The 112,015-nt window shown below is 32.0% G+C and carries 99 protein-coding genes and 1 pseudogene (1 of these 100 only partly in view); 42 read left to right on the top strand and 58 right to left on the bottom strand.

Features of this window, described 5'->3' with window-relative positions:
* Positions 1–488: 488 nt before the first annotated feature.
* The 6 genes from H2650_RS08020 (at position 489) to H2650_RS07995 (ending at position 8,842) form a co-directional block, all read left to right on the top strand.
* Entirely contained in the window at positions 489–785 is a 297-nt protein-coding gene (locus H2650_RS08020; RefSeq protein WP_188050264.1) for a hypothetical protein, read from the top strand.
* A gap of 159 nt (positions 786–944) precedes the next feature.
* On the top strand, positions 945–1,736 hold the full coding sequence (locus H2650_RS08015) for a DUF5131 family protein (RefSeq protein ID WP_188050263.1): 792 nt from the start codon (positions 945–947) through the stop codon (positions 1,734–1,736).
* Positions 1,737–2,002: 266 nt separating this feature from the next.
* Positions 2,003–2,542: a hypothetical protein gene (locus tag H2650_RS08010; RefSeq protein ID WP_188050262.1), complete on the top strand. Its 540-nt coding sequence runs from the start codon at positions 2,003–2,005 to the stop codon at positions 2,540–2,542.
* 488 nt (positions 2,543–3,030) lie between these two features.
* A complete protein-coding gene (locus H2650_RS08005; protein ID WP_188050261.1) occupies positions 3,031–3,672 on the top strand; it encodes a recombinase family protein in 642 nt (213 codons plus the stop codon).
* A 482-nt stretch (positions 3,673–4,154) separates the two neighbouring features.
* Positions 4,155–6,296 (top strand): ATP-dependent RecD-like DNA helicase, encoded by a 2,142-nt coding sequence (locus H2650_RS08000; RefSeq protein ID WP_188050260.1) that lies wholly within the window; start codon positions 4,155–4,157, stop codon positions 6,294–6,296.
* Positions 6,296–8,842 (top strand): M48 family metallopeptidase, encoded by a 2,547-nt coding sequence (locus H2650_RS07995; RefSeq protein ID WP_188050259.1) that lies wholly within the window; start codon positions 6,296–6,298, stop codon positions 8,840–8,842. The genes H2650_RS08000 and H2650_RS07995 overlap by 1 nt, the downstream gene beginning before the upstream one ends.
* 354 nt (positions 8,843–9,196) lie before the next feature.
* Here the strand turns inward: H2650_RS07995 and H2650_RS07990 are convergent, their stop codons facing one another.
* Complete coding sequence (locus tag H2650_RS07990) at positions 9,197–10,735, bottom strand: IS1182 family transposase (protein WP_255462815.1); 1,539 nt, start codon at positions 10,733–10,735, stop codon at positions 9,197–9,199.
* Positions 10,736–10,890: 155 nt separating this feature from the next.
* On the opposite strand from H2650_RS07990, the gene H2650_RS07985 reads away from it, so the two are divergent.
* Positions 10,891–13,554, top strand: a complete 2,664-nt coding sequence (locus H2650_RS07985) for a DUF4062 domain-containing protein (RefSeq protein ID WP_188050258.1) — start codon at positions 10,891–10,893, stop codon at positions 13,552–13,554.
* A 564-nt stretch (positions 13,555–14,118) separates the two neighbouring features.
* The gene (locus H2650_RS07980; protein WP_188050257.1) at positions 14,119–14,643 is read left to right on the top strand and encodes an NUMOD4 domain-containing protein; all 525 of its coding nucleotides are present in this window, start codon (positions 14,119–14,121) and stop codon (positions 14,641–14,643) included.
* A gap of 179 nt (positions 14,644–14,822) precedes the next feature.
* Here H2650_RS07980 and H2650_RS07975 read toward each other — a convergent pair whose 3' ends face one another.
* From H2650_RS07975 to H2650_RS07950, 6 genes are all read right to left on the bottom strand, one after another.
* Positions 14,823–16,091 (bottom strand): tyrosine-type recombinase/integrase, encoded by a 1,269-nt coding sequence (locus tag H2650_RS07975; RefSeq protein ID WP_188050256.1) that lies wholly within the window; start codon positions 16,089–16,091, stop codon positions 14,823–14,825.
* Complete coding sequence (locus H2650_RS07970; protein WP_188050255.1) at positions 16,088–16,522, bottom strand: hypothetical protein; 435 nt, start codon at positions 16,520–16,522, stop codon at positions 16,088–16,090. The genes H2650_RS07975 and H2650_RS07970 overlap by 4 nt, the downstream gene beginning before the upstream one ends.
* A gap of 886 nt (positions 16,523–17,408) precedes the next feature.
* Positions 17,409–18,950, bottom strand: coding sequence for an acyl-CoA carboxylase subunit beta (locus H2650_RS07965; protein ID WP_188050254.1), 1,542 nt, complete (start codon positions 18,948–18,950; stop codon positions 17,409–17,411).
* Between the two features lie 104 nt (positions 18,951–19,054).
* Positions 19,055–20,494, bottom strand: a complete 1,440-nt coding sequence (gene accC, locus H2650_RS07960; protein ID WP_188050253.1) for an acetyl-CoA carboxylase biotin carboxylase subunit — start codon at positions 20,492–20,494, stop codon at positions 19,055–19,057.
* 144 nt (positions 20,495–20,638) lie between these two features.
* Entirely contained in the window at positions 20,639–21,124 is a 486-nt protein-coding gene (locus H2650_RS07955; protein WP_188050252.1) for a biotin/lipoyl-containing protein, read from the bottom strand.
* Positions 21,125–21,226: 102 nt separating this feature from the next.
* On the bottom strand, positions 21,227–23,428 hold the full coding sequence (locus H2650_RS07950) for a radical SAM protein (protein ID WP_188050251.1): 2,202 nt from the start codon (positions 23,426–23,428) through the stop codon (positions 21,227–21,229).
* 462 nt (positions 23,429–23,890) lie between these two features.
* Between H2650_RS07950 and H2650_RS07945 the strand changes: the two genes are divergently transcribed.
* From H2650_RS07945 to H2650_RS07910, 8 genes are all read left to right on the top strand, one after another.
* Positions 23,891–24,499, top strand: coding sequence for an RNA polymerase sigma factor (locus H2650_RS07945; protein WP_255462813.1), 609 nt, complete (start codon positions 23,891–23,893; stop codon positions 24,497–24,499).
* Between the two features lie 91 nt (positions 24,500–24,590).
* Positions 24,591–25,706: a FecR family protein gene (locus tag H2650_RS07940; RefSeq protein WP_188050291.1), complete on the top strand. Its 1,116-nt coding sequence runs from the start codon at positions 24,591–24,593 to the stop codon at positions 25,704–25,706.
* A gap of 148 nt (positions 25,707–25,854) precedes the next feature.
* A complete protein-coding gene (locus H2650_RS07935) occupies positions 25,855–29,568 on the top strand; it encodes a SusC/RagA family TonB-linked outer membrane protein (RefSeq protein WP_188050250.1) in 3,714 nt (1,237 codons plus the stop codon).
* Between the two features lie 11 nt (positions 29,569–29,579).
* Positions 29,580–31,064: a RagB/SusD family nutrient uptake outer membrane protein gene (locus H2650_RS07930; RefSeq protein ID WP_188050249.1), complete on the top strand. Its 1,485-nt coding sequence runs from the start codon at positions 29,580–29,582 to the stop codon at positions 31,062–31,064.
* A 21-nt stretch (positions 31,065–31,085) separates the two neighbouring features.
* The gene (locus H2650_RS07925; RefSeq protein WP_188050248.1) at positions 31,086–31,946 is read left to right on the top strand and encodes a putative zinc-binding metallopeptidase; all 861 of its coding nucleotides are present in this window, start codon (positions 31,086–31,088) and stop codon (positions 31,944–31,946) included.
* A gap of 73 nt (positions 31,947–32,019) precedes the next feature.
* On the top strand, positions 32,020–33,354 hold the full coding sequence (locus tag H2650_RS07920; RefSeq protein ID WP_188050247.1) for a DUF4302 domain-containing protein: 1,335 nt from the start codon (positions 32,020–32,022) through the stop codon (positions 33,352–33,354).
* Positions 33,355–33,556: 202 nt separating this feature from the next.
* Positions 33,557–35,146, top strand: coding sequence for a bacillithiol biosynthesis cysteine-adding enzyme BshC (gene bshC, locus H2650_RS07915; RefSeq protein ID WP_188050246.1), 1,590 nt, complete (start codon positions 33,557–33,559; stop codon positions 35,144–35,146).
* 88 nt (positions 35,147–35,234) lie between these two features.
* Entirely contained in the window at positions 35,235–35,654 is a 420-nt protein-coding gene (locus H2650_RS07910; RefSeq protein WP_121924310.1) for a nucleoside-diphosphate kinase, read from the top strand.
* A gap of 138 nt (positions 35,655–35,792) precedes the next feature.
* Here the strand turns inward: H2650_RS07910 and H2650_RS07905 are convergent, their stop codons facing one another.
* The 15 genes from H2650_RS07905 to H2650_RS07835 form a co-directional block, all read right to left on the bottom strand.
* On the bottom strand, positions 35,793–36,089 hold the full coding sequence (locus H2650_RS07905; protein WP_188050245.1) for a DUF721 domain-containing protein: 297 nt from the start codon (positions 36,087–36,089) through the stop codon (positions 35,793–35,795).
* Positions 36,070–36,510 (bottom strand): hypothetical protein, encoded by a 441-nt coding sequence (locus H2650_RS07900; protein WP_188050244.1) that lies wholly within the window; start codon positions 36,508–36,510, stop codon positions 36,070–36,072. The genes H2650_RS07905 and H2650_RS07900 overlap by 20 nt, the downstream gene beginning before the upstream one ends.
* A 619-nt stretch (positions 36,511–37,129) precedes the next feature.
* On the bottom strand, positions 37,130–38,110 hold the full coding sequence (gene ftsY / locus H2650_RS07895; protein WP_188050243.1) for a signal recognition particle-docking protein FtsY: 981 nt from the start codon (positions 38,108–38,110) through the stop codon (positions 37,130–37,132).
* A gap of 128 nt (positions 38,111–38,238) precedes the next feature.
* Entirely contained in the window at positions 38,239–38,391 is a 153-nt protein-coding gene (locus H2650_RS07890; RefSeq protein ID WP_121924307.1) for a DUF4295 domain-containing protein, read from the bottom strand.
* 76 nt (positions 38,392–38,467) lie between these two features.
* A complete protein-coding gene (rpmG, locus tag H2650_RS07885; protein ID WP_016988713.1) occupies positions 38,468–38,650 on the bottom strand; it encodes a 50S ribosomal protein L33 in 183 nt (60 codons plus the stop codon).
* A 27-nt stretch (positions 38,651–38,677) separates the two neighbouring features.
* Positions 38,678–38,914 (bottom strand): 50S ribosomal protein L28, encoded by a 237-nt coding sequence (gene rpmB, locus H2650_RS07880; protein ID WP_007805815.1) that lies wholly within the window; start codon positions 38,912–38,914, stop codon positions 38,678–38,680.
* A 75-nt stretch (positions 38,915–38,989) separates the two neighbouring features.
* Entirely contained in the window at positions 38,990–40,240 is a 1,251-nt protein-coding gene (locus H2650_RS07875) for a CinA family nicotinamide mononucleotide deamidase-related protein (protein ID WP_188050242.1), read from the bottom strand.
* A 193-nt stretch (positions 40,241–40,433) separates the two neighbouring features.
* Positions 40,434–40,625 (bottom strand): hypothetical protein, encoded by a 192-nt coding sequence (locus H2650_RS07870; RefSeq protein WP_188050241.1) that lies wholly within the window; start codon positions 40,623–40,625, stop codon positions 40,434–40,436.
* A 194-nt stretch (positions 40,626–40,819) separates the two neighbouring features.
* Positions 40,820–41,164 carry an Hpt domain-containing protein gene (locus H2650_RS07865; protein ID WP_188050240.1) on the bottom strand — a complete coding sequence of 115 codons (345 nt, stop codon included), beginning with the start codon at positions 41,162–41,164 and terminating at the stop codon, positions 40,820–40,822.
* Positions 41,164–41,775 carry a fumarylacetoacetate hydrolase family protein gene (locus tag H2650_RS07860; RefSeq protein WP_188050239.1) on the bottom strand — a complete coding sequence of 204 codons (612 nt, stop codon included), beginning with the start codon at positions 41,773–41,775 and terminating at the stop codon, positions 41,164–41,166. The genes H2650_RS07865 and H2650_RS07860 overlap by 1 nt, the downstream gene beginning before the upstream one ends.
* A gap of 81 nt (positions 41,776–41,856) precedes the next feature.
* Positions 41,857–42,630: a 3'-5' exonuclease gene (locus H2650_RS07855; protein ID WP_188050238.1), complete on the bottom strand. Its 774-nt coding sequence runs from the start codon at positions 42,628–42,630 to the stop codon at positions 41,857–41,859.
* A gap of 145 nt (positions 42,631–42,775) precedes the next feature.
* A complete protein-coding gene (locus H2650_RS07850) occupies positions 42,776–44,077 on the bottom strand; it encodes a dihydrolipoamide acetyltransferase family protein (RefSeq protein ID WP_188050237.1) in 1,302 nt (433 codons plus the stop codon).
* Positions 44,078–44,161: 84 nt separating this feature from the next.
* A complete protein-coding gene (locus tag H2650_RS07845) occupies positions 44,162–45,355 on the bottom strand; it encodes a glycosyltransferase family 2 protein (protein ID WP_188050236.1) in 1,194 nt (397 codons plus the stop codon).
* A 157-nt stretch (positions 45,356–45,512) separates the two neighbouring features.
* Positions 45,513–46,322: a 1-acyl-sn-glycerol-3-phosphate acyltransferase gene (locus H2650_RS07840; protein ID WP_188050235.1), complete on the bottom strand. Its 810-nt coding sequence runs from the start codon at positions 46,320–46,322 to the stop codon at positions 45,513–45,515.
* Between the two features lie 92 nt (positions 46,323–46,414).
* Positions 46,415–47,059, bottom strand: a complete 645-nt coding sequence (locus H2650_RS07835; protein ID WP_188050234.1) for a CoA pyrophosphatase — start codon at positions 47,057–47,059, stop codon at positions 46,415–46,417.
* A gap of 94 nt (positions 47,060–47,153) precedes the next feature.
* Here H2650_RS07835 and H2650_RS07830 point away from each other — a divergent pair, with 94 nt between their 5' ends.
* Positions 47,154–47,594 carry a DUF4268 domain-containing protein gene (locus H2650_RS07830; protein WP_188050233.1) on the top strand — a complete coding sequence of 147 codons (441 nt, stop codon included), beginning with the start codon at positions 47,154–47,156 and terminating at the stop codon, positions 47,592–47,594.
* Positions 47,595–47,724: 130 nt separating this feature from the next.
* Here the strand turns inward: H2650_RS07830 and H2650_RS07825 are convergent, their stop codons facing one another.
* From H2650_RS07825 to mnmA, 5 genes are all read right to left on the bottom strand, one after another.
* Positions 47,725–48,330, bottom strand: coding sequence for a hypothetical protein (locus tag H2650_RS07825; protein WP_188050232.1), 606 nt, complete (start codon positions 48,328–48,330; stop codon positions 47,725–47,727).
* A gap of 92 nt (positions 48,331–48,422) precedes the next feature.
* Positions 48,423–48,833, bottom strand: coding sequence for a hypothetical protein (locus H2650_RS07820; protein ID WP_188050231.1), 411 nt, complete (start codon positions 48,831–48,833; stop codon positions 48,423–48,425).
* Positions 48,834–48,837: 4 nt separating this feature from the next.
* Positions 48,838–49,782, bottom strand: a complete 945-nt coding sequence (locus H2650_RS07815; protein WP_188050230.1) for a nitronate monooxygenase family protein — start codon at positions 49,780–49,782, stop codon at positions 48,838–48,840.
* A gap of 14 nt (positions 49,783–49,796) precedes the next feature.
* Positions 49,797–51,410: a S8 family serine peptidase gene (locus tag H2650_RS07810; protein ID WP_188050229.1), complete on the bottom strand. Its 1,614-nt coding sequence runs from the start codon at positions 51,408–51,410 to the stop codon at positions 49,797–49,799.
* Between the two features lie 93 nt (positions 51,411–51,503).
* On the bottom strand, positions 51,504–52,691 hold the full coding sequence (gene mnmA / locus H2650_RS07805) for a tRNA 2-thiouridine(34) synthase MnmA (RefSeq protein ID WP_188050228.1): 1,188 nt from the start codon (positions 52,689–52,691) through the stop codon (positions 51,504–51,506).
* A 240-nt stretch (positions 52,692–52,931) separates the two neighbouring features.
* Between mnmA and H2650_RS07800 the strand changes: the two genes are divergently transcribed.
* From H2650_RS07800 to H2650_RS07790, 3 genes are all read left to right on the top strand, one after another.
* The gene (locus H2650_RS07800; RefSeq protein WP_223151081.1) at positions 52,932–53,306 is read left to right on the top strand and encodes a hypothetical protein; all 375 of its coding nucleotides are present in this window, start codon (positions 52,932–52,934) and stop codon (positions 53,304–53,306) included.
* A gap of 119 nt (positions 53,307–53,425) precedes the next feature.
* Positions 53,426–54,277, top strand: a complete 852-nt coding sequence (locus H2650_RS07795; protein WP_188050227.1) for a hypothetical protein — start codon at positions 53,426–53,428, stop codon at positions 54,275–54,277.
* 222 nt (positions 54,278–54,499) lie between these two features.
* Positions 54,500–56,497, top strand: a complete 1,998-nt coding sequence (locus H2650_RS07790) for a TonB-dependent receptor (RefSeq protein WP_188050226.1) — start codon at positions 54,500–54,502, stop codon at positions 56,495–56,497.
* Between the two features lie 132 nt (positions 56,498–56,629).
* Here the strand turns inward: H2650_RS07790 and nadB are convergent, their stop codons facing one another.
* The 9 genes from nadB to ric all read right to left on the bottom strand — a co-directional run bounded on the left by nadB (position 56,630) and on the right by ric (position 65,912).
* A complete protein-coding gene (gene nadB, locus H2650_RS07785; RefSeq protein WP_188050225.1) occupies positions 56,630–58,168 on the bottom strand; it encodes an L-aspartate oxidase in 1,539 nt (512 codons plus the stop codon).
* Positions 58,168–59,097, bottom strand: coding sequence for a quinolinate synthase NadA (nadA, locus tag H2650_RS07780; protein WP_188050224.1), 930 nt, complete (start codon positions 59,095–59,097; stop codon positions 58,168–58,170). Before nadA ends, nadB begins: the two co-directional genes overlap by 1 nt.
* Positions 59,098–59,120: 23 nt before the next feature.
* Entirely contained in the window at positions 59,121–60,380 is a 1,260-nt protein-coding gene (locus H2650_RS07775) for an aminotransferase class I/II-fold pyridoxal phosphate-dependent enzyme (RefSeq protein WP_188050223.1), read from the bottom strand.
* Positions 60,381–60,669: 289 nt separating this feature from the next.
* The gene (locus H2650_RS07770) at positions 60,670–61,104 is read right to left on the bottom strand and encodes an Rrf2 family transcriptional regulator (protein ID WP_188050222.1); all 435 of its coding nucleotides are present in this window, start codon (positions 61,102–61,104) and stop codon (positions 60,670–60,672) included.
* Between the two features lie 79 nt (positions 61,105–61,183).
* Positions 61,184–61,648, bottom strand: coding sequence for a hemerythrin domain-containing protein (locus H2650_RS07765; RefSeq protein ID WP_188050221.1), 465 nt, complete (start codon positions 61,646–61,648; stop codon positions 61,184–61,186).
* 212 nt (positions 61,649–61,860) lie between these two features.
* Positions 61,861–62,553, bottom strand: a complete 693-nt coding sequence (locus tag H2650_RS07760; protein WP_188050220.1) for an anaerobic ribonucleoside-triphosphate reductase activating protein — start codon at positions 62,551–62,553, stop codon at positions 61,861–61,863.
* The gene (nrdD, locus tag H2650_RS07755; RefSeq protein ID WP_188050219.1) at positions 62,537–62,701 is read right to left on the bottom strand and encodes an anaerobic ribonucleoside-triphosphate reductase; all 165 of its coding nucleotides are present in this window, start codon (positions 62,699–62,701) and stop codon (positions 62,537–62,539) included. The genes H2650_RS07760 and nrdD overlap by 17 nt, the downstream gene beginning before the upstream one ends.
* A 65-nt stretch (positions 62,702–62,766) precedes the next feature.
* Complete coding sequence (locus H2650_RS07750; RefSeq protein ID WP_188050218.1) at positions 62,767–64,878, bottom strand: ribonucleoside triphosphate reductase; 2,112 nt, start codon at positions 64,876–64,878, stop codon at positions 62,767–62,769.
* A 302-nt stretch (positions 64,879–65,180) separates the two neighbouring features.
* Entirely contained in the window at positions 65,181–65,912 is a 732-nt protein-coding gene (ric, locus tag H2650_RS07745; RefSeq protein WP_188050217.1) for an iron-sulfur cluster repair di-iron protein, read from the bottom strand.
* 297 nt (positions 65,913–66,209) lie between these two features.
* On the opposite strand from ric, the gene H2650_RS07740 reads away from it, so the two are divergent.
* The 13 genes and pseudogenes from H2650_RS07740 to H2650_RS07685 all read left to right on the top strand — a co-directional run bounded on the left by H2650_RS07740 (position 66,210) and on the right by H2650_RS07685 (position 77,496).
* On the top strand, positions 66,210–66,644 hold the full coding sequence (locus H2650_RS07740; RefSeq protein ID WP_188050216.1) for a cytochrome c: 435 nt from the start codon (positions 66,210–66,212) through the stop codon (positions 66,642–66,644).
* Positions 66,645–66,661: 17 nt separating this feature from the next.
* Positions 66,662–68,008, top strand: coding sequence for a cbb3-type cytochrome c oxidase subunit I (locus H2650_RS07735; protein ID WP_188050215.1), 1,347 nt, complete (start codon positions 66,662–66,664; stop codon positions 68,006–68,008).
* Between the two features lie 191 nt (positions 68,009–68,199).
* The gene (locus H2650_RS07730; protein WP_188050214.1) at positions 68,200–68,979 is read left to right on the top strand and encodes a CbbQ/NirQ/NorQ/GpvN family protein; all 780 of its coding nucleotides are present in this window, start codon (positions 68,200–68,202) and stop codon (positions 68,977–68,979) included.
* A gap of 160 nt (positions 68,980–69,139) precedes the next feature.
* Positions 69,140–70,915 carry a nitric oxide reductase activation protein NorD gene (locus tag H2650_RS07725; protein ID WP_188050213.1) on the top strand — a complete coding sequence of 592 codons (1,776 nt, stop codon included), beginning with the start codon at positions 69,140–69,142 and terminating at the stop codon, positions 70,913–70,915.
* Positions 70,916–70,922: 7 nt separating this feature from the next.
* Positions 70,923–71,888: a DUF438 domain-containing protein gene (locus H2650_RS07720; RefSeq protein ID WP_188050212.1), complete on the top strand. Its 966-nt coding sequence runs from the start codon at positions 70,923–70,925 to the stop codon at positions 71,886–71,888.
* A 13-nt stretch (positions 71,889–71,901) separates the two neighbouring features.
* Positions 71,902–72,483, top strand: a complete 582-nt coding sequence (locus H2650_RS07715) for a cytochrome c oxidase subunit 3 (RefSeq protein ID WP_188050211.1) — start codon at positions 71,902–71,904, stop codon at positions 72,481–72,483.
* 2 nt (positions 72,484–72,485) lie between these two features.
* Entirely contained in the window at positions 72,486–72,731 is a 246-nt protein-coding gene (locus H2650_RS07710; protein WP_188050210.1) for a cytochrome C oxidase subunit IV family protein, read from the top strand.
* A gap of 101 nt (positions 72,732–72,832) precedes the next feature.
* The gene (gene nirK, locus H2650_RS07705) at positions 72,833–74,323 is read left to right on the top strand and encodes a copper-containing nitrite reductase (protein ID WP_188050209.1); all 1,491 of its coding nucleotides are present in this window, start codon (positions 72,833–72,835) and stop codon (positions 74,321–74,323) included.
* 90 nt (positions 74,324–74,413) lie between these two features.
* Positions 74,414–74,737, top strand: a pseudogene (locus H2650_RS07700) (cytochrome c); the annotation flags it as partial.
* Positions 74,738–74,759: 22 nt separating this feature from the next.
* Entirely contained in the window at positions 74,760–75,533 is a 774-nt protein-coding gene (locus tag H2650_RS07695) for a formylglycine-generating enzyme family protein (protein ID WP_188050207.1), read from the top strand.
* Positions 75,534–75,593: 60 nt separating this feature from the next.
* The gene (locus tag H2650_RS07690) at positions 75,594–76,226 is read left to right on the top strand and encodes an SCO family protein (protein ID WP_188050289.1); all 633 of its coding nucleotides are present in this window, start codon (positions 75,594–75,596) and stop codon (positions 76,224–76,226) included.
* A 6-nt stretch (positions 76,227–76,232) separates the two neighbouring features.
* Positions 76,233–76,448 (top strand): hypothetical protein, encoded by a 216-nt coding sequence (locus tag H2650_RS15875; RefSeq protein WP_255462810.1) that lies wholly within the window; start codon positions 76,233–76,235, stop codon positions 76,446–76,448.
* Positions 76,378–77,496, top strand: a complete 1,119-nt coding sequence (locus H2650_RS07685; protein WP_255462809.1) for an alginate export family protein — start codon at positions 76,378–76,380, stop codon at positions 77,494–77,496. Before H2650_RS15875 ends, H2650_RS07685 begins: the two co-directional genes overlap by 71 nt.
* A gap of 135 nt (positions 77,497–77,631) precedes the next feature.
* Here the strand turns inward: H2650_RS07685 and H2650_RS07680 are convergent, their stop codons facing one another.
* A complete protein-coding gene (locus tag H2650_RS07680; RefSeq protein WP_188050206.1) occupies positions 77,632–78,351 on the bottom strand; it encodes a toxin-antitoxin system YwqK family antitoxin in 720 nt (239 codons plus the stop codon).
* A gap of 299 nt (positions 78,352–78,650) precedes the next feature.
* Between H2650_RS07680 and H2650_RS07675 the strand changes: the two genes are divergently transcribed.
* Complete coding sequence (locus tag H2650_RS07675; RefSeq protein ID WP_188050205.1) at positions 78,651–79,613, top strand: fasciclin domain-containing protein; 963 nt, start codon at positions 78,651–78,653, stop codon at positions 79,611–79,613.
* A gap of 419 nt (positions 79,614–80,032) precedes the next feature.
* Here the strand turns inward: H2650_RS07675 and yidC are convergent, their stop codons facing one another.
* The 7 genes from yidC to H2650_RS07640 all read right to left on the bottom strand — a co-directional run bounded on the left by yidC (position 80,033) and on the right by H2650_RS07640 (position 89,044).
* A complete protein-coding gene (gene yidC / locus H2650_RS07670; protein ID WP_188050204.1) occupies positions 80,033–81,940 on the bottom strand; it encodes a membrane protein insertase YidC in 1,908 nt (635 codons plus the stop codon).
* Between the two features lie 54 nt (positions 81,941–81,994).
* The gene (locus H2650_RS07665) at positions 81,995–83,608 is read right to left on the bottom strand and encodes a CTP synthase (protein WP_188050203.1); all 1,614 of its coding nucleotides are present in this window, start codon (positions 83,606–83,608) and stop codon (positions 81,995–81,997) included.
* 179 nt (positions 83,609–83,787) lie between these two features.
* Positions 83,788–84,024: a DUF3820 family protein gene (locus tag H2650_RS07660; protein WP_188050202.1), complete on the bottom strand. Its 237-nt coding sequence runs from the start codon at positions 84,022–84,024 to the stop codon at positions 83,788–83,790.
* Positions 84,025–84,096: 72 nt separating this feature from the next.
* The gene (locus H2650_RS07655; RefSeq protein WP_188050201.1) at positions 84,097–84,498 is read right to left on the bottom strand and encodes an OsmC family protein; all 402 of its coding nucleotides are present in this window, start codon (positions 84,496–84,498) and stop codon (positions 84,097–84,099) included.
* Positions 84,498–86,435 (bottom strand): LysM peptidoglycan-binding domain-containing protein, encoded by a 1,938-nt coding sequence (locus H2650_RS07650; RefSeq protein ID WP_188050200.1) that lies wholly within the window; start codon positions 86,433–86,435, stop codon positions 84,498–84,500. Before H2650_RS07650 ends, H2650_RS07655 begins: the two co-directional genes overlap by 1 nt.
* A gap of 130 nt (positions 86,436–86,565) precedes the next feature.
* Positions 86,566–88,095: a glutamine-hydrolyzing GMP synthase gene (gene guaA / locus H2650_RS07645; protein WP_188050199.1), complete on the bottom strand. Its 1,530-nt coding sequence runs from the start codon at positions 88,093–88,095 to the stop codon at positions 86,566–86,568.
* 280 nt (positions 88,096–88,375) lie between these two features.
* Entirely contained in the window at positions 88,376–89,044 is a 669-nt protein-coding gene (locus tag H2650_RS07640) for a hypothetical protein (protein ID WP_188050198.1), read from the bottom strand.
* Positions 89,045–89,325: 281 nt separating this feature from the next.
* On the opposite strand from H2650_RS07640, the gene H2650_RS07635 reads away from it, so the two are divergent.
* The 6 genes from H2650_RS07635 to H2650_RS07610 are packed head-to-tail and all read left to right on the top strand — an operon-like array spanning position 89,326 to position 95,167.
* Positions 89,326–89,715: a RidA family protein gene (locus H2650_RS07635; RefSeq protein ID WP_188050197.1), complete on the top strand. Its 390-nt coding sequence runs from the start codon at positions 89,326–89,328 to the stop codon at positions 89,713–89,715.
* 53 nt (positions 89,716–89,768) lie between these two features.
* Positions 89,769–91,025 (top strand): voltage-gated chloride channel family protein, encoded by a 1,257-nt coding sequence (locus H2650_RS07630; RefSeq protein WP_188050196.1) that lies wholly within the window; start codon positions 89,769–89,771, stop codon positions 91,023–91,025.
* A gap of 60 nt (positions 91,026–91,085) precedes the next feature.
* The gene (locus H2650_RS07625; protein ID WP_188050195.1) at positions 91,086–92,090 is read left to right on the top strand and encodes a bifunctional oligoribonuclease/PAP phosphatase NrnA; all 1,005 of its coding nucleotides are present in this window, start codon (positions 91,086–91,088) and stop codon (positions 92,088–92,090) included.
* A 4-nt stretch (positions 92,091–92,094) separates the two neighbouring features.
* Complete coding sequence (gldI, locus tag H2650_RS07620) at positions 92,095–92,748, top strand: gliding motility-associated peptidyl-prolyl isomerase GldI (protein ID WP_188050194.1); 654 nt, start codon at positions 92,095–92,097, stop codon at positions 92,746–92,748.
* Between the two features lie 17 nt (positions 92,749–92,765).
* The gene (locus H2650_RS07615) at positions 92,766–93,890 is read left to right on the top strand and encodes a peptidylprolyl isomerase (protein WP_188050193.1); all 1,125 of its coding nucleotides are present in this window, start codon (positions 92,766–92,768) and stop codon (positions 93,888–93,890) included.
* Between the two features lie 50 nt (positions 93,891–93,940).
* Positions 93,941–95,167, top strand: a complete 1,227-nt coding sequence (locus tag H2650_RS07610; protein ID WP_188050192.1) for a peptidylprolyl isomerase — start codon at positions 93,941–93,943, stop codon at positions 95,165–95,167.
* 73 nt (positions 95,168–95,240) lie between these two features.
* On the opposite strand, the gene H2650_RS07605 is transcribed toward H2650_RS07610, so the two are convergent.
* Positions 95,241–95,684, bottom strand: a complete 444-nt coding sequence (locus tag H2650_RS07605) for a hypothetical protein (RefSeq protein ID WP_188050191.1) — start codon at positions 95,682–95,684, stop codon at positions 95,241–95,243.
* A gap of 424 nt (positions 95,685–96,108) precedes the next feature.
* Here H2650_RS07605 and H2650_RS07600 point away from each other — a divergent pair, with 424 nt between their 5' ends.
* On the top strand, positions 96,109–98,940 hold the full coding sequence (locus H2650_RS07600; RefSeq protein WP_188050190.1) for a pitrilysin family protein: 2,832 nt from the start codon (positions 96,109–96,111) through the stop codon (positions 98,938–98,940).
* Between the two features lie 206 nt (positions 98,941–99,146).
* Here H2650_RS07600 and H2650_RS07595 read toward each other — a convergent pair whose 3' ends face one another.
* The 10 genes from H2650_RS07595 to H2650_RS07550 all read right to left on the bottom strand — a co-directional run bounded on the left by H2650_RS07595 (position 99,147) and on the right by H2650_RS07550 (position 109,222).
* The gene (locus H2650_RS07595; RefSeq protein WP_188050189.1) at positions 99,147–99,506 is read right to left on the bottom strand and encodes a hypothetical protein; all 360 of its coding nucleotides are present in this window, start codon (positions 99,504–99,506) and stop codon (positions 99,147–99,149) included.
* 61 nt (positions 99,507–99,567) lie between these two features.
* Positions 99,568–100,746: an AIR synthase related protein gene (locus H2650_RS07590; protein WP_188050188.1), complete on the bottom strand. Its 1,179-nt coding sequence runs from the start codon at positions 100,744–100,746 to the stop codon at positions 99,568–99,570.
* Positions 100,747–100,924: 178 nt separating this feature from the next.
* On the bottom strand, positions 100,925–102,424 hold the full coding sequence (locus tag H2650_RS07585) for a carboxypeptidase-like regulatory domain-containing protein (protein ID WP_188050187.1): 1,500 nt from the start codon (positions 102,422–102,424) through the stop codon (positions 100,925–100,927).
* 52 nt (positions 102,425–102,476) lie between these two features.
* On the bottom strand, positions 102,477–103,859 hold the full coding sequence (locus H2650_RS07580; RefSeq protein ID WP_188050186.1) for a CsgG/HfaB family protein: 1,383 nt from the start codon (positions 103,857–103,859) through the stop codon (positions 102,477–102,479).
* Position 103,860: 1 nt separating this feature from the next.
* Positions 103,861–104,265 (bottom strand): curli assembly protein CsgF, encoded by a 405-nt coding sequence (locus H2650_RS07575; protein WP_188050185.1) that lies wholly within the window; start codon positions 104,263–104,265, stop codon positions 103,861–103,863.
* A 16-nt stretch (positions 104,266–104,281) separates the two neighbouring features.
* On the bottom strand, positions 104,282–104,569 hold the full coding sequence (locus tag H2650_RS07570; RefSeq protein ID WP_248428029.1) for a curli production assembly/transport protein CsgE: 288 nt from the start codon (positions 104,567–104,569) through the stop codon (positions 104,282–104,284).
* Between the two features lie 32 nt (positions 104,570–104,601).
* Positions 104,602–105,015, bottom strand: coding sequence for a hypothetical protein (locus tag H2650_RS07565; protein ID WP_188050184.1), 414 nt, complete (start codon positions 105,013–105,015; stop codon positions 104,602–104,604).
* Positions 105,012–105,554, bottom strand: coding sequence for a hypothetical protein (locus H2650_RS07560; RefSeq protein ID WP_188050183.1), 543 nt, complete (start codon positions 105,552–105,554; stop codon positions 105,012–105,014). The genes H2650_RS07565 and H2650_RS07560 overlap by 4 nt, the downstream gene beginning before the upstream one ends.
* A 65-nt stretch (positions 105,555–105,619) precedes the next feature.
* Positions 105,620–106,504, bottom strand: a complete 885-nt coding sequence (locus H2650_RS07555) for a hypothetical protein (RefSeq protein ID WP_188050182.1) — start codon at positions 106,502–106,504, stop codon at positions 105,620–105,622.
* Between the two features lie 528 nt (positions 106,505–107,032).
* A complete protein-coding gene (locus H2650_RS07550; protein ID WP_188050181.1) occupies positions 107,033–109,222 on the bottom strand; it encodes a glutamine synthetase III in 2,190 nt (729 codons plus the stop codon).
* A 286-nt stretch (positions 109,223–109,508) separates the two neighbouring features.
* On the opposite strand from H2650_RS07550, the gene H2650_RS07545 reads away from it, so the two are divergent.
* Entirely contained in the window at positions 109,509–110,459 is a 951-nt protein-coding gene (locus H2650_RS07545) for a TerC family protein (protein ID WP_188050180.1), read from the top strand.
* A gap of 42 nt (positions 110,460–110,501) precedes the next feature.
* On the opposite strand, the gene H2650_RS07540 is transcribed toward H2650_RS07545, so the two are convergent.
* From H2650_RS07540 to H2650_RS07530, 3 genes are all read right to left on the bottom strand, one after another.
* Entirely contained in the window at positions 110,502–111,023 is a 522-nt protein-coding gene (locus H2650_RS07540) for a hypothetical protein (RefSeq protein WP_188050179.1), read from the bottom strand.
* 340 nt (positions 111,024–111,363) lie between these two features.
* Positions 111,364–111,576 carry a zf-TFIIB domain-containing protein gene (locus H2650_RS07535; protein ID WP_370566824.1) on the bottom strand — a complete coding sequence of 71 codons (213 nt, stop codon included), beginning with the start codon at positions 111,574–111,576 and terminating at the stop codon, positions 111,364–111,366.
* A 45-nt stretch (positions 111,577–111,621) separates the two neighbouring features.
* Positions 111,622–112,015: the 3' portion of a TerC family protein gene (locus H2650_RS07530; RefSeq protein WP_188050177.1), read on the bottom strand. Its footprint extends 536 nt past the window's final position; only the last 394 of its 930 coding nucleotides appear in the window; its start codon lies off the right edge, out of view; its stop codon occupies positions 111,622–111,624.

The following is a 112,015-nucleotide window of genomic DNA, read 5'->3' as shown; positions in this document are numbered from 1 at the left end:
TCAAACTTTTAGGTATTAAATAAGTTAGAGACAAGAGCAAAGTAATATTTATAAAAAAATTTGGTTACCTGTTACTTTTTCAAACTTTTAGGTATTAAATAAGTTAGAGACAAGAGCAAAGTAATATTTATAAAAAAATTTGATTACCTGTTACTTCTTCAAATTTTTGGGTATTAAGTAACAAAACTGTTGAAAATAATTTTAAAAAGGTTAAACAATTAAACATATTAGTAAAACAATAGAAACTGAAGCAGCTAGAATCTAATGCCAAAGTATCAGATAATATAAAAATAGTAAAACGAAAATAATTTCATTATCAAGAATAAGAAATAGTTAATAACTAATAAAATGAGAAAATTAATTTACTTCCAGAAAAGATTTGAAAATAGAGGGTTTCGTCATTGTATAAGAACCGACGAAGATCACATCTCCATCGTGTATAGAGTATAGAGTATAGCTAATGTAAAAAAACAATTAAATAAAAAAATATGAATACAATCAAAAAATTCAAATACAAAAACTACACGGATGCTTTCAACGCGTTAATTAAATCTTTTAACGAAGATTTTGACTGGGAATCCTATGCGTGTATTGACTCATGGCTTTCCGAATTTATTAGAGGTTCGGATATTGACTGTGACTGGATGAATTCGGCAATTAATGCAATTGGATATCAAAATCAGACCATTCAACAATTGTTTATTGTTCAAAATGAAAATCCGGGTTGCTGGTCCTCACGAGATTTTGAACTAATATCTACTTTTTCAGATGCCTTTTCTGATTAATATATAATGTGTAAAGTGGCTTACTTAATTAATGGTTGTGAAAAAGCATACTCAATTAAATATTTAAAAGTAGAATGCAAAGAGTGCTAATCTCATCAGTTTAAACAAAAAGGTGATTCACAAAATAATAAATTTAATAATTAAAAATACAAAACAAAAATGGCTGAAAATAGTAAAATCGAGTGGACGAATCACACCGCAAATTTATGGTGGGGCTGCACAAAAGTAAATGATGGTTGTGATAATTGTTACGCACTATCAACTGCAAGAAGATGGGGAAACGACATTTGGGGGAATAACAAACCAAGGAGAAAAATTATAAGCGTATGGAATGATCTAGCAAAATATCAAAAAGAAGCTGCCAACAGAGGTGAAATTCACAGGGTTTTTGTTGGCAGCATGATGGATATTTTTGAGAAACCAATGCCTTTAGTTAATCATAAGGGACAGCCCTATCCAGCTGGCGAAAATACGGGTCATCTCAGAGATAAGTTTTTTAATGAGATTGTACCGAAATCGCCTAACCTAATATTTCTACTTTTAACAAAGCGACCATCAAATATTAATAAGTATATCCCATTAAGTTGGATAGAAAATCCTCCTAAGAATGTAATGTTTGGTACATCACCCGTTAATCAAAGTACAGCTAAAGGTTTAATTGTTCAACTTTCAAAGATAAATGGAAAGAAATTTTTGTCAATAGAACCACAATTAGAAAAAATTGATTTAATGCGTAAGATTAAAAATGGTAGTGATATGGTATTGCTAGATCTTGTTGATTGGGTCATTAACGGAGGTGAAAGCGGTTCAGGCAAGAGACCCTTCAACTCTGACTGGGCAAGAATAATTAGAGATGATTGCGCTATTAAAAAAACACCTTTCTTCTTTAAACAAATTGATAAGGTGCAAGCTATACCCAGCGATTTAATGATACGACAATTTCCATTGTAAAATTTTACTACCAACGATCAAATTTATCTTTTCTAGGTTAAAGTCCATGAAGATAAAAATAATTAATTCATAACAAAAAATCAACATTTTTTAGAAGTTTAAAATATCCCTAATAATTAGGGACAGGATTTCTATTACCCACATTTATTTAAAACTGGCGGCAACAGAATAAAAACGGCAATTATAAATATGCAAAAATCTAAAAACAGAGGAAATTATCCAAGCACAAAGACAATCGAAATTAAAACATTTAATACAATAAAACTATGAAATCTAATAAACTAACAAATAAAAAAATAAAAATGGATAATGAAGTAAGCTCTTTACTAGCGACCACAAACAATCTACAAAAATATGTTTTAAATATATTCGTTCAACACTTCGACAACAATAGAACTTGTACCTCTGAGCATTTTACTGAAGATTTTACTAATGTAAATAATTCTTTACTTGAAGCGAGAAGGAAAGCTATACAAATGGCTCAAAACTATTTTGACGTTTTTGAATCCTCTAATAATTTCTCAACATATTGGGAAGCAGAGCATTTAGACTTTAGAAATTATAGTTGTTTTTCAATAAATATTCAATTCATGAATCTCTCGGAATTAGATAATGAAGGCATCTTCGAATGCGTAATATATGGTGAGGAAATGGATGAAATTTTAGAAAGTTTAGAATTAGAAGCTGAATTTTACTTAAATCATTTACCCTCGGAGAATATTACTATTGTAGAATTAGAATTAGATGAGAAGTATCGTATTCTCGCCCACGATATTGATTTCATTTTAGAAGAACATTTGGTTTAGATTATATCTTTGTGTTAATTTATAGATAATCAATTATAGTGTATTAATTTCGAATATGAGTAATTCTTACCTTATAAATTAGCCATCCGAAAATGATTCAGCAACAATCATTTCAGAACTACAATAACTAGCTTGCAAAATGTTATTAATATAAATTAAAGGGAGTCGTATAAATATGCGGCTCCTTTTAACGTTTCACCTATTCATAATTATATAATAGATTTCCATTCAATTGCGTCTATTAGAATGTAATTCATTCATCTTAACTTTATGGTTTAGGTAATAGAATGCACTACCAATTAAAAGAAGAACAAATACATAACTATTTCGGGTTCTTGTTCAATTTTAGAGTATAGCCATACACTGCGCAAATCTTAAAAATATTAACCCAAATAATAGCATCATTATCAAAGTGCAAAATACACTACCCTAAAATTGCACAATAAATATATTTTTTGTATGTTTGTTACATACAAATTTTATACTTTATGACAAAAGCTCGCTACATTCGCCAAAGCACATCTCAGCAATCTAATCTGAGACAACTAGCAAAAGCTCATGTAGATGAAAAATTGTTTGTTGACACAATTAGTGGTTCTGTGCCATTCGGTGAAAGACCACAAGGGAAATTACTTATCAAAGCTATTGATGCTGGAGAAATAAACTATCTGAGCTTTCACGCTATCGATCGTGCAGGAAGAAATACTATCGACGTGCTATCAACTCTAAAATTCTTTTATGATAAAGATGTGATTGTAAAAATTGATAATCTAGGAATAGAATCATTTATAAATGGAAAAGCTAATCCTGTTTTCAACCTTATTACGACAATCCTTTCAGAACTAAGTTCTCTTGAAAAATCATCCCTGCTAGAAAGGCAGGCTGAGGGAATATTTCACGCCCGATTAAAAGGAGCATATAGAGGTCGCGTAAAAGACACAAAAGAAAGTCCCGAAGAAACTTTAACAAAACACAATCGAACAGTAAAGGTTATAAAATCAAATCCGACAATGTCACTTCGCAACTTAGCAAAATTGGCTACTGATAAAGATAAGGGTTATAACGTTTCGCCGAACACTGTAAAAAAAGTAAAAGAAATTCTGATTTTATCAACTACAAATTTACTTTAAAACCATTATAAGTTTGCAAAGAGGTTAAGGTAAAATTCTCAATACCAGCAAAACATATATTGCACAAAATACACCTACCCTGCTCTAATTTAAATTTATACCATAATAATTTATCTAACTGTAAATACTATTTTGTTACAAAATTAAAACGAATGATATATACACTACTGTCAGTACATAGAGTATTGAACAATAAAAAGTCCGTTTGATGATTTGTAAGAAAAAAATAGTAATTTTGAAAGTGAAATAAAGCGAAACAAACCTTCGCCAATCAACCCAAAAACAGGTGCATATACGAATGTTTGTTTCGCATATATACTAGTTACCAGTAATGCTATGACGAACGTGCTAACCATAAACTACAGACAAAAAATGAACAGAAAAGCCAACGCTTCAGCAAAATCAAAAGAGCTGCAACCCCACCCAAAAGCCGACACACGGTTGCACCACATTTATTTTTCCCCAACCGCACAATTAATAATATGAATCTGAAGGAAACTTTTTCTGCATACGAGCTAACGCCTGGACAAACAACACTTATTGACGAGTTGGAAAAGTTTCTTGCCGACAACTCAACTTGCTTTTTGCTTAAAGGATATGCAGGAACTGGAAAAACTTTTATGATGAAAGGAATTACTGACTTTCTTTCTACTAATAAAAGAAGTTTCAGAATCTCTGCACCGACAGGTAGAGCTGCTAAGGTAATTTCACAAAAGACAAAACATAAGGCATATACAATTCATAAATCAATTTATTCAAGCAAAGACTTGAAAGAATTTAAAGTGAAAGAAGAAGACGGAACAGAAACTTACAAATTCTATTACGACTTAAAGAACAACGAAGACCCTGCAAACACGGTTTACATAATTGATGAATCGTCAATGCTCTCTAATGTTTATTCCGAAGGAGAATTCTTTAGGTTTGGTTCAGGTTATTTATTAAGAGATTTAATCAAGTATATCAATTTCGATAACAACGACCACAACAAAAAAATAATTTTCATTGGCGACAATGCACAGCTACCACCAGTAAATATGAATTTTTCACCTGCATTAGACGGAAAATATTTAAAGGACAATTGCAGTATTGAATCAAAAGAATTTGAACTTACAGAAGTCGTTAGACAAAAGGCAGACAGCGGAATACTTCACAACGCAACCAAAATACGTCAATCATTAAAAGCTAATCTTTTCAATCAACTTGATATTGAAATAAATTTCAAGGACATAAACAAAACGAAACACGAAGAACTTCTTTCAAAATATTTACAAGCCTGTAACAATTGCATTGATGACGAAACTATAATTGTGGCTCATTCCAACTCATCAGTAAAAGAGTATAACGACTTTGTTAGAAACCACTTTTTCCCAAATCAACAATTTCTTACAGTTGGTGACAAAGTGATTTTGGTTAGCAACAATTACAATCATCAAAAAATGGAATTGCTAAATGGTGATTTCGGCTTTGTAAAACAAGTATCTCTAGTAAATGAAAGCAGAGTAATTAGATTGAAAAGAAAAAACAGAGTTGGGAAGTTAGTTGAAATTGATATTCGCTTGACTTTTCGTAACGTAATGATTGCTTTCATTGACGAAGAACAAAACAAACAAGACATTGAATGCAAGATAATCGAGAATCTACTCTATTCTCATAATCGTGATTTAAGTTCAGACGAGTTGAAAGCTATTTACATTGATTTCAAAATTCGTAATAACTCATTGAAAGCAGGAACAAAAGAATTTAAAGATGCTTTGAGAGCAGACCCCTATTTTAATTCTTTAAGAATAAAATTTGGTTATGCGGTAACTTGTCATAAGGCACAAGGCGGAGAATGGAAAAACACTTTTCTGAATTGTAAAACGTCAATGGGTTATTTCAATTCAAGTTATTTTCGTTGGCTTTACACAGGGATTACAAGAGCAAAAGAAAATCTATTTACAATTGACGAACCTCATTTTAAAATTGGAAGTAACCTTCAACCGCCAAGGATTGAAAATATTGCACCCCGACAGGACATACTTGTATTGAGTGATGAAATATTAGAGATGGAAATACCTTTTGACCTTCCAAGTGAAACACCATTTTTAAGAAATATATTCCTTGCAGTAAACGACATCCTAAAAGATGCAAATTTGAAGATAAATTCAATTAAACACACAAGTTATTTGGAGCATTATACTTTCTCACAAGGAAATGAAAATGTAGTTTTCAAAATCCATTTTAACAATCAAAATAAAATCACAAGAATTGAAAAACCTACTAACACAACAGAACTTGTTGAATCAATCTATTCGGCATTAACTCAGCTTGAAAACAAAGCAATTATTATATCTGAAGAAGAAAAAATCTTATCAGAAAGCAAAAAACAATTTGAATTTGACAATCCATTTTTAAATGAGTTTTATGACAGTATAAAACTTAAAATTGAATCCTCCAATATTTACGTTAATAGCATTGAACATAAACCTTATTGCGAAATATACGAGTTTAAGAAAAATGGACTAAATGCGACATATAAATTTTGGTATGATGGTAAAAGTATCTTTAAGAAAACGGAAATTATTCCAACAAGAACAACAGGTTTGACTGAGGAAATTAATGAACTTTTAAATCATAATAATTAATGGATTCTAAAACTATTTTCGCACTTAGAAATGAAGCCAAAAATTTAGAAGGAATTTTAAAACTCAATAAATTAACTGAGGCATTAAATCTTGCGCAAAGATTATTTTCTGCCGAACCTTATGATGAATGGATTCAAAAAGCATTTGCTTACACTCTAATTGATTTAAGCAAATACTACATCGCTAACAAAAACATTAATCAAGCTGGAGCTTACTTCAGTCAACTACTTTCAATTGACTTTCAAGAGATTGACGAAATAATAGAAAATCAAAAAAATTTCCTTCGACCAAAAATTGATACTAATTACTCAGAAGTTCAGAAAGCAGAAGAACTAAGCAAAAACGGAAACAATAAAGAATCCTTAGCGATTTTCAAAAAACTAATTTCCGAAAACAGGCTTACAGAATTACATCACGAATCATACGGTTGGATAATTTATAGATATATTAAAGCCGAAGAAAACAATCTTTCGTCAGTTGAAGTAAGAACGTTTTTTAGAGATTATATGAACCTAAAGAATGAAAGACCCTCAATGCTTCATTCTATGATTTTAAATTTTGCTTTAAACTATTCAAAAACACACAGCGACTTTAAGTTTTACAACTTTTTACTTTTGTGGAATCCAGACAATTTTCGCCACGAAGATTTGCACAATGGATATAAAGACGGTAAAGATATTCCTTCGCTCATTTCACGCATTTGCAGGGAGTTTGTAAACTCAAATACCGAAATAAACATTGAAGAATTTTTAAGCAAAATTCAACTTAATAAAGAAACCATTTTAGACTTTTTCAGAGAAACCATTTTTTGGAACATTTTAAATGCTCACAAGGAAAATAAATTTTCTGAATTGTGGAACTTGTTTGAGCAATACAATAACAATTATTCCAAACACGGGCAATCAAAATGGCACTCCGCGATTTTAAATCTTGCGGAAAGGTTTATGAAAGAAAATGAAGAATGGCGTTTTCTCAGCTTTTTCAAAAATTGGAATCCCGAGAATTTAAGGAATGACGATTGGAAAGAAACAAAAAAAGACGAGAATACATACAAACCATTATCAACAAAGGCAATTAAAAAGGCTTTTGAAAACCTGAAAACTCAAACATCTGAACAAGATTTATTATGGCTTATTCAACCATATGAAACTGCAATCAAATTATTTCCTAATGATGAATGGCTATTAAGAGAAAAAGCCTTGTTGCATTTCAAAAACAACGAATTAGAATTAGCAATCAAAATATACAAACAACTTGTTTTGGATCTTGCAAACAAACATTATGTTTGGCAAGAGTTTTCAGATTGTATTGTCAATGATAATTCTTTAAAAATCGGAATGTTGTCAAAAGCATTAAGTTTAGAAAAAAACGAAGACTTTTTAGGCGATATCCATTTAAATTTAGCAAATGTATTAATTGAGGAAAACCTATTAGAAGACGCACTTGTTGAACTTGAAACATACAAAAAACATAGAGAAATAAAAGGTTGGAAATTATCTTCACTTTTTAACGAATTATACAATAAAGCGAATTCAGTTAAACAAAGTCTAAAAGACAATCGGGAACTATACAAAAAATACATTCCGCTTGCTGAAAATTTCGCTTATGCCGATTTTGATTGGACGGAAGTTGTTTTGGTTGATAAATGGAAAGACGACAAAGGAAAAGAACGTTTGACTTTGTCTGACGGTAAAACAATAGAATTTGCAATTAGCAAAAATCGTTTTGAAGTCTTAAAACAATCAGAATTAGGACAAATTCTAAAGTTCAAACTTCACAAACAGGAAATCAAAAAGGAAGTTGAAAACAGATTTTCTTGGCTTGGTAAAAACGTCATTACGGAATACAAGTATATTCCACTTATTGCTGAAAAATCAGAAAAAAAACATTGGGAAATTTTAGAAGATACTTTTGCTATTGTTGATTATATCAACAAAGAAAAAAACATTATTCACGCAATTACAACAGATAACAAAGAAGTGTTTTTCCCGCAAATTAAAAGTGAATTACAAATAGGAGATTTCGTAACAGCAAAGATTTACACAAAAAAAAATAAGGAAGATAACCGAACGGAATTACGCCAAATTCAGAAAATTAACAAAGGTTCTGTTATATCAAAATTCCAAACACAAATTGCAATCGTTGATGGAGTAAACGAACAAAAGCAATTATTTCACTTTATAATTTCATCCAAGCTACAAGGAATAGTTAAATACACAGAAACTAACCTTAGACCAAACGAAGGTGATTTTGTAAAACTTTCATTTGTTACTAAAACAGACAAAGACAAAAAATTGCGAGTAAAAATATTATCTATTGAGACAACAGAAGAAATAAATCCAAACTTACGAAAAGACATTACAGGACTAATGGAAATGAAGTATAAAAATTATGATGAAGATAATCCTGACTTTGCGTTTATTGGTGATTATTATGTTCCAAAATATTTATTAGAAAAACACAATATTACAGACGATTGCCGAGTAAAGGCAAGAGCAATTTATGCAGGCGACAAATGGAAAGTAACAGAAATTGAAAAAATGTAATGCCAACGCATTTGGTGGCACGTTTGCAAAACCGCAAGCCAACACACAAGTCAAGTTTTGCAAAAGAGCCACCAAGACAACGCACCAAGACAGACACGAAATGACAACAAAAAGGATGACAGAAAAAGAAGGGCGAAGGCATAACATCGGTTTTGCAAAATGGCGGGTTCAGTGCTTCTATTACAGTTTAGAGTAAGGTTCAAGTTCAGTTTTCAAATGAACATTTGTGCTGAAAATCCGCCACTTCGCAAAGCCGAGAACCGTCAGGCTGTGAAAAAACCTCAGTTTTTCACAATTTCGCTCTAAAAACACTCTTGTAAACTTGAATTTGTCCGCTCTATGACACGCTATTTTTTAGGCTGCTATAAGTAACTCATTTTCATTGAAGCCCTTATAAAAGGTATAATAGGTCGTTTTAAAACTAATACAAGCTTTGGTTTTATAAGGTGAATTCCATTTCTTGAGTTTTGCTATTAATTCCGGTACGCCTAGAATGTTTATGGAGCGTTTGATGTTGTACACGAGCATAATTAAACTGTGTTTGCCATTTACTTTCTCTAAACCTGTTAAATTAGTATGATTGTAACCCCACTGTCTTTTGATGGTTCCAAAAATATGTTCGTTGATCTCTTGACGTTTTCGGTATAACTGCTGATTTTCTTGATACCGCTGGTTATTCTCTTCCACAGCATCAGCATATTCACTGCGATCTATTTCTCGCCCGCCTGTTCTACTGGTACAAAGGTGTTTTACAGGACATGTTTTACAGGCTGGAGTTCGGTATTTCTTAAATTGATAACTGTCCTTCACTCTTGTTTTCTTATGCCAGCGTCCCGTAGTTTTTAAAGTTTCCCCTTGTGGACAAATGTAGGTATCGGTTTGTTTATCGTATTTAAATTTCGCTACCAAATAAGCAGGCTGCGTCCCGTTTTCATTACTTTTTCCTGGATCGGAATGCGCTACAATAGTTACAATGTTATTATCCTTGCATTGGGTGATTTCACGACCGTTGTGATAGCCTTTGTCCACCAAAACTGTGCATGTTTCTATTGCTAGGTTTTCTTTTGCTTCCAGCGCAATAGCCGTTAAAGCATTGCGGTCATTGCGATTGATCGTGTGCGTGGCAACAACTAAATTGTGCTTAGAATCAACAGCAGCTTGAATATTATAGCTCACCTCGACAACCACTCCTTGAACTAAAAGTACTCGAGCATCTTGATCAGTAGTGCTTATCTGAGGTTCGCCACTAGATTGGAGTTTTTCTTCCAGAAGTTCATAACGGATTTTATTCTTTTTTAAACGCTCTATTTTTACTTGGATTTTAGTAACAACAATGGCGTTTTCGTGTTGGTCGCTTTTAGCTATTTCATCGAGATATTCTTGGGTTCTTTCTTCAATATAAGCCAAGTGTTTATCAATTTTCTTTTGATTGAAATTGGCTTTTTTGCTATTATGTGCTCTGCTTTTAGTACCATCAATAGCAATAGTTTTTCCAGTAATTAAATCGGCATCTGTTAAAAACGTAACAAAGAGTTTGAATAGTTTTTTAAGTCCTGATGGATTGTCTTTTCTGAAATCAGATATACTGTGGTAATTAGGAACTATGGCACACAAAAGCCGTTGCAATTCTATATTCCTAACGCATTCTTTTTCCAGTTTTCTAGAACTGCGAAGTCCATTGAGATACCCGTACAGATACAATTTAAGGAAGATTTTAGTATCAAAACTAGGACGACCTTCGGATTTGATCGTTTGAACCGAAAAACCCAACGCTTCTAATGATAAAGCTGCTACAAAAGCATCTATAAATCGAATAGGATTTTCTGAGGAAATAGTGTCTTCTAAACTAGAAAAATACATTTGGTTGCGCGGTATTCCTGTGATGTGTTGCATTATTAAATATACAACTTTTCTTCCTTTTAGTAAAATAATTTAACTATTTTTGAAAGAACGAAACGTAAGTTTTTTCACAGACTGACGTTACCAGCAAGCGTAAAAAAACGAAACGTAACAAAATTTACCACAAAAATCTACAATTAAAACAAAAAATGGAAACACTAAAAATATTCAAATGTTTTATTTCTTCACCTGGTGACTGTGAAAAGGAAAGAGAAATTTGCGAAGCAATAATAAATAAAATAAACATTAGCGCTTTAGCAACCCATCTTAAAATTAATTTTAAAACATTTATGTGGGAATATGACGTTCTTCCTGATATGGGGAGAAATGGTCAAGAAATAATTGATGAATATATTATGAAATCAAATTATGATATATTCATAGGAATAATGAAAAACCGATTTGGTCATGCTACAAAAAAAGCAGGAAGTGGAACTGAACACGAATTTAATGATGCCATAGAACGTAAAACGAAATCAGAAAATTCAGTTCCAAGAATTATGTTTTATTTTGGTAAAGATGAAGTAGATATAGACAATCCAAGTATTAATGAAATTTTAGAACAACGTAAAAAGGTTATTACTTTTAAAAACAGTATCAGTAATAACGGATTATATATTGACTTTAATTCTTGTGAACAGTTTGAAGAAAAATTAGAAGTAAAATTAAATATGTTTATATCTGAACTTTCACCAATCAATAATCCAAATGAGAAAATTAAAGAAGTTGATATCATTCTAAAAAAATTAGAAGACGAATTAAATCAATCACTTAAATCATATAATGAATTAAGTCCAGTTTGGATTGAGCCAATTATTAGCACAAAGCGAGATATACCAACAAATCCAACAAAGAATGAGGACAACAGAGTTGAGTTATTCTCTTTAATTGAAAATCCAACCAATATAATAATTAAAGCACCTTCTGAATTTGGTCTAACATCGTTAGCTCATTATTTAAAGTTAAATGCTTGGAAAGCAGGAAAGACATTTGTTTATATCGATTCTAAAACAACAAAAAAGCATAAAATAGTAAAAGATATACTCAATGTAGCAGAAAATTGTTTTTCAAAAGATAGCGAAAATATTGATTGCATAATTTTAGATTCTATTTGTTTTGAAGAAAATGGAATAATGCAAATGATAAAAAATGTTTGTGATGAATATAAAAATATTCCAATAATTTTACTTAACACTCTCGATAATAATTTTTTTCTAAAATCACAAGACGATGACAAAGTTGAAATAAGAAGATCTTTCAATCCATTATATTTACTACCATTACCACAAGCAGAAGTAAGAAAAGTTGTTTCTTCATATGCAAAAGCAAAATCATTTGTTGAAGATTGTGATCAAACATTATCTAAGGTAACGAAAGATTTAGAAACTTTAAATATGCATCGTACAGTTAAAAACTGTATTTCAATATTAAGGGCGAGTTCTAAAATGGTTGATGACTACAGTCCAATAAACCGAACAAAGTTACTAGAAACTATTCTAAATGGAATTTTTCAAGACTATGAATTACCTACTTATCATGACAAAAAGCCTGATGTAAAAGATTGTAGCTTCGTTTTGGGATATTTATGTGAGTTGCTAATTTTGAGAAAAGATTTTGAATTCAGCGATCAATATTTTAAAGAAGAGTTAATTAAATTCTGTGAGGATAATTTTATTAATCTTGATTTAAACTATCTATTAAATGCATTAAAAGACAATTCAATAATTGGGAGTACGAGTTCAAATTTAAATTATTTTAAAAACTCGTATTGGGTATTTTACTTTATTGCTCAAAGAATGAATATGAATCTAAAATTCCGTGAAAAAATATATACAGAAAAAAAATACATAGATTATCCAGAAATAATTGAGTTTTATACAGGAATTGATAGAAATAAAGAAGATGCTTTAATTGTACTAAATAAAGATTTAGAGGAAACTTTACAAATAGTTAGAGCAAAAGTGAAAATACCAAATGATTTAAATCCTTTTAAGGCAATTCAATGGATTCCAGACATACAAACTTTAGAAAAAGAGGAAGAAAAAATTGGTTCTAATGTTATTTCTTCTGGTTTACCAGACGAAGTTAAAGACAAATATGCTGATAAACATTATAATCAAACAAAACCATATAATCAAGTTTTCAATTCTGTAATGAGAGACTATTCAGTTTTAGTGTTAATGCGTCAAATTTCAGCAACATCAAGAGCGCTTAGAAATAGTGATTTTGTTACTGATTCTAAACTGAAAAAAGAATTAATAAATCAAATAACACAAGGTTGGAATGAGATTAACAAAATATTAATTGTATTAGCACCATTTTTGGCTGATAACGGTAATGTTGCATTTGAAGGTGCAAGATTTAATTTAAATGAAGATGATTTTAAAATAGATGATCCAGTTCAAAAAAGATTAGCAGTACTATTAGCGATACCTACAAATATTGTAAAAATTTTTAAAGATGACATTTATTCAATTAAAATTGGTCCACTTATTATAGACAAAGCTATAAATGAAACAAATAGTTTACTTAAACATGAACTTATGCTACTAATTATTGCCGAAAGACCAAAAAAATGGCGTGAGGTTGTAGATAATTATATCGTTAGTTTGGATAAAAACTCTTATTTCCTTTCAGATACTCTATCAGTTTTGAATTTTAATATAGAATATAAAGCAACTGAAATTGAAGATTTGCAATCATTAAAAATGCTCTCAAAAAAATGTCGAGCTAAACATATTTTGAAAAATAATAACCCAAATATTGGTCTAATAAATCGGCTAGATAAATTAGAAAGAGGTTCAAAATACTAAATAAAAACGCCAGCTGGTAACAGCTAGGGTTTCGTTGCGTTCGAAGAACGAACAATGAACCCGCGGCTGAACGGAACCGATTACATGCCGTCAACACTATGGAGTTATCGTAAAATGAGTAGAGAGATTATAAGAGGCTAAAACGCCTCTTTTTTTTTGCAGTATAAACAAAATCGTTTTTATAGTGATTTCCTTTACTCCAAGCTTCGGGATTGGGCATAAAATCCCTTACCCATAAAGTTAATTTATACAGGGGATTGAGTTTTAGCTATCACCAAGATATCATATAGGCGGACCACGCTGGTCAAATACAGCTATCTGGTATAAGTTGCCTGTCTTACAACAAGCAGATAATAAAAAAAAAAGCTCATGAGAAAATTTAAATAATTTTAGTTTAGAATAATCGATAAAAGGACCACCCAGAAGTTAAAGCTTAAGAGTTTTTCAGATTAATAGAGTTAGAACTGTAATTTATTAGGATATAATTGTATAAACAATCCACCCCCCCTTAAAATTTCTCTTTCAAAAAATTATATATAGTGTATAAAAAATAGCACTATTAAAATGATTAATAAAAACAACTATGTAAACGAAATTTGGAAAGAAGTTCATAATTTTGAAAATTATGAAATTTCAACTTGTGGCAGATTAAGAAATAGCAAGGGAAGAATTTTAAAACCAATGTCCAGCAAAGATCACGGAAAAAGTACCAAAACAAGAGTGGTTTACACAATCTCGAAAAATGGAGAGTCAAAAAAAATGTATGCGGCACGAATTATGGGAATAGCTTTTTTAGGATTGGATCCATTTGACAAATCGTTAGTTGTCGACCATATTGATAATAATTCAATGAATAACTGTTTAAAAAATTTACAATTAATCACTAATAGAAAGAACTGCTCTAAAGATCGAAAAAACAAGAGCGGATATACAGGAGTATATCAAAACGCAAATGGAACCGGTTTTAAAAGCTATATAGTTGTCAATTATGAACAAAAATACCTAGGAACATACAAAACAGCAGAACTTGCTAATCAAGTATATCTTTCTGCTGTTCATGAAGTGACTTTGGATTCAAGATTAACCTAATTGTAAAATATTAAATTAATTATTAAAGAATACATTGAATCGCAATAAAAGATAACCTTTATCATTTCTGGTAAAGGTTGTTTTTGTTTTTTTCTCCCTAATAACAAACCCTTAAAGAAATATTCTTTAAGGGTTTGTCGTGTAGAAAATTTTCGTACTAATTTATTACTTGTGATATTTTACGTTCCGAAGACTTGAATTTTTAGTGCCGCTTCTTCGATTGTAGATAAAATTTTTGGGTCTAAATAAAATGTTTTTAAAACTTCATGAGTTGAATGTGACGATAAAATTCCCGTCTCTTTATGGACAACAGCATTTACCCAAGACAAGTAAGTTTTCCTTAAATCTGCAAAAGAGACTTCTTTCTTTATTTTTGCCTTATTTCTATAGTGTGAAAAACCCTTAGACAGGTCGTTCATAATTGTTAAAGTTTTCACTTCTCGCTCTGGAAATAAAATATACTCGGAAGTTGCCTTTTTATCTTCATATCCCAGATCTTTCAAAAAACCAAATAAATCTTGATTTATAGGAACGTACTTCCAGTATTTTTCATGACTCACGTTGTTCATAGCCTTTTCTACTTTAATATTCGAAACCATAAAAAACATTATGCCTTTTACTGAAATATAAATATCGCTCCATTTAAGCACAACAATTTCCTCCCGGCGCAAACCTGTCAGTAATGCAAGTTTAAAACCATCCACTAAATATGGTCTATACATATTTTTCACCTCTCCTTTCCCTTTTTTCAACGTATGAAATCCACTTTCATTTTCAACTGCGTGTAAAATCTTCATAAATTCGTCTTTTTCCAATGTATTAATATTCCTCTTTATAACCTTTTTAGCATTATAGACTGCAAAAGGATTTTCCATATCTATTTTTTCTACCTTTATTAAAAATGTAAAGAATGCTTTAATTTCACTAAAACATTTATTAAAAGTTTTTGGACCATATTGAAGTTCTGCCCAAGTATAAAATCTGGCTACATCTATTTGATCAACTAACGTTATACTTGATGTCTTCACATTCTTATGCGGATTGATGTTATCGAAAAAATATTTACAGTATCTCAAACATTCATCTTGATAATCTTTTGAAATTTTTTTAACTAGATGTGAATATCTATAATTACCCTCTAAATAACGTTGGTATTCAATCAATGCACCCAACATTACATAATCTATCTTCTTGAGGCTGTCGCTAACTCTTTCAAAATTATTTTGTTCCAATTCTTTTCGAAATTCAATAGCTTCGTTTACAGCATCTTCATACTTAATTGCTGTTAGCACTTTAGTTTTTTTCTTGTTATTTCCGCCCTCGACATGAACTACTACTTTATATTTATGCACATCATAGTGATTGCATGTCGGATTATCCCTTTTGCATTTATGACAAAATATCTTCAAACCTCGATGAGGATTTTTTGGTAGTTTTATTTTTTTCATGCTGAATATCTGTTAAATAGGTCTTCTTCTTTTTTATTTTTTACAGTTATTTTTGATTTAATTTTCTCAAAAACCTGACCACCTAAACTGATGACAACCATCTCATAGACTGCGTTATCCTTGGCTATCTTTTTATAAACTTCTTCCCAATTATCTGGAAACTCCTTTCGTAAATCTGTGACTCTAATTTTATCAATTTCGCAGTCTAAGTCAATTTGGTAAACGTAATTTTGTTTTGGAAACTTATAGATACGAATTTTATTTTTATTAAGCCAGCGTTTTATCGCCTCTATGTCAATTAAATTTAATCTTTTTCCAACTTCCATTAGAGTAAGTGTATCTAAACTTCTCGTACTATATAATTCTTCAACACCCGAATCCATTATAGCTTTCGCTTTTTCTATTTTTTGTAATTCTTTTTTACCCTCCATTTTAAATGTATTAGGAGTGTTATAGACTTAAGACTGTAAAAAGTTTTAAAATTTTTGAAAATTATTTGTTTAGTGTTTTACTACTAATTTCTTTTCTCAAATTGAGATAAATGAAATAGAAGAAAATTACATTTCAATTTTTGATAACTAACTTTGTTTACTACGCAATAAAAGTTGCTTAAACTATCTTTTTAATATGCCTACATCCGCAATAAAAAGGAGTGACGAAAAGGAGTGACGAAAACAATAAAAAACAAGTTTAAAACAAGATTATTGAAAATATTAGCATTGATTTACAGTTACTTACGCATATTAGTAAGATAAATCTGGGATTCATAACCCTGAGGTCACGGGTTCAACTCCCGTCTTCGCTACGAAAACAAACCCTTAAACAACAACTGTTTAAGGGTTTTTTGATTTATATTAATTTTTAATTTATTAAAAATTAATTAATAAATTAAACAAATCTTATACTATTTTAATTATGCGCTCGCTTAATCAAATACCAGTTTAAGCAAATCTCAACAATGCTTTCTTTTTTAAAGTAGTTTTCCAAAAGAACCAAAAGGCAACATAATCTTCATAGATTGTTCTAAAAATATTTTATTAAAGAAGTTTAGGCATTAAGCATTTCGCGCTTCAAAATGCTCTTATTATAACGCAAATGAATTTATTTGTACTGATTTAGATTCTAAACTATAATTCATAAAATAATAAAAAACATTTATTCAAATAATATTTACAAACAATTAGTATTCCTATATAAAAAGTATACTATAAAAAACAACTACATCTAGTATTACACAATTTACCCTAAAACAAAAAAAACAACTGAATTAGTTGATTTTTTTGTTTTCATTATTTGCATTTTAGTTTAATAAAATAATTATAAAGGAATATTTCCGTGTTTGCGATTTGGAGTAATACTCACTTTGTTTTCTAACATACTAAACGCTTTTATTAATTTTTTTCGTGTGTCTTGTGGTAAGATCACTTCATCGACAAAACCACGTTGTGCTGCAGTGTATGGATTAGCAAATAAATCAGCGTATTCTGCTTCTTTTTCCAACAGTTTGGCTTCATGATCATCTGCTTCATTGATTTCTTTTTTAAAGATAATTTCAGAAGCCCCTTTTGCGCCCATTACAGCAATTTCAGCTGTGGGCCAAGCAAAATTCATGTCGGCTCCAATGTGTTTAGAATTCATTACATCATAAGCTCCACCATAGGCTTTCCTGGTAATAACAGTCACTCTAGGAACTGTTGCTTCACTTAAAGCATATAATAATTTGGCTCCATGAACAATAATTCCATTCCATTCTTGATCTGTTCCGGGTAAAAATCCAGGGACATCAACTAATACCAACAAAGGAATATTAAAAGCATCACAAAAACGAGTAAATCGAGCTGCTTTTTTAGAACTGTTTACATCTAGACAACCCGCTAAAACCATAGGTTGATTGGCGATTATTCCGATACTCCTACCGCCTAGCCTACCAAAACCAACAATTATATTTTCAGCATAATTTTTATGAATTTCAAAAAAAGAATCTTCATCAATAATTCCGCTTATTACAGCGTGCATATCGTAAGGTTTATTTGGGTTTTCAGGTACAACATTTAATAATTCTTGCCTAATTTCATCCCCTAATTCATAAGGCAAACTAGGTGGAACTTCTTTATTGCTCTGTGGCAAATAACTCAACAATCTTTTTAAATCCTCTAAACATTCCACATCATTAGTTGATGTACAATGTGCCACTCCTGACTTGGTGGAATGAGTACTAGCACCTCCTAATTCTTCTGAAGTTACCGTTTCGTTAGTAACTGTCTTTACAACATTAGGTCCAGTAACAAACATATAACTAGTATCTTCAACCATCATGGTAAAATCAGTCATAGCGGGAGAATAAACGGCTCCACCTGCACAAGGCCCCATAATGGCCGAAAGTTGCGGAATAACTCCTGAAGCTTGTACGTTTCTAAAGAAAATATCGGCATAACCACCTAAGGAACGAACTCCTTCTTGAATACGTGCTCCACCAGAATCATTCAGTCCGATCATAGGAGCGCCCATTTTGACCGCCATATCCATCACTTTGCATATTTTTTCAGCATGAGTTTCTGACAAAGAACCCCCAAAAACTGTAAAATCTTGAGCGAAAATATAAACTAATCTTCCGTTGATCGTTCCGTAACCTGTAATTACACCGTCCCCATAATACAATTCTTTTTCCATTCCAAAATCAGAAGTACGATGGGTAACCAACATTCCAATTTCTTCAAACGAACCTTCATCCATTAAATAAGCAACACGTTCTCTAGCGGTTAGTTTTTTATTAGAATGTTGTTTTTCGATACGCTTTTCCCCTCCACCTAAATGCGCTTCAGCAATCTTATTATTTAATTTATCTATTTTGTCTTTCATAGGATTTTTTTTTACGCTAATTCACCAAATTTCATTTATTTTCTACAATAAGAAGAGTCAATATTTTAGAATAAAATAGATTCCCTTATTTCTACTTATCAATTTTAATTTGGTAATCTAACGATTTTTTGATCTTTCAAATACTGCTTCATCGCCAAGAGAGCAGCGATTTCAGCCTCTTTATTCATTTGTTTTTTCAATAGCTCCGCATTATAATATTTCTTTACAAAATGAGTATCAAAATTTCCGGAACGAAAAGCTTCATGTTCAAATACAAATTTTCCAAAAGGCAATGTAGTTTGCACTCCTTCTACTTGATAATTATCAATTGCTTTTACAATCAATTGAATGGCTTCTTCACGAGTTGCTCCATACGTAATTAATTTGGCCAACATCGGATCATAGTAAATAGGAATATCCATGCCTTGCTCAAAACCATTATCCACACGAATATTCTCACCAACAGGCAATTGATACACATCGAGATGACCTACGCTTGGCAAAAAGTCATTCATAGGGTCTTCGGCATAAACTCTTAATTCTAAAGCGTGTCCTTTAATTTGTAAATCTTCTTGTTTTATTGCAAGTGCTTCTCCTCTTGCTACTTTAATTTGCAGTTCGACCAAGTCCGTTCCTGTAATCCATTCGGTAACGGGATGTTCTACTTGCAAACGCGTATTCATTTCTAAAAAGTAGAAATTATTATTTTCATCCAATAAAAACTCTACTGTTCCCGCTCCTAAATAATCACATGATTTAGCAACTAAAACAGCCGCTTCACCCATTTTTTTTCGTAATTCTGGAGTTAAAACGGAAGAAGGCGCTTCCTCAATCACTTTTTGATGACGACGCTGAATACTACATTCTCTCTCAAATAAATACAAGATATTTCCATGGCTATCTGCCATAATTTGAATTTCGATATGCCTTGGTGACGCCACATATTTTTCGATAAAAACAGATCCGTCACCAAAAGCAGCAACAGCTTCACTAATGGCACGGTTCATTTGAGACTCAAAATCGCTTTCCGTTTCTACCACTCGCATTCCTTTTCCTCCACCACCAGCCGATGCTTTAATCAAAATAGGGAAACCAATTGTTTTTGCCTCCTGTTTTGCTTTATCAATATCTGTTATCGCTTCGTCAACACCAGGAACCATAGGAATATTGTACTCCTTAACCGCATCTTTAGCTGCTAATTTGCTTCCCATCACTCGGATGGCTTTAGATTTTGGACCAATAAAAATGATATTGTTATTTTCACATTCTTCGGCAAAATCAGCGTTTTCGCTCAGAAATCCATAACCTGGATGAATAGCATCAACGTTTAAATTTTTAGCAACTTCAATAATTTTACTTCCTAATAAATAAGATTCATTTGATGGCGATTCTCCAATCCAAACGGCTTCATCAGCAAATTTTACATGAGGTGCATTTCTATCTGCTGTAGAATAAATTGCAACTGTTTTAATTCCCATTTTTTGAGCAGTTTTCATCACTCTAATCGCGATTTCCCCTCTATTTGCAACTAATATTTTTTTCATTATTCTTAAATTTTTATTTTTTGCCACAAATGCACTGTGTCACAAAGTTATTTTTTATTTATTGAGTAGCTATTTAGTGAAAAGATGTAAATCATAAATGCTTTATAAAAATCTTAGTGTTTTTTGCGTCTTTGTGACAACATTCTATTCAAACTCAATCAATAATTGTCCTTTATCCACCGCATCTCCAATGTTAACTGAAATTGATTTGATGATTCCATCACGCGGAGAAAGGAAACTATTTTCCATTTTCATGGCTCCAAGAATAATTAGATTATCGTTGACTTTTACTTCTTGACCAACTACAACGCCAATCTCTAAAATTAGTCCGGGCATTGGAGCTTTGATGAAGTTTACTTGTTTGGCAAGACCAACTTCAAAACCCATTTCTTTGATTAATACATCTAATGGATTTGAAATTACGACGCTATAAGTATTGTTATTTACTTTAACCATGTAACTCTTTTGATGAAAATCAGCAGCAAGAATTTCTGCTTTGTAAGGTGTGTTTTCGTGTAGTATGTGAAATTTATTGTCTTCCACAGAAACCGAATCTAATAGCGAAACACTTTCCTTTTCAATATCAAAATGAAAAGTGTCATTTACATTTACTTTATAACCCATACTCATAAGTACATTTTTTATTGGATGTAAAAATAAGGAAAGTAAATGTTTAAGGGGTTTAAAAAATATATTTTTATGCTAATTTAATATAGTTCTTTTGATATAATTTTACAAAACTAACAATCCAAATTCTCTTAAGGTGTTAATTGGTTTAGAATACCAGAAGAGTTCAAAATCTTTCAATTCATTCTCAAAATCCGTTTTAACCTCTTGAAAAGTATAAACCTTTGTATTTGAAACTGATATTTTTTGCAACAATCCTAAAAGCCATTCGCCTTCTAATTTACCCGTTTGAATACTAAAAGTTTCTTTTTTGTCGTGAAAAGTTAGCGCTGCCATTTCCCAAGAATTTCCTTTTTTAGTTTTTGTAAAATATTCAACGCTTGGCTTACCGCCTATCCAAACCAATTTAGCTGTTGATTTTGTATTAAAATCACTTTGCTCTTGTAAAGCATCAAAAATAAAATCTTGAGGTATTTTTGTTTTCGGAATTTTAAAATCGAACCAATCTTGCAATTCGTAATCAAAACAGATTCCGTGCATGAAATTAAACAAGGATTTCTTGAGTCCAAAACTAAATTTATCGTGATCAATCCCTGTATTATCAATATAATTGATATCATTATTAGCAAAAGTTCCTATTGTTTGTGTTTCCTTTACTACACCAAATTTTTCTGGATACATTCCTACAGGGCTATGCGCTGTCATCGCAAATTGATGCCAAAATCCAGATTGCAGCACACCTGCTTCAAACAACTGACGCACCATTTCTAGACTATCAATAGTTTCCAGAACAGTTTGAGTGGGATAGCCATACATCAAATAAGCATGCACCATTACACCCGCTTCAGTAAAATTTCTTGTCACTTTTGCAACTTGCTCTACCGTTACTCCTTTATCAATAAGTTTTAAAAGACGATCCGAAGCGACTTCTAACCCTCCAGAAACGGCGATGCAGCCCGAAGCTTTCAATAACAAGCATAAATCTTTAGTAAAACTTTTTTCGAATCGAATGTTTGTCCACCAGGTTATAGATAGTTTTCGGCGTAAAATTTCGAGTGCTAAAGCGCGCATCAATGCAGGCGGCGCTGCTTCATCTACATAATGAAAACCATTTTGTCCTGTTTGTGCCATTAATTCTTCCATTCTATCGCACAATAAACTTGCCGCAACAGGTTCGTAAATTTTTATGTAATCTAGTGATATGTCGCAAAACGTGCATTTACCCCAATAACATCCGTGCGCCATGGTAAGTTTATTCCAACGTCCATCACTCCACATTCTATGCATTGGATTCACAATTTCGATTACCGAAATGTATTTATCTAAAAGTAAATCAGAATAATCTGGAGTTCCTACTTTCGATTGTTTATAGTCTGGTTGGGTCGAATTGTTTTTATAAACTACTTTTCCCTCTTCTAACAGGAAAGTTCGTTTGAAAGCTCCTGATTCTTGGCTATTTTCTTTTTGTTTTTCTAAACTTGCAATCAATTCTTCTATTGGAGTTTCTCCATCATCCAAAGTGATAAAATCAAAAAACTCAAAAACACGAGCGTCAGAAAGGGAACGCAATTCTGTATTAGGAAAACCACCGCCCATTGAAATTTTAATATTTGGATAATGGGTTTTTACCCATTGTGCTGAACGAAAAGCTGCATATAAATTTCCTGGAAAAGGAACCGAAATCAAGAATAATGTGGGCTGAATATTTTCTATTTTCTCTTTTAATAGTTTGAATAAAACCTCATCGATATAAGTCGGTTTTTCTTGTAAAGCTGCGTATAATTCATCGAAAGAATTGGCACTACGCCCCAATCGTTCAGCATACCGACTGAAACCAAAATTTTCATCAATGCATTCTACAATATAATCGGAAATATCTTCGAGATATAAAGTGGCTAAATGTTTGGCCTTATCCTGGGTTCCCATAGTTCCAAAAGCCCAATCGAGTTCCTCTAATTGCGCAAAACGAGAAGCTTCTGGCAGGAAATCTTCTTGACAAATTTGTAAAGCTAATGTTGGATTTTTTCCTTGTAAAAAAGCAATAACTGAATCTATTGTTTTTATATATTCTTCTTGTAAAGCAAAAATTCGTTTGCAGTTTTCGGTTGTTGGTTGCTGAATTTCAAATTGAAATAAAGCAGTTAATCCCTCTTTTGAAAATAATTTCAGAATTACCTCGATTCCTAAATCTGCTTGAACAGATTCTATATTTTTGGTATTCAAAAAACCTTTTATATAAGCAGTTGCTGGATAAGGAGTATTCAGTTGTGTAAAAGGAGGCGTGATCAGAAAAAGTTTGGTTTTCAAGAGAAATTATTTTCTACAAAAATAAGAGATATTTATATTCTTTTAGTGAAAAGAATTAAGTGGATTTGTTTTTAAATAACATTTAATACACTTTACTATTATTTAACTAAACTATAAAGTTTATAATTACCATTTAAAGTGAATTGTAATTACTCAATCTTCAAATGATGTAGTTTAAGGCTTGATTTCCCTAAGATATTTTAAAAATAATCATTCATTATGTACATAATCTAAAAAAAATCTAGAATAAGATGAAATTAATTTTCACTATTACTAAAATCCGATACTTATTTTGATGAAAAGAACAAGCAGAGAAGTTTAAATAATAATTACGCTACATTTTTCATATTTTAATAGACATTCCTCATATTTTTTGTATATTTTTTTTGTTCTTTAATTTTAAAACCGTAAAATTACAAAAAATTAACATTAAATTAATACTGCCATTATCACTCTTTCAATTTGAAAATTAAATTTAAAAATAGCAATCATTTAGACGACGATATCCTTTGGAGTAATGTAAAAATGGGTGATGAGAAAGCATTTTCACATCTGTTTGAAAAACACTACGCTCATTTAATTCGTTACGGTAATTCATTATCTCCATTAAAAGATAAAGTACAGGATTGTGTTCAAGAAGTTTTTACAGACATTTGGATTTATAGAGAATCAATAAGTGAAAGTATTGTCGTAAAAGCTTATTTATTATCTAGCGTTCGCAAAAGAATTGCAAGACATCAAGAACGCGATCGCTTTTTTGGAAAAACAACTTCTATTGATACTATAGAATTTCTATTAGACTTCTCAATAGAACACGATCTTATTGCAGACGAAACAACTGCTAATAAAGTTTTTAATTTAAACAAATTATTAAACGAATTACCCTCTCGTCAAAAAGAAGCTTTATACCTTAGATACCATCAAGGTTTAAGTGTAGATGAAATCGCCTCTACCCTTGATGTAAATTACCAGTCTGCAAATAATTTGCTTTATCGAGCAGTTTTGAACCTAAGAAAAGATTGGAAAGACATTATTTTACTTTTTTTAGCAGTTACAACAAGTCTTCTTTAATATTTTTTTGATTTATATAAAAAAAATCACAATTAGGTGAGTATATAATAAAAAAACTGTCCTTTATGTTTTTGTAATCCATACTGAATTGATGCAAGAACGAAATAATTATATAGAAATAGAAGATTTTTTATCCAACGAGTCCTTTAATCTTTGGGTTAAATATCAAATTGATGAACAAAACTGGGAAGAATGGACTTTAGAAGATCCTAAAAGAGCCAAATTAGTTGAGGAAGCTCGTCTTTGGATTTTAGCTATGAAAGTTTCTGAACCAACTATGAATCAAAAAACTATTGATATTGCGTTAGAGAAGACTTGGGGAAAAATTAATAAAAAAGAAAAAAATCAAAACATATTTCAAAAAACACCAAAAAAGTTTTTGGATAACAAATGGATAAAAAGCGTCGCAGCAGTTTTTATATTAGGCTTAATAAGCAGCTGGTTCTATAACAATACTATTTTAAACACTACTTCTACACCTATATATAACGAACTCATACAAGACAATAAAGAAGGATTAGTCGAGCAAACGAACAACTCAAGCAAACCTCAAATCATAACATTATCTGATGGTAGTTCTGTTTTGTTGCAACCTAATAGTAAATTAAGCTATCCTAAAACATTTGTAGGCAATGAACGCAAAGTATATTTGAGCGGGGAAGGCTTTTTTGAAATTAGTAAAAATCGCAAAAAGCCATTTTTTGTTTACGCGAATGAAATTGTCACCAGAGTTGTTGGAACCAGCTTTAGAATACGAGCGTATGACAACCAACCTGACATTGAAGTATTAGTTCACACCGGTGAAGTAAAAATAAAATCAAACCAATCGGTGACAAAATCTAGCAAGCAAGAAGTAGTTTTGTTACCTAATCAAGCCCTCCAATTTTCTCGCAAAAATTTGACATTTAACAAAATAAACGATATTAAAACGGACCGAACATTAATTCAAACTACTGATAATATCGAGCAATTAAGTTTTGACTTCAAAGACACACCTGTTAACCAAATTCTAAAAATAATTGAAGAGGCTTATTTAGTTCAAATTGATTATCCAAAAGACAAATTAAAAAATTGTTATCTAACCACATCACTAAACGACCAACCGCTACCGGAGAAACTTAAAATTATATGCAAAAGTCTCGGTAACAACACTACTTATGAAATGAATGGAAACCAAATTATTATTACATCCAAAGGATGCGACTAACTTTAATGCCTATGTGAAATTAATAAAAAAAGCGCCGAAAATGCTGTAACATTCTCGACGCCTAAATAGAATCAAATTGTTCCCTGTAAAGTTCAATTTGTGTGTTCAAAATACCCGTTAAATAGTATTAATAAAACAAACCAAAATTATGAAAAAAACTGTTGTCAAACAACGATTACTCCATCGAATCATGAAAATAACATTAATTCAATTTGTTCTTGCATTTGTGTTTTCCACCATCACGATGGCCAACAGTGTTAATGGACAGAAAAAACTAGACACTAAAGTTACTGTTAGCATCGCAAACATGAGTTTAGAGAACGCTTTATCAAAACTAGAAAAAACCGCTAAAGTAAAATTCTCTTACAATTCGAGAATTAGTCAATTAAACCAAAAAGTAACTGTAAATGCTACTGGCGAAACTTTATCAAATATCCTAAGCGATTTATTAAAACCACTTAATATAGGATATAGTGAAGTAAGCGATCAAATTATATTACAGAACAATGCTACACTAACGGGAGAATTTACAGGCTTTGATGCAATCCCAACTTTAATTGAAAAATTAACTGTAGCTCCTATTGTAAAAGGTAAAGTAGTAGACCAATCAGGTCTTCCTTTGCCAGGTGCAACTATTACAGCAAAAGGAACAAATAAAAGTGTTTATTCTGATTTTGATGGAAACTTCTCTATCGATATGCCAGAAAACAGCACAAGACTTGTAGTTTCTTTCGTTGGTATGGAGACACAAGAAGTAGCTATCAAAACTACGCCTCTAACTATTGTCTTAATTGACAAAGAGCAAAGCTTAAAAGAAGTTGTAATTACAACTGGTTACGAAAAAACATCTAAAAGAACTTTTACAGGAGCTATTAGTAAAATTACCGGAAAAGAGTTAATGGTAGAAGGTGTTATTGATGTAAGTAGAATGATTGAAGGTAAAGCAGCGGGTGTAACTGTTCAAAACGTTACAGGAACTTTTGGTACTGCTCCAAAAATTACCGTTCGTGGATCGTCTTCTATCTTTGGAGATACAAAACCATTATGGGTAATTGATGGAATTGTACAGGAAGATATTGTCAATCTTTCTTTTGCAGATTTAGCTTCTGGAAATTCAGAAACTTTATTAAGTTCTTCTATTGCTGGTTTAAATGCAAGTGACGTATTAAGTATAGAAGTACTTAAAGATGCGTCAGCAACATCTATCTACGGATCTAGATCTTTAAATGGTGTAGTAGTTGTAACTACTAAACAAGGAAGAAGAGATTCACCTTTAAATGTTACTTATTCACTAGACCAAACTGTACGTACTGTTCCTAGCTACAATCAGTTTGATATATTGAATTCTCAAGAAAACATGAGCATTTTAAAAGAAATGGAATCAAAAGGATTTTTAGAATTACCTTCAATAGCACAATCACGTTACGGAGGAGTTTACAATATTCTTGCTAGAGCTGTAAACACTTATGATGTGACTTCAGGTGCCTTTGGTGTAAAAAACGATACTCCTAGTAGAAATGCATTTTTAAAGAAATACGAACTAGCAAATACAGATTGGTTTAAAGTTTTATTTAGACCTTCAATGACACAAAATCACTCGTTGAGTTTTTCTGGTGGTGGAAAAAATAACGCATTCTTTGCTTCCTTAGGATTTTATTCTGATCCAGGATGGACAGTAGCTGATAATGTACAGCAATTGACTTCTAACTTGAAGAATACTTTTTACATTAATGATAAGTTAAACTTAACATTATCTACACAAGCTTCTGTTAGAAACCAACAAGCGCCAGGAAGTTATGACAGTCTTAGAGACGGAGTTAGCGGAAGCACTACTAGAGATTTTGACATCAACCCATTTAGTTATGTATTAAATACAAGTAGAACTTTACGTCCTTATGACGATAATGGAAATTACGAATATTATAGAAACAATTGGGCTCCATTAAATATAGTTGAAGAATTAAAAAACAACTATATGGACATCAAGGTTAAAGATATTCGCTTCCAAGCAGACTTAGCCTACAAAATATCTCCTAAACTTACTTATAACTTAACTGCTAATGCACGTTATGCCAATACTAGTAGAGAACATAATATTCTTGAAAGTTCTAATATTATTGGAGCCTATAATGCTGATGAAACTACTATTGTTAGAAATGCAAATATCTTTTTATATCAAGATCCTAACAACTTACTTGCACCTAAAGTATCAGTATTGCCTAATGGTGGTATGTTAAGAAAATTTACAAATGATCTTACTTCATATAACATCCGTAACAGTTTCAGCTACAAAAACATTTTTAAAGATGTAAATGAGTTTGAAGCTTTATTTGGACAAGAGTTACGTTCTGTAGATAGAGGTAGTGATAATTTTACTGCATACGGATTACAGTATGACAGAGGTTTAACTGCTTTTACAGATCCTAGAATCTTAGAGAAATTAATCAACGGAGGTGAATCTTATTATGGATTCAACGAAGAAAGAGAAAGAACTGTTGGTTTCTTTGGTAAAGTAGGTTACACTTACAATCGTCGTTATACAGGATCTATAACAGGACGTTATGACGGATCAAACAGACAAGGAAACAGTAATTCTTCTAGATGGTTGCCAACATACACTTTTAGTGGTAAATGGAATTTAATGGAAGAATCTTTCATGAAAGATGCTAAAAATATTAACACATTAGCTTTAAGAGGATCTTATGGACTTACTGCAACTGCGGGACCAGCTACTAACTCACTTGCTATTTATAAAAGTTTCATTACTAACCGTCTAAATTTAGGGGATAGAGAAACTGGATTAAACATTGACCAACTTCAAAATGGTGACCTTACATGGGAAAAACAATTTGAAACTAATATTGGTTTAGACTTAGGTTTATTCAATAACAGAGTACAATTTACAACAGATATTTACAGCCGTAAAGCTTTTGATTTAGTTGACTTTGTAACTACTTCTGGTATTGGTGGACAAAAATTAAAGCAAGGAAACAATGCTGACATGGAAACTAAAGGTATTGAGTTTTCTGTGAATACAAGAAATCTTAATGACACTAGATTAAAATGGTCTACTAGTTTTAATTTCTCTATTTACAACCAAGAAATTACAAAACTACAAAACAATCCAAGTGTATTAGGTTTAGTTGATGGTACAGGAGGAAATACAGTAGGTCATCCAAGAAATGCTTTATACTCTTACCAATTTACAGGTTTAAACAACCAAGGTTTACCAACTTTCGTAATGGCTGATGGTGAAGATGATAATATTGCTGGTGCTAATTTTCAAGATTCAGAAAACGTAACAAAATACTTGAAATACGAAGGATCTATTGAACCTAACAAATCAGCAGGTTTGTCTAATACATTTACCTATGACAACTGGTCTTTAAATATCTTTATAGTTGCTGCAGGAGGAAACAAAGTTCGTTTGAACCCAATTTACTCTTCTTCTTATGATGATTTAACGGTGTTTACTAAAGAATTCACTAACCGTTGGATTAATCCTGGTGATGAGGCTTATACTAATATTCCTGTAATTGCAGACAGAAGATTAATAGCAAATTACGCTTCTGATGGTAAAAGTTTAATAAGAGCATATAATGCTTACAATTATTCTGATGAAAGAGTAGCAGACGGAACTTTCGTAAGATTGAAAAACGTTTCTATTAGCTATGAATTCCCTAAAGATTTGAAGAAAAAATTAAACCTTAGTACCTTCTCAATGAAAGCATCAAGTGCTAATCCTCTTTTAATTTATTCAGATAAAAAACTAAATGGTCAAGATCCAGAATTTTATAGATCTGGTGGAGTTTCTCAACCAATTACGAGCCAATACACATTCTCATTAAACGTATCATTTTAATTAAATAAAATATGAAAAAATTAAAATTAACCTTATCCCTACTAATTTTAGTAGGACTCAGCAGTAGCTGTGATGATTTCTTATCTGAAGTTCCAGATAATAGAACACAACTCGATACGCCAGAAAAAATTTCTGAAATATTAGTAAATGCTTATCCAGAATCTAATTATATGGAGTTTGCAGAGACTATGTCTGATAATGTTTATGATAGTGGAGATCTAACAAAAACAACGATCAAGAATAGCCAAATGTACAATTGGGAAATGGTTGACGATACTGATAGAGAAACACCTTCAGCCTATTGGGATGCTTGCTATACTGCAATTGCTCACGCTAATCAAGCTTTAGAAGCTATTGAAAAACAAGATAATGATCCTAAACTAAACCCACAAAGAGGAGAAGCTTTATTAGCTAGAGCTTACTCTCATTTCATGTTGGTTACATTCTTTTCTCAGCGATACAATCCTGCAACTGCCAAAACAGATTTAGGTATTCCTTATATATTGAAACCAGAAACTCAACTGATCAAAAAGTACACAAGAAACAGTGTTGAAGAAGTTTTTGCTTATATAAAAGCTGATATCGAAAAAGGATTGCCATTAGTTACAAGCAACTACAAATTGCCAAAATTTCACTTTAATAAAGATGCTGCTAATTCATTTGCAAGCCGTTTTTATACTGTAGTAGGTGATTGGAACAAAGTGCTTGAGGTATCAAATGAGCTAGGCAATCTTCCGGAAACTAAGTTAAGAGATTATCAATCTTACTTAGACGAACCGGATTATGATAAAGGAATTAGAATGTATTCTGACGCAAGTGCAAATACCAACTTACTTATTGTTTCTGCCTCTTCTATCTATTCTAGAAGTTTTGCTTCAAATAGATTTCAGTTGACTGGAGCAGATAGAAATGAACTTTTTGGTAACAATACTAATTTAATTAACAAAGCATTTCTTTACAGACCATTATCCTATAACGGCCAGGTAACTATTTTCGTTCCTAAATTTGCTGAGTACTTCAAATACACTAATGCGAATGCTGGAATTGGTCTTCCATACGATGCATTGGTACTATTAAGTAATGATGAGCTTTTCTTGAATAGAATAGAAGCGCACGTAATGAACAATCAATTAGATGTTGCTAATGCAGAGCTAGATTATTTCTTATCAGTACGCGTTAAACTTTACAATCCTACAACTGATAAAATTACTCAAGCAAAAGTGGTAGCTAAATATCCTGTTGTTGCTAATGAATACACTCCTTTTTACACGATGACTGATGTTCAAACTTCATACATTAAAGCATTAGCAGAAATCAGAAGAAGAGAATTCATCCATGAAGGTTTAAGATGGTTTGATATAAAAAGATTTGCTTTAAAAGTTACGCATAAAACTTACAATCAAGCTGATAAAGTTTTAGAGAAAAATGACTTACGCAAAGCAATTCAAATTCCATTAAACGTTACAAACACTGGAGTAGAAAAAAATCCACGTTAATTAATTTAACTATTTATAATTATGAAAATAAATAAACAATATAAAATAATCACACTAGTATGCTCCGTGTTATTATTAACAGCTTGCGCAAGTGAGGATCCTCTTAAGGAAAGTCAGTTAGATGTATCAATTCCTGCAAAAACGGATTTAGATCGTTATATTGATGCTAATTACGTGAATGATTACAATATTAATGTACAGTACAAATGGAATCAGAATGTAGTAGATAACAATCGTTTTTTGTTTCCTCCAATTCAAACTAAAGTACAACCTGCTTTAGAAATTGTTAAAAAAATCTGGTTAGATACTTACAAAACTGTTGGAGGACCTGATTTTGTTAAAAAAATTGCTCCTAGAGAACTAGTTTTGGTTGGAGGAATTAACCTGAACACAACAGGGACGATTACTTTAGGTTTAGCAGAAGGTGGATTAAGAATTACATTGTTTGAAACGGACAATGTAAATAAAAGAGATCGTGCAAACGTAAAACGTTTCTTAGCTACAATTCAACATGAGTATATTCACATTCTGAATCAAACGAAGCCTTTTGATGAAAAAACACTTGCGAAAATAACTCCAAGTGGCTATACTTCAAACTGGTATGAGACACCAACTTCTCAAGCTAGAGAAGAAGGATTCATTACGGATTATGCAAGATCGAACACTAGTGAAGATTTTGCAGAAATGGCTGCTCAAATGTTAATTAATTCTAAAGCAGAGTATGCAGCGATCCTAGCTGGAATAACTAATCAAACTGCTGTTGCGAATATTAAAGCAAAAGAAGCTGTAGTTGTAAAGTATTTTAAAGATAGTTTCGGAGTTGATTTCTATAAACTTAGAGATGAAGCAGAAAAAAATACCAACTTCGTTATAAACAATTAGTATAAAAATAGGAGCTTTAGTTGCTAAAGCTCCTATTAAAAACCTTTTTAACTTTAACAAAAACATGAAAAACATGAAACTAAAAAATATAATTAATTACCTTTTGGTTGCTTTATTAGCGATTCAATTGGTCTCTTGTGATAACAAGGAGAGTTTAGACTCACCCTTTAACGCTACTCCTACAGAACGTTTAAATGCTAGAGAAAAAGAACTAGATGATTTATTGGCTTCTTCTGAATTTGGTTGGAGAGCAGTCTATTTTACTGACAATACACAGTTAGGAGGATTTACACATCTTTTCAAATTTAAAGATGGTAAGGTAGATATGGCCTCTGATTTTGATAACGATACCTCTATATTTGCTAGTGAGTATGATATTGTTCTAGGAAGTACAGTTAGTTTAGTATTTACAACAAAAAACAGAATTCACTTATTATCTGATTCTAATAGTTTCCCAACTGCGGCATTAAGAGGAAAAGGATACAAAGGAGATTTTCAATTTTTGTATTACGGACAAGATAACGGACAGATCATTTTTAGAACTAATCGTACTTTTCAAGAATTACGTTTTGTAAAAGCAACTGCTTCAGACTGGACTAATTTAGCACTAAATAGAGCAATGGCACCTAATGTTACTGGCGCTAACACAAGACCTTTATTCCGTTTATTAGAAACTAATGATGGAACTAAAGTGAGTCAATTTGATTTTAATTACACTAATGCTAGTAGATTTGCTACTTCTAACTCTATTGAAACTGGATCAAGCCTAACCAATAATATTGGTATCGCTTACACACCAACTGGTATTGTAGTTAGTCCAGCTATAAAAGTAGGAAATCAAGAGTTAACTGCTTTTACTTATGATCCTGCAACTGGAAACTTTAATGCAACTGGTACAGGTGGTGTTTCAGCTTCTATCAAATATACCACTAAGCCATTAGTAATAACAAATGACTATAAGATTTTACTACCTGGAAACCAACAAAATGTATATGGTTACTTAGCTGCTAATTTAGGAGCAGCACCTTCAAATTCACTTTACGCTAACACTCTTTTGGCTGCAGCAAATGCAACTTTACCAGCTAACCAAAAAATTAGCAGAATACAAATATATTTTAATGCTGGTGGTGAAAATTATATAGCTTATACTTTCAACGGTGGTAAACCAGCTATCTATCATGACTTTACAGTGACAGAAGATGCTGTAAATAAAACACTTATTCTTTCTGATTTTGGATGGTCTACAGGAACTGCTCCAGCATTTTTAGCAGCCATAGACAAAGAGTTTTTTGACATCAAAGGTTTGTATGTAAAGAAAGAAAAATTCACAATTGGCGCATCAAATACAATATACACATTTACAAGTGCATCTAGTAATTTTAGAATAACTACTTATGCCTTCCAATAATTACCATTTTTTTGATTAGTTGAAAAAGGTTGCCCCTCAAAAGGCAGCCTTTTTTTTTTGAATATAATTAATGTGATTGAAATCATAACAAACAATAAATCAACCAAAAAAATACTAAAACAATCTCCACAGTTCACAAAGGTTTCTTAAACTAAAAATTATACCTTTAGATTTCTTATTTTAGCATCAAATAAACTTTATTATGCCAACGGACTGTATCACCTATCAAAATTCAGGATATTTTTCTTCCTTGATGAATGATTATTTAGATCAAAAAAGTAACTTAAACTCTTTATACCATAGATTTCCAAAACTTGAAAATTTTGAAGATCAAATCCTTGAAAAGCAGAAAAATTTTGACAAAGATTCTCGAAAAACTTTAGTTGCAGTTTTAGAGAAACAATATTCAACTGTTGACACCTCTGTTTTAACAAAGCAAAATATAGAAGCACTATCACTTAATAAAACTTTTACAGTAACCACTGGCCACCAACTAAATTTATTTAGTGGCCCCTTGTATTTCTTATACAAGATTATTTCGACGATTAATTTAACAACAGAATTAAAAGCAAAGTATCCTACAAACAATTTTGTTCCTGTTTATTGGATGGCGACAGAAGACCATGATTTTGAAGAAATTAATTATTTTAATTTTAAAGGAAAAAAATTCCGTTGGAATACTGAAAGTTACGGACCAGTTGGTCGATTATCAACTAAAGGATTAGAGGATTTTTTTGAAGTATATGCGCTTGAATTAGGTTCAAGTATCAATGCCGATAAAATAAAAAAAATATTTACTGATGCGTATTTAAACCATGACACTTTAGCCAATGCTACCAGACATTTGGCTAATGCATTATTTGGAACTTATGGTCTTGTAATTATTGACGCAGACAATCCAGACTTGAAACGCGCTTTAATCCCTTATGTGAAAGAGGAATTGTTACATCAATCTTCCCATAAATTAGTTTTAGCAACGGCTGAAAAATTAAAAGACTACACTATACAAGTTAATCCACGTGAGATCAACTTATTTTATATTGAAGACACTTTGCGCGAACGTATCGTTTTTGAAAATGGCAAATACAAAGTAAACCATACAAAAATTGAATTTTCTGAAACTGAAATTTTGGAATTACTAGAGAATCATCCAGAAAAATTCAGCCCTAATGTTATTATGCGTCCTTTGTATCAAGAAGTGATTTTACCTAATTTATGTTACATTGGCGGTGGTGGTGAAATTGCGTATTGGCTGGAACTAAAGTCTTTCTTTGACGCTGCAAAAGTTACTTTTCCTATACTTCTATTGCGAAATTCAGTTTTATTAGCCACTGAAAAACAAGCTAAAAAAGCAGATAAACTCGATTTGAAGTGGAGTGATTTATTCTCTAAACAAGATTCCCTAATCAATAATAAAACAAAAAAACTATCTGAAATTTCAATTGATTTAGCTAATTTAAAAAAACAGCTGCAAGAACAATTTGAAAGCTTATATAAAATAGCAACAAAAACAGACGAATCATTTATTGGAGCAGTCAAAGCACAAGAGGCAAAACAAAATAAAGGACTAGAAAATCTAGAAAAGCGCCTACTTAGAGCCCAAAAAAGGAAACTAAACGACGTTTTGCAACGTATTATTGATTTACAAAATGATTTATTTCCAAACCTAAGTTTACAAGAGAGACAAACTAATTTTTCTGAATTTTATTTAGAAAATGGAGAAAACTTGATTCCGATGATTATCAATCAATTAAAACCGCTACAAAACAAATTTGAAGTAATTGTACTATAATTTTATTTGAAGTAGTAAATAAAAATAACTTACATTATTGAACAAAAAAGTTTACTTTTGCACAAAATCATAAAAAACAATAAATAAGATGGCTACTAATAGAACTTTTACAATGATCAAACCGGATGCTGTAGCAAACGGACACATCGGAAACATACTTGCAATGATCACAAATGCAGGTTTTAAAATCGTTTCTTTGAAATTAACTCAATTAACTATTGCTGACGCACAAGCTTTTTACGAAGTTCACGCTGCAAGACCTTTCTACGGAGAGTTGGTTGAATTTATGTCAAGAGGACCAATCGTTGCTGCTATTTTAGAAAAAGACAACGCTGTTGAAGATTTTAGAACTTTAATTGGAGCTACTAACCCTGCAGATGCTGCTGAAGGAACTATACGTAAAGCATATGCAACTTCTATTGGAGAAAATGCAGTTCACGGTTCTGATAGCGATGAAAATGCAGCTATCGAAGGTGCATTCCATTTTGCTGGTAGAGAGCAATTCTAGATTTTAGATTGTTGATTAACGATCTTTGATTTCAGATTTGAAAATCTTTATATAAAAAAATCCCGTTTCCAAAAGAAACGGGATTTTTTAACATATAATAAAACCTGAAATCAAAACCTAAATTCTAAAATCAAATTTTTATCTCAATACCACATCCTTAACGACGTCTCTTCTTAATTCTTCATTAATCATCGATACAATTTTAGATTTTCCATGACTTAATTCTTCTCGTAATACTGACGAAGTCAATTCTACATAGAGCGTACTACCCTTTAAAACTACATTATTAGTATAACTATTTACTCCATTACCCATTAAGTTTCTCCAAGCCTCTTTTACATCAATTTGATCAATCCCTGGCTGCAATTTATTAACATGTATAATTTGTTTTAAAACATCACCAATCGTACTTTGATTATTTAGTCTCTTTGCCATCTCCTAATAAATTTATTGCTGTTGCTTTCTTATAATGATATTCTATTTTATCCTTATTTAACAAAACCAATTCGGATGCTGAAAGTGCTATCAATTCCTCACTCCATTTCATATAGGAAGTAGAATAATCTAAAAATACTTTATCATCAGCAAAACGAACTACTACATTTTCAAATGTATCATTTACCAAAAAAGTTCCATCTAATTGTGGCATTACTTTTTTGCGTATCCCTTTATTATTCTTTATTTCAAAAAAATCGTAACTCTCATTTATCTTATAATCCTTGTCGCTCCCTTTATCAAAAGTGACTTTCTCAATTTCCCAGTAACCGTTTAAGTTGACAATGTCAGCTGATTGAATCTTTTGTTTGCAAGCAACAAATAGTAATGAGATAAATAAAATTCCAAAAATCTTTTTCATAATTATAGTAGTTTTTTTAAGGAGCTATTCCCGCTGTCCGCTATATCCACGCTAAAAAGCGTGGGATGTCGCTACCATAGGGGCTATGGAAATTGAGTACTAATGCTGTTTTTATTTCAACTACAAAGTTAAACTTATTAAGCGCAAACAAAACAAAAAAAGGGACAAGACAAGCTAGTATTTTGCTTATTTATATTCTAAAAAAATATTGAAATATATAATTTATTTTATGACTCAAATAACATATCAAAACCTGGTCATTTTCAGAATAAAAAAAACACATTTGATCTAATTTCAAATGTGTTCTTTTATTATAAAATTATGACGCTATTCCTATTTAAAAGGATATCATCTATTACCGAAATTGTAAAACTTATAATATATAAAAATATAATAATTAGCTAAATGATTTTTTTTTTAAATTTTATGAAACACTACTTTTTCCTAGTTCTGTTAAACAATCCAAAAACAAAAAGCAATACTCCAATTACCATTAATAAATAATATAAATTTACATTAGTATCTTTATTTGAACTGGCTAAAACGAAACAAATAACACTACCAAAATAGAGATACATTGTTGGAATATTTTTTAAAGAAGAAAAATTCATTGTATTATTTATTTAAAAAATGAATCTACAAATTCATATTTATTAAAGACTTGTAAATCTTCAATTCCCTCTCCTACACCAATATATTTCACTGGAATTTTAAATTGATCAGATATTCCTATTACAACCCCACCTTTTGCAGTTCCATCCAGTTTAGTAACTGCTAAACAAGTAACTTCTGTCGCTGCAGTAAATTGCTTGGCTTGTTCAAAAGCATTTTGACCTGTAGAACCATCCAAAACCAATAATACATCATGTGGCGCGTCTTCTACTACTTTTTGCATTACGCGTTTTACCTTAGTCAACTCATTCATTAAGTTCACTTTGTTATGCAAACGTCCTGCAGTATCAATAATTACAATATCTGCATCTTGAGCAACTGCAGATTGTAAAGTATCAAAAGCAACCGAAGCCGGATCACTGCCCATATTTTGTCTTACAATAGGAATACCTACTCTATCTGCCCATATTTGCAATTGATCAATTGCTGCGGCACGAAAAGTATCTGCAGCACCAAGAACTACTTTATAACCTGCTTTTTTGAATTGATAAGCTAATTTACCTATTGTTGTAGTCTTGCCCACTCCGTTTACACCAACAACCATTAAAACGTAAGGCTTAGTTTGAATTGGAATGACAAATTCTGTTGCTTCACCCGAGTTAGTTTCAGATAACAAACTAGCGATTTCTTCTCTTAAAATCTGATTCAGTTCTTCGATACCTAAATATTTATCTGAGGCAACACGATTTTCTATTCGAGTAATAATTTTAAGGGTAGTATTAACACCTACATCTGAAGCAACTAAAATTTCTTCTAGATTGTCTAAAACATCATCATCTACTTTCGATTTACCAGCGATGGCTTTCGATAACTTAGAAAAGAAAGTAGTTTTTGATTTTTCGAGCCCCTTATCTAAGGTTTGCTTTGCTTCTTCGCTAAAGATTGGGTCCTTTTTTTCTGACGAAAATATTCTTTTAAAAAAACTCATTGTATGAATAGTATTAGGAATGAAGTATTTGACTCAAGAGAACAAATACGTTTTCTAACGGTAAATATAGAAAATAAAAAAGCTACTTCCGAAGGAAAGTAGCTTTTCTATATAGTGCTAATTGAATATTATTTCTTTTTCAAGAATTCATCAACTGATTCTGGAGACATAATAGATTCTACGAATGTATATGCACCTGTTTTAGGAGATTTCACCATTTTGATGGCTTTTGATAATCTCTTTGAAGCTGTTTGTAACGATGCTACGGTTTTCTTTGCCATGATTCAAATGTGTATTTAAAATTTTAAAAAAATCTTCAAATGCAAGCATCTGGATTTTTCAGAAAATTTCTAATTATTATTTAATTTCTTTGTGAACTGTTACACGTTTCAAAACTGGATTAAATTTCTTAATCTCCAATCTGTCTGGTGTATTTTTTTTGTTCTTAGTAGTGATGTATCTTGAAGTTCCTGCAACACCTGATGTTTTGTGCTCAGTACATTCTAAAATTACCTGGATTCTATTACCTTTCTTTGCCATCTTGCTATTTTTTTTCTTTGGAAGGGATTATTTAATAAATCCTTCTGACTGCGCTTTTTTCAAAACTGCAGAAATTCCATTTTTATTAATTGTTTTTATCGTAGATGCAGCTACTCTTAGAGTAATCCATCTATCTTCTTCTGGAAGATAAAAACGCTTTTTAACTAAGTTCACAGAAAATTTTCTCTTAGTTTTGTTCATAGCGTGAGAAACGTTATTTCCTACCATCGCTCTTTTACCTGTAAGGTCACAAACTCTTGACATTATACTTATCTTTTATCGTTATTCAAAATCAGGGTGCAAAGAAAAGAAAAATAAACCTATTTACCAACATTATTATTACACATTTTTTAAAATTTCTTTTTGCAAGAGCTCTAAACTTTTAAAAACCGCTCTATCTATCACTTTTTCACGGGGTTGGCCAAAATTAAATTCTTCAACAATTATTTGCGTTGGTGTTGCCAATGCGATAAAAACTGTCCCAAGTTCCGCATCTGAATCTCCTTTTGACGGTCCTGCATTTCCAGTTGTCGCAATCGCATAATCGGTGTTCATTATTTTTTTTACGCTCAAAGCCATCGCAGAAACTACCTCTTTACTAACTACAGAATGTTCTTTTATCAAACTTTCGGAGATTCCTAAAACATTAATTTTAACCTCCGTTGCGTACGAAACAACCGCTCCTTTAAAGTACTGAGAAGAACCAGAAACTGCAGTTAAAACTTCGGCAATTTTACCGCCAGTACAACTTTCGGCAGTAGAGAGCGTTTTGTTTTGTTTTTTAAGTATTCTTCCAATAACAAACTCTATAGTTTCTTCTTCATCAAACCCAACAATAATATCATTGATGATAGCATCCAAAGATTTTATATTTTCTTCCAGCGCTTCTTCTAAACTTTTTTTATCTGTTCCTCGTGCTGATAATCTTAAACGAACTCGACCCAAGGCAGGCAAATAGGCTAATTTTATAAATTCTGGAAGATTATTTTCCCAATCTTCAATACGTTCCGCCACCATACTCTCTCCTTGACCGTAGGTTAGAATTGTTCTATGAATAATGTACGGACGTTTGTACTCTAATACAACCTTAGGTATAATTTGATTTTCTACCAAGTATTTCATTTCAAAAGGAACTCCCGGAAGCGAAATGAATACCGTATTTTTCTTTTTCATCCACATTCCAGGCGCAGTACCTACTTCATTATGAAGCACTGTGCATTTTGACGGAACCAATGCTTGGTCTTTATTCATTTGCGTTATAGGACGCTTATAAAAACCTTCAATGATTTGCGTAACATGAGCGAGAACTTCTGAATTTACTACTAATTCATCTTCAAAATAATCACAGAATGTCTTTTTTGTAACATCATCTTTAGTAGGTCCCAAACCGCCAGTGACAATAACCAAATCTACTTTATTTTGAAGCGCTGCAAACGTGTATAAGATATGATTTTTGTCATCGCTAATCGAAATCATTTCATTGATCTCAACACCAATTTTATCTAATGCTTTTGCGATAAATCCAGAATTTGTGTCGACAATCTGACCTATTAAAATTTCGTCTCCAATCGTAACTATAGTTGCTTTCATTTTGTTTTAAATTTTAAGTGGTGTGAAGAAAAATCAAGTTTAGGAGATTTTATCTAGAATAAAAGATACCATACTAATGATTATTAAAAAAACTATTGCTATCTTACAATACAGATATTGCACTTTCCTTTCTAACCGAAAATCTTGAATTCCTAATGATTCAATAGTGCCAAAATACCCTGCTGTTTTAAAATCAAATCAATCTCATTATTGTTTTTTTTTCTAATATAAAATACCTAATACTTTTTGATATAAATAATCGTTCTGGATCATAGTAATAATCTATTTCCCGACGCTGCAATTCACCTTCAAAAATAATATTATCCTGAAATAAAACATACAACTTAAAATGCTCTTGAAACTTGACGTTTATAGTGTTTGACATTTATAGTTATTGTTTTTTTTGAAACTAATTGAATCAAAAAGAGAAATGTACTCAATAGTACATTTCTCTTTTTTTTGCGTGAGGGATAGTAGTGAAAATCCTTATTTTATGAAGCGATAGCGCAATAAAATAAGATTGCAACGTATAGCCCGACCGTTCTGTAATGAGAATGAAAGAATGGTCACGCCCAACTATTACACATCAAAGTCTTTTTTGATTTCTTTGATCGCTTCTTTTACTTGTGATTTAACACTTTTAAAAGTTTCTTTGATATCTTTCTTTTTACCTTCTGACTTGGTCCAAGCCTCGATTTGAAGAATTTCTTCGAATGCGACATTTAAGCCCATTAAATCTAACGTTGGTTTTATCTTGTGCGCATAAGCATAAGCATGCTTATGGTCTTTCTTTTTAATCCCTTCTTTGATTTGCATTAAATCTTCTGGAACTTCTGTTACAAACAAGGTTAGAATTTCATTTACAAATTCGGGATCATTGTCTGAAAGTGCGTACACTTTTGAAAGGTTGTAATTTATAGCCATTATTTTACTTGTATTCTAAATAGTTGTTGTCCTTCTAAAAAGCCTTCTAAAACGTCATCGGATTTCACAGAGGCAACTCCTTCTGGAGTTCCTGTAAAAATTATATCTCCAATTTTTAATGTAAAAAACTGTGAAACATAAGATATTAACTCGTCAATTTTCCATAACATTAAATTAGAACTACCGATCTGAGCTGTTTCATTGTTTTTCTTCAATTCAAAAGTAATATTTTCTAGGGAATTAAATTGATTTTTCGGTAAAAACTCACCTATAACTGCCGAACCGTCAAATGCTTTCGCTTTTTCCCAAGGCAATCCTTTTGCTTTTAATTGATCTTGTAAATCGCGTGCTGTAAAATCGATTCCAACACTAATTTCTTCGTAATATTTGTGAGCAAATTTAGGTTCGATATACTTTCCTACTTTACTTATTTTGACAATGATTTCAATCTCATGATGTACATCATTGGAAAATTCCGGTATCACAAACGGATGCTGTTTTAACAAAACGGCCGAATCTGGTTTCATAAAAACAACTGGTTCCGTAGGTCTCTCGTTCTTTAACTCTTCTATATGATTGGTATAATTTCTACCGATACAGATTATTTTCATTTTCTATTTTTTAGATCTTAACTGCTATAAATTGGCACTAATCTTTAGTAATTCAAAGCGTGAATAACTTGTTGTTATCAACTACTTTTTGGTGTTTAATTTTCTTAATTTAATGGCTGTCAAAACTTTTTTGGTGTATAACGGAAAATCGGCATTTTGTATCCAACTAAAATAACCAGGTTCGGTTTCTAATACTTTATCCACCTTTACCCCTTTGTGTTTACCAAAAGTAAATACCTCTTCGTTATCTGCATCAAAAGCGATCATTCCTGCAAAGTCAGCAATTTTTTTTCTGGTGGTAAACTCTGATAATGATTTCATGTCGTTTTCCAATTCTGGATAACGATCCAATTGTGCTTTTAGAATTTCGTAAGTCGCCATGGTATCTGCTTCTGCTGAATGCGCGTTTTCAAGCGATTTTCCACAGTAGAATTTAAGCGCTGCACTTAATGTTCGTTCTTCCATTTTATGAAAAACAGTTTGAACATCTACTGAGACTTTTCCTTTCATATCAAAATCTACTCCTGCACGCAACAATTCTTCTGCTAGTAAAGGAATATCAAATCGATCCGAATTAAATCCAGCCAAATCACTGTCTTTAATCATATTATGCACCTGAGAAGCGAGTTCGTTAAAGGTAGGTTCATTCGCTACTTTTTCGTCAGTAATACCATGAACAGCGGTAGTTTGGGCAGGAATTGGAATCGTAGGATTCACCAACCATGTTTTACTTTCTTTATTTCCGTTTGGAAAAACTTTAAATATTGAGATTTCTACAATTCTATCCTTTCCGATATCAATTCCTGTAGTTTCAAGATCGAAAAAGCAAATTGGCTTACTGAGTTTAAGTTCCATTTTTAATTTTTGTATAATTACAAATATAGAAATTTGGGTTTAATTTTATTTAAAGTTTCCCTTTTAAAGTTTAAAAAATCACAAAAACAAAAACCCGACTCATTCTTGAAAACGAGTCGGGTTTAAATTTTATTACTATTCTTTTTTAAAAATCTCTATTCACGTCAAAAGCTTCAAGATATTCTGCTACTCGTTTCACAAAACTTCCTCCTAGCGCTCCATCGACAACTCTATGATCATAACTATGCGATAAAAACATTTTTTGACGAATTCCTATAAAATCACCTTCAGGAGTTTCGATCACTGCTGGCATTTTACGAATAGCTCCAAGAGCAAGAATACCCACTTGAGGTTGATTTAAAATTGGTGTTCCAAAAACACTTCCAAAAGTACCAACATTCGTAACCGTATAGGTTCCTCCTTGCGTATCGTCTGGCTTAAGTTTTCCTGCTTTTGCACGACCACCTAAGTCATTTACGGCTTTTGCCATTCCAACTAAATTTAACTGATCTGCATTTTTGATAACAGGAACAATTAAATTACCGTTAGGCAAAGAAGCTGCCATACCTAGGTTTATATTTTTCTTTTTGATGATAAAATCACCATCAACAGAAATGTTCATTCCAGGATAATCTTTTATTGCTTTTGCAACGGCTTCCATAAAAATTGGAGTATAAGTCAACTTCTCTCCTTCTCTCTTTTCGAAAGCATTTTTATTTTTTTCTCTCCATTTAACAATGTTCGTCACATCAACTTCGATAAAAGACTGTACGTGAGCCGATGTTTGCACAGAAGCGACCATATAACCCGCAATAAGCTTGCGCATTCTATCCATTTCAACTATTTCATCACCACCACTTACAGATACTGGAGCCGCTTTTTGAGCAACTGGAGCCGCAACAGTTTTTGGAGCTGCAACAACTGGAGCTGCAACTACCGGTTGATTAGCTCTATTTTTTACGTATTCTAAAATATCATTTTTAGTAACTCTTCCTTCTTTACCTGTTCCAGAAATTGCAGCTAGTTCGGCCACAGAAACTCCTTCTTCTTTAGCTATATTTTTAACTAAAGGCGATAAGAACTTCTCAGAATCAGAAAAATCAACAGGAGCAGCAACACTTTCTTTTGCAGCTTCGACCATTTTTGTCACTTCAGCTACAGCTGCAGGAGCCGTGGCTTCCTTAACTACAGACACAAGTTCTCCTCCTTCGGTTTCAATTATTGCAATAGTCTGACCTACTTGTACGAGATCATCTTTTCCAAACAATTGCTCAATTAGGATCCCAGAAACTTCACTTGGCACTTCGCTATCCACTTTATCAGTAGCTATTTCAAGTACCGCTTCATCAGCTTCAATCTTATCTCCAACTTGTTTCAACCAATTTGTAATGGTTGCTTCTGCTACACTTTCTCCCATTTTAGGAAGTTTTAATTCAAATCTTGCCATATTATTAACCTAAAAGGTGATTTTGATTTTCAGTTTGCGAAATTACTGAATATTTCAATTATAAATTACATTAAATGCATTTTTTTACGGTATTTTAATAACCTCGCCTCTTTCATTACTATTGTTGCTTCCTATTAAAAAATTAGCGTTTTTAGGTATAATTTTAAAGGTAAATCCTTTATTTCTTGCAGATTCAAGAAATTCAATACTTTCTTTAAAAGAAATAAAATTAGTATCTAAAATAATTTCAGGTCGTTCTTCAGTGTTTATTGAAGACGAAATTACCGCTTTTTCTTTTTTTAAATCATAAAAAGTCACTTTATTTTGTAAAATAGAATTCAATTTATCCAATAATTCTGAAGAGTAAGAATACAAAAGAAAGGATTTTGGTTTAGCCTTATTTTTAAGTTGCTCTTTATTTTTTTTTGAAAACGAAAATAGCAATATTCCAGTCTTCATGAAAAGATTAAAAATAACAGATCCAAAAATATTAGCACTAAAATGTTTTTTATAAAAGTAGTACATCGCTTGTTGAAAACGTTTCATATAAGTACCATCTTTTATTGTGCTTTCTCCTTTATAATGAATTACAGAAGTTTCGTGAAAATAATAATTTGACTTTCCTTTTTTTGCAATTACGTAAGAAAGATCGATATCATCTGAATACATAAAGCAGTTCTCATCAAATCCGCCAACTTCTACATACAAATTTCTTTTCATCAACATAAAAGCGCCAACTAATACATCTACTTTTCCTGTTTGATTTTCATCTAAATGTTCGGCATAATACCTCCCTAATAACTTTGATTTTGGTACTATTTTATACAAACCCATAATTTTGGTAAAAGCTACCCAAGGAGTTGGAACACCACGTTTACTTTCGGGCAAAAATTGTCCAGCGCCATCAATCAGTTTACATCCTATAATTCCTGTTGTATCAATAGAATCTAAAGTATCTAGTGACCGAGCAAAACCCAAAATTTTAGAAAAAGTATCCTCAGCTACGACAGTATCTGGATTAAGAATACAAATATAATCTCCTTTTGCAGGAGCGACACCTAGATTATTTCCTTTAGAAAAACCTAGATTCTCCTTATTCTGAATGAGCTTTATATGTGGAAAAAGCTCCTTTAGCATTGCGCAGCTATCATCCTGCGAATTATTATCAACCACAATAATTTCGCTATCGATTTCTAAAAGCGCATTTTGTACGCTTAACAAACAGAGTTCAAGAAAATAACGAACATTATAATTAAGAATAATGACAGATAACTGCATTTTAAAACATAGATTTAAACTTGATAAAAGAGAAAGCTACAATAATATAGTATTAAAAAAGCAGCAAATAAGCGCTTGCAATTTAGCATTAAGAATGAGTCAAATAGATCAAAATTGATGTTGTTTTTTCTACCAATTTATTACAATTATTCAAACATTAATATTCCCACTGACGCGTTTTGTTTAATTCTTCTTGTTCTTTGATAATTTCAGCTGGAATTACTTTTAGAAATGAGCAATGTTGTTCAATTGCATATTCTACTTTCTCTACAATTTCATCAATGGTATCGTTATCGTAATCAATATCTAAAGGTTCTTTGATGATAAAAGATTGAAGAATTCCTTTCTTTTTCATTCGCAATCCTTTTTTATCAAACGAGCGACGAAAGCCATCAATTACTATAGGTACAACGATGGGTCTGTGCTGTTTTATAATATGTGCAGTTCCTTTGCGAACAGGTTTAAAAGACTTTGTCGTTCCTTGAGGAAAAGTAATTACCCAACCGTCATTTAGGGCTATTTTTATGTTTTCGGTATCGTCCGGATTAATGTCTTTTTTTTCTTTTACATCTACTCCTTTTGCGCGCCAAGTTCGTTCTACTGATATAGCTCCTGCGTATGCCATTATTCTTGGTAATAATCCAGCACGCATTGTTTCTTTAGCCGCAACATAATAAATATTCATCTTAGGTTGCCACAGATAACATACGTTTTTAATGGTATCATCTCGACCACTAAGACTTGCATTAAAAACATGAAACATAGCCACAACATCAGCAAAATAAGTCTGGTGATTGGAAATAAAAAGCACGTTGGTTTCTGGTAAATCTCTTATAATTTCTGAACCTTCAATTTGCAATTCATTGAATCCTCTATATCTTTTGTGCGTAATTGCCCCAAAAATTCGAATTAACCATTTTTTTATAAATAATATATGTCCGAAAGGATTTCGTTTAAACAATCCCATAAATTTATTAATTTTTAAAAATTTAATTTACAATATTACGAAAATAATACTTGATGACTTTTACCAGTACGAATAATAATTAGAAATCAAATTTACGATTTCAAAACCCCATTCAAAACATCTTTTAATTCGCTTAACATCATTGCTGTTGCACCCCAGACAATATGATTTTCAATTTTAAAAGCTGGAATGTTAATGTTCTCAGAATAAGAAGTTTTAACATTTGTATTTACAACTATACTCTCACTCAAAAAAACGGACAATGGCAGTTCGATAATATCGGCAACTTCTGAAGGTTCTTGAATAAAGGTGAGTTCTTCTTTACTAATTCCCAAAAAAGGGTGAACCATAAAGTTACTCGGCGGAATATACAATTGAGTAAATGCTTTTACAATTTCAATTTTTGCAGGTAGAACACCAATTTCTTCTTGCGTTTCTCTAAGCGCTGTAAAAGCAAAATCAGGATCATCTATTTCATATTTCCCGCCTGGAAATGCAATTTGTGCCGAATGTACGCCTTTATAAGAGTTCCGAACTATAAGTACAAGATGAGGAATTCCTTGTTTAGGATAAAAAAGCATCATTACGGCAGCAATTCTAGCATCAGCAGTTTTTAAATCAAGGTTTTGTAAATCTTTTAAACGTTCTAAAGGTGCCATTTTCTTATGCGCCTCAAATGCAGGAAGTGGTACATCAATTAATTTGGGAACAAACTGTAAAAATTCTTGAAAATCCATAATCAAAGTCTATTTTTGCAAATTGAAATTTAATTCTAAAAGTAGTTAGAAAATAAATTTACACCAATTTTCTAACATCAAAATTTAATTTATAATGTATAGCAAAGAAGAAACTCAACGATTAAAACGCGAATTCTGGATTGAATTTGCCCAAAAATATCCTCGCAAATGGGTTTTGTATGATACTAAAATTAAAGATTTCTCTTTTAAATTTTATGTTGACAATAAAAAAGCTCAGGTTTTAATAGACATTGAACATCGAAATGATGAAAAAAGAATTGCCTATTTTGAGAAACTAGAAGCGCTAAAAAACATTCTTGAAGACGAATTTATCAAAGATTTAGTTTTCGAAAAAGAACACACCTTGGAAAGCGGAAAGACCATTAGTCGTATTTGGGTAGAAAAATTAGGTGTTGGTGTTAGTAATAGAAAATACTGGGATGAAATTTTTGAATTTTACAACGATAAAATGAATGCCCTTGAATCCTTTTATTTGGAATACGACTCCTTTATTAAAGATATAGAGATTTTATAAAAAAGAAAATCATCTTGGCGCTTTACGTATGTTGCAAGCTTCGGTACTGCGTATTTTCTGACAAAATACAACTTCTTGCGAAAGATAAACGTCAATTATGCACTTTTCTCTCAATAGAGCAAAACGGCTGTTAGCGGATATTGCTTTTAAATTGCTGAATTTCATCATAATCATTAATTGCTAAAATATCTATTAAGTGAAGCCAGCGGATTTTTCCTTCTTTGTAGTAATTTACTAACTGTTTTTCGGCAATTTTAATTTCATTTTTTACATTTTGCTCAAAATAAATGGTAATGGTTTCATTTTCATTTTCCATTATGATTCGTAAAACATTTCCTACTCCATTCGATAAAGCGTTGTCGTATTCAGTTTTACCTGTCGGTTTCCATTTCCCCTTATAATCTCCTGCGTATATTTCTATTTTTTTAATTTTTTCAATTTCATATTCGATTTTGTCTACTTTAATTTTATTTTCGTGAAATTCAATCGTTCCTTCAAAATACCCTTTTAACTTTTCATACTTAAATTGGACAAAAAGTTTTATAAAAATTCCGCTTAAAACTAAAAGGCAAGCAATAATTCCAAATGTAGCAGCGAAGGTTGTATTAATATTTATGTTCTTAAATAGTATTCCAATTAGGCTTGGACAAACAAATAGTAATGCTAAAGTATTAATTATAAAACTTCTTCCGATATATAATTTATCAACTTTATTAAAGATTTTAAATTCTACCATTTCATAAATTTTCTTATTATTCGGTGTGCTTTTTTAGCATTTCAGCTATTTCAGGCTTGGAATGGAAGATTTTCTTTTCAATTTATTGTCAATTACATATTAAAAATAGTGTACATAATAATGCTATTACCATAATTTATGTACAATTGCTTTCTGTTTTTCTGTTTTTTTCTTGTAATTATAGACAGTGTACAATCGACTCCTTCATTGTCTTTACAAGTAAACGTATATACTAAATCAGTATCATTTTCTTCTTTAGGCAAATAATCTACAATTTCAAAAAGTTGAATAATTTGAGAGTAAACTACAATTCTACTTTTATTGGTATCTAAAGTAACTAAGATATTGACTGGACTTAAATCCGACCATTTACCCCATTTTCCTTTTTCATTTTTTTCTAAAACACTAAATCCTGCTGTTTTAAACTTATAATTCTGTGAATAGGAATGCTGCAATCCTAACATTAGAAAAAGAATAACAATGTATGTTTGTATTTTACTCATTTTTTTAAAATTGAAAATTAACAATCTCTTTTCTGGCAGTTTCAAAATCAGAAATCATTTCCTGAATAATTTCAGCAGCCGGTTTTATTTCTCGAATAATTCCCGCTATTTGTCCTATTTCTAATTCTCCTTCAACTAAATCTCCTTCAAACATTCCTCTTTTGGATCTTGCTCTTCCTAACAAAGTTTGCAATTCTTCTTTCGTCGTTCCTTTTTGATATAAATCCTGAACGTCATGGTAAAACTTATTTTTAATCAACCTAACGGGAGCAAGCTCTTTTAATGTCAATTGAGTTCCACCTTCAGAAACCTCGATAATGGTCTCCTTAAAATTTTGATGTGCGGATGATTCTACAGAAGCAGCAAATCTGCTACCAACTTGTACGCCATCAGCACCTAAAGTCATTACCGCCAACATACCACGGCCAGAACCTATACCACCAGCAGCAATTAATGGAATTTTAATTTTTTCTTTTACCATTGGAATCAAGGTTAAAGTAGTGGTTTCTTCGCGCCCATTATGACCTCCAGCTTCGAATCCCTCAGCAACAATTGCATCTACTCCAGCATCCTGAGCTTTTAATGCAAATAAAGAACTACTCACAACATGCACCACTGTAATACCATTTTCTTTCAAAAAAGAAGTCCATGTTTTAGGATTTCCAGCAGAGGTAAAAACAATTTTAACGCCTTCCTCGACAATAATTTTCATTATTTCTTCGACATTAGGATACAACATAGGAACATTTACCCCAAAAGGTTGAGTAGTTGCTTTTTTACATTTTTGAATGTGTTCTCGCAAGACTTCAGGATACATAGAGCCGGCACCTATCAATCCTAAACCACCTGCATTACTCACAGCACTTGCTAATTTATAACCACTATTCCAGATCATTCCTCCTTGAATGATTGGATATTTAATTTTGAAAAGTTCGGTGATTTTATTCATCTACTATTAAGCTATTACTTTTTAAATATTTTTCCGTTTTTAGAAAAATCAACTGATTCCATTTTATAAAGATACATTCCTTTTTCGAGCGATTTTAATGAAATCGAAGCGGATTCTTGGCTAACTTGTTGTTCTAAAACTTTCTTTCCCGCGAGCGAATAGATAAAAATAGTTCCTTTTTTAAATATTTCAGGCAAAGAAATCACAACAAAATCACTAGTCGGATTAGGATAAACAATAAAAGAGTCATTTGATACAGAGGTTGAATCATTTGCCGTATTGATAGCCAATTGAAAATTGGGAATTCCATATCCATATTGATTGTTGGGCTTTAAGAACTGATCCGAGGACTTGAGTATTAAATCCCTAATTTGTTGGTTTGTCTTTTCGGGAAAAGCTTGCCATAAACACGCTACCATTCCTGCCATTACAGGTCCCGAAAAAGAGGTGCCGTTTGCTGTTACAATGTTACCAAAAGCATCAGATACTACTGTAGCTTGACCTTGTGCCATTACTTCAGGCTTAATCCTACCATCAAAAGCAGGGCCTATTGAACTAAATGAAGCTCTATTTTTAGATGAATTTACGGCACCCACTGAAAGTACCGAAATTGCATCTGCAGGAATAGAAATATAAGGGTCTGATGTACCACCGGAATTACCTGCCGAAGCAACAACAATCATACCTTTACTAAACGCAATTTCTGCACCACGAGACATAAATGAGGTAGCTCCATTCATATCTTTATAAGCATAATTATACGCTTTATTATCAAATTCAAAATATCCTAAAGAAGTAGTAATAATATCAACACCTAAACTATCTGCTTTTTCTGCAGCTTCAACCCAAAGTGATTCTTCTACAGGATTTTCTGAAGTATCATCTTCGGTTATAAACAAATAATAAGAAGCATCCGGCGCAGTTCCTACTAACGAATTCTCTTTATAACCGCCCATTGTTGACAGCACAGAAGTTCCGTGAGAAACACCGTTATAGAAGTCATTATCTCTTGAAACAAAATTATAACCTCCTAAAATTTGATTGTTATCTCGTAATCTTTTAAAAGGTTGCGTGGTGTTTACTCCTGGAAAACCAGCATCCATAACGGCAATAATTTTACCAGAACCCGTATGATTTAATTGATGTAAAACATCCCCATTGAGCATTTTTATTTGATTGAAAGAGGAACCGTATGCATAGTCAATTTTTGAACTTTTAGTTTTACTTGCTGATTTGATTTTATTATTCTTAGCTATTTTTCCCGTCTGATTTAATGTCTTATCCGCAAAGTCAATTTTACTAACGAAAGAGAGCTGAGTCAATGTATTGATATCTGCCTGCGAACCGCGAACATGAATAGCATTCAACCATTTTGATTTTGCCATGACCGTAATTCCTGAACTTGCTTTAACAGAATTAATAAAAGAGGCTTCTATTGGAATGTCTTTAAAATCTAAAGCTATCTTTTGATTTGATCTTCTTTCTAAGGCTCTTTGAGAAAGCATTTTGGAAGGCGAATCAAAATAAATTTGAGCATTGCTCTTCGCATTAAAATAAACCCAAGCATCTTGTTGAGAAAAACTAGAAACTGTAACTACGAAAAATAGGAATAGATAAAATTTTCTCATAAACTGCTCGATTTTTATTTTTTTAAATAGGATCGTTATCGTTACAATCTACCAATTATTATATTTTTTAAATAGTACTTTAAAATTATAACGCTAAGAAATAACGCCTGAACCGATCAATTCATCTTCTAAATACCAAGCTGCAAATTGTCCTTCTGTTATTGCGGATTGTGGTTCCTCAAAAGCAATGTACATTTGGTTTTCAAACTGGTATAAAGTAGCTTTTTGCAACAGTTGTCTGTATCTAATTCGAACCATATATTCAGCACTTTCTCCATTGGCTAAAGCCAAATCTTTACGAATCCAATGTACTTCGTCTTTTTCTATACGCAACACTTTCTTGAATAATCCAGGATGCATACTTGTTAATCCTGTATAAATTGTATTGGTTTCAACATTCGTCGCAATAATAAATAACGGATCCGTTGTACCACCAACATTTAATCCTTTACGTTGCCCAATTGTAAAATAATGAGCACCTTGATGTTTTCCTACCACTTTACCCATTTCAGGAGTGTAAGGCAGTTTTTGAGCGGCTGTATTTAATTCTTCTTCAAGAGTTAAACCAACTTGTTTTTCTACACTGTAAATAGGATCGTTTTTATCTATTTGAATAATAATGCCGTCTTTTGGTTGTAGTTTTTGTTGCAAAAACTCTGGCAAACGCACTTTACCTATAAAACATAATCCTTGGGAATCTTTTTTCTCAGCCGTAATCAAATCCATTTGCGCAGCAATTTCTCGTACTTCTGGCTTGGTTAATTCACCAATAGGAAATAGTGATTTTGCTAATTGCTCTTGCGATAATTGACACAAAAAATAAGACTGATCTTTGTTGACATCGGCACCTGCTTTAAGCTGATAAACCGTTTCTCCATTTACATCAATCTCTGTTTTTCTGCAGTAATGTCCGGTAGCCACATAATCGGCACCCAGACTTAAAGCAATTTTCATAAAAACATCAAATTTTATTTCACGGTTACAAAGTACATCAGGGTTTGGAGTTCTCCCTTTTTCGTACTCGTTAAACATATAGTCGACGATTTTCTCTTTGTATTCTTCGCTTAAATCAACTGTTTGAAATGGAATCCCTAACTTTTCTGCTACTAATAATGCATCATTACTATCCTCTAACCACGGGCATTCGTTAGAAATAGTCACTGAATCGTCATGCCAATTCTTCATAAAAAGACCAATAACTTCATATCCTTGTTGTTGCAACAAATAAGCTGCAACACTTGAATCTACTCCTCCTGAAAGTCCTACAACAACACGCTTCATCTTCAAAAAATTATATTTTAATAAGGGCACAAAGTTACAAATATTTAAAATAGAAAAAGAGTCGGAATAAAGAACGATACAATCTTTTTTTTAATTTCAAAATAGAAGTATCAGTAGCTTTTTAAAAAATACAATTCAAAAATTTCAGAAATAATTTAAAACAAAAAACCTTCATAATTTAATTTCTGAATATGATAAAAGTCATACAAATTGAACCCTACACGGCGGTATCTTTGTTTAGTGAAAAAAGCAGTACTCATATTAGCCTTACTCTTACTTCTAAAACCAGTACTACCGGTTATAGATTATGTTGTTAATTATGATTATATCTCAAAAGTACTTTGCGTTAATAAAGATCGTCCTAAAATACACTGCAACGGAAAATGCCATTTAATGAAAGAATTGGCTAAAAATTCCGAAAGTGAAAACCCGATTTCTAATAATAAAAAAATCACTTCTCAAGAAACTGTAGTCGTGTTTTTTCAAGAGATTAATTCATTTGTAATTACACCACTTTATTTTCTTAAAACTAAAAGAGCAATAAGTAATTATTCTAATTTGTATTCTTATAAAAACATTGCTGTTGTTTTTCACCCACCTACCGTAATTTCATAAATTTTAAAAAAGTGCAGTTCTTCGACAGATTTATAAAATCTGCTAGAGCGTGCGGTTCCTCTTGTTTGAAAGAAAAATTCTTTTCAAACTGATTCCTTATAAACTTAAATAAAAATAAAATGAAATTTCAATTAAAAAATATAGCCCTTCTTTTGATTACCGCAATCACTTTTTCTTCCTGTACAAATGATAATGAAACCCCTTTTGTAGCCAATGAATTGCAAGGGATAACAAAGATTCAAGAAATTACAAACGACACTCATATTGTAGAATTATATTCCGCTACAGGAAGTTTACAACAAGGATACAACGCCATTTCTCTTCGAATTAAAAATAAAATAACTAATGCATACGAAAAAAATGCAACCATTATTTGGGCTCCATTAATGCAAATGACAACTAAATCTCATGCTTGTCCTTATTCTGCCGTTGCAAAAACAGTTGGAAAAGAAACTTTATATAATGGCTATATTGTTTTTCAGATGGCCGAAAACACTATGGAACATTGGTCATTAACCGTAAATTATACTATAAATGGTGTTGCATTTACAGCAAACAAACAAATTAGCGTTCCTGCTTCCGCGAAGCAAAGAGTTACTACTTTTACAGGAACAGATGGTACCAAATACATTGTAGCACTAATTGATCCTGTAACCCCAAAAGTAGCTACAAACGACATGACTGTTGGTGTTTTTAAAATGGAAACTATGTTGTTATTTCCTGTAGTTGATGGTTTTAAAGTAAAAATTGACCCAAGAATGCCAAGTATGTCAAATCACGGATCGCCTAATAATATTGATTTGACACAATCAATTGCAGACAAGTTATATCATGGAAAATTATCATTGACCATGACGGGCTACTGGAAAATTAATCTGCAACTTTTGAATGCTAATAACGAAGTTTTGAAAGGGGAAGCAATTACAGATTTAGTTCCTGCAAGTAGCATTTACTTTGAAGTCGAATTCTAAAAAACCTCATCCGTTTAAAAAGCACGATTCAAATTTATTTTACTTAGACAAATTTGCCACCATTTTTTGATTTTAATTTAATTAAAGTTACAAACTATTATTTGTGCCTTAGTGTCGTTATGGCAAAATAAAAACAATACAATTACAAATCGTGGTAAGAATTTTTTCTTAAATCAAAAAGACCAAAAATCAACTTTTGGTCTTTTTATTAACCTTTTCAATATGAAAAAGATAATACTTCTGATGGTTTTACAATGTTTAGCCACAGTTTCGATTTACGCCCAAGAACAAACAAAAGATACTATTACTCCAAAGGATTTAAATGAAGTTATTGTAATTGGTAAAAAGGCAGAATTAAGTCAAAAACAAGCCAAACCATTAGCCACAATAGACGAATATTTACAACAATCTGGCAAAATCGAAATGATCAAAAGAGGTAGTTATGCTTGGGAACCAATGATCAATAACATGGCGACCGAACGAACTTTAATCACAATTGATGGGATGCGCATTTTTGGTGCTTGCACGGATAAAATGGATCCAATTACTTCTTACATCGAAGTTTCTAATTTAGCAGAGGCAACTATAAAATCAGGACAACAAGGCGCTTGTCATGGCGCTACAATTGGTGGCGCGATCGATTTAAAAAGAAACCGAAGTAATTTTGCCGACTTGGGTTGGAAAGCAAGTGTAAACACAGGTTATGAAACCAATAACAATCAGAAAATCTTGGGAACAGCCATTAATTATGTCAATAAATCCTTTTATATAGATACCGATTTTATGTATCGTGATGCTGACAATTATAAAGCTGGTAACAATCAAGAAGTATTGTTTTCGCAATATCGAAAATTCAATATTTCGACCACTTCTGGTTTTCTTTTCAATAAAAACAAACTCATCGAAGGATCGATTATCTATGATAAAGCTACTGATGTAGGTTACCCAGCACTTCCTATGGATGTTTCTTTGGCGGAAGCTTTAATCACCTCACTGAAATTTGAGTATGCTCCAAAATCAGCTAGAATAGATAAATGGGAAACTAAATTATATTACAATACCATTACCCATAGAATGGATGATACCAAACGTCCCGCAGTGCCTATTCACATGGATATGCCAGGTTGGAGTGATACGTATGGATTTTATTCGAAAGCAAAAGGAGTCCTGGATAAGCATCATTTTACAGCCGATTTAAATTCGTTTTATAATCGCTCTATTGCCGAAATGACGATGTATCCTACAGATCCAAACGAAAACTTGATGTTCATGTTTACTTGGCCTGATGTACGAACTTTTTACGGAAGTTTATTTTTAGAAGACAACATCGTTTTGAATACTAATTCGAGTTTAAAATTCTCCGGAAGCTTAGCAAACCATTTCAATAAAGTGGCAGATCAATTGGGTTTAGAAAGTTTACAGATTTTTTATCCTACAATGAAGGATAGCAAAAGCCGAATTTTGAAAAGTATTTCCTCTAATTATTCATACACCAAAAATGGTTTTGGATATGGTTTTGGATTGGCTTATGGCGAACGTGCTCCATCGGTTTCAGAAGGATATAGTTTCTATTTATTTAACAGTTTTGACCGCTATGATTACATTGGAAATCCAGGGCTAAAAAATGAAAGTTCAATAGAAGGAAATACTTCTTTGGGTTATGCCAACAAAAAATTCTCAGCAAAACTAACCTCTTCTTACTTTCATATTTCAAATTATATTATTGGAAAACCAGATGCAACACTTATTCCTATGACTATTGGCGGCAGTGGTGTAAAAATTTACACGGCTTTAGAGTATGCAACTATTTTCAACACTGATTTGAATTTGGAATACCAAATAAACGATCGTTTTAAAGCAAAAGGGCAATTGGTGTACAATTACGGAAAAGACTTTGAAGATAAAAATTTACCCTTCATCAGTCCGTTGCGTTATTCCGCTACTTTAAATTATAAAAGGAATCAGTTTTCCTCAGAAATTATGGTACAAGGAAATGCTACACAAACACAATACAGTCCTTTTTATGGTGAAGACCGTACACCAGATTATGCTGTTTTAAATATAGCAACTAGTTATTTATTTGTAGTTGATGGAAGCAAATTGAATGTAAAAGCGGGAATCGAAAATATATTAGATACTTATTATTCTACGTTCTCCGATTGGAATTCTATTCCTAGAAAAGGAAGAAACTTCTTTTTGAATGTCACTTTCTCGTATTAATAACTTTATGAACTTAAAGAAATTCAAATGGTTTACAGCAACTCTTTCTTATGCCAAATTGCACAATTTTCCGCAGATTAATTATGGGAAATTGTGTGATTTTTTAATCCTAAAATAGGAAGATTAACTATTTTAGTTATTATAGCTGTAATCATATTTTACAAAACCACCTCGATTTTCTTTTCTTTCGATGGATTGCTGTACGATTAAATTCGCAACCGTAGTCATATTGTAGAGCTCAAAAAGTTCTGTACTAATTTGGTTGTTTTCAACTTTAATTTTTAATTCTTCTTGCCATTTTATCAATTTTTCTTGTGCTTTAAAAAGATCAGCATCAAAACGGACAATTCCTGCACTTTGTCGCATCAAAAGCTGTAATTCACTTTTTAAATTAGTTAGGTATTCTGAATTTACACTAGGTTTTAATTCTATTTTGAATTCCGATTTTACATTATTTGCTATTTTATTTTCTGAAGAATTTTGAGCTAAATAATGGTATATTTTATCTGAATACACTAACGCTTCCAATAAAGAGTTTGATGCCAATCGGTTCGCTCCATGCAATCCTGTTCGGGAACATTCGCCGCAAGCAAATAAGTTTTTCACATCTGTTTTTCCGTTTTTATCTACAACAATTCCACCGCACAAGTAGTGTTGCGCTGGGATTACTGGAATCCAATCTTTTTCAATATCGATTCCGTTATTTTTGCATCTCTCATAAATCATCGGAAAATGTTTAACAAAAGCTTGTAAATCTAGGTGTGTACAATCTAGATAAACACATTCCTCAGCTGATTTTTTAAGTTCTAAATCGATGCTTTGAGAAACGATATCACGTGATGCTAATTCACCTCTTTCGTCATAATCTTGCATAAATCGATTTCCGTTTTTGGTACGTAAATAAGCACCAAATCCGCGAACAGCTTCGGAAATTAAAAACTTAGAACCGATCGTATTTTCATATAATGCAGTAGGATGAAACTGAATAAATTCCACGTCTCTTATTGCTGCATTTGCTCTGTAAGCCATTGCAATTCCATCAGCAGTTGCAATAATAGGATTGGTCGTATGACCATACAGATGTCCTATTCCGCCAGTAGCAAGTAAGGTATAATCGGATTGAAAGGTAATAATTTGATTGGTTTTCTGATTCAAAGTAACTGCACCAATACAGCATTTATTTTCTGTAATTACGTCTAAGGCAAAATGATGATCTAGAACAGTTATATTCTCTTTTTGATGTACTTGTTCTAAAATAGCGCGTTCAATTTCGTAACCTGTTTGGTCTTTATGATGCACCACTCTATTTTCTGAATGTCCGCCTTCTTTACCTAAATCAAAATTCCCTTTGCTATTTTTATCAAATTTAGCTCCCCAATCCATGAGTTCTTTTAACCGTTTTGGACCTTCAGTTACCACCATTTCAACCACATCAACATCGCACAAACCATCCCCACAGATTAAGGTATCTTCAATATGCTTTTGGTAGGAATCATGTACTTCGTCAGTAACAATTGCAATTCCGCCTTGCGCGTATTTAGTATTGGATTCATCAACAGTTGACTTGGTTATAATCGTCACTTTTTTATCTGGAAATCGATCTGCAATCTTGATGGCAAATGTCAATCCAGCCACGCCAGAACCGATAATTAGGTAATTTGTAACTATCATTATTTAGACAATTCAAGCATACGTTCGATGGGAAGCAACGCTCTTTTTCTGATGTTTTCTGGCACCTCAATTTCGGGAGTTTCATTGAGCAAGCAATCATATACTTTTTGAAGGGTATTCATTTTCATATAACCACATTCACTGCAAGCACAGGTATTATCCTCTTTGGCAGGAGCTGGAATTAAAATTTTATGCGGTACTTCTTGTTGCATTTTATGCAGAATTCCTGCTTCGGTCGCTACAATAAATTTAGTGTTAGGATTTGTTTTCACATAATCAATCATTCCCGCTGTTGAACCAATATAACTCGCTGTTTCTAGAATATGCGTTTCTGATTCTGGATGAGCAATAATGGTTGCTTCGTGATGCAATTTATGCACTTCAATCAATTTATCTAGAGAAAATGCTTCATGAACTACGCAAGAACCGTCCCAAAGTAACATGTCACGTCCGGTTTTACTAATGATATATTTTCCTAAGTTTTTATCTGGTGCAAAAATAATAGGTGTGTCTTTTGGAATTGATTCTACAATTTTCACTGCATTTGATGACGTACAAACAATATCACTTAAGGCTTTTACCTCAGCAGAACAATTCACGTACGTAATCACGATATGATCTGGATGTTGATTTACAAATTTCTCAAATAAATCCGGCGGACAAGATTCTGCTAAGGAGCAACCCGCTTTTAAATCAGGAAGAATTACTTTTTTAGTTGGATTTAATATTTTGGCAGTTTCGGCCATAAAATGTACGCCTGCAAATAAGATAATATCGGCATCGACTTTCATTGCTTCTTGAGACAAACCTAAACTATCACCCACATAATCAGCAACGTCCTGAATAGCAGCTTCTTGATAGTAATGAGCCAAAATAACTGCATTTTTTTCTTTCTTTAAGGCCAATATTTTTTCTTGGAGCGTATTCATTTTTCTACTAGATGTTTATATTTTTATAAATTAACTGCTTCAATATTTTTTTGAAGTGTTGTTTTTAGCGCAGTTATAAAAGTGAATAAATGATCTACTTCTACATGATCCATAATAACAATTTTATACCATTGATTATTTCCATCATGTTTTTGCGGAACTAAATCGAATTTTCGAACCAAGTCAGCAGTAATATTCTGTGCTTCAATAGTTACAATATTCATAAAAGGTTCTCTAAAATAATGTACGTTCAAAGCCTCTAATTGCTCACAAAGCCATTCGGTTCGCATTTGTAAAACCCTAATTTTTTCACACCAACCAAAAGGACCATAGGTAAATAATATCATCCAAACGGCTACTGCATTTGCTCCAGATCGGCTGCCGCAAATTGTCAAATCCATTCCTTCAACATATTCAGCTTCCTTAGTAAGTACATTTTCTATTAATCCTTTTCTACAAATAAAAACACCCGTTCCGTACGGAGCTTGAAGCATTTTATGTGCGTCAATAGTAATCGAACTGATTTTAGGATTTTCAAAATTGATCGTGCTTTCCTTATTACTAAATGGGTAAACAAAACCGCCGTAAGCAGCATCAATATGAAGTTTATAATGGAGCTTATATTTTTCTAAGACTTGTGTATAATCATCTGGATTTTCTACAGCACCAAACATCGTAGTTCCCATATTTGAGACTACAATAAAGTATTTTTTCCCTTGAGTTTGAGCAGCAACGATCTTTTTTTCTAAAACACAAACATCAATCAAGCGCTTGTTAAAACTAACAGGAATTTTCAGCCATTCTAACATCAATAAATTAGCCGCTTTAGGAATAGAATAATGAGTGTCTTCTGAAGCAATGATAACAATTTCTTCTGGTTTTGCATCAAAATTATTGACAAAATAATTGCGATACATCCAGATAGCCTGAATATTAGCTTCGGTTCCTCCTGTTGCAATATAGCCATCAAAGGAGTTTATTTCTGCCTTAAAAACATCGACAGCAAGAACATTTAGCACTTCTCTTTCGATTTCTTGTGTTCCTTTGAATGCTTTTTCTGAATCACCATAAGTATGACAACCTATATGATTTGGATTGGCTACGTAAGTTTGTAAAATGGGTGCATCTTTTAAAAAAGAGGCTTCTTCATTAAAGACTTTTCCGTCTAATTTAGATGCTGGATACCCTAAAGAAGTATCATGAGAAAAGTTGACATTCTCACTTAATGCGCGTTGAATTCGTACGCTTCTTTCATTAAGTGTATTTTTTTTCCAGAAATACATAATTATAAATTTTATCAAATTTACTTTCTATTACGATCAGAAAACATGATAAATGTTAGGTTTTAAATTTAAAAAACGGAAAAAAAAATTTGAATACTAAATGAATAATAGTTTTAAAAAAAATACAATCAATTACAATTCAATAAGTTGAAAAATACAATTAATAATAAAATAAATGTCTGTTTATAAGTTGACAGATCTTTTCCATCAACTATTTGTTTAATAAAATAGAATAACTTAAAAACTAAATAATCTGTACTATCTAATGAAAAAAATACAATTTAGATCTCTAATAACGCAAAAAGGTATCACCAGATTTAATTCCTAAAGCTAGCTCTTCAAGATTGGTGTTTTGCAACATAAAAGCCAATTCATTTCTAATAGATTTAAACTTTTCATGAACGGGACATGGATGATCTTCCGAACAATAATTTAAACCTAAACCACAGCCAGTAAAAACTCGATCTCCGTCTAATGCCGTTACAATTTGAGCAAGTGTAATTTCGCTCATCGTTTCTCTTGAAATTTCAAAACCGCCTCCCACTCCTTTTATGGATCGGATAATTGCACTACGAGATAATATTTGCAAAATTTTTGCCGTAAAAGCCTCTGGTGAATCGATTTTCTTGGCAATATCTTTTAATCCTACTCTATTATTTTGATAGGATTGAGAAGCTATAAAAATAGTAGCTCTAATGCCATATTCACAGGTTTTAGAAAACATAGTTATCTTATTACAAAATTGGTATAAAAAAGTATTATTTACCACAAATAATACTATGGATACGTTTTATTGTTGTTGCTTATATCCAAAAAACATCATCTTCTTTTTCTTGAAAAGCTTCATGAGTATGAATTTCGCTAATTTTAGTGAGTTGTTCTGAAGTGGCTTCATTTTGAATTTCTGGAAATAAAATGCGTTCCTCAAAGCGAATGTGTTTTTCAAGTTCTTCCTCAATACGACCTAATGCTTTCTCTAAATCGCTTGTTTGACTAAATAACCTTTTTAGACGTCTGTGATCTGTTAAGGCTTGTTTTACTAATTCATTTGAAGAATCAAGTACGGTGAAAATATACTTTTCTTCTAATATAAAATGAGGTTCTAAGTGGGTACTAAAAAACCAGTCTGCATAATTCTTGATGCGTTCTAATTCAATTTTTTTAGAAAAACCTGTTCGTATTTTCCAGCATAATTGCAAACCATGGTGATGATCATGACTTAATGGTTGTAATTCTATAGCTCTTTTTAAAGGTCTATTTGAAATCATATTATAAAAATTTAAATCGCCCATAACGAATAAAAAAAACCAAAATCAAAGTACTTTTATACTAATTCTGGCAGCTGATCGTATGTGAAAAACCATGTTCAGTAACCTGTTGTGATCATTTGTAAGTTTGGGTCGATAATTATCAGTAAATGATGGCTCACATAAATTTTATTACAATTTCAAAGATACGCTTTCAAAAAGACATTTTCATCTTATTTCCCTCTAAACTGCACTTTAATATTTGCAGTTGAAAGATTTACCTTTTCAATTTCTTTATTAGAATATCCTAACTCCTGTAATGTATTCGCACCATTCATAAAATGTTGAATATAATAATTGCCTTTATAATTTTGTTTTTCAAGATAGGTAACCATTTGTTTGATTTGATTTTCGTTGATCAAATCAGAATGCACTGTCGTTCGAACTTCAAAAGTTAGTCCGCTTGCAATCAATAAACGCAATGAATTTTCAAAAGGATTAAACAAATCAGATTGTGTTATCTTTTCAAAATGTGCTGGCATTGCTTTAAAATCAAGTGCAACATAATCGACCAATTGGTTTTTTAGCAATTCTTGTAAAACAGCTGGTTTTGATCCATTAGTATCTATTTTTACCAGAAAGCCCATTTTTTTAACTTCAGCGATAAGCTCTATACTACTTTTATGCAACAAGCATTCGCCTCCACTAAAAACTACAGCATCTAACAAGTTTTTACGAGAACTCAGAAAAGCAAGTGCTTTCTCGAGAGTTATTGTACCTTTTCCTAATACAATTTCAGGATTATAACAATAAAGACAACGCATATTACAACCTGCAAACCAAAGAATACAGGCTGATTTATGCGCATAATCTAATAGCGTAAAAGGAGTTATGCTATAAATAGGAGTACTAACATTTTCCTTCATTGAAATGAGTTCGTTGTTTGTGTTCTCCTTTTTTTCCAATATTAAAACTTTCTACAGGTCTGTGATAGCCCATTACGCGGGTGTACACTAGACATTTTGTTCTTAGTTGTTGCTTTTCTTCTAAAATTGGGTTTGTGCTTGTTTTCATAATTTGTTATTTAAAGTTATTGGGTTAATTTAAAATTTTAGTCTCTCTCGGATGACAATACTTTTTTAAACAGATACTTTTACATCTAACAGCTCTTTTTCTATAAGTACTGCATCACAGGATGGACAATATTCATGTTCACCAGTTAAATACCCATGCACTGGACAGACACTAAAAACTGGCGTCACCGTAATATAAGGCAGTTTAAAACTGGATATTACTTTCTTGACAAACTGCTTGCAAGCTTCTGGCGAGCTAATTCTCTCGCTCATATATAAGTGCAAAACCGTTCCTCCGGTATATTTGCATTGTAACTCGTCTTGCAAAAACAAAGCTTCAAATGGATCTTCGGTATAATTTACAGGAATCTGAGAACTATTGGTGTAATAAATATTTTCTTCCTGTCCTGCCTGATAAATATCTGGAAAACGTTTTTTATCTTCTTTGGCAAAGCGATAAGTTGTTCCTTCGGCTGGTGTGGCTTCTAGATTATAAAGATTTCCTGTTTCTTCTTGAAATTCCTTCATTCTATTTCTGATATGCTCTAAAATTTCAGCAGCAAATTCAATTCCGCTACTAGAAGTAATTGTATCCATATTCTGAGTGAAATTTAATATCATTTCGTTCATTCCGTTGACACCAATGGTCGAAAAGTGATTTCTAAAATGTTGTAAATAACGTTTGGTGTACGGATACAAACCACGATCATACATTTCCTGAATGAATACTCTTTTTTTCTCTAAAGTAGATTTAGATATATATAATAATCGGTCTAATTGTTGGTATAACTCCGCTTTGTTTCCTTTGAATAAATAACCCAAACGAGCCATATTAATGGTAACTACACCAATGCTTCCCGTCATTTCGGCACTTCCAAAAAGTCCGTTTCCTCGTTTTAATAATTCCCGTAAATCCAATTGCAAACGGCAACACATACTGCGTACTGCATTGGGTTTATAGGCATTTGGATTTTCGACTTTATTGCCATTTTCGTCTATGTTGTATTGACTTCCAATAAAATTTTGAAAATAAGAAGAACCTATTTTAGCGGTATTTTCAAAAAGCAAATCGGTATTTTCTCCTTCCCAATCAAATTCTTCGGTAATATTTACGGTTGGAATTGGGAATGTAAAAGGTTGTCCGTTGGCATCGCCCTCCGTCATTACGGTGTAATATGCTTTATTTATAAGATTCATTTCTTTCTGAAAATGCTCATAGCGCAAATCGTTTAGTTTTGTAACACCGCGTTCTTTGGCTCTAGCCAAAACATTTTCATTCGTATTTTTTTCAAAAAAATGCAAATCATATTTGGTTGGTATCTGTGTTTTTAAATCTTCTGGCACTACCCAATCTAAAGTGATATTTGTGAAAGGAGATTGTCCCCAACGTGCCGGAACATTAAGGTTGTAAACAAAGCTTCGAACGGCTTTTAAAACCTCATCAAAATCGAGATTATCCTTGAAAACATAAGGCGCTAAATAGGTATCAAACGAACTAAAAGCTTGCGCTCCTGCCCATTCGCTTTGCAAAATTCCAAGAAAATTGGCCATTTGACCTAATGCTTCTCTAAAATGCGAAGGTGCTTTGCTTTCTACTCGTCCGCGGACCCCATTAAATCCTTCGTTTAGTAAAACTCGCAAACTCCAACCGGCACAATAACCCGTTAAACAATCTAAATCATGAATGTGAATACCTCCATTTCGGTGTGCATATCCCTCTTCTTTAGTATATACTTTATCCAGCCAATAATTAGCAATAATTTTTCCCGCTACATTATTGACTAAACCCGCATTAGAATAGGATGTGTTGGCATTGGCATTAATTCTCCAATCCGTTTGTTCGATATATTCCTCAATAGTTTGAGTACTATCTACATAAGTTGTGTCTTCATTTAAACCAGCTACATGCTCGCGTTGTAATTTTCGGGTGTGCCGAAACAACATAAAGGAACGCATGACATCAAAATATTTCTTTGAAAAAAGTTTTTTCTCGATTAAATCTTGAATTTCCTCTACAGACCAAGTTTCCTTAGAGGCTAATTCCAAAAGTAACTCTTCAAAAATGGTCTCATCAACTGCTACGGAAACACTATTAAAACTTTTGTCAATAGCGTCTTTTATTTTAAAAGGTTCAAAAGGCTTGTATTCGCCATTTCGTTTGATAACATATTTTTCCATAGCATTGGTTATTTTTTTTGGTTATTTCTTAGTTCATTTTTCCTCTAAGACACTAATTTGCAAAGGTTTTTTTATTATTTCAGTTAAAAAAAACCACATAGAATCATAAGAATTTAGAAATAAAAAAGGCTCTTATATTGAGTAGAAATCTCCACTCTTATAAGGAAATCATTGCTAATTAGACCTTAATTATTATTTATCTATGTTTCTATGTGGCTTAGAAGTACTTCAAAGACTCGCTACATTAGTTTATTCGAGTAGCTGAATTTAATTTTTAGTTTCGTTTCTTCGGACTTAATTATTTATTCTTGAGCTGCAAATTTTTGTTCTAAAAGTGCCGCTGCTGGGAATAAAATATTGTTTTCTAAGTGAATGTGTTTGTGTAAATCTTGTTCGAAATCTGACAGCATTGCAAAAGTTACTTTGTAGGTACTGCATCCGTCAGCTGGTGGTGTATAATTATTAGTTAGTTCCGCAATTTTTACAAAACGATCTCCTTCTGCTTCATGTTCTGCCATCATCATTGCAATTGGATTTTTGACGGTTCCAAAATGAGGTGCTGCAATAGTTTCGTCTGTCAGACTAGCTTTGGCCATTTTTTTGATAAAAGGAAATAGCATCAATTCCTCTTTTTTCATGTGTTGCGCTAATTCGCCGGCACATCCTTTGAAAAGCTCATTTATTTCGAATAATTCTGGATGAGCAACTCCGTGTACTTTACAAAGTTTGTCTAGAAAGGGAAGTAAAATTTGAGTTTTATCCTCTACGTAACGGTGATGTGTTTTCTCTATATAATCTGCTAATAAATCTAACGGCCAGGATTTAAAATCGATTCCGCTATCATTTTTAGTGGTTAAAACTGATTCTAGCTCTTCTTGTATTATCTCTGTGTCAATATTTTTTTTATCACAAGCTTCTTCTATAGTTCTGTTTCCTTTACAACAAAAATCTATTCCGTATTTTGAAAAAACTGCTGCAGTTCTAAAATCTTTTGCTACATATTCTCCGATTGTTATTTTTTCTAAAGTTTCCATATTTATATTTTTATGTTCAAATGTTTACACAAATTTAGTATTATTTTAAATAAAGGACAAATTTATCCTGTTTAAAATTATAAACTATTTTAGTTTATAAAAATATAGCTATCAATGTATTACGAATTGTATTTTTTATTATTTTATAAATAAATATTTTATTCAATAAAATTAAAAAAAATGATTTTTATCATGTTTAAAAAATATTTTATGACATTAATTTGCACTATATAAATAAAAGACATTTTTGTCCTTTATATAAAAACAATTTTTATTAACTAACAAAAACTGATAATTATGCTTTCAAAATCACAAGCAAGAGCATTTTTTTTGGGAGGAACATTAGTCACCTTTTTAATCTTTATAGGATTGACTATTTATTCGTTCATGCCCCGAAACGATCAAACCAACTACAAGAAGATAACAAAAGAAGTAGTAAGAGGAAAAGAAATTTGGGAACACAACAACTGCATGGGTTGCCATAGTATTATGGGTGAAGGTGGTTATTATGCACCAGAATTGACTAAAGTCCTGGAACGTCGCGGCGAAGGTTATGTTAAAGCCGTTTTAATGTCGCCAGTACCTTGGGGTCCAAAAGGAAGAAAAATGGTCGCTTATAAAATGAGTGAAGCAGATGCCAATGCAATGGTAGCTTACTTTGAATGGATTGGTAAAATAGATTTGAATGGTTTTGATAGAATCGTATCGCCATTAGCAAAAGATGAAGAATAATTTAAAAATACTTAAAAATGAAATATAAATCACAAAAAGTAGCTTACTGGTTTTTTGCCTTGTGCATGCTTTTGTTCTCGCTCCAGATTGTCTACGGATTCATTATGGGTTTTGATCGTATAGGAATACAGGGTTTACACGAAATCATTCCTTTTAACACAGCAAGAGCTGTTCACACTAATTTACTAGTAGTTTGGTTATTAACCGGATTTATGGGAGCTGCTTACTACATTATTCCTGAAGAAGCCCAAACCGAATTAATCAGCGTAAAATGGGCTTATGTTCAATTAATATCCTTAGCTATTGTAGGTGTAGTAGCCATTGTTGGCTTTCACTTTAATCATTGGGAAGGAAGAAAATTTCTTGAGATTCCAAGAGAATTAGATTACTTAGTCGTAGTTAATGTTTTACTTTTCTTAGGTTTAATTCTTGGAACCTTGTTTAAAGGAAAACGTCAGACAACGACGGCATTGATCCTAACGATGGGCTTGTTTTTTGCAGCTTTACTTTACATTCCTGGAATGATCTGGTTTGATAGCCAAGTGATGGATTCATTCTTCCGTTGGTGGGTAGTTCACTTGTGGGTTGAAGGGGTTTGGGAATTAATTATGGGAGGTATTCTTTCGTTCTTATTAATCAAATTAACTGGGGTTGACAGAGAAGTTATTGAAAAATGGTTGTATGTAATCGTTGGTCTTACTTTCCTTTCTGGAGTTCTAGGAACTGGTCACCACTACTACTACATCGGTGTAAATAAAATATGGTTGGTTGTTGGTGGAATTTTCTCAGCATTAGAACCTTTAGCTTTCTTAGCCATGGCATTATTTGCTGTAAACATGTACCGAAAAGGTGAAAAAAGTCATCCCAACAAAATTGCATTATTCTGGACTATTGGTTCTGCTATCGTTTCCTTTGTAGGTGCAGGTTTATTAGGTTTTGCTCATACTTTACCACAAACTAACTTATACACACACGGAACATTAGTTACTGCAATGCACGGTCATTATGCTTTTTGGGGAGCTTATGCAATGATTGTTTTAGCAATTATAAGTTACGCGCTGCCTAATTTAACAGGTCGTAAACGCTATGAAAGCGCTCAAGGAATGGCTGCGTTTTGGTTAGCAAATGTTGGAATGTTAGGAATGACAGTCGCATTTGGTGTTGCAGGTGTTGCACAAGTATATATGGAACGTAAAATGAAAATGGACTTCATGGACGTACAAAATGAAATCAGTATTCACTTTGTTGTATTGCTTATATGTGCCACTATGTTTACTACCGGAATTGGCTTATTCATCTATGATTTCGTTAAATACGGAAGACCAACAGATGAAGCTTTAGAAGCAGATAATCAAAATCTATAATAAGCTATTATTAAATTCAAAATATTACAGACATCAAAAAAATAAGTTACCGGAAAAATACCTGAGATTATTTTAAACAATGTCTGCTGAACAAAAATTTCCAGAATGCTTTAACTCCCGTTTTTTAGAATTGCATTTCCGAAAAAACAATTGTTATTGTGTTCTGGTTTTTTTTTAAAAACTAAAACAAAATGTTAGAAAACACACCTTATTATCACGCCGTTGGTAAAGAAATAGATGTCTTTAACCATGCATACCAAAATAAAATTCCTTTTTTATTAAAAGGACCTACTGGTACAGGAAAATCACGCTTTGTTGAATTTATGGCTTATCAATTAAAAAAGAAGATAATCACAATAAGCTGTCATGAGGAAACTTCTTCTACTGATTTAATTGGGCGATTTATCATCAAAGGAGCAGAAACCGTTTGGATTGATGGTCCCTTAACAACCGCTGTAAAAGAAGGAGCTATCATTTATCTCGATGAGGTTGCGGAAGCACGACCTGATGTCATCGTAGCTATTCACTCATTAACCGATCATAGAAGAGAATTATTTATAGACAAATTAGGAGAAACCGTTAAGGCTCATGAAAACTTTATGCTTGTAGCCTCTTTTAACCCTGGTTATCAGCGCGGTTTTAAAGAATTAAAACCTTCTACACGTCAGCGATTTATTGCAGTTTCCTTTGATTATCCAGAATCGAAAATTGAAATCGAAATCTTGATCAAAGAAACTCAAGTTGAACCTGAAATTGCTAAAAAATTAGTTTCCATTGGAAATAAAATCAGAAATCTAACTGAATTAGGTCTTACCGAAACTGTTTCTACAAGACTTTTAATAGATGCTGCAAAAATAATTCACAGTGGTCTTCCTAAACGTTTATCGGTTCATGTTGCCATTGTAGAACCTTTATCAGACGATTTACAAACGGTTCAAGCATTGAAGGATTTATGTGATCTAATGATCTAAATCTAAGGAAAATTAACTGTTTTTAGTAGTTATATGAATGCTGAATTGGTTACTTTTTTTTTAATAAATACTTCGTAAAAAACATAGTGTCTTTGAGACTTATTAGCAAAAAAGTTCACTGTGTTACAAAAAGGAATACGCAACACTGAATACTTAAAAAATGGGATTCGAAATAGACGAATATATAGTTGGGAAATTCTTTAAACACTTAAAGAAAACTAAAAAAATAAGTCCCGAAATTCTTGCTAGAACAGTTAAGCTGCATGCGATCAAGCCAAGATTGACAATTTTAGCTAGAGCGCTGACAGGAAATCCAATTGAAATCTTTCCCGCAGAACGCGAAGGAGGCTATAAAAATAATAATTTCTTCTTACCCATTTCCTTTGCAGAATTGCCTACAAAAGAAGACAACCTTACTTTCTATTTATTCCGTGTTTTATATTTAAGTATCCAACAACGTTGGAACTTGAATTGGAATTCAGAAGAAAAAGAGCCCACTTTAGAACTTTCACAAAAAAAAGCGTTAGAATCTTCACAGGTCATATTAGCCATTTTATTTGATGAATTCTCTATTGATAAAAAGTTTCATAACCAATTAATTCAACATTTCTCAGCAAAAGCAACTCAAAAGACAGCTGCTGATTTTTCTTGGATTTATGGGAAATGGATGCAAAATGATAACGAATCAAAATCAGATAACATCCTTCAGAATTTCTCAGATCTGACCAAAAAAGGAAATGATAATAAACCACTAACAACTTTAAAATCCAAAGCAGTCGAGGAAGTAATTACCGTTGAACTTGATAAAAAGCAACAAGAAGATTATGTATTACTTCACAATTTTGAAAAAGCAGAAACAGCTGAAGAATTCAACGGAACTTGGCGTGATTTTGATGGTTCTGACGAATTAGAAGACCATCAAGAAGCATTGGAAGAATTAAATATGAAATATACTGTACGAGTTGATGATACAGCGCATTCTGTATATCAATCGGATTTTGTGGAGAATACTTCTATCTCTGAAAGTGCCGAAATTGATGCAAAAGGATTTCACCTTACGTACAGCGAATGGGATTTTAGCAAACGCATTTACAAAGAAAATTTCTGCAAAGTGTATCCTAAATCACAGCAGAAAACAGACAATGATTATTACAAAAAAACGATTTCAAAAAACGCTTCTACATTAATAGGTTTACGCAAAATGTTGTCTAATGTAAACAACCGCATGCAACAGCAAAAACGTCAATTACAAGGAGATGAATTTGATATTGATGCCATTACAGATTTATATGTTGATGTACATTCAAAAAGAACTCCATCCGAAAACGTGTATATTTCAAACCGAAAAAAAGACAAAGATTTGTCTATTTTGATTCTTTTAGATATCAGTTTATCTAGTGACGGATATGCTGCTGGGAATCGTGTGATCGATGTAGAAAAAGAAGTTTCTATTCTCTTTGGAGAAATTCTAAATGAATTTAATATCGATTTTTCAATTGATAGCTTTTACTCGAAAACCAGAAACTTCTCTACTTACTTAACCGTTAAAGATTTTGATGAAAACTGGAATGTTGCTAAAAATAAAATTGGAGCGGTAGAACCAAGTGGTTATACCAGAATAGGTGCTGCACTACGACATGCAGGTGCTAGATTGGACACTAGAAATACCAAAAATAAATGGGTCATCTTAATTTCTGATGGTAAACCCAATGATTACGATAAATACGAAGGAAAATATGGCATCAATGATGTCAAACAAGCACTAAGAGAATTAAATCAAAGAAATATTAATTCCTATGCTTTGGCAATAGAAGCCCAAGCCAAATATTATTTACCTCAAATGTTTGGGCAAAATCATTACCAAATATTAACAACTCCCGTAGAGCTTTTACAATCTCTAGTGAAGTTGTACGAAAAAATTAAACATCAAAAATAATTATATTATGAACGATACTTGCCCCACTAAAACCCTTCCTGAAGGTCATCCCATTCGAGTATATTTTCAAGAAAATGACATTATTCATACTCTTTTAGAAGAATTAACTGCAACGAATCCAGCAGAAGAACTACAGAAATACACTAATATATTCAATCAATTATATACCATCGAAAAACGATTTGCACGAAAAGAAAATCAGCTCTTTCCATTTTTAGAAAAAAGAGGATGGAACGGACCTTCGCAAGGAATGTGGTCTTTTCATGATAATCTAAGAGAACAGTTCCGTTTAATTCGATATTACCTTAAAACCAATAATCCAGAAAAAATTAATACCAATACTCCGTTTTTAGTAGATGGCATTTACCGATTATTGAATGTCGAAGAAACCGTTTTATTTCCTAATGCACTTGATTTATTAGAGGAGAAAGATTGGATAGAAATGCGTGCTGGTGAAGAGGAAATTGGTTGGATGCTACCCAAAAATCCTGCCGCCTATCCTAGTCAGAAATACATTCATCCTAGCGAAGATTTTACACAAAGGGAAATGCCTTTTTCTCTTGAAAACACTTCTCATTATGATGAAGGATATATGACAGTAGAACAAGTCAATCTACTTTTTAGAACGCTACCCTTAGATCTTACTTATGTAGATGAAAATGACAAAGTAATATTCTATAACCGCGGTGAAGAACGTGTTTTCCCTAGAAGTGCAGGAATTATAGGTCGAGAAGTAAAATTTTGTCATCCACCAAAAAGCGTAGATACTGTATTAAAAATTTTGGATGAATTTAGAAAAGGAACTAAAAGCGAATCTTCCTTTTGGATTAATTTTAAAGAAAGACTGATTTACATTCGCTATTTCGCAGTAAGAGACGCTGATAAAAACTACAAAGGGGTGATTGAAATGTCTCAAGATATTACTGATATTAAAAAGATTGAGGGAAAAAAACGATTACTAGACTGGGAATAAATCAATAACAAAAATGGAAACACTTAAAATCAATTATAAAAATTTATATTTTCCACCAGGAGGAATTTTGATGTGGATTATAATATTTCTAGAGCTCATCACTTTCGGGATGGCTCTTGTCGTTTTTACAATGTACGGCAGTGAAGAACCAGAAATTTTTCATCAATCTCGCCTGCAACTAAACAGCACTTTTGGTGCTATTAACACTATTTTTTTGCTGACAAGTGGTTTTTTTATGGCCAATGCAGTAGTTGAATTTAAAGCAAAAAACGTAAAAAAATCATCCTTTTATTTTAAGTTAACAATGCTTGGTGGATTGCTATTTCTAATTCTTAAAAGTGTAGAATATTATCATAAAATTGATTCTGGAATTACGCTAGAAACCAATACTTTTTTTGCCTTTTATTGGCTGTTAACAGGATTTCATCTCATTCATGTAATTATGGGATTAGTAATATTGATCTGGACCAATAACGGAATGATGAAAAAGAACTCTGATACAGAAGTGGTAGACGTTGAAGCTTGTGCTGCTTTCTGGCACATGTGCGATTTGATTTGGCTTTTATTATTCCCAGTTCTTTATTTAATTTTTTAATCATGAAAAAAACACTATTATTTAACTACGGATTATTAATTTTATTGACAATTAGTACCGCTGTAATATCAAATTTTGTTTCTATAAAGTCATTAGCTATTGGTCTGATTATGGGATTATCAGCATTGAAATTTATGTTGGTTTCCTTTGAATTTATGGAATTAAAAAAAGCCAATTTATTCTGGAAAGTGAGTTTAATTTTTGTATTATTTTTAATTGTCCTTTCGGTTGTTTTTATTTCAAATTAAGAAGTAAAAAAAGGATGAAAATATGACAAATATCATAATAAAGGACGAAAACATCTTCTACTTTTACACTATAAATCAAGATAAATACAAACCTAATTATTATGAAAACTCAATTCAAATTAACTGAAAAAAGCAAGCTAATTGTTATAGCATTTTTTCTTGCTTTCGGGCTTTTCTCTTGCTCTAAAAATCAAGAGAAAGATGCTAAGTATTATGAAAGCATAAAAGTAGATGGACAAAAAACTGCAGAACTTACTGCTCCACCCTTTGTACCTAAACCAGTTGGTGATCGCGCTGCGATGAAACTAATTGTTAATATGGAAATTAAGGAACAAGAAGGAGAAATGGTTGATGGTGTAAAATATACCTATTGGACATTTGGAGGGTCAGTTCCTGGAAGTTTTATTAGAACTCGTGTGGGTGACGAAGTAGAATTTCATCTAAAAAACCACCCTGATAATAAAATGCCTCACAACATCGATTTACATGCAGTTACAGGTCCAGGAGGAGGAGCTACTTCTTCACTTGTTGCACCAGGACATGAAAAAGTTTTTAGTTTTAAAACATTAAATCCTGGTTTGTATGTGTACCATTGCGCAACTGCTCCAGTAGGAATGCACATTGCCAACGGAATGTACGGTTTAATTTTAGTAGAACCAGAAGGTGGTTTGCCTCCAGTTGATAAAGAATACTACATCATGCAAGGTGATTTCTATACCAAAGGTGCTTATGGAGAACCAGGAAATCAACCATTTGATATGAATAAAGCCATCAAAGAACAACCTGATTATGTTGTGTTTAATGGAAAAGTTGGAGCTTTAACTGGTGATAAATCATTAACAGCTAAAAAAGGAGAAACAGTTCGTATCTTTATGGGTAATGGTGGTCCTAACTTAGTTTCGTCTTTTCATGCTATTGGAGAAATATTTGACAGAGTGCATGTAGAAGGTGGAGATTTAATCAACAAAAATGTTCAAACTACCTTAATTCCAGCTGGTGGTGCTGCAATAGTTGAGTTTAAAGTAGATGTTCCTGGAACATTCATTCTTGTAGATCACTCTATTTTTAGAGCATTTAATAAAGGAGCTTTAGGAATGTTGAAAGTTGAAGGAGATGAGAACAAAAAAGTATATTCTGGTACCATCCAAGAAGGAATTTATCTTCCAGAAGGAGGAACAATTCAAAATATGCCTAAAGAAAACGGTGCATCAAAAGCAGTTGTAGTAAAAACAGTTGATCAGCAAATTGCTTCAGGTAGAGAATTGTACGGAAGAACTTGTTTTGCTTGCCACCAATCAGAAGGACAAGGTGTACCCAATGCTTTCCCTCCTTTAGCTAAGTCCGATTTCTTAAATGCTAATACTGACCGAGCAGTAAATGCAGTATTACACGGATTAAGTGGAGAAGTTACTGTAAATGGTAAAAAATTCAATAATGTTATGACAAGTCAAAACCTTACTGATGATGAAGTTGCAGATGTGTTAACTTACGTGTACAACAGTTGGGGAAATAATAAAACAGTAGTAACTCCAGCTAAAGTAAAAGCGCTAAGAGCAAAACCTGCACCAAAAGCAAAAGATATTCACGAATAATAAATAATACAATTAATAACAATAAATAATTACAAAATGAAAAAGTATATTTTTACAATTGCAATGATGGCAATGGCTTTTCAAGGATACAGCCAAAGTGCCGATAAAGGAAAAAAAGTCTATAATCAAGTTTGTGTAGCTTGTCACCAAGCCACAGGTATAGGAATTCCTGGAGCTTTCCCTCCATTGGCGAAGTCAGATTATTTGAATAAAGATACTAATAGAGCAATCAAAGGAGTTGTAAAAGGATTGAAAGGACCTATTACAGTAAATGGCAAAAAATTTAATGCCGAAATGCCTGCTCAAGCATTAAGCGATCAACAAATTGCAGATGCAATGACTTACGTTTACGCTAGTTGGGGAAATAACAAAACTGTTGTAACACCAGCAATGGTAAAAGCACAAAGAAATTAATAAATAGTAAAAAAAAATAGCCATGTTGAAAAAGAAAATAGTTTTGTCATTATTTCTATTACTGATAGCAACATCGCTATGGGCTCAAGAAGCTAAAATGGTTGCTGTAGAAAGGGGAACATTCGTTCCCCTCTATGGTGCCAGCAGTAAAGAACCAGTAGAAGTAAAAAGTTTTTACATTGATGTATATCCAGTCACTAATGCTCAGTATTTACTGTTTTTAAAAAAATATCCAGAAAATTCACGTTCAAAGATTAAAGGAATTTTTGCTGATAAAAGTTATCTATCGCAGTGGGAAAGTGATTTTAGTTACGGAAAAAACAATTTAAGCAATGCACCTGTAACAAATATTTCTTGGTTTGCAGCCAAAAAATACTGCGAATGCCAAGGAAAAAGATTGCCCACTATGGATGAATGGGAATACGTTGCAATGGCAGATGAAAAACGAATCGATGCACGCACAAAAGAGAGCTTTAACAAATACATCATGTCATGGTATGAGAAGCCAAATACTTATGCTAATCCTGTAGGAGCAACATTCAAAAACTATTGGGGTGTTTATGATATGCATGGATTAGTCTGGGAATGGACTTCTGATTTCAATAGTATTTTCCTTTCTGGAGAATCCCGAAAAGACAAAGACTCTGATAAAAATTTATTTTGCGGAAGCGCTTCGGTAAATGCAACCGATTTAATGAATTATGCTGCTTTTATGCGATACGCCTTTAGAGGAAGTCTAAAAGCAAAATATACCACCAAAAATCTAGGATTTCGATGCGCTAAAGATAAAAAATAGCTCATAAAACTAAAAATCAAAAAAATGAAACCAAATAGCTATTACTCCACTTTTTTAGCAATGAAAAAAACAAACCTAAGATCTAGTTTTCGATATACAAATTTACTTTTTCTTGTATTTGCTTTACTTTTACTATCGTTACAATCCTGTAATAACAAAAAGGAAACTGCCCAAGCAAACGAAAAGCCAATATCCGATTTATCCATATACAACCTTCCTTCTCAATGGACCAATCAAGATGGGAAGAACATGGAGATGAAAGATATGAAAGGCAAAGTATTAGTCATGGTTATGATTTATACTTCTTGTAAAGCTGCTTGTCCTAGACTTGTTGCAGATATGAGAAATATTGAGCAAAGAATTCCTCAAAAAATAAAAGAAAATGTACAATTTGTATTAGTGAGCATTGATCCAACGGTTGATACTCCTAAAAGACTAAAATCATTTGCTATTGAAAACAAAATGGATGGAGATCAATGGGTTTTCTTACGCTCTACAGAAGAAAACACAAGAGAATTTGCAGCAGTTTTAGCTGTAAATTACAAGAAAATTGCTCCTGTAGATTTTTCGCATTCAAATATTATTAGTGTTTTCAACGCAGATGGAGAATTAGCTTACCAGCAAGAAGGTCTGGGTGTGAATTCAGACCAAACCATAAACAAAATTACCGAAGAAGCTGAAAAGCTAAACTAACTCACCATGAAATCATTCAAAATAATCAGTTTATCATTTTTAACAATGATAAGCGCAGCTACTTACGCTCAAGAATTTGATGCCAATTTACAATTAAGACCTCGTTTTGAATATAGAAATGGCTATAAAAACCTAATGCCGAACGGAGAAAATGCCACATCATTTGTATCCCAACGTTCCCGTATTAATTTTAATTATCAGTCAAGAAAGATTAAAAACTAAATTAACTATTCAAAACGTACGTACTTGGGGAGATGTTGCTACTACAACAGCAGCTGACAAAAATGCAATTTCAGTTTTTGAAGCCTGGGCACAATATGATTTAAGTTCAGAATGGTCAACACGCATTGGTCGTCAGGTTATTGCTTACGATAACCAACGCATTTTTGGAGAAATTGATTGGTCTCAACAAGGACAAAGTCATGATGCTGCCTTATTATCTTTTCATCCTAAAAACCATCAATTGGATTTGGGTGTGGCAGTAAATGCTAATTCAGAAAACTTACTTGAACCTAAAACACCATATACTACAAATTACAAAACGATGCAGTATGCTTGGTATCACACGCAACTCAACAAAATTGGTATGAGCTTATTGTTTTTGAACACAGGTTATCAGTTTCAAAAAACACCAACAGATTTAGCCGTTGATTACAAACAAACTTTTGGAACCTATTTAACGTTCAAAGAAAAAAAATGGGATACTAATTTAGGGATTTATGGTCAATCGGGTAAAACTGCTACTAAAAAAGTAAATGCTTTGTATGCAGGAGTTTATGTTGGTTATACTTTTACAGAACAATTTAAAGCGAGCTTAGGACATGAATTCCTTTCCGGTAAAGACCAAGATGATAGCAGTTTAGACAATAAATCATTTACTCCAATTTTTGGAACAAACCATGCATTTAATGGCTTTATGGACTATTTTTATGTAGGAAATCACCAAAACAATGTTGGATTAAATGACACTTATTTAAAACTAAATTATACTTCAAATAAATGGCAATTTGCGCTAATCCCTCATTATTTTAATGCTCCAAGTATAGTTTTAGATACTGATGGTTCAAAAATGAATGCTTACTTTGGAACAGAAATCGATTTTACCACCACATATACCGTTCAGAAAGATATAGTTGCTTCGGCAGGATATTCTCAAATGTTCGGTTCATCAACCTTAGAAAGAGTAAAAAATGTAACTAATGCAACACAGACAAACAATTGGGTTTGGGTAATGGTTTCTTTTAGTCCTAGAATTTTTACTTTAAAATAATACTTCTTTATTAATTCAAAAAAAAACGGCATCCACTCTTATGGAATGCCGTTTTTTATATTGGCTATTTAGGATTTCCTTATTAAAGAAAGACTACTTACACTGCAATTAAAAAGAGTTATACTGTATAAAAAATTACTTTTTAATTTTCACAGCAGGCTCAGCAAAGCTCATATTTGTTTCTTTTACCAATTTACCTTTTTCAAAAAACTGCCACATACCCTCTTTCTTACCATTGACAAATTTACCTGTAGAAGCAATATCTCCATTAGCATCTCTAAAAGTAGCGATACCATTATATACATTGTTTTTATAGTTTGATTCCTCTAGAAGAGTTCCTTTTTCAGTATATTTTTTATAAAAACCATTTTTTAAATTATTTTTATAAACAATTTCCTCCGCAACCTTACCACTGATATAATATACGGTACGAACACCTTCTAGTTTGCCTTTACTGTAGTTTTCAGTTGTCATTATTAAATTTGAATTTAAATGGTAATATTTCCATTCGCCTTCAAAAAGTTTATTGACTACCTTTCCTTCACTAACTTTATTATTTTTTTGATCATAAAAAATAGTATAAGCAACATTGTCTTTTGAGTTAAATTCTCGAGTTGCTATTAAAGAACCTTTCTTTGTATCATCAAAAAAATTAAAAACACCTATTTCTTTTCCGTGATCAAAAGTACCCTCATACCTGGGGCGCTTAGACTCATCGTAATTACCTTTCCATAAACCATGTTTCAATCCTTTTTCATCTAATTTATTATAATCTGTTACCTGGGCGTAAACACTATAATTGAATAGCATCATAGTTATAAACAGATATACAAAATATCCTTTTTTACTTTTCATATTATATTTATGTTATTAGACAAATTTAACTACTTTTTACTAGATAAAGCTAAATCTTAAAAAAAGAGAAATCTTAAATAAAAAATACTATTTATGTTTAACTTTTTTTAATATATGCAAAACAAAAAAACAGCATTTTCTAAGAATTCATGATAAAATAACAACTAAATAGCTAAATAACAACACTTAAACAAAAGTAAAAGAAATCATAAAGTGTATTTTTTGTTTAAAGTTTTTTATAATTTTATAAACAAAATAAATCTATTTTATTAAATTTTATTAAACAAAAAACAAACAACATGAAAAATTTAGGTAAATTTAAAGCAATCGCACTACTATTATTTGCTGTAGCTTTTGTCTCTTGTGACAATAGCGATGATCCAACTCCTATGCCTGTAGACAACACTATAACAGGAATAGCAGTTCAAAACCCAAATTTAAAAATTTTAGTACAAGCATTAACAAAAGCTGATTTGGCTACTACACTTAAAGGTGCGGGTCCTTTTACTATTTTTGCACCAACTGACGCAGCATTTACAGCATTTTTAAAAACAACTCCCTATGCAACTATAAATGATGTACCAAAAGAGGCACTTACACAAATCTTATTAAACCACGTAGTTAGCGGAGCAGTAAAATCAAATGCATTAACTACTGGCTACATCAAAACATTAGCAAAAGGAAGTGCTTCAACAACAAATAATTTAAGTATGTATGTTGATCTTAGTTCAGGAGTAAAACTGAATGGTGTTTCTAATGTAACAACTGCAGACATAATAGCTTCTAATGGCGTTATACATGTTGTAGATGCGGTTATTGGACTTCCTACAGTAGTTACTCACGCATTAGCGAATAAAAACTTCACCTCACTGGTTGGCGCACTTACAGGAGCAGGACAACCAGATTTTGTTGCTACTTTATCAGGAGCAGGACCATTTACTGTATTTGCACCTACTAACGCAGCTTTTACAGCTTTAAACGCAGAGTTAGCGCCAGGAGGAACACAAAGTGTTTCTGCAGCTGATCTTACAAAAGTATTGCAATACCACGTTGTAAGCGGAAATGTTTTAGCAGCAACATTAACAGAAGGTCAAATGGTAACTCCAATTCTAACACCAGCACAAAAATTCACAATTCAATTAGCTGGTGGCGCAAAAATTAAAGACGCAAACAATAGAATTTCTACAATTATAACAACTGATGTACAGTGCTCTAACGGTGTTATACATGCTATTGACAAAGTATTATTACCAGTTCTATAATTAAATAAGAGAAGTTATTATTTCTTAAACACAATAAATTACACACAAAAAAAAGGATCTTAAACTTAACGTTTAAGATCCTTTTTTCATTTAAAAATTATAATTTCTAACCGAATTGCTTATTTATAGAACCATTATAATTATTTAAAGCAATACTACAAATACATACTGTCTTACTGATCAATCTCTATTATCTTTGAATACACAATGACAATCTATTCACAATTCAAAGCTATTTGAATTAGAAAATTCTTTACAACAATTTTAGTCAAATTTAAAACAAACAAGTCTTCCCAATAAAAAAACTCCTTCACTGTTGCTTATTTTTTTTATTTACAAGCGACAGCGAGCCATAAAAAAAAGTCAACTGAATAAAACTAATTTCATTCAATTGACTTTTTAATAATTTAAAAGACTAATTATTTCTTCTTTTTATCTAATGCTTTTTGAGCTTCAGCTTGTTCCATAACTTCTTGCAGTTTTTTCTGGAACTTACCTTGTTTTTTAGGCTCTTTTAATTTGTTTTCTTGTATTTGAAGGTGAATCTTGTCGCTATCGATAAAGTATCTTTTGATGACAATCATAATACCAATAGTAATCAAATTCGAAATAAAGTTATACAAACTCAATCCGGCTCCATAACTATTAAAGAAAATTAACATCATTAATGGCGAAACATAGATCATGATTTTCATCATCTTAGCCATATCTGGCATACCTTCTTGCTGTGGCGCTGCCATTTGTTGATCTCCAGAAGTCATTTTCATGTAAAAGAAAATCGCTATTGCTGCTAATATTGGAAACAAACTAATATGGCTTCCGTACATAGGAATGTTAAAAGGCAATTTGATCACTTCATCAAAAGAAGATAAATCGTCTGCCCATAGGAAACTTTTTTGTCTTAACTCAAATGCTGATGGAAAAAACTGAAACGATGCATACATAAAAGGAAGCTGAATCAATGCTGGAATACAACCTGCCATAGGATTTACTCCTGCTTTGTTGTACAACTTCATTGTTTCTTGTTGTTTCTTCATTGGGTCTTTTTTGAATTTCTCTCCCAATTCTGCAATTTCAGGTCGCAATACTTTCATCTTAGCTTGCGATAAGAAAGATTTAAAAGTAATAGGCGACATCGCTATTTTAATAAGAATAGTAAAAACAATAATTGCAATACCATAAGAGATATAATCACTTAAAAAACCAAATAACGGAATAAATATAAATTTATTAATCCATCCGAAAATTCCCCAACCTAATGAGATAATTTTCTCCAAATTTTTATTGTAATGTTTAAGAGTTTTATAATCCGTTGGACCAAAATACCAACTCATTTTATGATCTAATTCTCCACTTGTAAAGGCTAAAGGAATATTAGCTTTAAATTGCTTTGTAAAAACAGTATCTATTTTATCGTCTTTCACTAAATTAACAGACTTAACTTTAGCTGTTTCTAATGGTGCTTTTGACAAAAGAATAGTTGAGAAAAAATGCTGTTTGAAAGCGATAAAGGTTGGTTTTTCAAGATCTTGTTCTTCGGTTTGTCCTAAACCTGCATAAGAAATTTTTCCATCTTTATGTTCAGAATAGATCTCGTTGTAACGATTCTCGTAAGAAATACTTTTTTCATTACGGTAAGCCTTTAAATCCCACTCTAAATCTAATGGCTTTGAAGTATTCAAAACCTTATTTAATCCTTGTGAACGAATATCGAAATCAATCATATAGTCGTTAGGCTTTAGAATATATTTGTATTCTAAAAATTCGCTAGGACCAGCTTTCAACTTCATAGACAATACTTGATCTGCTCCTATTTTTTCTAAAGTAGGCTCAAAATATAAATCTTTAGAATTCAAAGTACGGTTATCACTAGTCAACAACTGAATGTTTAAATTAGCATTGTTGTTCTTGATTAATTCAACTAATTGACCTGAACCTTTTTTAAATTTTTCGAATTTTTTTAAAGTTGCTTCTACAATGTAACCTCCTTTGTTTGCAATAACCAACTTTATTACTTCATTTTCAATAGTAGTAACACCTGCTTTTGCAGAAGGAAGTGTAGCTGAATAAGCAAAATTTCCAAGGTTTTTTTGCAATTGAGCCAATTGGGTAGAATCGCCAGTTGTTGCAACTGCAATAGTAGCTTTAGCAATAACTTTAGCTTCTAACTCTTTGGCTTTAGCTGCCTTAATAACCAGTTCTTTTTGTGCTTTTTCAGCAGCTACCACTTTCGGGTCTGGTTGATTTTGATACATGATAAAAATCAAAATAGCAAAAATTAATACAAAACCTATAATCGAATTGCGGTCAAATTTCTTTTGTTCCATTGTAATTAAAAAAATTTTTAAATTTAAAGTGTACTGAAACGAAATCGCTTCTAGTTATTTTTTCTTTGATTGAACTGCTGCTGCCACAAAATTCACAAAAATAGGATGCGGATTCGCTACCGTACTTTTATATTCTGGATGGTATTGTACACCAATAAAAAACGGATGTTCTTTTATTTCTACAATTTCAACCAATCCTGTATCTGGGTTAACTCCAGAAGCAATTAATCCTGCGTTTTGCAATTGTGCCACATAATTGCTGTTGTATTCATAACGATGACGGTGACGTTCCGAAATAGTGTCTTTACCGTATATTTTATAGGCTAATGAATCTTGTTTTATGTCACATTTCCATGCTCCTAAACGCATCGTTCCGCCTTTGTCTGTAATTGTTTTCTGCTCTTCCATTAAGTTTACAACAGGGTGTACCGTTTGTTCATTCATTTCTGTAGAATTAGCATCAGCCATACCTAAAACATTTCTAGAATATTCAATAATTGCCATTTGCATACCCAAACAAATACCAAAGAAAGGAATTTTATTTTCACGAGCGTAACGAACTGCTTCTATTTTACCTTCAATTCCTCTTTCTCCAAAACCTGGAGCAACAAGTATTCCATCTAAATTAGCAAATTTTTCGCTCAAATTAGTAGCATCAATATGCTCAGAATGTATTGATATTACATTAACTTTAGTTTCATTAGCAGCACCAGCATGAATAAACGCCTCTAAAATAGATTTGTAGCAATCTTGCATTTCTACATATTTACCAATCAATCCAATATTTACTGTGTGTTTTGGATTTTTCAATCGCTTTAAAAAGATGTTCCAATTTTTTAAATCTGGAGCTGCTTTTTTAGGCAAATCTAATTTCTTTAACGCCACAATATCAAGTCCTTCTTCTAACATAAGATTAGGGACTTCATAAATAGTAGCTGCATCTATAGATTGAATAACGGCTTCTCTTTTTACATTACAAAACAAAGCTAATTTATTTCGTAATTCTTCTGACAATTCATGTTCTGTTCTACAAACTAAAATGTCCGCTTTAATTCCGCTTTCCATCAACGTTTTTACAGAATGCTGTGTTGGCTTTGTTTTTAACTCACCAGCAGCAGCTAAATAAGGAACTAAAGTCAAATGAATTACAATAGCATTATTTTCGCCTAAATCCCAAACCAATTGTCTAACAGACTCGATGTAAGGCAAAGATTCTATATCACCAACCGTTCCGCCAATTTCAGTAATTACAATATCAAAGTCACCTGAATTACCAAGCAACTGCATTCTATCTTTTATTTCATTGGTAATATGAGGTACTACTTGTACCGTTTTACCAAGAAACTCTCCTCTTCTTTCTTTTTCAATAACCGAAAGATATATTCTACCAGTGGTAACATTGTTGGCTTGTGAAGTAGGAACATTCAAGAAACGCTCATAATGTCCTAAATCTAAATCGGTTTCTGCACCATCGTCAGTAACGTAACATTCCCCATGTTCATAAGGATTTAATGTTCCTGGATCTACATTAATATAAGGGTCAAACTTTTGAATAGTTGTACGGTAACCTCTTGCTTGTAACAATTTTGCCAAAGAGGCTGCAATGATCCCTTTCCCTAAAGAAGAAGTCACACCGCCTGTAACAAAAATATATTTCGTCTGATTCATTCTGTTGTTGTTTGTGTTGTAGTTGTGTAAAAAAACGTGGCAAAAGTACGAATTAAATTAGAGAAATTGCCAAATAGATAATGAGAAAATAAAGAGATAATTTAATTAGAAATTTTATACTAGGAACATAAAAAAAAGCTACTTCATTTTATATTGAATCCTAAATGTCAAAAATCAGTTTATGAATTTGGTTTTGGATACTTTTTCTTAATATTTCTGATTAATTCCTCTAAGCCATTAAGTTTCAATTCATATATTAATTTCAATTGTTCTCCTAATTCTCCTTTTGGAAAACCTTTATTGCTATACCAAACGATGTAATACTCCGGAATATCTATAAGAAACCAACCTTCGTATTTTCCGAAAGGCATTTTTGTATGAGCTAATTTTATAAGTTGTTGTTGGTTTTGATCCATTTTATAAAAAAGAAAAAAGAAGTAAGCTTAAAGATTTACTTTACACTTACTTCTTTTTTATATAATTGATTATTATTTCCAGTTAAAAGTAATTCGCTTTTCAACCTCTGGATGTAAACTTAAAAATACAGGACAAGTCATTGCTGCTCTTTCAAGAATCGTTTTGCTTTTTTGATCATTGGTTCCTTGCATCTGAAAAACAATTTCAATAGCGCCAATACGTCTTGGTTCTGCATTCATAATCTTTACAACTTCTGCAGTAGAACCTTTCAAATCCACTTCTAAATCTCTTGCTTTGATCCCCATTATGGTCATCATACAAGTTGCCAAAGCATTTGCAACAGTATCCGTTGGAGAAAAAGCTTCTCCTTTACCATTATTATCTACCGGTGCGTCAGAAAGAATTTCAGTTCCCGATTGTAAATGAATTGAAGATGTCCTTAAATCTCCTAAGTAAGTTACTTTTGATGTCATTAGTTTGCTTCTTTAATAGTTAAATCAGTATCGTAGTACAAAATATAAATTCCTTTATTTGCATAACCGCCACCTTCTTTTTTATAAAATTCAAATTTATTATCTACTTGCTCTGTGGCAGTATTATCAATAGTTTCTTGATATTTTTTATCTTGTGCCAAACGCATCATAGTATCAAAAGTGATATCAAATCCTCGAGTTGCAAAAACATTTGGGTCAATTTTATTTTTCTTCTTAAATTCTTTTTCAAAAATCAGTGCTTCTGGAGATTCATTTTCGCGATTGACTGAAGGATAAGTCAACTTTAGTTTTGCAAGGTTTGCAATACTTACTTCATCTGTATCTAAAGTTTCATTAGGCTCTAATATAACCAACTGAACTTTATAAGTTGTCATAGCGCTTAACATTGCTGCTATTGTTGATTTTATCATTCCTGTGTTTCCGGTTTCCATGACAACATAGTTTATCTTATCGAGCACAAATAAACTTTTTAAATTTTCTGCAGAAACAGCACCATTCTCAGTCAAAGTCGAGAACTTAACATCTTTATGATTCTCCTTGATAAACTGAATAATAGAAAGTTTCTTTTTATCAACCACAGCAATCATATTCCCATTTTTAGAACGCATATAATCAAACATAGCATTTTTTACAGAATCTGGAGAGGGAACTGATTGATACACATTTGCAAAAGACACTACTTGATCTTTTGATAAAGGCGAAATTACAGGAACTTGGTTTTGCATTAATAATTCGGCTGTTTTCTCTACATTACTTTGATAAAATGGTCCAATAACAACATCTGAATTTTGCAAATTATTATTCTTTACAATTGCACTAACCAACGAACTATTTTTGGTTTCTTGAGAATCAAAAATAGCAATATCAATAGGAAGTCCTAAAACTTTAGCGGAATCTATAGCCATTAGTGCTCCCGCATAAAAATCTAAAGTCATATTAAGAAACTTATCCTTTTTTAAACGTTTTGCAGTCGAATTTAGCGTATCATCTTCAATTTTAGCTATATTAAAAGGCAATAGTAGCGCTAGCTTTTTTCTAGCAGTTGTTGCGTTTTTAGACAAAGCAACATAGTCTTTTTTAACTTCCTGAGTAACCACTACTGAACTAGGAATTTTCAAAATCATACCCTCGATCACACCTTCTGATAAAGTAGGGTTAATTTTGATAAGTTCTTCTTGGTTCATGCCAAACATCTTAGAAAGTCCATACAATGTCTCTTTAGGCTTTACAATATATTCTTGAAATGTTTTCTTATCAACTACTTGTACTGGAGCGGCTACTACAATCTCCTTTTTAGATTCTGCAATTACAGGAGCAACCTCTTGTTTAGGTGCTTTGCCTTTCACTAACAATTTAAAACCTTCAGGCAAATTAGAAACAACCTCAGGATTTTTTCGCTCTAATTCTTCTATTGTGATTCCGTATTGTTTAGCAATAGAATACTTTGTTTCTTTTGGTAAAACAAGATGATATACTGCTTTTTCTGGGGCTTCAGCAGTGATTTTTATATTCTTTTTTGATGGGATTATCAAAGTTTGACCAATTTGCAAACCCTCTTTTTCAAGAAATGGATTAGCTTGTTTCAGTAACTCGTCAGAGATACCATATTTTTTTTCAATACCATACAAAGTCTCCTTCGCTACTACTTGATGCGACACCCCTTCCGGAGTAGTCTTAGCAGGAATAGCAACAGGCAGTTTTACAGATATCGATGGAATCAACAAAACACTTTTAGGTTTTAAACCTGCTTGCGCATCCGGATTCAATTGGTAAATATCGTTAGGAGTAACATTATATTTCTCAGCAATCTGACTAATTGTTTCTCCTTTTTCAACTTTATGTGTTATCGTCTTTTGAGCAAAAGCTCCGCAATTAAAAAACAAAGTAGTCATACAAATTGCAAAAAAATGTTTCATCTTATTTATTTATAAAAATTATTCAAATCAGTAACAAAAATAACGGTATCAAATTTTATTCCAAAAATTTGATACCGTTTTTACAAAGAACATTCTGAGAATGATGTTCTACAGAAGATAAAAATCTAAATTATTCCCACTCAATAGTTGCTGGTGGTTTAGAGCTTATGTCATACACTACTCTATTGACACCTCTTACTTTATTGATAATATCATTAGACACTTTCATCAAGAAATCATAAGGCAAATGAACCCAGTCAGCTGTCATACCATCTGTAGATTCTACAGCACGTAAGGCTACTACTTTTTCGTAGGTACGCTCATCACCCATTACTCCTACACTATTTACAGGAAGAAGAATTGCGCCAGCTTGCCATACTTTATCGTATAATCCCCAAGATTTTAATCCATCGATAAATACAGCATCTACATCTTGTAAAATTTGTACTTTCTCCGGTGTAATATCTCCTAGAATCCTAATGGATAATCCAGGTCCAGGAAAAGGATGTCTTCCTAATAATTCAGGATCAATTCCTAGTGACGCTCCTACTCTACGTACTTCATCTTTAAAAAGCATACGCAAAGGTTCCACAATTTTCAATTTCATGTAATCAGGTAAACCTCCTACATTATGGTGTGATTTTATCGTTGCCGATGGCCCTTTAACAGAAACGGACTCAATAACATCAGGATATATGGTTCCTTGTGCTAACCATTTTACATCTTTAATCAGTTGAGATTCATCATCAAAAACTTCAATAAAAACACGTCCAATTATTTTACGTTTGGTTTCTGGATCACTAACTCCTGCTAACTCAGATAAGAAACGATCTCCTGCATCTACTCCTTTTACATTTAAGCCCATTCCTTTGTATTGATCTAATACACTTTGGAATTCATTCTTACGGAGTAATCCATTATTAACAAAAATACAATATAAATTTTTTCCAATAGCTTGATGCAATAAAACTGCCGCTACGGTAGAATCTACGCCTCCCGAAAGCCCAAGAACTACTTTATCATCTTGCAATTTCTCTTTAAGTTCAGCCACCATGTCTTCAACAAAAGCGTTTGGCGTGAAATTTTGAGGAACTTCAGCAATTTTAACTAAGAAATTCTCTAACATTTTAGATCCATCCGTAGAGTGAAAAACTTCTGGATGGTATTGAATTGCATAAGTAGTTTCGCCTTCAATTTTGTAAGCTGCAAATTCTACATCGTGAGTACTTGCTAGTTTTACGCCATTTGTAGGCAAAGCTTTTATACTGTCGCTATGACTCATCCAAACCTGACTGTTCTCTGAAACTCCTTCAAAGAAAACTTCATTCTCTTTTATAAAAGATAAATTAGCCCTACCATATTCTCTTGTATTTGAAGCCGCAACTTCGCCGCCACTAAAATGAGCTAAATATTGCGCTCCGTAACAAACGGCAAGTAAAGGTAGTTTTCCTCTAATTTGAGATAAATCCGGATGAGGCGCATCTTCTGCTCGCACAGAAAAAGGGCTACCTCCAAGAATTACCGCTTTATAAGATGATAAATCAGTTGGAAAATTATTGTATGGGAAAATTTCGCAGAATATATTTAATTCGCGAACTCTACGCGCAATAAGCTGTGTATATTGCGATCCGAAATCTAAAATAAGTACGTTGTGTTGCATGCGCAAAAATACTTTTAATATTTTGAATTGAAAAATTGAATTTTGAAAATATTCAATTTATTTTATCAAAGTTTAATTTATAAGGTTTTTGACTCTATCATAAAAACGCTAACATCAAAAAACTTTATACTAAAGAAATGATTTCAAAAAAAATAAATAGTTCTTTTTACAAAATCAAAATTTATAAAAACTCCTCAAATTAGTTATCAACATGAATATATAAAAAAGACCTCTGAATCAAACTCAGAAGTCTTTTTTTTAACTCTTATAATTTTAAAAATTACTCTTTTACTAATATTATAGTTGCTTTAAAGCCAGTTCCAAGATTCCATTGACTAGCAGAAATCAATCCGCCTTTATCATCATAGACTTTAAATTCTGCTGTATTGGGCCCAGAACTTCCTTGGTTTAACGCTTCAAAATCAATTTTATTAAATCCTTTTTCTAATACAATTTCAAAACCTTTAAATTCACTATCCAAGTTTACCTGATACTGTATCACTTTATCATTAAGATATACTCGGATCTGATCTCCATCTACATATGCAGCATCACGATACATAACCTTTGCAGTAGTTGAACCTGTTGGGTAACTTCCTAAATTTTGATTTTTTCTATACACAATACCCTCAGTATTATCCTCTTTTTTGTTCCATTTATCTCTATAAACATCTCCAGGATTAATAAACTCATTCTTTGGAATCATTGAAAAATTATTAGCAGGAGCTATAGTACCCGTGGGTTTTGGGTTAGGATTAAAAATTTCAGGATTTTTAAACACGTTTGGTTTTGTAATAGGAGGAATATCTAACTTAGGTGGTGTTTCTTTTTTAATTTTTGGAGCATTATTTTTAGGTGGAATCGCTTTAAACTTAGAGTTGAATTCACTCTGAGCGTATCCACTTAAAGACATTGTAATTATAATAAATAAGAATAAAATCCTTTTCATAACTTTCAAATTAATTTAACTGTGCTTGTATATTTTTAAAAATAAAAAACATTTACCATTTAATCACAAATCATATTGTAATTTAACTTTCATTTATAACTCAAAATACTTGTTTTTATTGCAATTTCTAGTAGAAATAACTATTTGATGCAAAACAAAAATCAAATTTTTAAATTATAAATCTATATTCTTTATTTATGATTTTTCTCTAAATTGCAAAAAATATACCAAAAACGAAATTTAAATCCATAAAATCTAAAATCCTCTAAAAATCAAGCAAAATGAAAAGACAAAACATACTTACAGGCTCTCCTTGGGAAGAAAAAATGGGTTATTGTCGCGCAGTACGAATAGGAAATACTGTCGAAGTATCAGGAACTGTAGCTATAATTGATGGTGTAAATGTAAAATCAAACGATGCACACGCACAAACACTAAATATTTTAGAAAGAGTAGAAAAAGTACTAGAAGAACTTCACGTAAGTATGGAAGATGTTATTCGCACAAGAATATTTACTACTGATGTTTCCTTATTTGAAGAAATAGCAAGCGCTCACGCTAAGTTTTTTAAAAACATAAAACCAACTACTGGTTTTTATGGCATCAAGCAACTTGTAGCACCTGAATATTTAGTTGAAATAGAATTTACTGCAATCTCTAATGAAAAATAGTAATTCGATTGAGATTATAATACTTTTGTGAAAAACACATTTCCATTGACCAAATGATTTTAGAAAAAAGCAAAAACACTTTATTTACTGCTCTCAAATGGATCATCATTTGCACTATAATAGGTATTCTTTCTGGATCAGCTTCCGCATTTTTTTTAATAGCTTTAGAATGGGCCACTCATTATAGAGAAGAGAATAATTGGATAATTTGGTTCTTACCTTTAGGCGGTTTACTCATAGGATTAAGTTATTATTACTGGGGACAGTCAGTTGTAAAAGGTAATAATTTATTACTAGAGGAATACGAAAATCCACAAAAAACAATTCCATTAAAAATGGCTCCTTTAGTGCTTTTTGGCACTTTAATCACTCATCTTTTTGGAGGTTCTGCAGGTCGTGAAGGAACAGCCGTACAAATGGGAGGTGCCATTGCCGATCAATTTACAGGTCTTTTTAAACTTGACAAAAGTGACAGAAAAACAATTTTAATTTTAGGAATAAGCGCTGGATTTGCCTCTATTTTTGGAACGCCTTTAGCAGGAGCATTATTTGCTTTAGAAGTGGTTATCTTTAGCAAAATCAATTTAAAAAGTGTGCCTCTTTCTTTTTTAACCGCTTATGTTGGCTACTACACCGTTGAAATCTGGCACGTAAAACATACGATTTACTCGATTCCATTTGTTCCAGAAATGAGTTTAACTACTTTATTCTGGATCTTTCTTGTGAGTATCTTATTTGGTTTAGCAGCGATGTTGTTTTCTAGAAGTACGCACTTATGGGGAAATTTATTTTCTAAAACTATCGCTTATCCACCATTTCGCCCTTTTGTGGGTGGAATCATTTTGGCAACAGCTTTATTTTTTATTGGAACTTCAAAATATACAGGTTTAGGAGTTCCTATGATCGTAGAGGCATTCTCCACTCCTAATGCTCCCTATGACTTTTTGATGAAAATATTATTTACTGGTTTTACTCTAGGCGCAGGTTTTAAAGGTGGTGAAGTAACTCCTTTGTTTTTTGTAGGAGCAACTTTAGGGAGTGCTTTATCTCTTATTGTACCGCTACCAATAGCGCTATTAGCAGGAATGGGATTCGTAGCAGTATTTTCTGGAGCCACACACACACCAATTGCTTGTACCGTAATGGGATTGGAACTTTTTGGACTTGAAAGTGGTTTGTTTATTGGTTTGGCATGCCTAATTGCTTACTTTTTTTCAGGATCAGTAGGCATCTATAAAACCCAAATTGTAAAAGGACCTAAATACCATTTATATCAAAAATTTAAAAGAAAAGGAACAGACCTTTTATAATAGGTGAAAATCGTGTTAATGATTTCAAGATTAGCGTAAAAAAATGTAATTTCGCACTCTATGAAAATACAAGACATTCAAGCGATTCAGTTGTTATTATCAACTCCAAAAAAGATTGCCATAATCCCACACCGAGGTCCTGATGGGGATGCGATGGGTTCGACCTTAGCACTATACCATTTTTTAATAAAAAACAATCATCAACCGGTTGTGGTTTCTCCAAATGAATTTCCAGACTTTTTGGCTTGGATGCCTGGATCAGAAACCGTTAAAATATTTGAAAAAGACAAAGAAAACTGCACAAAAATACTCGAAGAAGCAGAACTTATTTTCACTTTAGATTTTAATGCTTTGCACCGTACAGGTGAAATGGAATACGTTTTAGAAAAACTTAAAGCGCCATTTATTATGATTGATCATCACCAAAAACCGGATGATTACGCTGCTGTTACGTATTCTGATACATCATTTGGTTCTACTTGTGAAATGATATATAACTTCATTTCCTTTCTTGGAAAAAAAGAAGACATTGACAAAACGATCGGTACATGTATTTACACTGGAATTTTAACTGATTCAGGTTCCTTCCGTTTTCCAAAAACAACTGGAAACACTCATAGAATTGTAGCTGAATTAATTGATTTGGGCGTAGAGAATACAGAAATTCCAACGCTACTTTTTGACAATAGCGGTTTTGAACGTTTGCAATTATTAGGTAGAGCGCTTCAAAACATGAAAGTCATAACAGAACACAAAACGGCATATACTACTTTGACTCAAGAAGAATTAAATTTTTTCAATTATGTAAAAGGAGATACAGAAGGAATAGTAAATTATGGATTAAGCATTAAAGGAATTCATTTCGCAGCAATTTTCATTGAAAATAAAGAAGAGAAAATAATTAAGATCTCTTTCCGTTCACAAGGAGAATTTGATGTAAATCAGTTTGCTAGAGATCATTTTCAAGGTGGTGGACACCGCAATGCCGCTGGAGGAAAATCAGAATTAACAATGCAAGAGACAATACAGAAATTTGAATACTTAGTCATGAAAACAAGCTTATAAACTAATGAAAAACATTAAAATAATTACCATTACTCTCTTAGTACTCGCATTCGTTTCTAGCTGTAAACAACATCAAGAAGCCAGAAGGCCTATTTCGCAAGCTTCGGGTAGCTTTATGAAAAAATCAATAGTGCGAAATAAAAAACTAGTTGCTACTGAAGAAACTCAAATTAAAGATTTAATAAAAAGCAACCCATCTGTAAAATATTTAGCTTCTAAAAAAGGATATTGGTATACTTATGTAGCACAAAATAAATTAGATTCTCTTACGCCTAAAAAAGGAGATGTAGCCTTTTTTGATTATGAAATCAAAGATTTACAAGGAAATATTATCTATTCAGAACTAGAGTTAAGACCCCAAATTTATTATGTTGACAAACAAAATATCATGATGGGCTTGAGAGATGGTATCAAATTAATGCGTAAAAATGAAGAATTAAATTTTCTTTTTCCATCAAATATGGCTTACGGTTACCACGGTGATGATAAAAAAATAGGTGTTAATCAACCTATAATTTGTACTGTTACACTACGTGATTTTAAATCTGAAGTAGCCTACAAAAAACAAAATCAATTAAAATTAAAAACACCTGCAGTAACGCCGCAAGTTCAAGAGGCAACTCCTATAACAAACAAACCAAAAGACACTTTAAACTAATAAAATTAAACTTAGAAATGAAAAAAAAGATCTTATTCCTACTACTTGTAATTGCTTCGTTTTATTCTTGTAAAGAAAATCACAACAATCTTCCAGACGGATTATATGCAAAAATTGAAACTAATAAAGGAGATATAATTGTAAAATTAAATTTCGAAAAAGCACCTATAACTGTTGCCAATTTTGTGGCCTTAGCTGAAGGAAAAAATGAATTTGTTACCAATGAGAATTTAAAAAACAGACCTTTTTTTGACGGATTAAAATTTCACCGTGTGATCAAAGATTTCATGATACAAACTGGCGATCCTTTAGGTACAGGATCTGGAGATACTGGTTATAAATTTAAAGATGAATTTTCAGATTTACAATTTAACGACGCCGGTGTTTTAGCAATGGCTAATAATGGACCTGCAACAAACAGCAGTCAATTTTTTATTACACATGTTGCTACACCTTGGTTAGAAGGAAAGCACACTATTTTTGGACACGTTGTAGAGAACGGAATGGACAATGTAAATAAAATAGAACAAGAAGATTATATCAATAAAGTAACCATTATTAGAAATGGAGAAGCCGCAAAAAAATTCAATGCGGTAAAAGTATTTAATGATTATTTTTCAGTAGAAGCAGAAATCCAAAAGAAAAAAGCTAGTATTGACGCTGAAAACAAGAAGGTTTACGATGAAAAATACAAAAGTGTTCGAGAGGCAAAAATTGCTTATTTCGATAATTTGAAAACAAAAGCAATAACAACGCCATCTGGTTTAGAATATGTAATTACAAAGAAAAGTGGTGGAAAAAAACCTGCAAAAGGAGCAAATATTTTCATTCATTATGCTGGTTTCCTAGAAGATGGAGAGTTGTTTGATGCAAGTGTAGAAAGTGTTTCTAAAAGCTTTGGTAAATACGACGAAAACAGAGCGGCTCAAAATGGTTACCAACCGATTCCTTTTCAAGCAGGTAAAAAAGACGGCATGATTCCTGGTTTCATTGAAGGTATTGAACAATTATCTTTTGGAGATAAAGCTGTCATTTTTATTCCTTCTCGTTTAGGATATGGAGCAGCTGGAGCTGGAGGAGTTATTCCGCCAAATGCCAACATAATCTTTGAGATTGAATTATTAGAAAGAATGCCCCAATAATAAATTAGATTTAGTATTTAAAAAAAGTTACATCATTAAATTATAAAAAAATGAAATTTAAAATTCTATTTTTATTGTTTCTAGGAATGGCTAACGTACATTCTCAGGCAACTAAAAAAACAACTACTGCAAAAAAACCAGCAACTGCTGTAAACAAAGCCACAAAACCTGTTGTAAAAAAACCTGCTGTTATTGAAGGAATTTTTGCTACAATGGCAACCAACAAAGGAAATATCACTATTGAACTAGAATACAAAAAAGCACCAGTAACGGTAGCCAATTTTATTGCACTTTCTGAAGGAAAAAATACATTTGTTACTGACGAAAAATTAAAAGGAAAACCTTTTTTTGATGGTTTAAAATTTCACCGTGTGATTAAGGATTTCATGATTCAAGGCGGAGATCCATCTGGAAATGGTTCTGGAGGACCAGGATACGCATTCAAGGATGAGTTTACTGATTTAAAACACGACAAACCAGGAATTCTTTCTATGGCCAATTCCGGACCAACTACAAACGGAAGTCAATTTTTCATTACGCATAAAGAAACACCTTGGTTAGATGGCAAGCACACTGTATTTGGTCACGTGACTGAAGGGATGAATGTGGTAAATAGCATCGAACAAAATGATGTTATTACAAAAGTTACCATCATTAGAAAAGGCGCCGAAGCACAAAAATTTGATGCGCCAAAAGTATTCTCCGATTATTTCAACAATAAGTCAGAAGAACAAAAGAAAAAAGACGCTACTCTTGCTGAAAACAAAGCCAAACAAGCTGCTGTTCTAGCCGAAGCTAAAAAAGCATATTTAGAAAAATATGGTTCTGTTGTAGCAGCAAAGGCTGCTTATCTTTCAACTGCAAAAGCAACCGCTACCACTACTCCATCAGGATTAATGTACAAAATTATCAAAAAAGGGAGCGGTGTAAAACCAGCAGACAAAAGCACTTTCTTTTTTCACTATGCTGGATATTTTGAAGACGGAACATTATTTGACAGTAGCTATGAAGAGGTTACTAAAGAATTTGGAAAATATGATGCAAATAGAGCCGCACAAAACGGATATCAAGCTTTCCCTTTTGAAGCAGGTAAAAAAGATGGAATGATTCCTGGTTTTATAGAAGCATTAGCAACAATGTCTTACGGAGAAAAAGTAATAGCATTTCTTCCAGCTAATTTAGCCTATGGAGAAAGAGGTGCTGGTGAGGTAATACCGCCAAATACTAATTTAGTATTTGAATTAGAAATGTTTGAAAAACAACCTACTTCAAAATAATAAATCTAAAATAATACCAAATAAAAAAACCGATAGTTTAACGCTATCGGTTTTTTTTATACTTTATTATGACTTATTTTTTTACTGGAAATTTCCAATCAAATTCGTCTTTTTGATTGATAATAGCGCCTATTTCAAACTTAACAACCTCATCAAATTCAGTTTGAAAAATAATCCAATTTTCTTCATTAAAATAATTTTCAAAAGTATCAAACTCTTCTTGAGTAAACTTAATTATCCCTTTAGCCGTTAGATCTTTCTTAACATCTTTTATTTTTTTATCAATAATTTTATTTCCAAAAAGTTCTAATTCAGGACTCGATGCCACCATATAACCCAATCTAAAATCTTCCTCTACATAAAAAGTCAAACGTATTTTTTGCTTATTGTAAGCATAAATCACATTATCATCTTCGTCTTTGTAATTGCGATCTGGCTTACCATAAATTGCCGTTACATCATTTTGTTTCATTCCGAAAATGAGTTTATCAATTCCGTTTTTTGGGTTTATTTTCATCTGTAGCTCTTTATTATTATTTACTGTATTGCACAAAAACCATTTTTACACAAATAAAAAGGAATCCTGCTTGTTTATTGAACCACAAAGTTCGCAAAGTTTTTTACATAGTTTCTATCTTTTTCAAAAAAGAATTTAAGCATACCTATCAATTTACATCTTTACAATTATTATTTGGGCGTGACCTTACTTCCTCTAGTGTTACAGTAAGGTCGGGCTATTTACTACAATCTCCTCATTTGCTGAGGCAAATAAGGAGGATTTCCGCTTCTATCCCTCACGCAACTTAAAAAAGTTTCTATGCTATTTTAAAGAAATCTAGTGTATCTAAAACCTCCTTTTTCTTAATATTTTTCCTAATTTAGATCCGCAAAACAACAAACTAGTTTGTTGCAAAAAATAACACGAAACTTAAACTTAAAAAATGAAACTACTACACAACTACTTCCTACTCTGTTTCTTGCTGATTAGCATAATTCCATCTTATTCTCAAAAGGAAAAATCAAAAGAATTTAAGGTAGATTTCGAAAAATTCACTTTAAAAAATGGCCTACAAGTCATCTTACATGTTGACAGATCAGATCCTGTTGTTGCAGTTGCCTTAACCAGCCATGTAGGTTCTGCTAGAGAAAAAGTAGGTAGAACTGGATTTGCCCATTTATTTGAGCACCTTCTTTTTTTAGAATCGGAGAACTTAGGCAAAGGAGGTTTAGATAAAATGAGTGCAAGAATTGGTGGTGAGGGAGCCAATGGATCCACAAGTAGGGATCGCACTAATTATTTTCAAACGGTACCTAAAGATGCATTAGAAAAAATGATTTGGGCCGAAGCCGATAAATTAGGATATTTTATCAATACTGTAACCGATCCTGTTTTAGCAAAAGAAAAACAAGTTGTAAAAAATGAAAAAAGACAGAGTTACGACAACAAACCATACGGGAATACTTTCTCTGTAATTTCTAAAAACTTGTACCCAACAACTCATCCTTACAATTGGGATGTAATAGGCTCACTAGAAGATTTACAAAATGCTACGTTAGAAGATGTAAAAAGTTTTTACAATCGTTGGTATGTTCCCAATAACGTAACATTAACCATAGCTGGAGATTTTGATGTAAATCAAACTAAAATATGGGTTGAAAAATACTTTGGTGAAATTAAAAGAGGAGAAGCAATTCCAAAAATGGAAAAACAAGCTGTAACTCTAGCAGAAACAAAAAAATTATACTACGAAGATAATTTTGCACGCCTACCACAACTAACATTGACATGGCCTTCTGTATATGAATATCATCCAGACAGTTATGCGTTAGAGGTTCTAGCAACTTATCTTTCTACTGGAAAAAAAGCTCCTTTATACCAATCTTTAGTTGAAGATAAGAAACTAACCGACGCTGTTGCTTTGTACCAATACAATTCTGAAATAGCAGGTCAATATATGCTAAGTGTTACTGCTTTTGAAAAAACAAATTTAAATGAAGTAATGGATGGTATCAACCAAGGCTTTAAAGAATTTGAAGCAAAAGGAATATCAGAGCAAGACTTAAATCGTATAAAAGCAGGACAAGAAACTGCTTTTTACACCAATTTATCTAGTGTTCTTGGCAAAGGATTTCAGCTAGCACAATATGAGATTTTTGCTGGTGATCCTGGCTACATTACTCAAGATGTAAAAAATATTCTTGCAGTAACTCCCGCTGATGTAATGAGAGTATATGAAAAATACATCAAAGGAAAACATTTTGTGGCAACTAGTTTTGTTCCAAAAGGAGAAGCTAATTTAGCCTTAAAAGGTTCAGTTTTAGCCACTGTTGTCGAAGAGAAAATTGTTGACGGAAAAGAAGATGCATTTGATGCAAGTGTTGCTGCAACCTACCAAAAAACACCTTCATCATTTGACAGAAGTGTGGAACCAGAATATGGAGAGAGTCCAGATGTAAAACTTCCTACTGTATGGAAAAATAATTTATCCTCTGGATTAAAACTCATCGGGATCGAAAATCACGAAGTTCCTCTTACTCAATTTCTATTGCAAATCAAAGGTGGAATGTTATTAGAGGAAAAAAATAAAATTGGTGTTTCAAACATGTTGGCAGAGCTGATGACAAAAGGAACAAAAAACAAAACTCCTGAAGAACTTGAAAACGCCATTGAAAGCCTTGGCGCTACCATTAAAGCTTACGCAACGGATGAAGGAATTTTTATTTCTGGAAATTCATTAGCAAAAAATTACAGTGCAACTATGGCATTAGTAGAAGAAATAATAATGCAACCTAGATGGGATTTAAAGGAATTTGATCTAATTAAACAAAGTACTTTAAGCACAATTCAACAGCAAAAAGCAGAACCTAATAGCATTGCAAAAAATGAATTTAAAAAATTAATTTACGGAAAAGAATCTATTTTATCTCATAACAGAATTGGAGAAGAGCAGACTTTAAAAAACATCTCAATAGATGATTTAAAAAAGTTTTATGCTGCTAATAGCTCTCCATCAGTTTCTATTTTTCAAATTGTTGGTGCTGTTTCACAAAACGAAGTAACTAAATCATTAGCAAGTTTAAATAAAAACTGGAAAGCTAAGAAAGTTATTATTCCTGCAGTAAAAACTCCAGATGGAATAGCAAACTCTAAAATATACTTTTACGATGTTCCTGGAGCAAAACAATCCGTGATTAGAATCGGTTATCTTGCTTTAGCTGCAACTGATGCTGATTTTTATCCAGCAGAAATAATGAATTACCGTTTGGGTGGTGGTGGTTTTGCATCACAACTTACGCAAGAGTTACGTGAGGGAAAAGGATATACTTATGGTATTGGATCTTCTTTTTCTGGTTCTACAAATAAAGGTGCTTTTGTTATTGGTAGCGGAGTGCGTTCTAATATAACATTTGAATCAGTTAGTTTGATAAAAGAAATAGTTGAAAATTATGGTAAAAAATTCAAAGATAATGATCTAGAAGTTACTAAAGGATATTTAATTAAAAGCAATGCTAGAGCTTTTGAAACATTGGGTGCAAAACTAGGAATGTTATATGATATTAGCAATTACAACTACCCAAATGACTATGCCAAAAAACAAGAAGATATTGTAAAAAACACTTCTATATCTGATATAAAAAGACTTTCTGAAAAATATTTGAATGCGGATAAAATGATCTACTTGATAGTAGGAGATGCAGCAACGCAATTGAAAAAATTAGAGGAAATAGGATTTGGTAAACCTATACTTCTGAATGAATCAGTAACAAAATAATTCAGATTTACAATAGTAATATAAACGGGTATTACTATTAATTTTTAGCCCAGATCGAAGTAAAAAGCCCGGACTAAAAAATAATAATTTTTCTTGTCTTGAAAGAGCTCTTCCCGATACATCGGAAAGAGCTCCTTTCAGGATTTAGAAAAATATTTTATTTTAGGAGGACTTGTAACGAAGCGCTGGATGAGCTTCTAAAAAAATTACTCCGCCATTTCATCATAACGCTGAGGAACTTGTGGATCGTAAAGAGCACATTTAAATTCCTCCATCACACCAACTAGCGTATCCATGGTCTTACCTTCGGTGCCGTAACAGTCAATTTTTATACTTTGTGGTGTTGTTCTTACCTGAAAAGCACCTACTCCGTCAGTGTTTTTCCAACTTTTATCATCTACTTTTTCCCATTTTGAGAAAACAGATGCAATTCTGTTCAAAATAACCTGAACAGGAAGTGGTTCTAAACCTTCAATTTCGGGTTGTTCCTCGCTAATTGCCTCGTAAATTTCATGATGGTTTAAATAAATTCCCTCAAGATAATTCCAAAAAAGTAATTCGTACATGTTTAAATAGTTGAATATTGAACATGGATAGATTTAAAATCCAACCATAAGCAATGGTTAATTAATATTCGAATGTTCCGTATTCGCTTGTAATTGTTAGTTTTTTTATTTCAGATTCAGTTACTCTACCCACAATTTGTGCCTCAACATTAAATGATTTAGAAATCGCAATAATATCTTCAGCTACATTTTCTGGAACGTAAATTTCCATTCTATGTCCACAATTAAATACTTGATACATTTCTTTCCAATCTGTTTTAGATTGTTCTTGTATCAATTGAAACAAAGGTGGAACTGGAAATAAATTATCTTTTATGATGTGTAAATTCTCTACAAAATGTAAAATTTTAGTTTGTGCTCCTCCACTGCAATGTACCATTCCGTGAATTTCATCTGAACTGTACTTATCCAAAATCTTCTTGATTATTGGTGCATAGGTTCGTGTTGGTGAAAGCACTAATTGCCCAGCATCAATAGGAGAATTAGCTACTTTATCTGTCAAGTTTACTTGTCCTGAATAAATAAGATCTTCCGGAACTGCTGCATCATAACTTTCTGGGTATTTTTTTGCCAAATACTTACCAAAAACGTCATGTCGAGCAGAGGTAAGTCCGTTACTTCCCATTCCGCCATTATAACTTTTCTCGTATGTAGCCTGACCAAAAGAAGCCAATCCAACAATTACATCACCTGCTTTTATATTGGCATTATCAATTACTTTACTTCTTTTCATCCTAGCGGTTACCGTAGAATCAACAATAATAGTTCTCACAATATCACCAACATCTGCTGTCTCGCCACCTGTGGAATGAATAGTAACACCAAAAGAATTTAATTCTTTAATCAGCTCTTCTGTTCCATTTATAATTGCAGAAAGAACTTCGCCCGGAATTAAGTTTTTATTTCTACCAATAGTAGATGAAAGCAAAATATTATCTGTTGCCCCTACACACAAAAGATCATCAATATTCATGATTAATGCATCTTGTGCAATACCTTTCCAAACTGAAATATCACCAGTTTCCTTCCAATACATATATGCTAAGGAAGATTTGGTTCCTGCACCATCAGCATGCATTATTAAACAGTAATCCTCATCCTGGGTTAAATAATCGGGAACAATTTTACAGAAAGCTTGCGGAAACAATCCTTTATCAATATTTTTTATGGCATTATGCACATCTTCTTTCGCAGCAGAAACACCGCGAAGTGCATATCTTTTTGAAGTATCTGAACTCATGTAGTATAGTTGTAAATCCTGCTTTTAGGCAGATAGTTGTGGGGCAAAGATAATTATTTTTTTGGGTTTTGCCTATCGAGTCTTAGTAAGAGTTTACTCAAATCATAGCCTTATTTTAACACCAAAAAAAACACCTATTTGATAAGAAATAGGTGTTTTTATATTTTTTAAATTTATGTTATTCCCAATCTGGCATACTTGCATTAGCGAATAGTATTGTTCTTGAAACTCCAGTTGTAGTGTTAGCAGCCGGTGTATATTTTACAATATTTTTGGTCGATACTCCGTCATTAGAAGTATTCATTATAATTAGTTCGGCCTCATTGGGAGAATACCTCACATCCAAATCAACTGTTCCTGCAGGTTTCTCTAGTGAGATTTCGCTAGCAGTATTGGAACTAAAAACATATTGAAACACTCTAGTATCCAACTGTCTATAATTAGCATCTTCGTATCCAGAAACATCTCTTGTAAACACTAATTTTTGTCCTGTTATAGAAAAATTTAGACCTCCCATTGCTCCTGTTGTCCCAGACCAAACTTGAGAGAGAAGTACTCCAGTAGTACTGATTACATAAATTTCAGCATTGTAACCGTTGCTATCATTTACTTTTAAAGCAATTTTAGAACCATCATTACTCCAGTCGCATTCTGAAATAAATTTTCCGTTTGGAGTTTGATAAATTTTAGTTAATCCACTTCCATCACTATTGATTCTATATAATTTATCGAAGTACGGATATATGATCTGACTACCCGATGTGTTCCAAGAAAAATTAAGGAAATCAGAATTAAATCCAGCAATAGGAATCGAGTTGGTTACTTTAAAAATTCCTGAACCATCTGGATTCATAGTATAAATATGATTTTGTGCACCGCTGGCTCTAATGAATGCAATTTTTTTAATTTGATTGTTTTTCCTAGGTCTCCAGCTATTTACATCTAAACTGGTCAGTCTTAATTGAGTTCCAGAATCATCACCAGAATAAATCACATTATTCTCAAAGCTCTTTTTTACAAATAAGAATCTAGCGCTACTAAAAGCAGTAGTGGTAAAACTGCGAACTGCGCTCAAAACAACTGGATTAATCCCATCTGAAACAGAAACTTGCCAATAATATTTTGTACTATAATTTAATCCTTTTAAAGTAAAGTTTGTTTTAGAAATATTAGGATAAATGACAACATCATCACTATTTTCTTTTCTTAAGCTAATTTCGTATTTCAAACTGTCTTTTTCAATATCTGTAGCAGTCCATGTCAAGTTCAAATCTAATGTTTGATCTGTAGCATTGTCTAAAGGTTTAATTAACACTGGAGTAGTTGGAGGTTTATTGTTGGTTGTTGATAATTTAAGTTCGAAAACTATTTTTGAGGTTTTATCGGTATTTACCGTTGCAGCTTCAAATTTTACAATGTAACCCTCTTTTTGAGCTTCAAATGAATAATCACCAACTTTCACATTATTAATAACAAACTTTCCTTCATCGTCAGTAAAAACAATACTAGTATTTGGGTTTGAAAAGACCTTAACATTCGCCAATGGTTTAAAATCAATTGCGCTCACCACTTTACCTTCTACTGTCCCGTAATCTTCTCCAGTAAATTTTTCTTCACTACAAGAAAACAGCATTAAAAATAAAGTTAATAAAGTAATTTTTAGATAAGTATTTTTCATCAGTATAGAATTAAAATTATTAATGAGCTAGAATTGATTGATTTTGAAAACATTAAAAACCTTTCGCAACACGAGATTTTCTTATATTAGAAAGATAAATAGTTACTCCTAAACCAAAACGATAATAATAATCATCTCGCACTCCTCTTTTTATATAATCGATATTATCACTAAAATTTAGATTTTGCTCACCATACAATTTTATACCTAAATTATCGGTCGCCATATATTCAATACCAATTCCATATTGAACTTTAGCATGTAAGTTTTTGAAAGCTTTATTCATTCCAAATCCACCTCCAGCAAACACATAGGGACTTAATTTGTCTTTTGGTAACAAGATAAACTCTGTATTTAAATCGTAAGTTAAATAACCAACATCTAATAATTTTTTATTGGCTAGTTCAAAAATATTAGTAGATGCACTTAAGTTAAAAGAAGGAGTTAAAAAATACTTTAAAGCACCTCTTCCCATGAGTCTTAATTCAGGGTTGCTATAATCTCCGTCCATTAATGTAGTACCACCTGATATTTCTATTCCAAATTTTGATCTTCTTTGTTTTAAATTACGACCATATATTGCTGTAACATTTGCTTCTTCATTCTCATTCTTATAATTTTTCAAAAGAGATTCCTTGGCTGGCACAGAAATATCAGCTTCCCAAATTCCATCTTTAATCCCTTCTAAAACCAAAGTAGAAACTGCTTTTTCTATAGCTTCTGTAACTGCCATTTGAACAGGTTCGTTGGTCGTATAACCCGTTTCTACTTCTAACAATCTTTTAAAATTGACATATTTAAATAGACTTTGATCGATAGCTTGAGAAAGTATCGTTTTAGAAATATAGACCGATTTTAAAATTTTACCATTAGCCGTTGAAACCATTCTAAGATAAATAGTAACTCGGTCTTGTCTGTATTTTACTGCGCCTCCAGTACCAAAATAACGCGCACCAAAACCCCCAGTAATAATATTAGAATCGTAGGATATAATTCCTCCTTCGAGTAAAACTCCTGCATACAATAAGGGTGTAATTTGTGGCACATTAGGATCTACATCTTTTGCATACTCTTGTCTTGTGGAACGAATAAGATTTCGTTCTTGAAGTAAGTTTCCGATATTCTCGCGTTCAATAGGAATGAACCATTTAGAATCCTCTAAAGCCTTAATTAATATAGATGTGGCTCCTTGTGTAACGGCTGTACTAAAATTACTTCCGTTTTCAGAAGCTTTGTACTGACCAGTTTGATCTCTAAATTTATAAATCCCTACTACAATTTGTTCTTTAGCTTTAGGTAGCTCTTTCAAAAGTGTAGTTGCTGGAGTAATTTCTCCAATTATAGCTTTTTCTGTTCCAGTAGGTTGATTATAATAAGCACCGCAACTAGAGATGAAAAAAAAAATCATCAACATTAAGTAGGTATATAATCTCATATTATCGATTTGGAATGATTACTTGTGTCTGCGCTCCTGTTTTAGTATCTAAAATATCAACGGTTAAACCTCCTGAAGAGGGATAAACCTCAACAGATAAACTACCAAAAGTATAGGACCCTATTTTTATCCCGTCATTACCAAACTGCTGTTTGAATAAAGAACTCGAGATTTGGCTCAACAATAAAGAATTTAAACTTGCTGTAAATCTCTCTAATTCTGTTTGTTGCACTTGCGCAACTGATTTATCTGTAAATTTATTTTGAGATTCAGCAGAACTAGCTAACCACTGATAATTAAAAGTATCACCTCCAAAAGCAGGATTTTTAGGTTTGTAAACTAAATCTTGTGCTTCTACTGATTGAAAACTAAGAATAAAAGTCATAATAAGGAATAACGTTTTCATATTTAACAGGATAAAATTAATACTGAGTAAAATATTTACTTTGCTTTTCTAAATTTTTTAAATATAAATAGGTGGCATAAATAGATTCTTCGGCCATCTCTTTTAGATATTCCTCATCAGGCCTAGCCAAAAACTCATAAATAACTTCGTTATCTATGCTGACGACTATTTTGGTATTTCTGGCAAAGCTAAATTCCTCATTTAGCGTGATAATTTTTTTTGAATTGACTTTGTATTGATTATATAAATAATAATATACATCATAAAAATCTTTCCCAACTTTAGTTTTGGTATCATCTGAAATAATGCCTAGTAACTCAAATCCATCTGAAGGAATTACAATAACTTCCTCTTTTTTTTTTGGTCACCAAGAACTACTCTATCTTTTCCAATTAATTGCTTGTTTTCATTATAAAAAAGCAATAAAACTATAACCTCATCACCATTAGATAAATTAACTTGTGTATTAGATAAATTTTTATTCTCACTTGGATTTAAAGAAAAAAATCCTTCTTGAATGTTATCAGAATGATTATCGTTTAAATTATTATTTTTAATAACCGACAACTTATACGAAAAACTTTGAACGATGTCTGATAGATTTTCTGCAGTTCCAGTTACTTTAATAATCCCATCTAAATTTTCAATATCTATTTTAGCCTTTACAACGGTATTTGTTGTTTGAGAATAAGAGATTGTTTCGCTAAAAAGCAATACAAATAATACAAAGTAACATCTCAAAATTTTCATAATTTAGTATGGTTTATTACTGTGACAGCAGCACCATTTCCGGACTGGATTATGGTCATATTCTTTGAAATTGAATTAGATCCAAAATTTATAATATTTTGATCATTTCCTTTTTGAAACAATTCAGTAGTTATATCATAATTAGCATAAGGAACATAGTCCTGTACGCTATTATTATTTCCTTGTTGAATTACTTTTTGATAAATTGAATTTGCATTTTTGTCAATAAACAATTGATTATTGTTGCCTTGTTGCGTTAGTGTAGCTTCAATTTTAGTTGCTGAAAATTGAGAATTTATATTATTATTATCACCTATTTGTTGTACTTGAACGGTATTAATAATTTGTTGATGAATTAAATTGGTATGCGATTTAGTACTATAAAAATTAGAATTCATAGAAACAATTCCTTCTTTTGTATCTATCAATGCAATTGGTTTTTCATTATATGGAGCAGTAATACTTTCTTTTTCTTGCGCGAAGCAAAATTGAAAAGAAAAGAAAAGAAAAATAATGATATTTATAGATAGCGTTTTCATTAGTTCCTATTTTTATATAAAGAAGGGACAACTTAATTAGCTGTCCCTATCTTCATGAATTTTAACTAGTTACTTTGTGTTACGTTAGACACATTATAACTACCTTGTTGTGAAACTGCATTCATGTTACCAGAGCTAAATCCGTTTTGATTTGTATAAGATTTGTTCCAATTTCCTTCTTGCAAAATGTTATCACGGTTTTTAAAACCAAGTTGAGTAGTTTCAGCTATATTGTCATTACCATATTGATAATGATTTGCTTCATTTCTTGCAGAAGCAGAAGCCGCTTGTGAAGTACTATTTTGACTAATTTTTGAATCATTTCGCAAACCACCTTGACTAGTGTAAGCTAAATTAAAATTACCAGTTTGAGTTTGTACAGCTACGTTATCACCATGAGGATTAACTGGCACTGCAGAACTTAAAGGATTCATCATAGGAAAAGTACCTACAACAGGAAGAGGGTTATTTCCTGAAGTTCCTTGATCTATAGTAGCTTTGTTGTCTTTACCAGTTTGAGTTTGAGTAGCGGTATCATGTCCTTTTAAAGCTGGATATGAAAAACCAGTCTCGTCTTGCCAGATTGTAGCATCATTTCTGTCTCCTACTTGTTTTTGTGTTGCTTTGTTATCCCAGTTATTTTGAGAAATAAAAGCACGGTTATCATTTCCTTTTTGATCGATGTCTGCCATATTTTTTGTTGAAATATTAACACCACTTCCCATAATCTGTCCAGGATTTACACCTTGATACACAAATGCATCATTGTTATTTACCGTTTGTTTAATTTTAGAACTTTGAGCCGTTCCAATTTGATGAACTAACGCATTTTGTGAAGTTCCAAGTTGGCCTACTAAACTTGAATTCGCTCCAGCTGATGGACCCGGTTGTGCATAAGATGCAGCTCCTACAAATAGCATCGCGGAGATGCTTAAAATTACTTTTTTCATAATAAATATATTTAATTGGTTGTTAATACAAATTATCATGTAGGTAATAAAAAAGGGATTGGGGGAAATATCTTTATTCATAATAAATAACAAGATTATTTTTATAAATAATTACTCCTTGTTTGAATATTACATTTCAAAGATAGCAAAGTAGAAAACAAAAAAACAAACATAAGTAGCTGTATTTAAAACATTTAACTTAAAACTCGATAAAATACAATTCTATAACGATGAACTACCTCTTTTGTAAAATAGGATATCAGAAAAAATTTACGATACGTTTTATATTCAAATAAAAAGCAGTATTCTGCTTGATTTAATAAAATATTACTTACTTTTTTGAAAATAAATATAGATATATTCTTTTATAAACATTTATAATCATTGATTTATACATTAGGATTTTGAGCGAACATAATTTGTAATTATAAGCCCAGTTTTTTATAAAAATGATAAAGAATTTAATGCTATCTATCCATAAAAAAAGCCTCTCCAAACGGAAAGGCTTTTTAGTATTATAGCAAATTATTATTTAGTAAATAATAATTCTCTGTATTTAGTTAATGTCCAAATTTCATTATCAACCAATAATTCTAATTTGTCACAGTGACTTCTAATAACTTCAAAATAAGGTTTTACTTTATTGCAATACGCTTCTGCCATTTCTTGGGCGTTTGTCAACGTATTTGCTTTTTTTCTCTCATTTGTCATTTCGGCAACCTTCGAATTGATTCCTTCAATATGACGTGAAATCTGCTTGATTAAAACAATTTGTTCTTTAGCAATAGTTTCAAAATCATCTCCAAAAATATCTTTTAATCCTTTTACATTTGTAATTAACGTATTTTGGTAACGGATAGCAGTTGGTATAACATGATTTTTTGAAATATCTCCCAAAACTCTACCTTCAATTTGAATTTTCTTAGTGTATTCCTCCAATTCAATTTCGTATCGTGCTTCTACCTCTACATGGTTCATTATATTTAACTCTGAAAACAAATCTAATGACTGCTTAGATATTCTAGCTTTTAAGGCTTCAGGAGTAGTTTTAAAATTACTTAATCCTCTCTTACCTGCTTCAATCTCCCATTCTTCGCTATATCCATCGCCTTCAAATAAGATTTTCTTAGAGTGTTTGATGTATTCTCTCAATACATTGAAGATTGCATCATCTTTCTTCATGTCTTTTGATTCAATCAAAGCATCCACTTCTATTTTAAAATCTCTTAACTGTTTGGCAACAATAGCGTTTAAAGTGGTCATTGAATTAGAACAATTTGCGGTAGAACCTACTGCTCTAAACTCAAATTTATTTCCTGTAAAAGCAAATGGTGATGTTCTATTTCTATCTGTATTATCTAATAGAACATCTGGAATTTTCCCTACAACGTTCAATTTTAAGTCTGTTTTTTCTTCTGGAGATAATTTCCCAGCAGTTACACCTTCTAATTCTTCTAAAACTTTCGTTAATTGTCCACCAATAAAAACAGAAATAATTGCTGGTGGTGCTTCATTCGCTCCTAATCTATGATCATTACTTGCTGATGCAATAGCTGCTCTTAGCAAAGATTCATTATCATGAACTGCTTTAATGGTATTGATGAAAAAAGTTAAAAATTGTAAATTACTCATTGGAGTTTTACTTGGACTCAACAAGTTTATACCTGTATCAGTAGCTAATGACCAGTTATTATGTTTACCAGAACCATTTACGCCTTTAAAAGGTTTTTCATGAAATAATACTTTAAAAAAGTGACGTTCTGCCACTTTTTGCATCACATCCATCAACAAGCAATTGTGGTCAACTGCAAGATTGGTCTCTTCAAAAATTGGAGCTAACTCAAATTGATTTGGTGCCACTTCGTTATGACGAGTTTTTACAGGAATTCCTAATAACATACATTCTTGCTCCAAATCTCTCATGTATACAAGAGCACGCGTTGGAATAGAACCAAAATAATGATCGTCTAATTGTTGTCCTTTTGCAGAAGTATGACCCAATAAAGTTCTACCAGTCATCATAAGATCCGGACGAGAATTAGCTAAAGCACTATCAATCAAGAAGTATTCTTGCTCCCATCCTAAAGTTGCAGTAACTTTTTTTACATTTTTATCAAAATATTTGCACACTTCTGTAGCTGCTTCATCCATAACGGTTAATGCTCTTAAAAGTGGCGTTTTAAAATCTAAAGCTTCCCCAGTATAAGAAATAAAAACAGTAGGTATACACAATGTCGTTCCAAAAATAAATGCAGGTGAAGTGGGATCCCATGCGGTATATCCTCTCGCTTCAAACGTATTTCTAATTCCACCATTTGGAAAACTAGAGGCATCCGGTTCTTGTTGCACTAATTGTGCTCCGCCAAACTTTTCAACAGGATCACTTCCGTCAGGAAAAGTTTCAAAAAAAGCATCATGCTTTTCAGCAGTTATACCTGTTAAGGGCTGAAACCAGTGTGTATAATGAGTTACTCCTTTAGAAAGTGCCCATTCTTTCATACCCATGGCAATATAATCGGCTAATTTTCTATCAATTTTAGTTCCATGCTGAACAGCACCTTGAACTCCTTTAAAAGCATCCGAAGTTAAGTATTGCTTCATTGCTTTGTCATTAAAAACATTAGATCCAAATAGAGTTGATTTTCTATCTGATTCTTCAAATTTAACTGGTTTTCTCGTAGATGCTTCTCTCAAAGCTTGGAAACGTAATGTTGACATAAAATTGATTTTATTTTGTTATACCCCTGTTATTTGATGCAAATATAATTTATTTATCACTTTTAGAATGCCATGCCTCCTTTTTTTTAGGGTTAAAATTGAATTTTTATTAAATTCATAAAAAAAACTTCTCTATTTTGTCTCTTTATATAAAGTTGAAGCTATTTTTTTTGCACAATTATCTAAAATACAGCAAAAATATTCAGGCTCAACTTTCCTAAAATATGTATCAGAATTAAAAAAGCAAAAAGTATCTTTACACAAGATATTTAAATACCTATAAATTATGATTGTCTGGATTTGTTTTTTAATCGCTGTTTTAATTTTTTTAGCACTTGATTTAGGAGTTTTTAATAAAATACCACATGTTATCAGCACAAAAGAAGCTGGAAAGTGGACTGCTATCTGGGTAGCTTTGTCCTTTATGTTCTCTGGTGTAATCTATTGGTTATACGGAAGTGATTTAATCGCCAATCCTGATGGATTAAAACCCGCAACGGCCTCTATAAAATTCATAACAGGATATTTGATTGAATTATCTTTAAGTATTGACAACATATTTGTCATTGCGATAATATTTGCAGCTTTCAAAATACCCCAAAAATACCAACATCGTGTTTTGTTTTGGGGAATATTAGGTGCAATCATATTTAGAGGTTTAATGATATTTTTTGGCGTAATGTTGATCAATAAATTTTCTTGGATGACCTATATTTTTGGTGCCTTCTTGATCTATACTGCTATGAAAATGTTGTTTAGTGGAGAAGACGAACAATTTCAGCCAAAAAAATCATTTGTGTACAAAAGCCTAAAGAAAGTAATGCCCATATCTAACCATATGGATAAAGAACATTTTTTTGTAAAAAGAAGACATATTACTGCGGCAACACCACTTTTTGTAGCTCTAGTTGTTATAGAAGTAATGGATGTCGTTTTTGCAATTGATAGTGTTCCTGCAATTTTAGCGATAACCAACGATCCTTTTTTAGTTTTTAGTTCTAATATATTTGCGATTTTAGGATTGCGATCAATGTACTTTTTCTTGGCGAATATGCTGGCAAAATTCAGTTATTTAGAATACAGTCTCATTGCTATTTTGAGTTTTGTAGGACTTAAAATGCTACTGCATGAATTCATTAAATTACCAGAATGGGTGTCATTAGCCTTTATAGCCGTTTCACTAATTCTCGGAATCGTAATTTCTTTACAAAAAAGCAGTAAAGAAAGTATCGAATAGATCTATAATAAAAAAGGGAAATCTTGCGATTTCCCTTTTTTATTATATTGTCGATGACAACGACATATCTATTTTTTTTATTTCTCCTTTAGAAACATTTAATGCTGAAAGTACTGAGTTAATATCATTTTTATTCATGGTCTTAGCATAGCCATTTGGTACTATTACAATTCTGAAGGTTTGATTTTTAGTCCAACTTGCGTCTAAGGTTTTTAAATTAAAATTAGCAGAAAGATAAATTTTAGCATCAAATTTAGTATAGTCAAAGTTGTAATTAAGAGAACCGCCATCATTAAAATAATAGGTTTGAGGCATTAATTTCCAAACATCCTGACCATTCACAACATCATACAAGTGATAAATTAAAACAGAATCCGAATTAAATATTGGTGGATCAAACACAACCAAACTACTAAAATTATTACTAGAATTAAAAGAGGTTGTAACCTCAAAAACTTCTGTTCTTGGCGTATTAACAATTGGAGCATCATATACTTCTGTAACTTCACAACTTTGTAGTGTCATCATCCCGATGAAAACTAAAAATAAGGTAATTTTTTTCATAATTTGTAGTTTTTATTTATTCTTTAAAACTCTATTCACGAACTGTGCCAAAAATTATTCCGAATAAAAAGCCGATATTAAAATCAAGAAAAATAAAAACATAAATAATTAAAAAACAGTAATTTACAAACAAAAACCTATTCTGAAAAATTATTTTAAAATGGAATAATTATAAAAAAGGGATTAATTTTATAATATTTTTAATCACTACAGCAACATATTTAGCTATGTTTAAGAAATAGAATCCAAGTTCAATTAACAAGAATATATTTTTGATTTAAAATCAAAAAAAAAAAGCCGCATTACCATTAGATGAATGCGGCTGTTGTAGTGTGAATTCTTAATCAAACAATTCGTTTAACCAATGTTTTTTCTTTTGCTCTCTATAATAGTTTTGTTGAGACTGATTACCAAAAGACGATTGGCCGACTTGAATAGTGCTTTGCGGCTCATTTATAGAACGCTCTATTATTTTATCTAGCTCGCCTCGATCCAGCCAAATACCTCGACATTCTGAACAATAATCAATTTCAATCCCTTGTCTCTCTGACATTACAAGAGGAACTTTACAAGTTGGACAATTCATAGTAATTTTATTTTAGTTGTTTATTAAATCATTCTTTTTTGGAAAAGCAACAGAAATTAAAACAGAAATAAGCAAGATTCCTGTTATTACCAATAGCGAGTAGCTAATTGGTATTTTATAAAGATCTACAATAGTCATTTTGATCCCTACAAAAACTAAAATTGCAGATAAACCATATTTTAGGTAATAGAAATATTTAGTGATTCCAGCTAATGCAAAATACAAAGCTCGCAAACCTAATATTGCAAAAACATTAGAGGTGAAAATGATAAAAGTATCATTTGTAATGGCAAGAATTGCGGGTATCGAATCTACTGCAAAAATTAAATCTGTAAATTCGACAATTAGAAGCACTACAAAAAGTGGCGTTGCAAAAGTTTTGCCTTGCAGTTTAACAAAAAATTTA

Origin of the sequence: Flavobacterium sp. GP15, assembly GCF_014281985.1 — a bacterium.
GTDB classification, from domain to species: Bacteria; Bacteroidota; Bacteroidia; order Flavobacteriales; family Flavobacteriaceae; genus Flavobacterium; species Flavobacterium pygoscelis.
The sequence above is the reverse complement of the archived record's forward strand: the minus strand, read 5'-3'. Positions and strand labels throughout refer to the sequence as shown.

Bases quoted from the DNA above. Each gene is read 5' to 3' on its own strand.
- H2650_RS08020 (WP_188050264.1), top strand. From the start codon at position 489: ATGAATACAATCAAAAAATTCAAATACAAAAACTACACGGATGCTTTC.
- H2650_RS08015 (WP_188050263.1), top strand. From the start codon at position 945: ATGGCTGAAAATAGTAAAATCGAGTGGACGAATCACACCGCAAATTTA.
- H2650_RS08010 (WP_188050262.1), top strand. From the start codon at position 2,003: ATGAAATCTAATAAACTAACAAATAAAAAAATAAAAATGGATAATGAA.
- H2650_RS08005 (WP_188050261.1), top strand. From the start codon at position 3,031: ATGACAAAAGCTCGCTACATTCGCCAAAGCACATCTCAGCAATCTAAT.
- H2650_RS08000 (WP_188050260.1), top strand. From the start codon at position 4,155: ATGAATCTGAAGGAAACTTTTTCTGCATACGAGCTAACGCCTGGACAA.
- H2650_RS07995 (WP_188050259.1), top strand. From the start codon at position 6,296: ATGGATTCTAAAACTATTTTCGCACTTAGAAATGAAGCCAAAAATTTA.
- H2650_RS07990 (WP_255462815.1), bottom strand. From the start codon at position 10,735: ATGCAACACATCACAGGAATACCGCGCAACCAAATGTATTTTTCTAGT.
- H2650_RS07985 (WP_188050258.1), top strand. From the start codon at position 10,891: ATGGAAACACTAAAAATATTCAAATGTTTTATTTCTTCACCTGGTGAC.
- H2650_RS07980 (WP_188050257.1), top strand. From the start codon at position 14,119: ATGATTAATAAAAACAACTATGTAAACGAAATTTGGAAAGAAGTTCAT.
- H2650_RS07975 (WP_188050256.1), bottom strand. From the start codon at position 16,091: ATGAAAAAAATAAAACTACCAAAAAATCCTCATCGAGGTTTGAAGATA.
- H2650_RS07970 (WP_188050255.1), bottom strand. From the start codon at position 16,522: ATGGAGGGTAAAAAAGAATTACAAAAAATAGAAAAAGCGAAAGCTATA.
- H2650_RS07965 (WP_188050254.1), bottom strand. From the start codon at position 18,950: ATGAAAGACAAAATAGATAAATTAAATAATAAGATTGCTGAAGCGCAT.
- accC (WP_188050253.1), bottom strand. From the start codon at position 20,494: ATGAAAAAAATATTAGTTGCAAATAGAGGGGAAATCGCGATTAGAGTG.
- H2650_RS07955 (WP_188050252.1), bottom strand. From the start codon at position 21,124: ATGAGTATGGGTTATAAAGTAAATGTAAATGACACTTTTCATTTTGAT.
- H2650_RS07940 (WP_188050291.1), top strand. From the start codon at position 24,591: ATGCAAGAACGAAATAATTATATAGAAATAGAAGATTTTTTATCCAAC.
- H2650_RS07935 (WP_188050250.1), top strand. From the start codon at position 25,855: ATGAAAAAAACTGTTGTCAAACAACGATTACTCCATCGAATCATGAAA.
- H2650_RS07930 (WP_188050249.1), top strand. From the start codon at position 29,580: ATGAAAAAATTAAAATTAACCTTATCCCTACTAATTTTAGTAGGACTC.
- H2650_RS07925 (WP_188050248.1), top strand. From the start codon at position 31,086: ATGAAAATAAATAAACAATATAAAATAATCACACTAGTATGCTCCGTG.
- H2650_RS07920 (WP_188050247.1), top strand. From the start codon at position 32,020: ATGAAACTAAAAAATATAATTAATTACCTTTTGGTTGCTTTATTAGCG.
- bshC (WP_188050246.1), top strand. From the start codon at position 33,557: ATGCCAACGGACTGTATCACCTATCAAAATTCAGGATATTTTTCTTCC.
- H2650_RS07910 (WP_121924310.1), top strand. From the start codon at position 35,235: ATGGCTACTAATAGAACTTTTACAATGATCAAACCGGATGCTGTAGCA.
- H2650_RS07905 (WP_188050245.1), bottom strand. From the start codon at position 36,089: ATGGCAAAGAGACTAAATAATCAAAGTACGATTGGTGATGTTTTAAAA.
- H2650_RS07900 (WP_188050244.1), bottom strand. From the start codon at position 36,510: ATGAAAAAGATTTTTGGAATTTTATTTATCTCATTACTATTTGTTGCT.
- ftsY (WP_188050243.1), bottom strand. From the start codon at position 38,110: ATGAGTTTTTTTAAAAGAATATTTTCGTCAGAAAAAAAGGACCCAATC.
- H2650_RS07890 (WP_121924307.1), bottom strand. From the start codon at position 38,391: ATGGCAAAGAAAACCGTAGCATCGTTACAAACAGCTTCAAAGAGATTA.
- rpmG (WP_016988713.1), bottom strand. From the start codon at position 38,650: ATGGCAAAGAAAGGTAATAGAATCCAGGTAATTTTAGAATGTACTGAG.
- rpmB (WP_007805815.1), bottom strand. From the start codon at position 38,914: ATGTCAAGAGTTTGTGACCTTACAGGTAAAAGAGCGATGGTAGGAAAT.
- H2650_RS07875 (WP_188050242.1), bottom strand. From the start codon at position 40,240: ATGAAAGCAACTATAGTTACGATTGGAGACGAAATTTTAATAGGTCAG.
- H2650_RS07870 (WP_188050241.1), bottom strand. From the start codon at position 40,625: ATGTCAAACACTATAAACGTCAAGTTTCAAGAGCATTTTAAGTTGTAT.
- H2650_RS07865 (WP_188050240.1), bottom strand. From the start codon at position 41,164: ATGGCTATAAATTACAACCTTTCAAAAGTGTACGCACTTTCAGACAAT.
- H2650_RS07860 (WP_188050239.1), bottom strand. From the start codon at position 41,775: ATGAAAATAATCTGTATCGGTAGAAATTATACCAATCATATAGAAGAG.
- H2650_RS07855 (WP_188050238.1), bottom strand. From the start codon at position 42,630: ATGGAACTTAAACTCAGTAAGCCAATTTGCTTTTTCGATCTTGAAACT.
- H2650_RS07850 (WP_188050237.1), bottom strand. From the start codon at position 44,077: ATGGCAAGATTTGAATTAAAACTTCCTAAAATGGGAGAAAGTGTAGCA.
- H2650_RS07845 (WP_188050236.1), bottom strand. From the start codon at position 45,355: ATGCAGTTATCTGTCATTATTCTTAATTATAATGTTCGTTATTTTCTT.
- H2650_RS07840 (WP_188050235.1), bottom strand. From the start codon at position 46,322: ATGGGATTGTTTAAACGAAATCCTTTCGGACATATATTATTTATAAAA.
- H2650_RS07835 (WP_188050234.1), bottom strand. From the start codon at position 47,059: ATGGATTTTCAAGAATTTTTACAGTTTGTTCCCAAATTAATTGATGTA.
- H2650_RS07830 (WP_188050233.1), top strand. From the start codon at position 47,154: ATGTATAGCAAAGAAGAAACTCAACGATTAAAACGCGAATTCTGGATT.
- H2650_RS07825 (WP_188050232.1), bottom strand. From the start codon at position 48,330: ATGGTAGAATTTAAAATCTTTAATAAAGTTGATAAATTATATATCGGA.
- H2650_RS07820 (WP_188050231.1), bottom strand. From the start codon at position 48,833: ATGAGTAAAATACAAACATACATTGTTATTCTTTTTCTAATGTTAGGA.
- H2650_RS07815 (WP_188050230.1), bottom strand. From the start codon at position 49,782: ATGAATAAAATCACCGAACTTTTCAAAATTAAATATCCAATCATTCAA.
- H2650_RS07810 (WP_188050229.1), bottom strand. From the start codon at position 51,410: ATGAGAAAATTTTATCTATTCCTATTTTTCGTAGTTACAGTTTCTAGT.
- mnmA (WP_188050228.1), bottom strand. From the start codon at position 52,691: ATGAAGCGTGTTGTTGTAGGACTTTCAGGAGGAGTAGATTCAAGTGTT.
- H2650_RS07795 (WP_188050227.1), top strand. From the start codon at position 53,426: ATGAAATTTCAATTAAAAAATATAGCCCTTCTTTTGATTACCGCAATC.
- H2650_RS07790 (WP_188050226.1), top strand. From the start codon at position 54,500: ATGAAAAAGATAATACTTCTGATGGTTTTACAATGTTTAGCCACAGTT.
- nadB (WP_188050225.1), bottom strand. From the start codon at position 58,168: ATGATAGTTACAAATTACCTAATTATCGGTTCTGGCGTGGCTGGATTG.
- nadA (WP_188050224.1), bottom strand. From the start codon at position 59,097: ATGAATACGCTCCAAGAAAAAATATTGGCCTTAAAGAAAGAAAAAAAT.
- H2650_RS07775 (WP_188050223.1), bottom strand. From the start codon at position 60,380: ATGTATTTCTGGAAAAAAAATACACTTAATGAAAGAAGCGTACGAATT.
- H2650_RS07770 (WP_188050222.1), bottom strand. From the start codon at position 61,104: ATGTTTTCTAAAACCTGTGAATATGGCATTAGAGCTACTATTTTTATA.
- H2650_RS07765 (WP_188050221.1), bottom strand. From the start codon at position 61,648: ATGATTTCAAATAGACCTTTAAAAAGAGCTATAGAATTACAACCATTA.
- H2650_RS07760 (WP_188050220.1), bottom strand. From the start codon at position 62,553: ATGAAGGAAAATGTTAGTACTCCTATTTATAGCATAACTCCTTTTACG.
- nrdD (WP_188050219.1), bottom strand. From the start codon at position 62,701: ATGAAAACAAGCACAAACCCAATTTTAGAAGAAAAGCAACAACTAAGA.
- H2650_RS07750 (WP_188050218.1), bottom strand. From the start codon at position 64,878: ATGGAAAAATATGTTATCAAACGAAATGGCGAATACAAGCCTTTTGAA.
- ric (WP_188050217.1), bottom strand. From the start codon at position 65,912: ATGGAAACTTTAGAAAAAATAACAATCGGAGAATATGTAGCAAAAGAT.
- H2650_RS07740 (WP_188050216.1), top strand. From the start codon at position 66,210: ATGCTTTCAAAATCACAAGCAAGAGCATTTTTTTTGGGAGGAACATTA.
- H2650_RS07735 (WP_188050215.1), top strand. From the start codon at position 66,662: ATGAAATATAAATCACAAAAAGTAGCTTACTGGTTTTTTGCCTTGTGC.
- H2650_RS07730 (WP_188050214.1), top strand. From the start codon at position 68,200: ATGTTAGAAAACACACCTTATTATCACGCCGTTGGTAAAGAAATAGAT.
- H2650_RS07725 (WP_188050213.1), top strand. From the start codon at position 69,140: ATGGGATTCGAAATAGACGAATATATAGTTGGGAAATTCTTTAAACAC.
- H2650_RS07720 (WP_188050212.1), top strand. From the start codon at position 70,923: ATGAACGATACTTGCCCCACTAAAACCCTTCCTGAAGGTCATCCCATT.
- H2650_RS07715 (WP_188050211.1), top strand. From the start codon at position 71,902: ATGGAAACACTTAAAATCAATTATAAAAATTTATATTTTCCACCAGGA.
- H2650_RS07710 (WP_188050210.1), top strand. From the start codon at position 72,486: ATGAAAAAAACACTATTATTTAACTACGGATTATTAATTTTATTGACA.
- nirK (WP_188050209.1), top strand. From the start codon at position 72,833: ATGAAAACTCAATTCAAATTAACTGAAAAAAGCAAGCTAATTGTTATA.
- H2650_RS07695 (WP_188050207.1), top strand. From the start codon at position 74,760: ATGTTGAAAAAGAAAATAGTTTTGTCATTATTTCTATTACTGATAGCA.
- H2650_RS07690 (WP_188050289.1), top strand. From the start codon at position 75,594: ATGAAAAAAACAAACCTAAGATCTAGTTTTCGATATACAAATTTACTT.
- H2650_RS15875 (WP_255462810.1), top strand. From the start codon at position 76,233: ATGAAATCATTCAAAATAATCAGTTTATCATTTTTAACAATGATAAGC.
- H2650_RS07685 (WP_255462809.1), top strand. From the start codon at position 76,378: ATGCCACATCATTTGTATCCCAACGTTCCCGTATTAATTTTAATTATC.
- H2650_RS07680 (WP_188050206.1), bottom strand. From the start codon at position 78,351: ATGAAAAGTAAAAAAGGATATTTTGTATATCTGTTTATAACTATGATG.
- H2650_RS07675 (WP_188050205.1), top strand. From the start codon at position 78,651: ATGAAAAATTTAGGTAAATTTAAAGCAATCGCACTACTATTATTTGCT.
- yidC (WP_188050204.1), bottom strand. From the start codon at position 81,940: ATGGAACAAAAGAAATTTGACCGCAATTCGATTATAGGTTTTGTATTA.
- H2650_RS07665 (WP_188050203.1), bottom strand. From the start codon at position 83,608: ATGAATCAGACGAAATATATTTTTGTTACAGGCGGTGTGACTTCTTCT.
- H2650_RS07660 (WP_188050202.1), bottom strand. From the start codon at position 84,024: ATGGATCAAAACCAACAACAACTTATAAAATTAGCTCATACAAAAATG.
- H2650_RS07655 (WP_188050201.1), bottom strand. From the start codon at position 84,498: ATGACATCAAAAGTAACTTACTTAGGAGATTTAAGGACATCTTCAATT.
- H2650_RS07650 (WP_188050200.1), bottom strand. From the start codon at position 86,435: ATGAAACATTTTTTTGCAATTTGTATGACTACTTTGTTTTTTAATTGC.
- guaA (WP_188050199.1), bottom strand. From the start codon at position 88,095: ATGCAACACAACGTACTTATTTTAGATTTCGGATCGCAATATACACAG.
- H2650_RS07640 (WP_188050198.1), bottom strand. From the start codon at position 89,044: ATGAAAAGGATTTTATTCTTATTTATTATAATTACAATGTCTTTAAGT.
- H2650_RS07635 (WP_188050197.1), top strand. From the start codon at position 89,326: ATGAAAAGACAAAACATACTTACAGGCTCTCCTTGGGAAGAAAAAATG.
- H2650_RS07630 (WP_188050196.1), top strand. From the start codon at position 89,769: ATGATTTTAGAAAAAAGCAAAAACACTTTATTTACTGCTCTCAAATGG.
- H2650_RS07625 (WP_188050195.1), top strand. From the start codon at position 91,086: ATGAAAATACAAGACATTCAAGCGATTCAGTTGTTATTATCAACTCCA.
- gldI (WP_188050194.1), top strand. From the start codon at position 92,095: ATGAAAAACATTAAAATAATTACCATTACTCTCTTAGTACTCGCATTC.
- H2650_RS07615 (WP_188050193.1), top strand. From the start codon at position 92,766: ATGAAAAAAAAGATCTTATTCCTACTACTTGTAATTGCTTCGTTTTAT.
- H2650_RS07610 (WP_188050192.1), top strand. From the start codon at position 93,941: ATGAAATTTAAAATTCTATTTTTATTGTTTCTAGGAATGGCTAACGTA.
- H2650_RS07605 (WP_188050191.1), bottom strand. From the start codon at position 95,684: ATGAAAATAAACCCAAAAAACGGAATTGATAAACTCATTTTCGGAATG.
- H2650_RS07600 (WP_188050190.1), top strand. From the start codon at position 96,109: ATGAAACTACTACACAACTACTTCCTACTCTGTTTCTTGCTGATTAGC.
- H2650_RS07595 (WP_188050189.1), bottom strand. From the start codon at position 99,506: ATGTACGAATTACTTTTTTGGAATTATCTTGAGGGAATTTATTTAAAC.
- H2650_RS07590 (WP_188050188.1), bottom strand. From the start codon at position 100,746: ATGAGTTCAGATACTTCAAAAAGATATGCACTTCGCGGTGTTTCTGCT.
- H2650_RS07585 (WP_188050187.1), bottom strand. From the start codon at position 102,424: ATGAAAAATACTTATCTAAAAATTACTTTATTAACTTTATTTTTAATG.
- H2650_RS07580 (WP_188050186.1), bottom strand. From the start codon at position 103,859: ATGAGATTATATACCTACTTAATGTTGATGATTTTTTTTTTCATCTCT.
- H2650_RS07575 (WP_188050185.1), bottom strand. From the start codon at position 104,265: ATGAAAACGTTATTCCTTATTATGACTTTTATTCTTAGTTTTCAATCA.
- H2650_RS07565 (WP_188050184.1), bottom strand. From the start codon at position 105,015: ATGAAAATTTTGAGATGTTACTTTGTATTATTTGTATTGCTTTTTAGC.
- H2650_RS07560 (WP_188050183.1), bottom strand. From the start codon at position 105,554: ATGAAAACGCTATCTATAAATATCATTATTTTTCTTTTCTTTTCTTTT.
- H2650_RS07555 (WP_188050182.1), bottom strand. From the start codon at position 106,504: ATGAAAAAAGTAATTTTAAGCATCTCCGCGATGCTATTTGTAGGAGCT.
- H2650_RS07550 (WP_188050181.1), bottom strand. From the start codon at position 109,222: ATGTCAACATTACGTTTCCAAGCTTTGAGAGAAGCATCTACGAGAAAA.
- H2650_RS07545 (WP_188050180.1), top strand. From the start codon at position 109,509: ATGATTGTCTGGATTTGTTTTTTAATCGCTGTTTTAATTTTTTTAGCA.
- H2650_RS07540 (WP_188050179.1), bottom strand. From the start codon at position 111,023: ATGAAAAAAATTACCTTATTTTTAGTTTTCATCGGGATGATGACACTA.
- H2650_RS07535 (WP_370566824.1), bottom strand. From the start codon at position 111,576: ATGTCAGAGAGACAAGGGATTGAAATTGATTATTGTTCAGAATGTCGA.